Here is a 114802-nt window from a genome sequence, read left to right on the forward strand (position 1 = left end):
CTGCCTCTTCGCCGAGCACGGATACGCGGGGACCAGTGTCAATGACATAAGCACGCGGTCCGGACGAACCAGCGGCTCCGTCTACTTCCACTACAGCAGCAAGGAGGGCATCGCCCTCGCCGTCGTCCGAGACGGCTTCGCCACGTGGTCCGGCCTGGCCACGTGCTACGCCGACCGCACCGTGCCGCCGCTGGAGCGCCTCGTCGCGCTCAGTCACAAGATCGCCAGGGCGCTCGCCGAAGACTCCCTGACGCGCGCGGGCGCTCGTCTCTGGGCGGAGCGCGACGCCATCAACGTCAGTCTCCCCGACCCCTTCGTTCTCTGGACGGCGGCAGTGGCACGGCTGCTGGCTCAGGCGCGGAACCACGGGCATCTGGCCGCCCACGTCCGGCCTGCAGCCACCGCCCGGACTCTGGTCCGTGCGTTCTTCGGCTTCTGTACCCTCACCGAGGCACTCGACGGGCCCGAGGCCCTCAGCGGCCGTGTCTCCGACTGGTGGGAACTGACGCTCCCCGCACTCCTTTCGGGCCCGCGTTCGGTACCGGCGCCGGGGCGGCAGGCGGCGCCGGCGGAGAGCGTCACGGCGTGCGGCACCGGTGAAGCGGCCTCGCCGAGGCCCCAGAGCCCCGGCTCCGCGCTACTTGCTGCTGGCGACGCATAGCCGGGAGGGCAACCGGGCCGACCGGGCCGCCCGGACTGCTTACGTCATCACCAGCCGGACGGACCACTTCGTGAAGCCCGAGGTCAGAGGCCCAGGAGTCGTTCGGCGGTACCGTGGGCCATGCGGTGCTTGTCCTCGGCGCACATGTCTGCCTCGTCGAGGAAGGCTGCGACGCCCTCGTTCCCCACGAACGGATAGTCGACGGCGAGGACGATACGCTCGACGCCCAGCGTCTCCACGCAGAACCGGAGCTGTGCCTGGTTCCACATACCACTCGGCGTGATGTGGACATGGTGCTTGAAGTAGTCCGCGAACGGGCGGTCGAGTTTTGTGATCCCCTGAGGCAGCAACTCCTCGATCCTGTCGAGATAGAACGGGATCATCTCGCCCCAGTGACCGAGAATGACCTGGAGGTCCTGGTACTTGTCGAAGACACCGGAGAGCACCATGTGGATGAAGTGCTCTGCGGTCTCCACGTGCCACCCCCACGCCGCGGTCTGGAGTCGGCTGGTCACGAGCGACGGAAGGCCCTCGTAGCTGGCCTCGGTGACCGCGCGTGGCGGCATCGCGGGGTGCAGGTAGATGGGCACACCGAGGCGATTGGCCGTGCGTAGGACAGGGTCGAATCGCGGAGCGTCCAGGAACTCGTCCTCGGTGCGCCCGTTGATCAGCGTCCCGACGAAGCCCAGGTCGCTCACGCAACGTTCCAGTTCATTCGCGGCGGCCTCGGGGGCGGCAGTCGGCAGAGCGGCGAACGCGGCGAAGCGCCCGGGGAACGCGTTGACCGCTTGTGCGGCGGTGTCGTTCGCGGCGCGGACAAGTTCCGGCGCCACGTCGGCCGGGGCCTGCTGTGCCCACAGACAGGACAGGACCTGGGTGGTGATGCCATTCCGGTCCATGTCCGCGATCCGCTTCTCGCCGAGGTCCAGCAGCATGGACTCACTCTGCAGCGAGCCCGCGAACCCGGTCCCGGCTGCGTAGGCCGCAGCGAAGTTCGGGGCGAGTCGGTTGATGGTGGGGCTGCTCGCCGCTGTGAGCGCAGGGTCTATGAAGTGCTCTTCGAGTGTGATGATCCGCATGGCAACAACCTCGAATAGAGGACAATATTGTTTCTTAAGTTGAGAGTACCAGGGGAGCGCTCGACGTGACGCGAGCCCAGGTGAGCGGCTATAAAGGACACGATGAGCCGCCCCTCCGCCACCCGTTCGAAAGACCGCGCCACTGTTGCCGCGGAACGGCCCATGCGTCGGCGTGGCGCGGAACTGACCCGGGCGATCCATGAAGCGACACTGCGGGAACTTGCCGAGACGAGCTTCGAGGAACTCAGCTTCGAGTCGGTGGCGTCGGCCGCAGGCACTGGTAAGTCCGTGCTCTACCGACGCTGGAGCACCACCGCCGAACTCGTCCTGGCGGCGCTCAAGGATGATGAGGTGGGGCTGGCCAAGCCCGTGGTGCCAAACACCGGCACCCTGCGCGGAGATCTGATCGTGATGCTCTCCACCCTCGCCCAGGTTCTGGACGAGCCGCGCGGACGTGCCTTGTGGCCCCTGCTGGTCCAGCGCGCCCGCCACCCTGAACTCTTCCAGCAGATTATGGACCAGGTCAGCCACCCCCACCGGGCCGCCCTGTTCGAGTGCATCCGCGGGTTCGCCGACCAGGGTCAGGTCAGCCCGGCCAGGGCGACGGCACGCATCGCAGCCGTGGGCCCGCGCCTGATCATCGCCGAGTACCTCGAGACGGGGAGCGTGTCCCACGACGACGTAGTGTCCGTCGTGGACGAGGTTCTGCTGCCTCTGCTGTCGCCATGACAGGCTCGAGATCGAAAGCGCTACACCTGCGCCTGTTCGGCCCTCAACACCCCAGCCATAAAACGGATATGCGCTGATCACGGCCTTCGGCAACACCCTTGAGGTCGCCCTTCGGAACTCGCCGACCTGCCTGGCCGGCCGTCTTGGGGCGTCGCGGGTGGCCACCCGGACGGTGAGGGCGCGGTCAATGTCGTTGAGGCCGGTCGCCTTGGTGACCTCGTGCTCGTCGCGGCTGGTGTCACGGCGGACGATCTCGTGGGCGCCCTTGTCCAGGACGGCCACGGAGGCGAACCGGACGGGGGCGTCCTCGTCGGACTGGATGACTGAGCCTGTCGAACCGGGTTGGCGGCCGCACGGTTGTGCTTGAGTCCGTTGATCCCGCACGAAGGCCTGTGGTGAAAGCCCCGCCTTCCTCTCCGTCGAGCGGCGGGATCTTTGCATCAGGCGCCAGGCATACCGAGCAACCCGGTGGGACCTGTCAGATCGTGGTCGGCAGCGCCCTTTCCAGGAGGGTCTCCGCCGCTGTCCGCGCGTGCCGGCCGTAGTTCGACTCGCCCAGCACCATGGCGCGGCTGGCGGCGCCGTCCGCGAGGGTCACGAGTTGCTCGGCGAGGACGGCGGGCTCGCGGCAGCCCAGTTCCGCTACCAGGTCGGTCACCAGCCGCACCATCAGCAGTTTCTGTTCGCGGGCGTAGGAGTGGATCGCGTTCTGGGGGTCGGGGAACTCCGCGGCGGCGTCGATGAACGGGCATCCGCGCACGGGATCCGTGCCGGTCGGGGGCGGGTCGAACAGTGCGAGGATTCGCTCCTTGGCGGGGACGTCCTCGCGGGCCAGCACGCCCTCCAGGGTGCGTCCCGTCGAGGAGAGGTCCTTGAGGTGGGCGAGGACCAGCTCGTCTTTGGTCCTGAAGTGCGCATAGAGGGTGCGCTTGGACACCGGTGCCCGCTCCGCGATCTGCTCCATGCCGGTCGCGTTGATCCCCTGGGCCGCGAACAGTCCGGCCGCGGCGGCCAGGATGCGCTCCCGCCCTCCGCGCCCCGGCCGTCGAGACGCCGTCGTCATCGTGGTCATGACGTAAGTATACGTTCTCGTTTACTTCGGAGGGGGTGACTGGTTATAGTGCCACTTCAAGTAAACGATTCCGTTTACTTCGGCGGCCTGAGGAGAGTTCCATGAGCGGACCGGTCTTCACCCGGACACACACGAGCGAGGCGCCCACCGGCGGGACACAGCGGGGCGGGACACAGCAGGGCGGGACGCGAACGTTGGAGTACGCCGAGCAGCTGATCCGCGCGCGCCGCGCGACCCGCGCATTCCGTCCCGACCCGGTACCCGAGGACACTCTGCGCGAGGTCTTCTCCCTGGCCGGCACCGCGCCGTCCAATTCCAACGCGCAGCCCTGGCGGGTCGAGGTGGTCGGTGGCGCACGGCGAGACCGTCTGGCCGACGCGCTGCGAACGGCCCACGCCGAGCGGCGCGTCACTGCCGACTACCCGTACTCCGAGGACATGTACGCCCCCGTCCACCAGGAAAGGCGGGCCGCCTTCGGCGCCGGTCTGTACGGAGCGCTGGGTATCGGCCCCGACGACTACCCGGCTCGCGCGGCCTACGACGCGGAAAGTCTGGGCTTCTACGGAGCGCCTCATGCCGCGTTCCTGTTCGTCACCGGCGACGGCGGGCCGCGACTGGCCGCCGACGCCGGCGCTTACCTGCAGACGCTGCTGCTGGCCATGACCGGCTACGGTGTGGCCAGTTGCCCGCAGGGCCTGCTCAGCTTCTACGCCGACACCGTCCGCGATGAACTCGGAGTGGACGAGGGGAAGCTGCTCGTGGGTATCTCCTTCGGCTACGCCGACGGGAATGCGCCGGTGAACCAGGTCGCGACCGGCCGGGCGGCCCTGGAGGCAACCACCACATTCCACACGTAGAGTTGGTCCCGACGCGCACGCCCCGAGTCGTTCCCGCAGGTCGCGATCGGCCGTACCACGGTTGACGGGGCATTCTCTGCGGGAAGACTTCGAGACAGGTCCGGCCCCGACGGCCCGGCAGCCAAGAATTCCAACAGGTGCATCGGAATTCCTATGCCTCGGCGGGGGTCCCGTTGTCCCCTCCCGCCTGCACCAGGCCCGACTGGTACGCGATGACGACGAGCTGTGCCCGGTCGCGGGCGTTGAGTTTCGTCATCGCGCGGTGGATGTGCGTCCGTACCGTCAGCGGGCTGACCACCAGCAGCTCGGCGATCGCCGCGTTGGACTTGCCCTCGGCCGCCAGCGCCATCACCTCCCGTTCCCGTCCGGTGAGGTCGGCGAGCCGTTCCGGGGGCACCAGGTGGGTGCCGGGGGCCGGGGAGGTGAGGAAGCGGGTGATCAGGGTGCGGGTGGCGCCGGGGGAGAGTAGCGCCTCCCCGGAGGCCACCGTGCGGATGCCGGCCAGCAGCGCGTCCGCGGTGACGTCCTTGCCGAGGAAGCCGCTGGCTCCGGCCCGCAGCGCCTGGGCGACGTAGTCCTCGGTCTCGAAGGTGGTCAGGATCAGCACCCGGGTGGTCGCCAGCTCCGGATCGGCGCAGATCGCCGCGGTGCCGGACAGGCCGTCCGTCCCGGGCATGCGGATGTCCATGAGCACCACGTCCGGGTGGTGGGTACGGGCCACCTCCAGTGCCTCCGCCCCGTCGGACGCCTCCCCGACGACCGCCATGTCCGGGCAGGAGTCGATCAGGATGCGGAACGTGGCCCGCAGCAGGGCCTGGTCGTCTGCGAGCAGCACCTTCACGGTCATCGGGACTCTCCTTCGCCGGCGGCGGACGGCTGCAGCGGCAGCGCGGTGGTGACATCGAAGCCGCCCTCGGGGCGGGGGCCGGCACACAGGTCGCCGCCGATGGACTGGGCGCGCTCCCGCATGCCCCGCAGCCCGAAGCCGCCGGACGTCCCGTTGACGGCGGTGGCGGTGGCGGTGGCGGTGGCCGGGCCGTCATTGCTGACGGTGATGAGCAGTCGGGAGTCGGCGTAGGTGAAGCTGACGTGGGCGGCGCGTTCGGGGGCGTGCTTGGCGACGTTGGTGAGGGCTTCCTGCACGATCCGGTACGCGGTCAGGTCCACGCCCGGCGTCAGCGGGCGGCGCACGCCCTCCTGGTGGACGACGACTTCCAGGCCCGCCGAGCGGTAGGAGTCGATCAGCTCGGGCAGGCGGGCGAGCCCCGGCGCCGGTTCCAGGCCCTCGCCCTTGGGCCGGTCGTCCTGGCGCAGCAGGCCCAGGGTGGCCTTGAGCTCGCGTAGCGCCGAGGAGGTGGTGCCGGTGAGGTCGTCGAGGATCTTCCGGCTCTGCTCGGGGTTGCTGCGCGAGAGGTGGGCGGCGGTCCCGGCCTGGGCGTTGGCGAGGGCCAGGTGGTGGGCTACGACGTCGTGCAGCTCGCGGGCGATGCGCATGCGCTCCTCGGTGACCCGCAGCCGGGCCTCCTCCTCCCGGGTGCGTTCGGCGTGCTCGGCGCGGGACTTGACCGCTTCCAGATAGTCGCCGCGCAGCCGGGCCAGGCTGCCGCCGACGAGCGGCAGGGCCATCCAGAACACCGGGCCGATCACGGTCAGGACGGGGGAGAGGTCGCGCATGCCGTCGGAGAACAGGTTCACGGTCAGCAGGGCCACCGTGACGACGAGCGCGTACAGGCGGACGGTCCGGCGGTCGCACAGGACGGCCAGCCAGTACATCGCGGCGAGGAGCGGGGCCAGCAGCAGCGGGGTGAGCAGGTAGCCGCGCGCGATCGCGGCGATGGTGACCCCGGCGACCACGACCACGACCGTGCGGGTGTGGGTGCGGTACTTCAGCAGGACGAAGCAGGACAGGCCGAGCATGACCTCCAGCGACTTCCCCGTGTCCGGGCTGTTGAGGCCGGGGAGGCTGAGATGGGTGCCGAAGAAGGCGCAGCCGATGAGGGCCAGCACCATCATCACGTCCAGGAAGCGGGGGAAGCGCGGGAAGCGCGACGCGTACTGTTCCACGCGCTCGGTGTAGCGCTCCAGGCTGCTGTTCATGGTGGGCTCTCTCGGTGAGGGGCTGGCATCCATGGTGGACGATGCGAAGCCGCCCGGGTCGCTGGGGCGACCCCGGGCGGCTCCTGCGCACCCGGTCAGGTGCGGGCGAGGTCCTTTTCGGCCGGTTCCGCCTCGGGCTCGGTCGGGCGGGTCAGGGCCTCGCCCTCCACGTCGACCCGGGGCAGGATCCGGTCCAGCCACTTCGGCAGCCACCAGGCCCGCTCGCCGAGCAGGGCGAGGACGGCCGGGACGATCGCCATCCGGACCACGAAGGCGTCGAGCAGGACGGCCGAGGCGAGGCCGAAGCCGATCATCTTGATCATGGCGTCGCTGTCCCCGATGAACCCGGAGAACACCGCGATCATGATCAGCGCGGCGGCCACGACGACCCGGGCGCTGTGCTGGAACCCGGAGGTCACGGCCTGGGCGGGCCGCTCGCCGTGGACGTATGCCTCGCGCATCCGCGAGACCAGGAAGACCTCGTAGTCCATGGCGAGGCCGAAGACGATGCCGACCAGGAAGATCGGCATCAGGCTCATGATGGGGCCGGTGGTCTCCACACCCAGCAGGTCGGCGCCGTGGCCCTGCTGGAAGACCACGACCACCGCGCCGAGCGAGGCGAGCACCGAGAGCAGGAAGCCTGCGGCCGCCTTCAGCGGGACCAGGATCGAGCGGAAGACCACCAGCAGCAGGAGCACGGCGAGCCCGACCACCACGAGCAGGTACGGCACCAGCGCGGACTGCACCTTCTCGGAGACGTCGATATTCATCGCGGTAGTCCCGGTGACCTCGAAGGTCGCCCCGGCCTCGGACTCGATGCCGAGCCGGTCGCCGCGGATGGTGTTGACCAGGTCCTTGGTCTCCTGGGCGGTCGGCGCGGTGGTGGGGACGACGGAGAAGACGGCCGTGTCGCCGGATTCGTTGAACTGGGCCGGGGACACCGACACCACGCCCTCGGTGCCGCCGATCCGCTCGGAGACGGTCTCGGCCGCGGCCTTCGGGTCGTCGGCGGCCCTGGCGTCCACGACCACGGTCAACGGTCCGTTGAAGCCGGGCCCGAAGCCCTCGGCGAGCGCGTCGTAGGCCCGCCGCTGGGTGGTCTCCGTGGACTTGGCCTCGTCGCCGGGCATACCGAGCTGAAGGTCGGTCATCGGCAGCGCCAGGGCGCCGAGGCCCGCGACGGCCGCGAGCAGCACGGGCAGCGGGTGGCGCAGCACGAAGCTCGCCCAGCGGGTGCCGCCGTTGACCTTGCGCGCCTCGCGCGGCGTACCGCCCGCTCGGCGGGCCTTGCGGTCCTTGCGGGTCAGTATGGCGTTGGGCCAGAAGCCGAGGAGGGCCGGGACCAGGGTCAGCGCGATGAGGACGCCGACGACGACCGCGCCCGCCGCGCCCAGGCCCATCTCCGTCAGCATCGGGATGCCGACGACGGAGAGACCGGCGAGCGCGATGACGACGGTGAGCCCGGCGAAGACGACGGCGGAGCCCGCGGTGCCGGTGGCGAGGGCGACGGCCTCCTGGGCCGCCCGCCCCTTGGCGCGCTCCTCGCGGTAGCGGGAGACGATGAACAGGGCGTAGTCGATGCCGACGGCCAGGCCCAGCATGATCGCCACGGTGCTGGTGGTGTCGGCCAGGCCCAGCGGACCGGCCAGGGCCGTGATGGCGAACAGGCTGATGCCCACGCCGATGAGCGCGGTGAGCAGCGGGAGTCCGGCGGCGGCCAGTGAGCCGAAGGTGATCAGCAGGACGACGGCGGCGACGGAGATGCCGATCGCCTCGGCGGTGCCGCTGGGTCCGCCCATGTCCTCCATGGCGTCGCCGCCTGCCTCGACGGTGAGCCCGGAGTCACGGGCGTGCTCGAGCGACTCGTCCAGGTGGCTGCGGCTGGCGTCGGTGAGGCCGGCGGCGTCGACCTTGTAGGTCACGGTCGTGTACGCGGTGGAGCCGTCCTCGCTGACCGCGCCGGACTCGTACGGATCGACGGTGCTCGCGACCTGTGTGCCGTCCCCGAGTTCGGCTATCGCGGCCTCGACGGCCGCCTTGTTCTCGGTGGCGGTGACCTTCTCGCCGTTCGGCGAGACGAAGACGACGCGGGCGGTGGCGCCGTCGGCGGCGGCGCCGGGGAACCGCTGCTCCATCAGGTCGAAGGCTTCCTGCGACTCGATCCCCGGCATGGAGAAGGGTTCCTCCTCCGCCTCCGGCGCGGTCATGCCGGCCAGTCCTACGGCGGCCAGCACGGCGGCCCAGACAAGGGCAACGGTCCAGCGTCGCCTGAAGGCCAAGCGGCCCATTCGGTAGAGAAAAGCAGCCACGGTGAGGTCTCCGCATCCGGGTCTCGAAGGTGCCTCCAGACTCCTGAAGAGGGGGGTGTCCTGTCGTCGTCCCGCTGCCGACACTGCGCGATACTGAATCCGCAGTACTACGCCCTCCGCGGGTCCCACCCGGGGACGAGAGCGGGTCGGCCTCAGGTCGCGGGGCGGGCCCGCGGGTCGCCCCAGTTGGAGGAGCCCTCCAGCCGCTGATGCGCCGCGCCTCCCGCACAGCAGCCACCAGACAGACCAGTGGTCACGCCTGGCCCAGGTGTTGGGCATCGAGGGGGAGACCGCGATGCGCCCCACGGACTCCGCGCGAGCCCTGCTCCGGCCGCTGAACAGCACCTCCGATGAAATCGGCTCGACCACGACACACCAGGAGGGGAATCATGGGTGAGTGACATCGACCTCGGCGGCAGCGCTCGCCCTACAGGACCATGCCGCCCTCTGGAGCATGGGCGAGATTCCTGCGACCGATGTCGTCACCGGCGCCTGCAACGCGCTCATCGCCGGCCTCGACAGCCCCGCCCTGCGAATGCTGGCCGCGTGCACACGCACGGAGGCGTATTACGACGTCCCCGATCTCCTTCCCCCAGCACTTGACGAACTGGGCCTCACCTTCTACCCAGCGGGCAGCGTTGGCGGACAGGAAGCCGCCGCACGAGTACTTGCGGCCCGGATGCCGGCCGGCGAACTGACGCCGCGCGAGCTGGCATTGCGAATCCACCAGCGCTTCGGGCACGAACTGCCCCTGGCCGAAGGACTCGCCAACCTGGACGACGAGTACGAGATCCTCGAATACGGCGACAGGACACCGGCACAGGTCGACGCCGACGTTGTGGCCGAAGCCCTTCGGCTCACTCAGCATCCTCGTGTCACATGGGAACGACACTGTGCTCGGGCCTCTGGCCGCCCGCCGGGCGGGCGCGATCCCGCGTGGTGTACGCCACCTGGAGTCCATCGCGCCCGATGAGGCGCGCAACCTTCAGGCGACGCTGTGCGGCTACGACCGCCACGAAGCCGGACGGGCGCTGCTCGCCACCGTCGATCTCTACCGCCGGTGGTCCGATGCCGGTGGAGCGGTCGTTGAACGTCGCCACCACGCCGAGAAGCTCGCCATGCAGTACCTCCACGACGTCATCGATCAAGGCCGCTGACTCAAGCGGACCACTTCGCCAGCTCCGTCCACCGCCGGTCGGACGACTGTCACGGCGACAATGACCGACACCGCGCAGTGACAGTGACCGACACCGCGCACGGCGACACCGGACGGCTTCGGCCCGGGGCGAACCGACTCAAGCACCTTGCTCGTCCTCCTCATTGCCTCACTCGCAGCCAAGGGGACGTGCTCATGCAGGAATTCACCACGGAAGCCGATTACACCGACGTGTTCGGCACTGACGACGACTTCGAGGAGTCGCACTGCTTCACCTACGTGCAGACCGTCCCCCCGGAGGAACTCCTGGGGGAGCTGAAGGCTCTGCCGGTCACCGCCGGGACGGCGGTGACCGGGCTGAGCGCGCTGCGCGAGTGGACGATCGAGCTGTACCGCCTGAAGGACCACGTCTTCGAGGAGGTCCAGCCGGTGGGAGTCGTCCCGGTCGGTGACTGGACGCTCATGGTCGAGTACAACGGCTTCCTGGGCACCGAACCGGAGGTCATGCTTCCCGTGACAAGAGGGCGGACCGTGGTCTCCCACATGGCCAACGTCTCCCCCGTGGGGCCCTTCTGCTGGTACGCGGACGGGTCCGTACGAATGTCCTACGACGAGGACCCCTACTGCCGTGAAGGCAGCCACCCTGACGATCTGCTCGACATCATGCGCAAGGTGGGATTCGGGCCGATGGAAGACCCGGACGCGGACGAGGACGAGGTGAAGAGCCTCACCCCGGCCAAGTTCGCCCTGGCGCACCACGTCACCGGAGTCCGGCTGACCCGCCGGCTCCTGGAGACGGCGGAGTTCACCTGCGGGCTGGTGCCCAAAAGACCCGCCACCTCCTGGCTGCGGGCCTGAGGCCCAGGCAGAGCGGCGGCCCGTTCGGTCACGCGCACCCGCCACGGGCCGGCCGTGGAGCTCCGGCGATCGGGGCCCGTACGCGCGTGCCCGCGCGGCGCCCGGTCATGGGGCCAGTGCGGCCGCCCACCGCGTGAAGATCTCGGCGTACCGCGCCGGGTCGGACTGGTGCATCATGTGTGACGCGTCCGGCACCGACTCGTAGTCGACCTTCACCCCTGCCGATTCCATCAACCGCCGGGCCTGCGCGGCCTGTTCGTTCGAGAGCGCCCCGAGCAGGTTCCCGGTCTCCGGGTCGGTGCCGCGCGAGTGGTGCGTGAGGAGCACCGGCGTGTTGACCCGGCCCAGCATGCGCTCGTGCGGGCAGTTCAGCCCGACGGTCCCCTCGTAGAAGGCCCGGGCCCATTCCGGGTCGTACTCCTTCAGGTGCTGCGGGATCACGTCCGCCACGAAGGACCGCGCCATCGGCGACGCCGAGGCGCCGGCCGCGCGGCAGAACCCCTCCCAGTCACCCACGCTCCACTGGTCGCCGAGATACGTGCGGAACAGCTCGAACACCGGACCCGACCCTGCCGGACCGAGTGGCCGTGAGCGGGGACGAGTTCGGACGCGAAGAACGGCGGGTCCTCGCACAGGACGCCGCGGAGCTGACCTGGCATGGAGTACGCCGACAGCCACGCCGCGAGGACGCCGCCGGAGGAATTGCCCGCGACGACGACGGGCTGCTTCACCACCAGCGCGATGAACCGGACCAGATCGTTGCCGAAGTTGTCGAGGCTGTACCGCTTCGGGGTCCAACTGCTGCGCCCCTGGCCCCGCAGGTCGACGGCGTAGACGTGGAAGTGCTCCGCGAGGAGGCCCATCGCCGCCTCGTACGACCACCAGGATCCCGTCTGCTCGGGGATCAGCAGCACGGCGGGCCGGTCCGGGTCACCGGCCTCGGCGTAGTTCATGGTGATCTCACCGAGATCGACCTGCTGTTCGGGGTAGGCGTGCGGGACGTGGACGTCGCGCAGCGCGGGGGTGGTCACCATTGTGGTCTCCTCGGTCTGTGCTGCCCGTCGTTATGGGCGGACGGCGCTTCCCGCGGCCCGGCGCCGCTGATCAGAGCCGGCGCCCGCCCTCACCGGGTGGGCACGTCAGAGAGCTATTATTCGAACCGTGGCAGACGACACGCACCGACGATTCCGATGAGTGGAACACCGGTACAAGTCCCGCGCTCGGGCAGGCCGTTGCGCGGCGAGCCGGTCCTGGAGCGGGCCTTCCGGGTCCTGGGCGCCTTCACCGAGGCCGGTGAGGGCCTGGCGCTCCACACACTCGCGGCCCGGGCGGGCCTTCCGAAGAGCACCACGTCCCGGATCGCGGCCCAGCTGACGGACGTGGGAGCCCTCGAACGCCTCGACAACGGCGACTTCGTCGTCGGCCTGCAACTGCTCGAGATCGCCTCGCTGGCACCTCGCGGCCACGGACTGCGCGCCGCCGCGCTGCCGTTCATGCAGGACCTGCACCGGGTCACCGGCCAGCACATCCTCCTCGCCGTGCGGGACGGCGACGAGGCCGTTCTGGTCGAGCGGCTGTCCGCCCGGAACGCGGCGGCGGTCAAGTACCGGGTCGGCGGACGCCTCCCCCTCATCGGGACCGGCATCGGCATCGCCCTGCTGGCGCACGCCCCCGGGCGCATACGGAAGGAAGCGCTGGCCGGCGCGGACGACGCGGCCTGCGTCCGCCGGCTCCTGGCCACCGTACGCACGGACGGCGTCTGCTCCGTGACGGTGCCCAACCCACTGCGCTCCGGGCCCACCGCCATGTCGACCGTCGCCGCCCCGATCCTGAACCGCCGCGGCGACGCACTGGGCGCGTTGTCATTGGTCGCACCCGATGACGGCGGGCCCCGTACCGCGGCCGTGACGGCACTGCGCAGGGCGAGTCTGGCTATCTCCCGGGCCACGAAGACGTGAACCACGCCTGCGCCGGACAGCCGACCGGCGCCCGTCGGCGGGAACTCCCGCGGCCCGGTGCCTGCCACCGGGCAGGACGTCCACGGCACCACTGCCGTGGACGGCCGGAACGGCACACCGCTCTCCGTCCACGGCACCACTGCCGTAAACGGCCGGAACGGCACACCGCCCTCCGCCTGCTTCGGCCGTGCAGCCGCCGGCGCCTCAGGGCTCGACGAACTTGTCGGCCAGTCCCCGGTCCAGGTAGTCGTCCGGCAGATCCTGGATGACCAGCTCGGCTTCGGTGCGCCCGGTGTGCAGCCGCCAGTAGGCGTCGGCGATCGTCTGCGGCTGGGAGTCGTGGCCCCCTTGGCCGATGTAGGCGGCGATCGCCACGTGCGCGGCGTAGACGCCGGTACCGGAGAGCGCCGCGTGCAGGTTGAGGATCCAGTTGCGCATCCCGCCGGTGGCGATCTGGACGTTCGCCACGTGCGGGGCGATCACGGGCCCCGATCCCGCCCCGCTGCTGACCAGGATCGTCCCCGTGCCGCGCTCCAGCATGCCGGGCAGGACGTGCTGCACTGCCGCCACGCCCCCGAGCAGATAGAGGTCCAGCTGGGCCAGAACCGAGTCGACGGTGACCTTCGTGGCCTCGACCAGCGGTGCCCGGCGCAGGTCGGCCGGGGACGGCGCGGGCGAGTACTCGAGTATGTCGATCGGTCCCAGCCGCTCCTCGGCTGCGGTGAGCGCGGCGTGCAGAGCCGAGCGGTCGGTCACGTCGGCGGGGAACGCCTCGGCCCGCACACCCGTGTCGGACAACTCGTCGGCCACTGCCTGCAGCGTCGTGCGGCTGCGGGCGATCAGCGCCACGTCGACCCCTTCGGCGGCGAACCGCCGGCCGATCGCGCGCCCGAGTTGAGGGCCTGCGCCCACGATCGCGAGCGTGCTCATTTTCGCCACCTCGTTACCCTTGTATCGACATTCCGGACCGCGGATGTCGGATCTTCGATGTATGCCGGAACAAGGGTAGGAAGCGTGTGGTCCCGGCGCCTCGGACCGGTGCGTCAGCCCGAACGGGAGATTCGCGACAACGATGAGCGGCACTTTCTCGGCGGACGTGAGCGGCGCGAACGCCTTCAGCGTCTTCGCACACGAGTGGCGGAGCCGGATGGGCGAGACCTTCGCTCTGGCGCCCTTCCACCGGACGACCGTGTCCGGCTTCTCGGTGCGGTCCCGCGGGTTCCGGGTGCGGGACATGATGTTCAACCGCTTCGAGACCGCCGCCGCCCTGCGGACGGGGGGCCGACGGGTCGGGGCCGACGGTCACGTACGTCTGTGGATCGTCCACCGGGGGGCCTGGCGGTTCGGCGAACCGGGAGGAGCCGAGCACACGGCACCGGCCGGCCGCCTGCTGGTACAGACGGGAAGGCTGTCCCACTTCTCCGCGGCGCCACGCACCGTCGTGCAGGTACTCGTCCTGCCCGCCGCAGAGGTGCGGCCCGGGCGGGGCGGGCCGGCCTCCGGTCCGGCCGACACCGCCGAGGTGCGGCTGCTGACGGCGCACGCCGCCATGGTGGGCCGGATGCTGGACGGTCTCGGGCCGGCCGGGACCGACGCCGCCCGCAGCACCCTGGCCGAGTTGGCCCGGGCCGCCGCCGGGGGCGGCCTGGACGACGTGGAGCCCCTGTTGTCTCCGGCCCTGGCCCAAGCCGCGCGAGAACTGGCCGACCGCCGGCTCACCGACCCCGCCCTGTCCCCCTCGGCTCTCGCCCGGGAGCTGAACGTCTCCCCGCGCACCCTCCAACGGGCCTTCGCCAGGGAAGGCCGACCGCTGAGCACCTACATCCGGCGCCGCCGCCTCGAGGAGGCATGCCGCGCGCTCGTCGCACCGCACCGGCGCATGAGCGTCACGGAGATAGCCGCCCGCTGGCAGTTCGCCGACAGCGGCCACTTCGCGCGCGCCTTCCGCAAGTACTACGGCCGGACCCCGACCGACTACGCCGCGACCGCTGCTCGTGAAACGGATGCCACATAGCTGTGCGGGCCGGTGCCGCCACCCGCCCACGGCAGGGACGCCCCGGTCAGAGGGTGCCCTGTTGCCTGCCGCTGTGGATGTCCCGGCTTCGGTCCACCATGATCACGGCCTTGCCGGACGCAGCGGTGACTGGTGCTGTGCCCGGGTTGGTTCACCGGGTTGGCGGTACTGTCCGCGCATGCATCAGCTCCCTTGCACTTTGGAAGCCCTCGTTGTGCGCACCGACTTCTCGGCAGACGATGCTTGGGTCTCCGTTCGGACGGCGCTGTACTCGCCCAGCAGGGACGGCTTCTTGGCCAATGTGGCTCTCGTCGATGACCGGAGATACGAGGGCTTGGTGCCCGAGCAGGCCCTCGACCTCATCGTTGCGGAATACCGGCATCCCCTTCTTGTCCTTGCGGACTCTGTAGCTTTCGCCTCGGCTGAACTGCCGCTCCTCGTCGTGGACCTGCGGGGTGGGCGCGGGCGGTGTGTCCGCGTCGTGGCAGCCGAGCTGTGGAGTATCGAGAACAACCTCTCGGAGGCGAACATGGACTTTGAGGAGTTCGCCGGTGCCGTCGGCGACGAGGCGTTTTCCGAGGTTTCTGAGTCACCGGACGCCGGGCGGTGTTCAGGCTGCGGGTACGAGGCGGCGTCCGCTCGAGCGGACGCCCTTCTCGCTGCGGACGCGCGTTCTCTGCGTTGGGCGCGAGTACGTCGGGTGGCGGGCGCTGGAGTTGTGCGGGCGCAGATAGCGGTGCAGTGCCTGGGTTTGCGCGGGGGCATGGTGGGAGTCGGCCGGGGTGGCCTGTCGCAGCGGGCCACGCTCGGCACGGGCGTGCCTTCCCGGCCGACGGTGCAACGTCGGCCCAACTCGATGACCAGAAGTCGATCACTCGGGAAGGTACGCCCTTCGCGCGCCCGATCCGAGGCCGATCCACAGGTCATGAGCATTGCTCCCGCCAGATCCGCGACACGTCGACTGCGAGAGACCCCTCTCCGTCTCCAGCACAGCCCACTCCTCGTCCGACAGCAACAACTCGCCCTTCGGCCGCCCAGTACGTGCCACCAGGCAACCCTGAACATCTGAACACAATTCCTGACTAGGACGACTGGCGGGGCGGGTCGCTAGACCTGGCGACTCGAAACCCGCAGCCGGACCGGACGCATCGCCCAGTCCCGTGGTTTCACAAGCGTGGCTGTCCTGCACGTGACCGACGAAGTGAGGAGCGCCGTTGACCTGGCGCGATGGGACCTGTTCAGAGTCCTGACGCGGTCAGGAACGCTGAACTTCTCAGATGAAGAGGCAATAGGGTCCGATAAGCGTGTGCGGTGGCTGGTGCCCGGTCGGGAGACCCTTCTGCCCGGGGTCACGCTTCGTAGCGGGCAGCTAGGGTTCGTGCCGTCTCGGCCATGCGGCTGCGTAGTTCGGCCGGTGCCAGAACCTCGGCATCGGCGCCCAGCCGCAGGAAGTCCCGGTGGGCGTGGTCGATCGACTCAATGGGTACGCGGACCTCCGTCCATCCGTCGGCCGTGGGCGTCACCCCGAGGCGGCGGGCGCCCTCCGGGGTGAGCCGCACCAAGGCGTCCGCGGTGTGCAGCCGCGCTCGGAAGTCGGCCAGATAGACGTTCCAGTATCCGGCCAGGTCGAACCCGTCCGGGATGACGAACTCTTCTTCCAGCGACCGGATTCCGAGGATCTGGTCAACTCGGTAGGTGCGAATCCCCGACGGCCCACCGGCGACCAGGTACCAACGGCCGGCCTTGAGGACGAGCCCGTACGGCTCCACCCGCCGCTCGATCTCCTCCGGCGCCCGCCAGCGCCGGTACCGCAGTACCACCACCCGCCGCGCCCACACCGCGGCGGCGACCGCGGCCAGGTGAGGCACTTGGTCGACGTCGCCGTACCAGCCGGGGGCGTCGAGCAGGAACCGTTCCTGGATCCGCTCGGCGTGCTCGCGCAGCTCCGCCGGAAGGGCGGCTTGCAGCTTGAGCCGGGCGGTGGCGAGCGCCTCGCCGAGACCGAGTTCGGCGGCGACGCCGGGGAGTGCGACGAGGAACGCGGCCCGTGCCTCATCCATGGTCAGTCCGGTGAGCCGGGTCCGGTAGCCGTCGACCAGCCGGTAGCCGCCGGCGTGGCCGGCGGCGCCGTACAGGGGGACGCCGGCGGCACCGAGCGCCTCGACGTCCCGGTAGACCGTCCGAACGGAGACCTCCAGTTCGTCGGCCAGCTGCCGGGCCGTCATCCGGCCCCGGTTCTGGAGCAGCAGAAGCAGGGTGACCAGCCGGCTCGCACGCATGCCGCTCAGTATCCACTGACAGTGGATGTCAGCGGACCGGCCCTAACCTCCGCGCATGGACGACAACTGGACCGTGGACCTCACGCCCACCGTGAAGGCCACCACATGAGCATCGTCGAACTCCGGCAGTACACCCTGCATCCCGGAGCCAGGGAGACGCTGATCGAGCTGTTCGAGCGCGAGTTCGTGACCGGTCAGCAGGCGGTCGGTATCACCCTCGGCGGCCGGTTCCGCGATCTGGACGACCCGGACCGCTTCGTCTGGCTGCGCGCGTTCCCCGACATGGCGCATCGACGGCGCGCGCTGGAGGCGTTCTACACCGGCCCGATCTGGCGCGAGCACCGCGACACCGCGAACGCCACCATGATCGACAGCGACGACGTCCTGCTGCTGCGCGGCCCGGGCTTCACACCGGAGCCGGGGACGAGCGAGGTGCTCGCGACCGTCTGCCATCCCACCGACGCGGCCGACTTCGACGCGTACGCCGCCCGGCACCTGGGCCCGGAACACGCACTGCACCGCACCGAGCACGCCGAGAACGATTTTCCCCGCCTGCCCGTTCGCACCGGAGAGGATGTCCGGATCTGGTTCGGCCGGGCCGAACCGGCACCCTGGCCGACCCAGCGGCTGCGGCTGGAGCCCGTGAAGCCGCACTGATCGTTTCAGAATGCCGCCGTGCGGAGACGCTGCCGGCCCCATGGAACAATCCCTCCAGCCACGGGCTCAGGGGGATGACGCCGTATGGAACGCGTTGAGACTGCACGGGACCAGAGGCAGGCGACCGGTGACCTCACTGACCGGCGACGCGGGCCAGGGCCCAGTCGTTGTAGTCCTTCTCGGAGGTCTCGCGCCGCATCCGCGCGGAGGTCTCGACGTCTTCGCCGACCAGGTAACGAAGCTGCGTGCTGTCGTCGCCGGCCGCAGTGACGACGGTTTCGGCCACCGTCTGAGGGGTCGCGAGCCGGTAGGGCCACTCCTGCTCGAACGCGCCCATCACCTGCTGCACGAGCGTTTCGTAGCCGGCGGCGACGGGGACAGCCTGAGCGCTCTCGGCGGTGCGGGCCAGGAAGTTGGTTCCCCGCACCAGCCCGGGCTCGATCAGCTTGACCGAGACCCCGCGCGCAGCTGCCTCGTAGCGCAGGGATTCAGTGAAGCCTTCGACGGCGAACTTGGTGGCGCTGTACACCGACAGCAGCGGCTCGGGGACGATCGCGGCTCCGGAGCTGATCGTGATCAGGCACCCGCTGCCCTGGGCCGCGAGGATCGGCAGGGCGGCCTGCGTCACCTGCATCATCCCGAAGACGTTGGTCTCGAACAGCGCACGGACAGTCGCCATCGGGGTGGACTCGAAGACGGAGAACAGCCCGGCGCCGGCGTTGTTGACGACGCAGTCGAGCCGGCCGAAGCGGACCAGGGTGTCCCGGAGGGCGGCCTGGATCGAGTCCGGGTCGGTGATGTCCAGCGCGCAGGTCAGAAGGTGCTCGGTGTCCGGGCCGAGGTGGCCCTCCGGCGCCGGGCGGCGGGCCGTCGCGACGACATTCCACCCCCGGTCCAGGAAGAGCGCGGCCGTGGCCTTGCCGAGCCCCGACGAGCTGCCGGTGATCAGGACGGTTTTGCGGGTCTGTGTGCTCATGTATCGAGTCTCGACGCCATCGGCCCGGACTGTCTATTATTGAAGCTCTTCCATTAGTTAGCGAGAGTCCGAATGACCGATCCGCTGACCGACGTGATCGGTCTGCTGCACCCGCGCGTCGTCCTCTGGAAACAGATCGAGGGTTCTGGGCGGTGGGCTCTGCGGTTCGCAGCCAACCCCGACGTCAACTTCGGTGTGGTTACCGCCGGCCACTGCTGGCTGCAGTGCGAGGGAGCCCCGGTCCGGCTCGCGAAGGGAGACTTCCTGCTCCTGTCGGGCCCACCCGCCTTCACCTTCAGCAGTGACATCGGCGAGGACACCGGCGGGGACGTCGTCGACGGGGAACGGGCACTGGCCGGCACCCGGGACAACCACCTGAGACTGGGCAGCGAAGGAGGGACAGCAGTGCAGTTGCTCGCCGGGCACTTCGCGATCGAGCCGGAAAACGCCGATCTCCTGCTGGACCTGCTGCCGACCGTGGTCCACGTGCGGGCGGACACCGACGGCGCCGGGCGGATCGCGCGCCTGCTCGAGCTGATCGGCGACGAGGCCGGCGCGGACCGGCCCGGTGCTTCGCTGGTGCTGACCCGGCTCGTCGAGGTGATGCTGGTGGAGGCGCTACGCAGCGCTCCAGGAACGCTGGAGCAGCCTCCGGCCAGCCTTCTGGCCGGCTTGGGCGACCCCCCGGTGGCGGCTGCCCTGCACGCGATCCACGCGAACGCCGCCCGGCACTGGACGGTGGCGACCCTGGCGGCCGAGGCACGGGTCTCACGATCGGTCCTGGCCGAGCGGTTCGTCCGGCGCGTGGGCCTGACGCCGATCGAGTACCTGCTGTCCTGGCGGATGGCCATGGCCAAACGCGCTCTGCGACAGGGGGATCAGCCGATCGCCGAGATCGCCCGTGAGATCGGTTACGGCTCTGCCACTGCCTTCAGCACCGCGTTTTCCCGCGTTACCGGATCGGCTCCAGGCCGGTACGCCCGTCAGGACCGGTGAGCTGACAGACTGCTGACGGGCCGCCTCGGTACTCGAGCGGTGACTGAACGAGCGGACTCCCTGGCCCGACGCCGGCGCAACCCGGCAGTCTTCCTCAACCGCTCCGGCCGCCGGCTGAGCTGTCCAGGGCCTTCTGCGCGGTGTCGGCGTCGGCTGCGACCTTGTCCAGCAGCGCGATGCCGCCGGCGTTGTCGTGCACGGACGCGGCAGCTACGACTGCCGCGATCACCAGCCCCAACCCGTCAACGGCCAGGCCGCGCTTGCGGCCCGGTACTTTCTTGCCGCGTCACGCCCCGTCGACCCCGCGGGCACCCCGGCCGCCGCGTGCACGCTCCGGGTGTCGAGCACTACCAGGCTCGGGTCCGCCTTCCGCCGCGCCTTCTCCCGCACCCGCCAGCGCAGCAGGTCGTGCGGAAGCAGGTCCCACTGGGAGCCGGTGCGGCCCTGGTAGAGGAGCGCGTTGACGATCTCCCCGCATCTCGTACCGGCCCTGGTGGCCGCTGACAGAGGGGTGTGCGGCCATCCACGAGGCGATCACCGGCTCGACCGGCGCCCACCGTACGTCGGACAAGTCGGTCTTGTAGGGCTTGCGCTCGCTCACGGTCCTCAGCCCAGCACGCCCGAGCCCTCCGACCGGCAAGGATGCCGCAGTCCCACACGTTCAGGTGACGATAAATCGCCCGTCAACTCGCATACACCCCTCAGAGGAGACCGCGACCATCTACCTGGCCGGACCCCATATCGCCGGCATATTCCTCTGGTCCACATAGTGGCTCAGGCACGCTCAGTGGTGTCAGCTGACGTGGATCGGTACACCCATTGTCAGACGCCGCTGGCAGCATCACTGCTATGAACGCCATATTCACCACCCCGCCGCGACCGTTCGACATCACCACACTCTTCCCTCCACTGGTTGCACTGGCGCGGTCGGCCACCCGGTTGCACCCGAGGCCGGGGTCGCCCACGGCGCACGACAGCTCCGTCGGCGGGCCGCTCCTGTGGCCCGCCGACGAGCTGTGGCCGCGCTGCGACGAGCCGCACGACAGACACGCGTCGCAGACGGTCCACTCGCCGGACGATGTCAGGCTGATACGCCGCGATCTCGCCGCCGCGGAAGAGCGACTGCGGCTCGACCCCGAGGCGCCCGAGGTCACCCCCGAGGAACGGGAGAACTGGGAGCGGATCAAGGTGGGACGCCCGTGGTTCGACGGCCCGATCCCCCTGCTCCCCGTCGCTCAGCTCTACGCCCGTGACGTCCCCTTCCCGTGCCCGCCCGACGCGGACCTCCTCCAGGTCCTGTGGTGCCCCTTCGATCACGCCGAACGCGCCCACCCCACGACCGCACTCTTCTGGCGCTCCTCCGCCACCGTCACCGACGTCCTCGACGCACCGCCCGAGCCGCCGGTCATCCAGTCCCAGTGGTACCTCCCGGAGCCGTGCCTGTTCTCACCGGAGCAGGTCACCGACTACCCCAATCCCTCAGAGCTGCCCGAGGAGTTGCGCGCCCAGCTGGAAGACACGAGCCGATGGGCATCGGTCGACCCTGCGCTGTACAGCAATTACGCGTACGACCCGGGTGAGCTGTACTTGAACAACCTCTGCCACGCCCCCGGCTGGAAGACCGGCGGCTGGACCCGCTGGGACCCCAGCGACCCCGTCGACCGACCCTGCCCTGAGTGCGGCACGGACGAGGTGCCGCTTCTCACCATCGCTTCCTCGGAATGGGACGGCGGCAGCGGAACCTGGATCGCCGAGGAGGAGCCGACGAACCCCGCCTCGCCTTCCCTGGGAGCGCGGGACGGCAACGTCACATTGATCGACATCGTCGGCGGCCACAACCTTCAACTCCACGCCTGCCCGGCCGACCCGTCCCACCCCCATATCGAACTGATCCAGTGAGTCCTTGCGGAAGTCCTCCGCCGACGCGCACGCCACAAACGGCACCGCGAACGACTCTCCAGTCAGCAGGAACCTTGGCCAGCTATCAGATGATCCAAACGACGGGCCCAGGGCGGACGACCATCTACAGGTGCACGCCCTATCTTGCGGTCATCGATGCCGGCTTCACCCACCGCGGGGGAGGCGTGCGGTGCCTGCTGAAGAAGACCGGGCGCCTCCTCAGCCCGAGTCAGCGCATCGTCGTCATGCGCTACGCATCTCGGAACAGCGTCCCGACGGACCGGCGATGATCAAGGCCAGCACACTGACCGCCACGGCGGGGACGGCGCCACCGGTGCTCTCTTGCACTCGCAAGGAGCTGTTCGAGGCAGGTTGGCTGGAGGGACGGGAGGGTGAGAAGCGTCAAGCACTACCAGCTTGCCCCGGCCCCTTTCGAGGACCGGGGGCAGGCCGGACGTCACCTGCGAGCCGTCGGCGGCTGAAGAGCCGGTGCGGTGGGTGTGGGTGACCGGCCAGATCTCGAAGAGGGCCTGCTCGTGTGGCGGGATCGGGGGATCAAGGACATCGCGAAGGCGGGTGGCGTCTCGGCGCCCCGCCGTGGCGGCCGAGAAGACCGACGCCGTGCGCACCGCGTACCTGGAAAGCCGCTCCGGCGCCGCCGTACCCGGCGGCCACAGTGTCAGCCGCGGCGCCCCGGCACCACGGTCGCCGACCTCCTGCCCGACCACACCGCCACCGGGGAGGACACCCCGGTGCCAGAGCCGTCGGCGACACCAATCTCGACGACCGGCCCGACCCGTACGGGATCACTCGGAACGAGTCGACCTTCCAGCAGCGCGCCATCACCGACGCCGCGCACCAGGGCGCCCGCAACGACTCGCTGTGCGGCGCGAGATGCCGCGCCGGAGTCCTGACGGTGGTCGTCAGGGCACATCACCTTCGACCAGCGGTCTCAGCTGACGTTCGACCTCGGTCATGTCGGGAGCAGCCAGGTTCGTCGTAGCCATCGCAGGGTCGACCAACACACTGTCCGTGCAGTCACCCGTCCCCTCCTTGCCCTTCACATCGAACGACTTGACCAGCTCTCCCGTCGTTGCCTCGTAAACCCTGTACTCGTATTTCGCGGGCAAGGTCGTGAACTGGTACTTCTGGCCGGTCTCGGGGACTACGTAGGAGCAGGGTGTCCCGGACACGCCGGGCACCTCGTGCTCGTACTCGCAGACGACGAGTTGCACCGACCTGAACACGTACTGCCCGCCGTCCAGCGGAAACGTCCACTTCTTGGGCAGGGCTTGACGTGTACTGTCACCTCCCTGAGGGCCAGTGACGTGGACGTGATGCGGCCCTGGCCCACGGTATTCACTTCCCTCTTCACTCAACTGCGACGGCATGATCGGCGTGGTGTCAGCACTGCGGGACGGACAGAACTGATAACTCGGCTCCTTGCTGAAGATCACGTCAAAGTAGCTGAGTGCCCCGACCAGGGCCCCCGCGGCACCCAGGACAAGGCCGGCCGACAGAAGCGCCCACCTTCTGTGCCTCCTCCGGCTCAATCGGTCCTTCACTGGATCCGCTCCCCTCAACAGGTCCTCGCTCACCCATCATGACGGCCCCTCAAACAGTCGACCGCCGGCAGACCGACCGCAAGAGACCAGGCCCGTAAGATCCACGGCGAGCGAGACGGCACCCGGGCCCTCATTGAGGTTCTCCTCCTGGGCCGGAATCTGCCCACGAACATGTCGTCGCTGGCCTGGCCTCGGCCCTGCGGGCAGGCCACGAGGCTCCCGCCGCGAGCAAGAGGAAGTCCGGAATGTGCGAGCCCTTGCCTTCCGAGGAGGAAACCGCAGACGGAGCGGCTGGCACAGCACCTCGTCGAACCCGCCGACGAAGTCCGGCACCAGCAGCAGCCAGAGCTCGGCCAGGCTCGCGAACCCGTGCTGCCGACCGGGTCGTCACCAGGCACTCCAGCCCAGGCCGGTGACGCTGACCGGTCCGCCAGGCAAACCGCCGTACCGGCACCGATGCCATCGCCGGCCCCGCCGACAGGTCCTTCACCGGGATGATGACCTCGGACTTGCCGGTCTTCCACGTCACCCTCCACGTACGCGGCCATCCCGGCCCCGGATCCAGGCATTCGGTGGCCCGTTCGGGCGTGGCGAGAGCACACCGCAGAGCACGAAGCCGTCTGGCGCCTCGTTCAGGTGCTGGCCCGGCCGCTCAACTCCGAACGAGTGTCGTTTGTCCAGGAGTTCGGATGCCATCTGACGGCCTGCGTGCCTCTGAATGTCGGCGAGTTCTGAAGTCACTCGGGTGCCCGTGGCTGCTATTGCTGTTCCGTCCCGTCACGGCCCGAGATTCTCGGAAGCCACAGCCAGCCGCGGTACGGGTGGTCAGTCCGTTCGGACGAGGAAGCGCTGGTCGGCTGCTCCGGTACATGGTTCTTCGATCGCTTCGGCACCCTCGGCGGTGTCGTTGCCGAGGATGCCGATGCACCGGCTGCTGTGGGCCGGGCGAAGCCGGAAACCCCCGGCGCTGTCAGCGGCGGTGGGTTCCAAGCGGAACAGAGTGCCTTGCGTGCAGTCATCACGTGGTTCGAGCATGCCCTTGATCTGGTCGGCGCCCATGACCGTCAGGCATCCCTTTCCTATCTGGGGGTGGTGCCACTGGATGCGGTACAGGCCCTCGCCGACCGGTTCGAGGTAGGTACGTGGCACGGCGGCCTGGGCACAGGGGAGTTGGACGGCGACGGCACTGTTGTAGGTGCCATGGCGATCGCGTCCGTCGGTCAGACAGAGGTCGGGCGTGCGGGCGGGGCGGATGGTGACCCAGCCGTCGGCGGGAGTCCGGGAGGCGGTGGCCGCAGCAGCCGGTGGGCCTGCGCCCGGAGCTTCGGAGCTGTCGGGGAGTAACTCCCAGGCGGCGAGGGCGAGCAGCGGGACCATAAGCGCAGCCGCGAGCGCGACCGTGCGTCGCTTGGTCCGGCGGGGCTGCGGGCCCGTGGACTCCTCGTGTCGCAGCTGAGTCTCGGCCGTGGCGTCGACTTCGGGAACGGAGGTCGGCGCCGTGGCGGACACGGCAACGTCACCTGCGGCAATCCGCTCTCTGGCGTCCAGCCAGGCGCCGACCCGCTGCCCGTCCCCGCAGGCGCGGACGAACGCGGCCAGCAGATTGGGCAGCGGCAGGCTCGTCCGCCTCAGGACATCGGCCAGCGTGCTGCGCGCCAGCACGTCACCGTTTCGGGCTGCCTGCGCCTCCAGTTCGCGATATGTCAGCCCTGAACGCTCCTTGAGCTGCTGCATCGACTCGATGAACCCGGCAGCGTCTCGGGCTTCATACGGTGAAAGCTCCTCAAGGTTCCCCATGAAGGTCATCCTGCTGTGGCTTCGGCAGGAGGGGCAACGGCGGATTCTGCCATGCCTGGCTGTCCGGGGTGGGAACCGGACAAGACTCTGACCAGCCCGGACAGTCCGGGTCTGTCCGGGACAACCGGTGGCCGTTGCCCCGTTCCTCAGCGGTCAGCAGTCTCAGCGGTGCCCCGGCTGCTCAGTCGAGATCGTCCCGGCTGACGGCAGGTCGCCTCGGACAGCTCGCCTGCCCAGGCTTGCCACCCCTTGGAACGAAAGGTAAACAGATGCGCATTCGTCCTGCTCTCGCCGCCGCAGCCTTAACAGCAGCACTCGCTGTTGGCGTTGCCGGCGCACCCGCACAAGCGGCCGATGCCGACAAGGGCATCCGAACCACCTCCGTCCTGGCGCCCACAGGCGCCACCGCCTCCTGGCACACCCTCGATGAGTTCTTCTGGGGCTTGGAGTGCGAAGCCGCTAAGACCAGTCTTGAGATTCAAACAGGCTGGATTCTCCGTTGCACCGGCGGCAGCGCCGTGACCTACTACAAACTCCAGCGCTGGTACTAGAGCGGCAGAAGCTCCCGTGATCAGCACCCAGACCAACGCAGCGGCCCCGCCTCCGGCGGGGCCGCTGCCCCGTCCAGCCAAGATTTCCGTTGGCCTTTACATGCAACAGACACTCAGCTTGTTCTCTGTCTTCGGCGGTCTGCGGCTGGGTCGGGCGGGCCCATGAAGGCGTCGAGCTCCTCGACGATCTTGCGGAGCTCGCGGGCTCCGCGAAGCGACATTGCTCGGATCACGCCGTCAAGTAGGGCACGGCCTTCGAGAGGGTTGCCGCAGCAGTACCAGTGCACGTTGCCGAACTCGTCGTCGTGCCAGAGCTCGGGCTCGGAGCGGTGGACGTAATCCTTCCACAGGCGCAATGCAGCGCTGATGTCCCCCGGCTGGAGGTAGTTCCGCGTGCGTTCAAGGCGAACGATCTCGGACAGCGCTCGCGGGGAGAGGCGGTCGATGACCGGCCTTGAGCGTTGTGACTGGTGCCGGTCCGGGATGCTGGCCCGGATGTGTCCTGGCCGTCTATGCGGCATGGACCTTTCGGTTGGTCGTCATGCCGTACATGCTGCCACGGTCTCGAACGGGCTCGCTCACCTGTGGGTAGTCACCGGTCGTGGAGGGGCCTTCGTCTGATCATATGCTCCGACCAAGGAGTACACGTGACCACGACGAATGCCGCGAGGGTGAGTCTGCTGCATCACAATGTCCGGTGGGAAGCGTTCGCGGAAGCGTCACGCTTCCGGGGAGAGTTCTACGAGTGCCTGACCGCCCGGCGTGACGAAGTTTTCGAACTGACCGACGCGCTGCTGTGTGTCGGGGGAGGGCGGTGGTCTCGCCGGTCATCGAGGCCGGTCGCGGCGCCTTGCGGCCCTTGTGCGCCGCGTGGAGGGCGCACAGCCGTCACCAGCTTGCCGAAGCAGCGTGGGCTCAGCCCGGTGAACGGGGCTATCCAGGACGGCTCCGACGCCGTGATCACACCGGCCATCCGGAGATCATTTCAGTTGCCGGCACCCTTCCTCACGGTGATCCTGAGCTACGAACAACCAAGGGGGACAAGGTGGGACTGATGCTCTTCCCGGGCGACGACGACGTGGCGAGTCCGGACGTCTCCTGGTCGTACACCGGCTTCGGCACGTTCAGGAAGTGGTTGGCTCAGGCCGAGGGGTTCACCCTCTCCGAAATGAACGGGTTCGGCGGAGAGCGCCAGTGGCGCAGTGTCTCCACCACGCTGGCGCCACTGCTCAACCATCCAGACGACGACGGCCCCGACCTGACGCCGGCTCAATGCGCGACCATGCTGCCCCGGCTGGAAGCGAGTCTCGACCAGCGGCAGTCTGACGACAGCGACCCTGTCATGCGACGGCGCATCGAAGACGTCAGGCAGTTGATCACCGTCCTGCGGTTCTGCGTGGACAAGGACGTCGAGCTCATCTTCGGGTAGCCCCGGGAGCGCGGAGCACCCCGCCCCGCGGGGATGGGCCGTGGTTACGGGACAGTCTTTACTTGGAGGACAACCGACTGGCGTTTCTGGACGCGGCCCGCGCGGTCATGGGGTAGCACACCGCCACCTCGAAGATCGTTTATGGGACAGCCCTTAAAGAGCGTTTCATCCCTTTCGTACGTTTTCTCTCAATGTGAGACGCTATTGGGCCATGAGAGGGCCAGTGGCAAGATGTGCTGATGGGGATGATCGATAGCGACAGTGGAGCCGTCCAGTACGTACGGTTCCAAGCGCCTCACCGGAACAGCCGAGGCCACTTCACCGGTGTTTTCGGACTCGTCAACAATCTGGCGAGGGAGGGAAAGCTCTCGGACGAGCAGGAGAATTTCCGCCGCCGCAACAACAGTTGGTACGACGCCGCGTACACCGACCCCTCGACCGTTGACCCCCACGTCTACGACGATGAGATCAACCCTGGCGCGGCGGCATGGTTCAAGCCGTCAGCCACTCATCTCCTCGCTCGCGTCTCCGGTTATCTGGAGATCCTGTCCGCGCACGGCGTCGACTGCCGGGCTCTGTGTTCCGTAGACCCGGGGCGGGTCATCTACGAGGACGACGTACAGATCGTGGTCGTGCCACATGCACTGGACGCCACTGCCGCCCACGAGAGCACCAACACCCAGAAGTGACGCGCGCGCAGCCAGGTTGTGCGTCAGGTGTCGCGCCAGTTCGGGGTGGAATCGCGGGTGAGTCTGCGGCTTATGAGGTCGATCATGGCGATATGGATCATGGCTTCGGAGCGATGGGGGTGGGTTTCGTAGTCACGGGCAAGCCGGCGGTGGTGCATGAGCCAGCCGAAGGTCCGCTCCACCACCCACCGTCGGGGACCTTGAAGCCTTTGACGCCGGCCTCACGCTGGACGACTTCGACGTCGATGTCGAGGCGGGCGCCGTGCTCGATGGCTTTGGTGCGGTAGCCGGTGTCGGCCCATGCCTTGGTCACACGCGGGTGGGTGGCGGCGATGTGGGACATCAGATGCATGCCGCCGACGTTGTCGGAAACGCTTGCCGCGGTAACCCAGACGGCCAGGAGCAGGCCGATGGTGTCCACCCCGATATGGCGCTTGCGGCCTGCGATTTTCTTTCCAGCGTCGATGCCCTGGCCTGCCGTCGGCACATTGCTGGAGGTCTTCACACTCTGCGCGTCCAGCACGCAGGCAGTCGGCTCGCCGTCGCGGCCTTCGGCCTGGCGGACCAGGCGCCGCAGGAGACCGTTGAGCTGGTCGAAGACGCCTTCCTTCTGTCATGCGGCGAAGTAGCCGTAGACGGTTTCCCAGGGGGCGAAGTCGTGCGGCAGGTAGCGCCAGGGGATGCCGGTGCGGTCGACGTAGAGGATGGCGTTCATGATGCTGCGCAGGTCGTGCTCGGGCGGGCGGCCGATGTCCAGACCCTTGCCTCTCCGGTCGGCCCGCCAGGCGGAGAGTGTGGGGCAGATCAGTTCCCAGCGCGCATCGGACAGGTCGCTGGGATACGGGCGGTGTCGCGTCATGTTTCGGTTGTGCCGTCGAGCAGACCGTCTCCCCAGGGCGCAAACGAGGTCCACCGGGGGCGTGTTGGGATCAGACAGGAGCGGACGGAACGAAACGGGTTGCCGACTGTCGACACGAACCCCACGTCTCCCATCAGGCATGTCTGCCCCAAAGGTCCCATACCGGATCGGCTCGCGAAATGTCACTAATCAACCCTGTCGGGACAAAACGCTCTTTGAGAGGTAGTTCCTTATGGCGTGATCGCTCGCTGAACGGTGTCGGACGGACCTCTTTGAGCGCACGTACCCCGTTGCGGGCAGGTCCCCTGCTCGAAACAAGGGACAGACGCGTGGCCACGGCCCCATACGTGGCGAGCCGCGCGGCATACAGAGGGTCCGGATGGTGCATCGACGACTCCTCGGTGCCCAGACCAGGGCTTCGGCGACCTCGCGGAGCTGATCGAGCCTATCCGCCGGAGCTGTCGAGGGAAGTCTCGAGGCATGCCTCCCGCCTACGGCTCCAGCGAGCCGTGGTGGCCTCGGGGCTGCCGAGGGAGCAGACCGCCACGGCGGCGAGGCAGCTGACCGAGGCGGCGCCCCACAAGCCGATTCACGCACTTTGGTTGACACCTGACGTCGGCAGTCTTCAGCTCGCCCTCGTCGTCATCGAGTCCAGCCGCGTCTGGATGCGGCGTCACGTCCTACTCATCCAGGTCCCCTGCGCTGAGCTGGACGAAGAGACGTCGGTCGCCGTCGAGCTCCGCTGTCTCCGTACGAATGGAGGCAGCGGAGCCATCAGGCGTTCAGGGGCCGGTCGGTCAGGCCGACGCCAGTCCCGCGCTGTAGCTGGAGAACAGCAGGCGGTACTGCGTTCTGTCCAGGACGTTGGTGGCCGCCTCGATCCAGGAGCGTGCGTAGGCGGTCTTGAACCCGTTGCACCTGCCGGTCGCACGGAAGCAGACCTTCACGTCGGTCATGACGTTGGCCTTGATGTTGATGTCGGCGCAGTACGGACTCGTCGTGGCCCACCCGGTACGCGGCCACTTGTGCAGTTCGCCGTATTCGACCGTCTCGTAGCCGACCGAGTGGTCGTAGCAGGCCTGGGCTCGGGCCGGCGCGGCCGCGGCCGGAACCGTGGCCGCGGCCGTCACACCTCCGGCGGCCAGAGCAGCGGCCATCACAGAATGCATCACACGCGAACGCCGTTCCATTGTTTACCTTTCTCGTTGTCGGCCGGTGGCCGAACCCGGTGGGATGCGCTGCGGGTTCGGCACTGCAGAGATTGCCGGTCAGGTTGGGCGCGGGCCACAGCATCCGTTCGCTTGGGAGACCGTGGGACGTCCCACCCTTTGACCTTCTGGGATGCCCGGGGCGATGCGGCACGCAGGGGACGGCGGACTGCGTGTGCCCTGGCCGGAAGAGACCGATTCGGCGGGCCGGGCCGAACCGGCGAGTCGAGTGAGGTGTACCGATGGGGAACGACTGCCTAGCGGGGCAACGGACAACTGTGCTTGTGAGCAGGGGGGGGTCATGCTGCGTTGGAAGGCATTACCGGATTCGCTGGATCCACGAGTGCGGCAACTCGTCGTTCAATTGAGAAGGCTCAAGGACCGAAGTGGACTGAGCCTGGAGTCGCTGGAGACGAAGACCGGCATCAGCCGTTCGTCCTGGGACCGCTATCTCAATGGGAAAACCCTGCCGCCACGTCGCGCGGTGGAGGAATTTGCCCGGGCTTCCGGGGCAGACAGCGTCCGCCTGCTGGTCCTGCACGAGATTGCCGAGGACGCCCGGCAGCGTCCCAGCGCTCTGTCTGCGTCGGACTGCGTGACCGACCCGGGGGCCGACGTTCCGGGGGTGGAATCGCCACCGGTGAAGGACGCCCGGCCGCCGTTGGTGCGCAGAGGCGCAGCCCTCGCCGCCGCCGCGTTCACCGCGCTGGCCGGCATGGGCGCAGGGATAGTGATCTCCTCGGCATGGAACGATGACCGCTCCGCCAGTGACCAGGTCAAGGCCACGGTGGCGGCTGCGGGACCCAGCAGCAGTACGACCAGTGCTGCGGCCGGAAGGGAACGATACGTATTTCAGCCCGGCAAGACCTATCCCTGCGAGGTCCGCAGGAGCGAAACGACCGCAAAGGGACTGTACGCCGGTTACAGCGTGACGCGGAGTGCCGTCCTCGCGGGGCCCGGTTGGGACGTGGTGGAGGCCCAGTGCCTGCTGCGCCATCACCACATGGAACCCGGCGTTGTCGACGGAGTGTACGGACAGCAGACCATCGCGGCCGTGATGCGCCTGCAGGAGAAAGCCGGGCTGCCCGCGGACGGCGTCGTCGGACCGCACACCTGGCGGGTGCTGCGCGGATGACCGGCGGTGCACCGGAGTGCGCGGCGCTGGCCGAAGGGCTGCGTGCGGTCAGGGCGCGTACCGGGCTCAGCCTTGTGGCGCTGGCCGAGCGCACGGCGTACAGCAAGTCGTCCTGGGAGCGCTATCTCAACGGGAAGAAGCCGGTGCCCCGCCAGGCCGTCGAGGCGCTGTGCGCCACGGCCGGAGAACCTTCCGGGCGGCTCCTCGCCCTGTGGGAGCTGGCGGACGCCGAATGGAGCGGGCGCGCCCGCCTCTCCCGCCCTGCCCCACAGCGCCCCTCCGTCACCGTGCCGACGGACGCCGAGGAGGGGGCTGTCCCGCGACGGGCTCGGCGCGGGCGTTGGCCGGCCGTCGTCGCTGGCGCCGCGGCAGCCCTGGCCGCCGTGACGGCGTTGCTGGCCGTCACGGATTCCGACGCCGGAGAACCGACGGGCCTGACGGCGTCCCCCGCGCTCGACCCCCCACCCGCCTGCCACGGGACGACGTGCGACGGCATGGATCCCGGCCGGTCGTTCTGTGGGCTGCCCGGCCGGGCCGACGCACTGGGACCAGTGCACCGCACCCGTACCGGTACGGGAGTGGAAATCCGGTACAGCAGCGTGTGCGCCGCTGCCTGGGGCAGAATCTGGCATGCGAAGGTCGGCGACGCCCTTGAGCTGTCGGCCGTCGGCGTCCGGCCGCGCAGAGTCGTCATCGACAGCCCCGCGGACACCGGCGTCTACCGCTTCACCGCGATGATCGGCGCCCCGGACCGGGCCGGCCTGCGGCTGTGCTTCACCGCGGCCGGTGAGACCGATCCGGAGTGCTTCCATGCCTGACGGTCCGGCACACGACGAAGGACCACGCCGACTCGAAGTACCGCCCCGTACCGGCGTCACGCGCGCCCGCGGCGCCCGCCGAGTCCGCCCGCCTCCTCGAGCAGCACGACCTCGACCACACTTCCGGTCGGAGCTGTACGCATATCCGACCGCGCGGGGCGACGCGCTGCTCGAGTTGTGCGACGCGCTGCTGGGCACGGACGGTCCGGTGCGGACGCTGGTTGACCTCGCGCTCGGAACCCAAGAGTCGTCACAAGGAAGACCGGTCCCGCGACGGAGGAGACCCCCGCTTCTCACGCCCGTCGGGACCACCCACGGACCGCCCGACCGCGTCCTGACGCCTCGCCACTCCACACCGCAGTGCCGTCGGCCCGCACGTGCAGCGTCGGAGAGTGCTCGCGATACCCCCACTGTGCCGCGCCGTCCGGCACCACCCAGCCGCGGGCCTGGAAGGCCTGCATCGGCGTCAGCGAGACGGTGCACGCCTCCAGCGGACTCGTTCTGGTTTCCTTGGCGGGCAGGGTGACCCTGCCCGGCCTTCCCCGCGGGCCGGGGCAGGTCTGCTCCACCTCACTCTGGATGTAGGCGAGATTCACCTCCACCGTGACGGGCCTGCCCGAGGTGTTGGTGAGCTGCACCAGGAGGGATGCCGTCCCGTCCTCGGTGACCAGCGTGCACGGCGTCCACAGCACGGCGCCCGCGCTGCGCACCTTTCCGCACTGGTGGTTTCCCTTGACACCGCCGGACTCGTTCGAGCCCACGGGATCAGGGTTCGCCACCTCCGCCCCCTGCCCACTCGGTGCCGCCGGCCCGTCCAGGGACGTTCCGGCCGTGGACGACTCCGGCTTCCCGCTGCCCAGCCACCCGAACAGCGCGACAGCCACCGCCACCCCTACGGCTGCGCCTGCTCCCGCAGTCCGTGGAAGGGGCCGATTCGCGAAGTACGGACGCATTGTCGGAATGGGCATCCTGAAGGGTGCCTCCACCGCTGCCGGGACGGCGTTGTTCACCGCCGTGATCGTTTGGTGGCAGAGCCGATGACGATGTGCGACCAAGCAGGGAAGTGCCGGCCGTGCGGCGTGCGGCGACGGAGAGGGCCGGCTGCCAGTCGGCGGCCGGCCCCTTCTCGCCGAACGTGCTCATTGTGTCGTTGGGTTGCGGCACCATCGTGCACCATGGACGAATTCAGGGCTGCGTTGGCCGGAGCGGCGATCGGCGGGGGATTCACCTTTGCGAGAGCGCTTGCAAGCCCGTAGCGCCCGGGCACAAGCCGACCCCTCTCGCGCGGCAGCCAGGCATCAGGCGGACGTCGCTCACATGCAGTGGGTACGAAGCGGCAGAGGAGGAGCGGGCCGAGCTGGGGTGCGGCGTCGTCGGTCTCCACAGCCACCTGCCGCGATCGGGCAACCGGCCCTGAACCCGCTACTTACGGGTAGCCGCACCGGAGGCGCTGGGTAGTCAAGGCCAGACGGGCGCCTCAACCAGAGGTCGGCGAGCCTTGACGGCCTGCTGTGGTGGTCGCCGCTGTACGCGGTCTCGAGGCCAGAGCTGTGCGCAGCGCTGGGGTGAGGATGTGGCGGGTCTCGGACGGGGTGAGGGCGGCCGGCGTGGGGAGGGGGTTGAGGTAGCGGGTGTAGATGAGACCGCCGAGGATCGTCACCACGGCTGTGGCGCGGGCGGTCGCGTCCCGACCGCCCAGGAATTCAACAAGTCGGGCCAGCAGCTCGCGTTCCAGGTATTCGCGGATCACCTCGGCGGCCTCGTCGCCCTGGGCGGTGAGCTGGAGGAAGTCGGCGTCCTCCCACAGGCCCGTCACCGCGTCGATCAGGCGGTCGGGGAGGGTGGCCGGGTCGCCGCCGAGGACGTCGTCCACCACCAGCGCATTGGCGCACTGGAATTGCATCACGTCCGCGAAAAGGCCCTTCTTCGAGTCGAAGTGGTAGGCGATCAGCGCCGGGTCGACGCCGGCGGCCGCGGCCACCGCGCGCACCGTGGTGCGCCGGTATCCGCGCTCCAGGAACAGGGCACGGGCCGCCGAGACGATCGACTCGCGGATCGGCGGATTGCCGCGGGGGCGGCCTCGAGTGCGGGCGGGGGCAGGGGCGGCGTTATTCATCAGCGTTGAGCCTGCGTTTCGTGATCGGCACAGTCAAGGGCGTTCCGGAAACCACACGAAGGGATGCCCCGACACCATGCGTATCGCAGTCTTCGGCGCCAACGGACCAACCGGGCGCCACCTCACCGACCAGGCCCTCGCCGCCGGCCACGAGGTCGTCGCGGTGACGCGCCGCCCCGGCTCCCTCCCCTCCGAGCGGCCCGGCCTCGCCGTGGCCGTCGCCGATGCCACCGATCCGGCGGCCGTTGATGCCGCGATCGCCGGGACGGACGCCGTCCTGTCCGCGCTGGGCGCGCGCTTCAGCAAGGAGACCATCACCACGTACTCGGCGAGCGCCACGGCCATCACCGGGGCCATGACCCGCCACGGCATCGAGCGGCTCCTCACCATCAGCTCCAGCATCGCCGACCCGAACTGGCGCCCCGCCGGCGCGCACTTCTTCAACCACGTGCTCGACCCGCTGGTGAACCGACGCCTTGGCCGCACCCTCCACGAGGACATGCGCCGCATGGAGGCCGTGATCCGTCAGACGGACCTCGATTGGACCCTCGTCCGGCCCTCGGGCCTCTTCGAGCACCCCGTCGTCACGGACTACCACGCCGCCGAGACCAGCGCTGATGGCGTCTTCACCGCCCGGGCCGACCTCGCCGCGAGCATGCTGCGCGAGCTGGAGGAACGGCGGTACGTCCGTACGGCCATGGGCGTCATCACCACGGCTGTGAAGCCGAACATCGCCAAGCTGATCTGGCACGAGGGCGTGAAGAAGAAGTGAGCCGGGCGACCGCCGAACTCCCGGCAGCCACACGGGCATTCCTCACGAGCCCCCGCACAGCAGCCTTCACCACCCTCCGCCCCGACGGCACCCCGCACGTCACCCCGGTCCGCTTCTCCTTCGACGCGGACACCGGCCTGGTCCGGGTGACCACTCGGGCGGGAGCCCGCAAGGCCTGGAACGTGGTGGCAGGCGGATCGGCGGCCCGTGTCGCGCTCTGCCAGGCAGACGGCTTCCGCTGGGTCACCCTCGAAGGCCGGGCCGCCGTCACCGACGATCCCGCGCGCCTGGCCGAGGCGGTCCGCCGCTACACCAACCGCTACCGCGCGGCCCCGCCCGCCCCGCCGGACCTGGTCGTCATCGAGATCGCCGTCGACCGAGTCCTGAGCCTCAATCTCTGATGAATCCCCCGCACTGAAAGCGAAGTGACCCCGCGATGCCCACCCTCCCCGTCCTCGACTCCACCCTCCACTACCGCGAGACCGGCGATCCCGACGGGCTGCCGTTTGTCTTCCTCCACGGCAACCCCACCTCCTCCCACCTGTGGCGGAACGTTCTGCCGGTCGTGGCTGCTTCCGGCCGCCGCCTTCTGGCCCCCGACCTCATCGGCATGGGCGACTCGGGCAAGCCCGACATCGCCTACTCCTTCGACGACCACGCCCGCTACCTCGACGCCTGGTTCGACGCCCTGGGCCTTACCGAGGCCGTCCTCGTCGGCCACGACTGGGGTGGCGCGCTCGCCTTCGACAGAGCCGCCCGTTTCCCGGGCCGCGTCCGCGGTCTCGCCTTCACCGAGGCGATCGTCAAGCCGCTGGTCGGCGACGAGTTCCCAGCCGCAGGGCGGGAGTTGTTCACCCTCCTGCGCACCTCCGGAGTGGGCGAGGAGATGATCTTGGAGAAGTCGCTGTTCATCGAGGGACTCCCGGACACGCTCGCCACCCCGCTCGACCCTGCCGACCTGGAGGTCTACCGTCGCCCCTTCCCCACCCCGCGCAGCCGCCGCCCGGTGCTGGCGTGGACGCGCATGATGCCACTGGACGCCGAGCCCGCCGACGTAGTGGCCCGCGTCGAGCACTACGACGCCTGGCTGGCAGTCAGCCCCGAAGTCCCCAAGCTGCTCGCGGCGTTCGAGCCGGGTCCGGGTGCGATGACCGACGAAGGTGCCGTGGCCTGGTGCGAGGAGCACATCGCGGGCCTGGAAGTCACCCGTCACGGCCCGGCCGGCCACCACTCCCCGGAGGACCGCCCCGAGGAGCTGGCCGCGTCGATCAACGCCTGGGCCGACCGCCACGGGCTGGCACGTCAGTAGGTGTCCTCGACAACGGCTGTGCCGACCGCCCCCGGGGGGTCGGCTGAGCTGTCACCGACTGGTGTATGCGCCGTGATCGCCGTCACCATCGAACGCCACCGAGAACGGGAACCCTCGGATGTCGGCGCCCGGCCACCGCCCCTTTGACCCGTATCTCGGCGATACTCCTACTTGCCGATCCTCCTGCCGTACGCCGACTCCGGCCCGCTCACGCTGCGCTCCGGGGGTGAGGTGTGCGGTGACGCCGGTGCGTTCCTCCTGGAGGACATCAGCAGCGCGGCGGTGGCCACCGACAGCGCATCCTCGACACGTTCGCCGTCTGGACCGACGACCCCGGCCCCCTCCACCTCGCCACCCTCACCCCCAGCGAGATACCTTGAGCACCGTCCCGTACTTCCCCGACGCCCTCGACACCGCCCCCGGCCAGTGACCCGAAACCCCCTGCAAGGAGCGACCCGCCCTCTTCGTGGACAGCAGCCGCACCACCCCGTTGAAGGAGTAGACCGAGAAGGCCAGGGCGTACTGCGCACGCTGCCCGGTCCGGGAAGCGTGCGCGGATTACGTCATCGCCAACGATTTCCGGGACTGCATCTGGGGCGGCCTCACCGTCGACGAACGCGACCGGCTGGCCAGAGAGCAGACAGATTTGGCCTGATGCGACGGGCTACGCGCCACGTTCACGCCCGGCTGGTGAAGTGCCTCGGCCACGACCTCATCACCGTGTGGCCATGCAGAGCGGCCAGGATCGCTACAGCCGCGATACGGATGCCATTCCACGTGGCGCCAACAACGGTTCCTTGCGAGAGGCTTCGGCGCTAAGACCGTGTCCTACGTGGTGAGGCGGATGAGTCGTTTGTAGCAGCACAGGGCGGCGGCAAGGCCGAGAAAGGCCAGGTAGTTGCGGGGATCGCGTTCGTAGCGGGGGCTGAAGCGGCGGTAGCCGGACAGCCAGGACATCGTCCGTTCGATGACCCACCTGCGGCGCCGTAATCGCTCGCTGGACTCGATGCCTTTGCGGGCGATGCGGCACGCCGATGCGCTTCCCGCGGAGCCATCTGCGCAGGTCGGCCCGGTCGTAGGCTTTGTCGGCGTGCAGGCGCTGGGGTTTGAAGTAGCGGCCGCGGTGGGGGTCGTGTCTCGTTTGGTGACTCTCCACCATCGGCTTCAGCCCTTCGCTGTCGTGGGTGTTGCCGGCGGAGACGCCGACGAGGAGGGGCAGTCCGTTCGCGTCCGACAGGATGTGCATCTTGGAACCCGGCTTGCCCCGGTCCACGGGGCTCGGACCTGTGTGTTCGCCCCTTTTTTCGCCCTGACGTGGGCGGTGTCGAGGACGACGCGGGTGACGTCGATGAGGCCGACGTCGTCGAGCCGGTGCAGCATGGCCTCGTGCAGGCGGCCCCAGACACCGGCTCTCGACCAGATCAGGAACCGCCGGTGGGCGGTCGACTTCGATATCCCGAAGCAGGGTGGCAACGCCCGCCAGGCGCAGCCGGACACCAGGACGTAGATGATGGCGGCGAACAGCGTCTCATCATGGGTGTCTTGCGTTCCGCCGCCCTGCGGCCGCACCTTCGACGGTGGGATCAGCGGCTTCGCGATCTCCCACAACCCGTCCGGAACAATCCAACTCCACGTACCCCGCCCCATGCCGAACTCAACGACGCCTCACCACGTAGGACACGGTCTTCGGGAACAGCGGTACAGCGGTTATCGGTGAGATTCTTTGGTAGCTGTGCTGCGACCGGGAAAACCGCAGGTCATGTTGAGTGAACCCACCGGAACAGCGGCCGAAGCGGGGGCAGTGGACCGGGACGCGTACGTGATGTGCGTTCTGGAGCAGCTGCAGGCTCCCGGCGCGCGAAGGGGTCAAGGAGGAGGGTGGCAGGTGACGTGGCCACGTCGATAGGGTAACGGGATGGGACTCTTCAAGCGGAGCAAGGCGACGTCCGGCCTGCTGCTCGTGTCCGACAGGGGCATCCAGCAGGTAAAGACTGCGTCGTACGGGATGGATCTCGTGCAGGAGGTCGCTCGTCTTCTCGGTTCGGAGCACATCCGCTCCACCAAGCTCGGGGAAGAGCTCACCCTCTGGTACGCCGAGGACGGCCCGGGTCGGGCGCGCTCCGGCCAGCCCAACCCCGTGGCCAGCCGGCTCGCGGCAGATCACGGCGCGGAGCCCGTCACCGGCCCCGCCGTCATCACCGGTCCGCTGCTGTACGGCAGCCCGTACCCGCTGGGCGCCGAGGAGATCACGCAGGTCTCGGGGCGTCTGCACGGATAGCCGCGGCTCAGCTGGCCATGGCCGCCACGATGCGGGGTAGGAGTACGGCGTTGGCGCTGCCGAGGGACACCCTCACCGGCTGCTGCCTGCCCCGCTCATGGATCCACACCAGGCCGTCCGCGACCTCGACGTCTGTGAGCGAACCCCAATCGGCCTCCATGACCCCGCGCAGCGTGAGCCCGCCGCGGTGCACGCGCATCTCGCCGATGGTGAACGACCCGCCGCGCCGGATCAGGTCGAGACGCTCCGCGAGCAGCCGGGACTCGAGGACGCGCTGCGCGAACTCGACCAGGGCCAGCCACGCTTCAGGAGCCTCTGCTCTCTTACCGCTCTTGCTCCAGATCAGATTTCCCAGGCTCTTGGGTGAGTTCCCGTATCTGCCCACGCCGAACGTGTACGTATTGGTGTACGTGGAGGGGAACAGGAAGCCCAGGTGTTTGGTCCGGGAGACGGGATACCGGACCCACTCGATCTCGTCCCAGGCCAGCGAGTCCCGGCCGTACGTGATTCGGTGCTGGTCGGCGACCACGTGTGTCGTCCAGCCGACCAGACTGTCCACGAAGGGGCGTTCGGGGTCCTCCTGGCGCGGGGCCGCGGATCGCTCATGCGCCGTGCGCGGGGATGCCGTGCGCTGACTGTTCGCCTCGGCATAGGTTCGCAGCCACGCCGGCACCCCGGCCCGCGGGTAGGCGGCGAGGTCGTTGCGGTAGTGCGTGGGGGCGAGCAACTGGGCCTCGGGGAGCGGCTCGTCACCATAGTCGTACTGGGTGGAGACCTGGGCCCGGCCGCCGGGCCCTTTGGTGACGGCGACCATCAGACGCAGCCACGGTCCGGCCGGCATGGCAGCCGCGAGGTGACGCTGGCGGCGTACGAGGAGGGCTATCTGCTCTGGCACTCGTGCCTCCATGGGCCGTTCGTGCTGCCAGAAGCACAGATCGGCCGTCTCGGCAGAGACAGCGCAGGAGAATGCCGCCACCATGCGCTCCCACTGCTGTGGTCCGCACAGCGTCAGCTGGCGGGCGATCTCGTCGGTCAGCGCTGTCACGCGGGCCGCCGTCACGTCCTCAGAAGGGGTGCCGACCACGGTGAAGTCCGTGTTCGCGCCCGGCTGCCCGGACCGGGCATCGAGACGCTCGAACTCCGCCTTGAGGTCGTTCATGAACGCCTCCTCGGCGGGCGGACGTCGTACGAAGGCTTCCTCCGCGGTGAACAGGGCGTCGGCCTGTTCGGGCGGGATCGCGGAGGTGACCTCCTTGATGCGACCCGTGTCGCCGACCATGAACACTGAACGGCCAACGGGCATGTCGAGGAAGGCCATGGGGTCGCTGTCGTCGACGTCGACGGCTGCGTACACGGTCCAGCCCGCAGCGAACTGATCTGCCACCAGGCCCTGGGTCGGGTAGTCCAGGCCGCCGGCGGCGATGTGCTCCTGGACCAGGGCGATGGCGCGCCGTTCGTCGATACGTCCGATCGCACCCGGCTGCGGGGCCCTGCCCAGCGGATGGCTCGGGTCCACCCCGTCCGGGCCCGGATAGTGGTGAGTGAGCTCGAACCACAGGCGCATCTCGTCGGCGGTCACCACGTCGGTCCCGGGGCTCACAGCGTCCCACGTGCCTCCGGGATCGCGGGCGTAGAGCCCGACGGACTCCCCCTGGGAGACGGTCACGTAGTCGCAGGCATGGAGATCCCCGTACGCAGCGACCACGGCGAGCGATGGCGCGGTGGGGCGCCCCTCGCGCGCGATCTCCCTGCCGTCCACGCCCATCGCGGCCAGTACATGGCGGGACATCAGCACCACTCCCTCGCAGACACGGGGCACAACCGTAGCCCAAGGCGATCATCATGACTCGGCTTGGATATCCGCTTATCAGACTTTGGTCCCTCGCATCCGGCAGGAGTGGGCAGAGCGGTTCCGGTCCCTCGAATCAAGGGAGTTGAGCGAACCTTCCCGGGCCCGGCATGCTAGTGCCCTCTTCGAAGAAGGCTGTCCAGAGATGATCGAGGTCCTGGACCGGATTCGGGTTCCCCGCCCGCTGGTCGGGCGGCCCCGGACCAGACCCGATCATGTCAGCGGCGACAAGGCTTACAGTTCCCGCCGCAATCGCCGCTCCCTGCGAAGACGCCGCATCAAGCACACGATCCCCGAGCCGAAGGACCAGCGGGCCAACCGTCGGCGCAGAGGCAGCGTGGGCGGCAGACCTGTCGGCTTCGACCGCGAGCGCTACCGGCGGCGCAACGAGGTCGAGCGGACCATCAACCGACTCAAGAACTCCCGCGCGGTCGCCACCCGTTACGACAAGAGGGCCTACGTCTTCCACGGCACAGTCACGGTTGCAGCGATCCGACTCTGGCTTCGACCTTGAGCGGGCTCACTCTTTCTGGGTCGACGCCCGGGAAAACAGCAGCAGCGCGACAAACAAGACCACGGGATAGACACCCGCGCTCCACGGTTGCGGCACGATCTTCCCGGCCGCAACCGCCACGACTGCGAGCACAACCCAGCTCACCATCAGCCATGGACGCTTGACCAGCGTCCTACCCACGAACGCCCAACGGCTGCGGAAATTATCCCCCATTGATTCCATGGCCAGACGATAGCCCCCGCGGGGAGCAACCATCCAAGATCCGCCGGGCAGTGCCTAGCGCCACGGGCCAGGGGAGCGGGCCTGAGATGGCCTGAGGGTGTGTCAGTGCAGTGGTCTATGGCGTTGTACCTTCTGCGTGGCGTTGCGCTTTTGCCGGGCCGCTGGCGGGCCTGGCGAGAACGGACGTCCGAGCGGAGTCTGCGCGCGGCGCTGGATGTCCGGCTGGTCACCGTCGGCAGGAACTGACCTGCGAGGGTCGCCGTGCTCAGCAACCGGTGGGGCCCCATCGGCGTCTCCTTGACCGGTTCTCCTGGTTGCGGGACCGTCAGAGCGCGCGACTATGCGCAACTTTTTACGATGCCGGGCGAGTTGGGTCGCGTCCTCTCCGCGGGTGTCACTTGCCCGGGTCGGGCGTCCCCGTCATCAGGCGCGCGTGGCGCAGCAGTCGTTCCTCGATCTCCTCGGCCGTCGCCGCCCCGGAGAGGACGTCGATGCCGTATCCGTCCTCCAGGGCCACGAAGGAGCGGGCGAGGAAGTCGGCGGGGGCGGTGAGGCGGAAGTCGCCGGAGGCTGCGCCCTCCTCCAGGACCTGTCGGTACAGGCTGGTCTGCTGGGCGAGGAACGCGGTGTTGCGGGCGGCGGCGGCCTCCACCCGGAAGGCGACGGGCAGCAGCTCGTACAGCAGCCGGCTCGTCGTCTCGGCCTCACCGGGAAACGGGATCCCGGACGCGACGCATGCCGAGAGCCGCTCCCACGCGGTGCCGCACGCCTCCACGGCCTTGCGGCGCCGCAGCACGTAGGTGTCGGTGCCCTGTTCGAAGACGGCGACCAGCAGGTCGTTGATGTCCGGGTAGTAGTACAGCACCGAGGCCGGCGTCAGACCCGCTTGGGCCGCTATGTCGCGCAGTCGTGCGTTCGTCACTCCGCGTTCGATCACGGTCTGTGTCGCGGCCTGCACCAGTTGTGCGCGTCGGGCGGTCTGGTTGCGGGGGCGCGGCATGCGGTCATCCTCTCACGGTGCGGAGCGCGACCTCTTGACGACTCCATGTTCGTTAATCAAACTTCGTTTAACGAATCACGGAAGGCAGTTCCCCATGGCTTCACCCCTCCCTCTCGCGCTCGTCCAGGCGCCCGTGCCCCCGGCCGGGGCCCTCGACGTCTTCGCCTCCGGACTGGAGCGGCTGGCGCGGCAGCGGCAGGCAGTACGCCTGTACGTCTATCCCGAGCTCCACCTCGCCACCGCCGCCCCCGGCGAGGACGGCCCGGCCCCCGAGGAACTGGCCCGACCGCTCGACGGTCCCCTCGACCGGCGGCTCGGCGAGCTCGCCGGGGACCTGGGCGTCTGGCTGGCCCCGGGCAGCCTGTACGAATGGGGTGTGGACGGGAACGTCTACAACACCGCCCCGGTGTACTCGCCCGAGGGCCGCCGGGTCGCCGCGTACCGCAAGATCTGCCCGTGGCGCCCCTACGAGACGGTCACGCCCGGCACCGAGTTCGTGGTCTTCGAGATGGGGGAGTACGGCCGCGTCGGCCTGACCATCTGCTACGACGCCTGGTTCCCGGAGATCACCCGCAACCTCGCCCACCTGGGTGCCGAGCTGATCCTCAACGTCGTCCAGACGCCCACCAACGACCGGGAGCAGGAGACCGTCCTGGCCCGCGCCAACGCCCTCACCAACCAGGTGTTCGTCGCCAGCGTCAACGCTGCCGCCCCCACCGGGGTGGGCCGCAGCCTCCTGGTGGATCCCGAGGGCCGCGTCCGCGCCCACGCCCCCGGCGCCGACGGCTGCGTACTGACCGACGTCATCGACCTCGGCGAGACCGCCCGGGTCCGCCAGTACGGCACCGCCGGGCTCAACCGTCCCTGGCAGCAGTTCCGGCCCGGCGACGCCGCACTCGACCTGCCGCTCTACTCGGGCAGGATTGAACCCAGCACCTGGGGAGCCGGCCACGGCGGCTCACCCCTCACGGAACGGCACGAGGCCTCATGACCACCGCCCCCGAGACCGGGACGACGTCGGGTCACCTGGTGCCCAGGCTCGGCCTGCTGTCCCTCGTCGTCTTCGGCCTCGCGTACATGGCGCCGGCCATCGTGGTGTCGACGTTCGGCGTCATCGCGGGGACCTCCGGCGGCGTGGCGCCCACCGCGTACCTCGTCGCCACCGTGGCCATGACGCTCACGGCGCTCAGCTACGGCAAGCTGGCCCGCGACTTCCCCGCCTCCGGCTCGGTCTACACCTACGCGCGCAAGCTCCTCGGCTCCCGCATCGGCTTCCTCGCCGGCTGGGCCCTGCTGCTCGACTACCTCTTCCTGCCCATGGTCGCCTGGCTGATCCAGGCCCTGTACCTGAACGTGCAGTTCCCGGCGCTGCCGACCTGGGCCTGGCTGGTCGTCGTCATCGCCGTGACCACCGTGGTCAACGCGCTGGGCATCGTGCTGGCCGACCGCGTCAACAAAGTGCTGCTCGGACTGACCAGCCTCGGTCTGCTCGCCCTCGTCGTCGTCTGCGTCCACACCCTGGGCGGCTCCTCCGCCTCCGACGGGGCGCACGCGCTGTGGAACCCGGCGGCCTCCCTGGGCACCGTCACCGCCGCCGCCGCAATCGCCGCTTACTCCTTCCTCGGCTTCGACGCCCTCAGCACCCTCAGCGAGGAGGTGCACGACCCCAAGCGCAACGTCCCCCGCGGCATCCTGCTCACGGTGGTCGTCGGCGGCGGCATCTTCTTCGTCCTCTCGCTGCTGCTGCAGTGGGTGCACCCCGGCGCCGTCTTCAAGGACGAATCCACCGCGGGCTACGAGGTGGCGATCATGGCCGGCGGCAAGGGCTTCGCCAACGTCCTCAACGCCATCACCCTCATCGGCGGCATGGCCTCCTGCGTCGCCATCCAGGCCAGCACCAGCCGGCTGATGTACGTCATGGGGCGCGACGGCGTCCTGCCCCGCCGCACCTTCGGCACTTTGCACCCGCGGCTGCGCACCCCGCTGTTCAACCTGCTGCTCATCGCGGTGATCGGCCTCTTCGCCACCCAGCTCTCGCTGGAGACCGCCACCTCGTTCATCAACTTCGGCGCCTTCCTGGCCTTCACCCTGGTCAACGTCTGCGTCCTCACGGCCTGGACCCGGCACCGACGCTGCGGCAACCACCGGTCCGTGTTCTCCCACGCCGTGCTTCCGGTACTCGGCGCCGCGGCCGACATCTATCTGCTCACCAAGCTCAGCCACACCGCCGTCCTGCTCGGCCTGGCCTGGCTGGTCCTCGGCATCGTCTACCTGTGCGTCCTCACCCGCGGACTGCGCCAGGAGCCGCCGGAGCTCCACCTGGAGGAGACCGCGCACGAGGAGACCCCGGTGACCACACCGGAGTGACCCGACGGCGTACGACCGCACCCCCATGAGGTCCTGGAGCGACCCTCCGGGGCCTCGCCGTGGGCGAGCTGTTGGCTCACCCGCTCCAGTACGCCCGCCCCCGAGACCGGCACGACCGGTGCACGAGGGACACCCTCAACGCCCTCAAGGACGACGGGAAGGTCGGGTGGAGACGTGGCTGGAGTCGAACCACCAGCTGTGGGTGCTCACCGAGCGAGGACACAAGGAGTCGCTGGGGTACGGCTCTCGCTCAATTCCCGGATCGCAACATGGACATGCCGTCATCGCGGCCCGGGCAGCGGCCGGTCCCACGATCGAGCGATCACGAACCGAGGAAGATCCGACTCAACGCCCACTCGGTGGGTATTAAGGGATATTCAGAGGCATTTCATGCCATGCGCATGGGCAATCAAACCAGGCACGGTATGTTGAAACGGCCGGCTTGAATCAACATCAAATGCCCACTCAGGCGTTGAGGATCCAACGGCTCCACGAGCTGCACGAGTCGTTGCTGAGGCACGCCTTGACCCGCACCCGGCTGCCCACGCCGCCGTGGGCGTTCTTGCTGCTGTACTCGTACATCTCCTTGTTGCAGGACCCCTGGGTGCCGGAACCGCCCGACCACGTGCACTCTCCGTTGCGGTAGAGCCCCCAGTTCCCGTTACTGTCCTTGAGCTCGTTCTGCCACTTGGTGACGGCGGAGGAGCCGTCTTTAAATTCGTCGCCGGCGAAAAGGACATCGCCGTACGGCTTGAAGCAGGAACGGGCGGTGGTCCAGAGGTCGTCCTTGGCCACGCAGTAGTAGTCGTTGACCGACGTCGTGTCCTTCACCGCGGTGTCGTACTCCATCGTGGCGGCGGCTGCCGGGTTGCTCATCGCCAGAACGAGCATGCCTGTGGCGGCCATGCCCAATACGGTTCCTGTCGCGCCGCGCATGCGGACGCCTCCCGTCGGGTCGAAGCTGACTGAGCTCCCACCTTGGGGTGGGCGGCGTCTCGGTGGTACCTAGAACGTTTCAGGGTGCCTTGAGTGGCGGCTGTCGGATGCGGGTTCGGTGCTCTTTCATGGGTGGTCGGTTTTGGTGGGGCGGTGTCGGGTGGTGTCTGTGGGCGGTTCCTGGCGGGGTGTCGGTTGTGCGGCAGCGGCAGGGTGCCGACGTGGCGGGGCTGGGGGGTGTGGTGTGTGTGGTCAGGGGTGGTGGGGTGCGGGGTGGGGGTGGGTGGGGGTGTCTGGCGGTCGTGGGTGCGGGCGTGGGTGAGTTGTTTGCGGCCTTGGTCTGTCATGAGTTCGGGGTGCCAGGGTGTGGTGGCGTCGAGTTCGACGGTGATGTTGGTGATGCCGTGGATGGCTCTTACTTTGTGTTCGATTGATTGCATGATGGTGGGGACGGCCATGCAGAAGGGTGCTGTGAGGCTGATGCGGACCGTGGCGTGTCCGTCGGGTGTGAGGGATACCTGGCGGATGAGGCCGAGGTCGGGGAGGCTCATCGGGCGTTGCCAGGACTGGCTGCATGGGTCGTAGACGTTCTGGAGTGCGGTGTGGACCTGTTCGGCCGTGGCCGTGGTGGCTGTGGCGGTCGTCGTGGTGGCTGTGGTGGCCGTGGTGGCTGTGGCGGTCGTCGTGGTGGCTGTGGTGGCTGTGGTGGCTGTGGTGGGTGTGGTGGCTGTGGCTGTGGGTGTGGTGGGTGTGGGTGTGGTGGGTGTGGTCATGAGGTGGTTGTCCACTGTTCGGGGCGCATCTGGCGCCAGTTGTCCCACAGGGGGCGGTTTCCGCCGTGCTGGGTGCGGGCTTTTGCGAATTCGTCGTTCTTGATCTGTTCGGCGGCGTTCTGCAGGTCGATTCCTGCGATGCGTGCGTAGTTGCCGGCCAGGAATGCGGCCCGTTGTTCGGTGGTGATCTGTTCCAGGCCGTAGCGTTCCAGTGTGCGGTCGGGGAAGGTCAGGCGTGCCATTTTTTCCAGGACGGGCTGGGGGTGGAAGTGCAGTGCTCCGGAGGCGTAGATGATTTTTTCGGCGCCGCCGAGGGAGATCATCTGGGCCAGGGCTTCTTCCACGTATCCCATGCCGTGCGCGAGGATTGCGGAGGTGATTTCCAGGTTGGCGTAGACGTTGGGCAGCCGCATCAGTGCCATGGCGACTTCTTCGACGAACGGGGGGAGGCCGGCGTGGACGATCTCGAAGGAGAGGTCGATGTGGCGGATGGCGACTGTTTCGAGGTCGTCGATGCCGAAGGGGCCGAGTGGTACCAGGCCGTTGGGGACGATCTTGTGCAGTGCGATGATTTTGATGCCGAGTTCTTTGGCGAGTTCGAAGAGCGGTGTGAATTCGGGGTCGTCCAGGCGCCAGCTCAGGTCGGGGGAGCCGGCGTTGGGGTATATTTTGATGCCGATCGTGCCGGGTATCTGGGCCACTTGCTCGCGCAGGTCGCGCAGGCATTCCTGGATGCCGGCGGCGGGGTTGATCCCGGCGTACGGCACGATCCGCTGCGGCCATCTCTGGGCCAGTTCCCGGTTCTTCTCGCCGTTGCACAGGCCGTCCTCGAACACGGCGTCGATGCGCAGCCGGTGGTTGACCGCCATGTCGACGTCGGACTCGGTGAACAGGGTCCGTGCGAGCAGTTCGGGCGGCCAGTCGGTGCAGAAGGCCTGGCGGGGTATGGCGGAGCCCTTGGTGGCGAAGCGCTCGTGCATGCCCCAGAGCATTTCGCGCAGGGCGAAGGCGTGCAGGTTGGGGAATTCCCCGTCCTTGCGCAGGTTGTCGTCCGCCACGTTGTAGGGGTGCACGGTGGCGTCAATCACGAACATGTTGTCGATCAACTGGGTCTCCCGTAGGGGCGGTCGGCGGCCGGCTGCCGGTTCCGGCCGGCCGGGGGTGGGGGTGGGGGGAGTGTGCGGCGGCGGCCTTCAGCGGGACTAAAGCGTCCGCCGGGACACTTCGCTCACCGACGGAAGGTGACCTTCGATGTTTTCTGCCCTGGGCTCCGCACTGCACGCACGGCGGCGCGTCGGCCTGTTACTGGCCGGGCTCGCCGCGCTCCTGGCCGCTGTGTTCGGCGGCACGGTGGAGAGCAGACTGACCAACGGGCTGTCCGACTACGACGATCCCGGCGGCGCCAACGTGGAGGCGCGCCGTATCATCCAGCAGGCCACCGGTGTCGACGCCCAGCAGGGGTACGCCGTTTTGGTGCGCACCCGTGAGGCGATCGACCCCGAGGGTCCGCTGCCGGAGTCCGTGGGGGCCGCGGTCGAGCTGCTGGAGGGCCGGCCCGAGATCAGGAACGTGGTCGACTACGCGTCGGCCGCCAATCCGGACCTGATCTCCGACGACTCCCGCAGCACCGTTGTTCTCGGCACTGTCGGGCCCATGGCCGAGAAGGCCACGGTCGACGCCGAGAGGGAGCTGCAGGAGGCGATCGAGGACGATCCGGTCCTGCGCGGCAGCGCCTGGCTCGGCGGCGCGACCCCGGGCCACGTACAGGTCGACAGGGTCTCCACCGAGGACCTCACCAGGGCGGAGGGTCTTGCCCTGCCGTTCATCCTGGTTCTGCTGTTCCTGGTCTTCCGTGGTGTGGTCGCGGCGCTGGTGCCGCTGGCCGGCGCCGTGGTGACCCTGCTGATCACCTTCGCGGGGCTGCGCGTGGCCACCTCGTTCATGAGCGTGTCCTCGGGCTCGCTCAACCTCGCCTTCGCCCTCGGGCTGGGCCTCGCGGTCGACTTCGGGCTGCTGATGGTCTCCCGCTACCGTGAGGAACTGGCCGTCCACGGGCCCGGTGCCGAGGCCGTGCGCCGCACCATGGCGAGCGCGGGCCGTACCGTTTTCTTCAGCGCGCTGACCGTGGCTGCCGCGCTGGCCGCGATCACCGTGTTCCCGCACCCCTATCTGCGCTCGATGGGTCTGGCCGGTGTGATCACGGTGATCGCGGCAGCGCTCTTCGCGCTGCTCGGACTGCCGGCGCTGCTCGCCGTTCTCGGCGCGCGGGTCAACGCCCTGGCGCCGCGCCGCTGGCAGCGCGACGGTGCGGCCCGGGCGCAGGCGGGGCGGCGCTGGCACCGGATCGCCCACGGGGTGATGCGCCGGCCCGTGCTGGTCGCGGTCGCCGCTGCCGGCATCATGCTGCTGGTCGCCGCCCCGGTGACGGGCCTGAAGTTCACCGGCGCCGACCCGTCCGCGCTGCCCGCGTCCACCAGTGCCGGAAAGGTGTCGCGGGCGCTGGAGAGCGACTTCTCCAAGCCGCCCGCCGCGCCGCTGCAGATCGTGCTGGAGACCGCGTCGGCAGACGCCGGCGTCACGGCCTACGCCCGGCGGATCGCGGCAGTCGACGGTGTGGAATCGGTGGCCGCACCGGTCCGGCTGGACGCCCGGCACTACGAGATCGACGCCGTGCTCGGCGGGGCCCCGCTGGGCACCGGCGCCAAGGACGCCGCGCAGCGCGTCATGGACCTCGACGCTCCGGCCCACGCCCGCTACACCGGGACGACCGCCGACTTCCTCGCGCAGAAGGCCAGCATCGGCCGCCACGTACCGCTCGCCGCGGGGACCCTCGCGGTGATCACGCTGCTCCTGCTGTTCGCGTTCACCGGCTCCGTCCTGCTGCCGCTGAAGGCGCTGGTGATGAACACCCTGTCCACGGCGGCCGCGCTCGGCTTCCTGGTCTGGGTGTTCCAGCACGGCAACCTGGGCTTCGCCGCCCAGAACGGCATCGAGGCGACCAGCCCGGTGCTCGTCTTCGCGCTCGCCTTCGGCCTGTCCACCGACTACAACGTCTTCCTGCTCGGCCGCATCAAGGAGGGCAGGCAGGCCGGCCTCGACGATCGCGCCGCGGTGGCCGAGGGGCTGGCGCGCACCGGTCCCGTGGTCACCTCGGCGGCGGCCCTGTTCTGCCTGGCGCTGGGCGCGCTCGCGCTGTCCCGCCTGGTGTTCGTGCAGGAGCTGGGGCTCGGCACCGCGTTCGCCGTGCTGATCGACGCGACGCTGGTCCGGGCCCTGCTGGTGCCCTCCCTCATGGCGCTGCTCGGCGGCGCCAACTGGTGGGCCCCCGGCCCGCTGCGCCGCATGCACACGCGTCTCGGGCTCGACCGGCTGGAGACGGAACCCGCCGGCCCGGCGGCCCCCGCCCCGGCTCCCGGTGAGCGTCCGCAGAAGGAGGAGCCGCTCGACCGGCGGCCGGCCGTGCGGTCGACCTGACCGGTGCGTGCCGCCCGCCGGCCCGGGCCCCGCACACCCTGCGGGCCCGGGCCGGCGTGTGCCGGGGCGGGTGCGGGAGGCCGCACCCCGACACCCTGCGGGCGTGTGCCGGGGCGGGTGCGGGAGGCCGCACCCCGCACACCCTGCGGGCCCGGGCCGGCGTGTGCCGGGGCGGGTGCGGGAGGCCACCCCCCATTTACGCTACGCCGGTTGCGTAAATGGGGGGTTCCTGCCTACACTGGATTACGGAACAGCAGTATCGGAATGTGTGATGGGCAGCCCGTTCCCGGCCGTGAGGAGCATCCTGTGACCACCCCCGCACGCAGGGGCCGGCCCCGCAGTGAGGGCGCCGACGGGCGGATCCTGCGGGCCGCCCAGGAGCTGCTGACCGAGCGGGGATACGACGGGTTCGCCGTGGACGAGGTGGCCGCCCGTGCCGCTGTGGCGAAGACGACGCTCTACCGCCGGTGGCCCACCAAGGACCATCTGCTCGTCGCGCTCGTCGCGCGGATCCAGGACGAGGTGGAGGTCACCGACAGCGGCGACCTCCGGCGCGATCTGGCCGGCTACCTCGCAGCCGTCGCGGCCGGTCTCGAGCGGATGCGCCGTGTGGGCCGGGGCGCGGCGGGGGAGGGCGACCGGTCGGCCGGGGTCGTCGCCGAACTGGTGGCGGCCGCCGCCCGGCACCCGGACGTGGGTGACGCCGTACGCGCTCTGTTCGCCCGGCGCAACGCACTGCCGCTCGGTCTGCTCGACCGTGCCCGCGAACGCGGTGAGCTGCCCCCTTCCGCCTCGTCCGGGGTGCTCTTCGACCAGCTGGCCGGAGCGCTCTACTACCGGCTTTTGATCACCGGGGCGCCGATCGGCACCGACTATGTCGGGGAACTCGTCGACCAGGTGCTGAACGGGGCGGGTGCCGTCTTTCGACCAGAGAGGACCTGACCGTGTCCGTCACCTCTTCCGCCTCCGCCGGCCCGCCGGCCGCGTCCCCCGCGCCGGCGCCGTACGCCCCGTGGCGGGGCGTCCCGCGCCGGCGGCGCCGCAGCCGGATCCTGTCGGTGCTGGCCGGGTTCGTGGCCGTGCTGGGGGGATACGCGGTGTGGGCCCACACCCATCCGGTCCGGCTGACCGCGTCCGTCGAGATCGAGGCCACCCCCGGGCAGGTGTGGGCGGTGCTCACCGACTTCGGTGCCTACCCGCGGTGGAACCCCTTCGTGACCGAGGCCGCCGTCACCTCCGGCGGCGGCCTGCGGGCCGGCGCGACGATGCGCAACCGCCTGGAACAAAAGGGTGAGACCAGCACGTTCACGCCGACCGTGCTGGAGGCGAGCGCCGGCCGTGAACTGCGCTGGCTGGGCAGGGTCGGGCCGGGCTGGATCGCCGACGGCGAGCACCGCTTCGTCATCGAGCGCACCGCACGGGGCACGGTCCGCCTCACGCAGAGCGAGAAGCTCTCCGGCGTGGCGGTGCCCTTCGTCGCCGGCAGTCTCAGGACCGACACCCTGTCCCAGTTCCGGGCGATGAACGGTGCGCTGAAGGAGCGGGTCGAGCGGCTCGCCGCACGCTGATCCCGGCAGCCGGTCCACCTGCGGGAGGTGTCACCAGGCCACCGGCAGGGAGGCGATGCCGTGCACCAGCATGCCCTCGGGGCGGCGCAGTTCCTCCTCCGCGACGGCCAGGCGCAAGGTCGGGAAGCGCTTGATCAGCGAGCCGATGGCGATCTGCAGTTCGGCGCGGGCCAGGCCCGAGCCGATGCAGTAGTGGGTGCCGTGGCTGAAGGCGAAGTGCGGGTTGACCGGGCGGTCGAAGTCGATGGCGTCGGGGTTCTCGTACTGGCGCGCGTCCCGGTTGGCGGAACTGAGGCCCGGCAGGACGGCGCTGCCCCTGGGGATCGTCAGGCCGCCCAGCTCGACGTCCTCCAGGGTGATCCGCAGCAGCGCCTCGTTGCCCGGAGGGTGGAGCCGCAGCAGTTCCTCCACCGCGGAGTTGATCAGGTCCGGTTCCTTGCGCAGCCGTTCCAGCTGTTCGGGGTGGGTCAGCAGGGCGAGCATGCTGTTGGCGATCTGGTTGACCGTGGTCTCGTGGCCGGCCACCAGCAGGCTGATGCCGAGGAAGATCAGCTCCTCCTCCTGGAGCCGGTCGCCGTCCTCGTCGTGGATCGAGACCAGCGCGGACAGCAGGTCGTCACCGGGGTTCTCGCGCTTGGCCGCCACCAGCCGCGCCAGATACGTGCGCAGGGCGAGCTGCGAGGCGAGCATCTCCTGCCCGGACACGGAGGTGGTGGCCAGGAACACCCGGGACCAGGCGGCGAAGTCGTCGCGGTCCTCGAAGGGGACGCCGAGCAGTTCGCAGATGACGGTGACCGGAAGCCGGAAGGCCAGCGCGGGCACCAGGTCGACCGGCGGTTCCAGCCGGGCCATGGCGTCCAGCAGGGCGTCGGTGTGCTCCTGGATGCGGGGGCGCAGCGCGGCCACCCGCCGGGCGGTGAACTCGCGGGAGACCAGCTTGCGCACCCGGGTGTGCTCCGGGGGGTCCATGTTGAGCAGGCTCTTGAAGTTCTGCGGTGCCGCGGCGAGCCGGGGCGCGCCGGGCTCCAGCGTGGCCGCCCGGCTGAACCGGGGGTCCGACAGGGCGGTGCGCACGTCCTCGTAGCGGGTGAGCAGGAACGCCTGGTCGCCGCTGGGCATCCGGACCCGCGCGACCGGGTTCTCCTCGCGCAGGTGCGCGTACATCGGGCACTGGGCGAGCCCGGGCGGCTGCTCGAAGGGGTAGGCGACGGGGGCGGGGTTGTCCGCCTGCGCGGCGTCGGGCGCTTCGGGGCTGAGGGTCATCGGGGAGTCCTGTCCTTCGCGTTCGTCGAGGTCTGCAGGCGGGGCGCGCGGGGCGGACCGGCACCGGCCGGCGCCGTCGGCACCGGGGCGACGCCGAAGGGGCGGACCCGGTCCGCCTCCTGGAGCGGGTAGTAGATGCCGGAGAGGATCCGCCGCTTGACCGGGGCGCTGGCATTCACCAGGCGGTACGCGGCCCGGCGCAGCAGCACCGGCAGCGCTCCGGACAGGGCGAACGCCCGTTCCTGGCGCAGCTGCAGGGCCCTGGCCCGGGCCACCGGCGCCTCACGCTCCTCCTGGAAGCGGCGGGCCGCCCGGCCCAGCGCGGCCGTCGTGTCCTGCTCGCGCAGGGCCGGGGCCACCAGGCGGGCCAGCACCACCGCGTCCGTGATGGCGTGGTTGACGCCCTGGCCGAGCACTGGCGTCAGGGTGTGCGCGGCGTCGCCGATGAGCACCAGACCCGGCCGTGACCAGCGGGGGACCACCGTGGTGAAGATGTCCAGCATGGACGTGTCCGACCACTTGGTGACCGCCGTGCGCACCTGGTCGGAGATCTCCGGCGCCAGCTCGTCCATCCGCGCGTGCAGCGCGCCCACGCCCTGCGCGCGCAGCTCCTTCAGGCCGCCCTTGGGGATGTTGAAGCCGACCCGGACCAGGTCGGGGACCGTGGGGATGAACAGCCCGTGCCGGGCGCCGCGGATGCGCACACGGTAGGTGTGGCCGTCCCACACGTCGGGCCGGGGCACCTTGAACCAGACGAAGTCCCGCTCCAGGGGCTGCTTCTCGTAGCGCAGGCCCGACATTTCCCGGACCTTGCTGAACCGGCCGTCCGCCGCCACCGTCAGCGCCGCCGAGATCTCGAACCCGCCGTCGGGGCCCTTGCAGCGCACGCCGGTCACCGTCGGGCCGTCGCGCAGCAGCGCGCCGGCGGTGGTGCGGCGCAGCAGCCGGAAGCCGGGCAGCTGCTCGCCCTGGGCGGCCAGCGCCTCAAGGAGCGGCGGCTGCGGCAGCTCCACCGGGAACGGGCACGGCCGGTCGTAGTCGGCGAAGTCCGCGCGCAGCACGGTCCGCCCCTGGTCGGTGATCTCCATCCGGCGGGTCTGCAGCGTCTGCTCGCGCAGCCCCTGCAGGATCCCCATCCGTTCCAGGAGCCAGACGGAGTCGGGTGAGACGGACTCGCCGCGAAACGACCGGTCGAAGCGCGCGCTCTGCTCCACGACGACGACGGACACGGACCTCCTGGCCAGCTCCAGGGCGAGGGCGAGTCCCGCGGGCCCTCCTCCCACCACACAGACCTGTGCTCGTACCGCCCCTGCCATCGCTGCTGCCTCTCCACGGACGGATGTGATGGTCACCGGGAGACTGCGGGGCCCGGCTAAAGCGCCGCTTGCGGTCGGCGGGACGAGGACACCGCGACACGATTTACGAAACGCGCGTTGCGTAATCGCGGGGGACGCCCCTGTCGTGAATAACGCAACGCACGTAGCGAAAATGCGGGCGCAAGAACCGCTTTAGGCCGGCCGGACAGGATCCGGCGGCAACATAGCGACCACGAAGGCCAGGGTGAGAAGGATGGCGGCCAGCAGCGCATCGGGCGCGCCGGACACCGGGGAGATGGTGCTCGTGCACCGCCTGTTCCTCCAGGAGTACGCGGCCGCGGTGGCGGTGATCCGCGCCGTCGCCCCCGGCGACACGGCGCGTGCCGCCGTGGTCGCCGGCCACCTGGCGGCGCTCGGACAGATGCTGACGGAGCATCACCTCGCCGAGGACGAGCTGGTCTGGCCGCGGCTCGCGGCCGACCCGGCCGTCGAGGCGGGACTCGTGGCCCGGATGGAGGAACAGCACGAGCGGATCGCCGACGCCCTCGGCCGGCTCGAACGGGCCCTGCCCGCATGGAGTGCCGGCGCCGGGTTGGACCTCAGGGACGAGGTGGCGGACGCCTGCACCGACCTGCTGCCCGCCCTGCGGGAGCACCTCGGCGACGAGGAGCGGCACATCCTGCCGCTGGTGCCGGGCCGGTTCGCCGCGGCGCAGTGGGCCCGGCTGAGCGAACGCGGCCGGGCCGCCGTGCCCAGGACGCACCGCCTGTACATGCTCGCCGCGCTGGGCGAGGCAGCCGGGACCGACCTCAGGGACGAGTTCCTCGGGCGGCTGCCCGGGCCCGTCCGCCTGCTGTACCGGCTGGCCGGCCCCCGGCTGCGCCGCCGCACCTGGAACCGCCTCAGCGGCGGCCGCGCCGAGGACCGCGCGGCCACGGCCTGAACACCGCGCGGCCGCGGCCTGAACACCGCGGCGCCGGCCCACCGTCAGACAAGCGAGCAGCGAAGTGAGGAAGAGTTGGTGAGCGCACCCGTGACGACCAGACCCACCCCCACCGGCCGTGCCGCGGCGCTGGACCGCATCCGTACCCTGCACACCCAGGAGCGGCTCGCCCAGGAGTTCCCCGCGGTGGCCGCCCTGCTGGCCGAAGTCGCCCAGGGCCCCGCGGCCGCGGCCGACCTGGCCCGTGCCGGCCGGCTGCTCGCCCGGGTCGACCCCGCCCGCATCCACGCCGCGCACCCCGGCGCCCGGCCGCTGAACGTCACGGTGTCGGGACACGGCACACTGGACGCGCTCACCGGTCCGCTCACCGCCGAACTGGCCCGCCACGGCATCCCGCTGCGGGCCACCCACGGCGAGCACGACGGCTGGCGGCGCGACCTGCAGGACACCGCGGGACCGCTGTACGCCGACGACACCGACCTCTCACTCGTCGTGCTCGACGCCCAGCTCGTCTTCGACGAACTCCCGCAGCCCTGGCGGGTCTCCGACGTCGCCGACGCGGTCGCGGCCAAGACGGGCCTGCTGGAACGGCTCGCCGAAGGTTACGTCCGCGACGGCTCGGGAACCCTCGTGCTCAACACCCTGCCGCTGCTGCCCGGGCACCTGCGCCAGCTCGTCGACCACCGCTCACGCACCGAACTGTCACTGCTGTGGCGGGAGTTCAACACCGCACTGCTGCGCATCGCACTGACCCACCCCCGGGTGCACGTTATCGACCTCGAACCGCTGATCGCCGAGTCGGGCCCGGTCCGCGACAGCAGACTCGCCGTCTACACCAAGGAACACCTCGGCGGCGAACTGCTCGGCCGCTACGCCCGGGAGATCGCGCATCTGGCCCGGGCGCTGCGCGGCCGCACCAAGAAGGTCCTCGTCCTCGACCTCGACCACACCCTGTGGGACGGCATCCTCGGCGACGACGGCCCCGACGGCATCGCCGTCGCCGGGACCTACCGGGGCGAGGCCTTCGGCGCCTTCCAGAAGGTGGTGCGCCAGCTGGGCTCCCAGGGCGTCCTGCTCGGCGTGTGCAGCAAGAACGACCAGGAGCCCGTGGAGCAGGTGCTCGCCGGCCACCCCGACATGGTGCTGCGGCCCGACGACTTCGTGCGGATCACCGCCAACTGGCAGCCCAAGGACGGCAATCTGCGGGACATGGCCGCCCGGCTCAACCTCGGCACGGACAGTTTCGTGTTCGTCGACGACTCCCCCTTCGAGTGCGGCCTGGTCGCCGCCTCCGTGCCCGAGATCGCCGTGGTCCGCCTCGACGAGGAACCCGCCCTGCACATCGACCGGCTGCTCGCCGACGGCTGGTTCGACGTCCGCGAACTGACCGAGGCGGACCGCGGCCGGGCCGGCCAGTACCGCGCCGACGCCGGCCGCCTGGAACTCCTCGACAGCACCGCGTCGATGGAGGAGTACCTCCATGCCCTCGACGTCCGCGTCACCCTCGCGCCGGCCACCGGCCAGGACGTGCCCCGCATCTGCCAGCTCACCCTGCGCACCAACCAGTTCAACCTCACCACCCGCCGCCTTGGCACCGACGAGGTCCAAGCCCTGCTGGACTCACCGCACCATCTGGTCCTGGCCGTCCGGACCGCGGACCGCTTCGGCGACAACGGACTGGTCGGCGCGGTGTTCGCCGAACGTGGGCCAGACGCGCTGCGCATCGACAACGTCCTGCTCAGCTGCCGGGTCTTCGCCCGCGGCATCGAACAGGCCGCCCTGGCCGCGCTGCTGGCCCACGCCCGGGACACCGCGGCGCCGGCCGTCACCGCCTCGTACCGGCCCACCGCCAAGAACGGCAAGGTCCGCGATCTGTACCCCTCGCTCGGCTTCGAGACCGTACGCACCGGCGACGACGGCGCCCTCGACTTCCGCCACGACCTCACCCGGCTGCCGCAGCGGCCCGGCCACATCACGCTCGACGCGACGTTCACGCCACCCGCGACACCGGCCGCGTAGGACAGCGCACCCCGCAGACATCCCGGCTCCGGCCGCGGACCGGCACCGCCCCGGCGCGACACCATCCCCCGGCCGCGCCCGGGGCCCGGCCGGTCCGCCCGGAGCCGGGAGCCGTACGCCCCCGGCGTGCGGCGCGTGCCGACTGCCGCCCGCCAGCCCCCCTCTGGCGGGCGGCAGCCGCATGCCCGGGGGAAAAGGGGGGGCCGCCGGCCCGCCGGGCCGGACATGCACAAGCGGCGCCTTAGCGCCAAGGGCGAGGCTCGGACATATTCCAGACAGCCCTCGCCGGCACCACGCCTGCGGATCTCGGAGAGGTCAGGCAAAGACGTTGACAAGCTTCCGAACCTTCACGGAACTCGTTGTGGACCGTGCGGCCGAGCTCGGTGCCGAGGATGCCTTCATCTTTCTGCCGGACGATGCCAACGGCTCGGTCCCCGAGCACCTGTCGTACGCCGGACTCGACCAGGACGCCCGGCGGATCGCCTCCTGGCTGCAGGCACACGGCGCCGCCGGCCGGCAGGTGCTCCTGCTGTACCCCTCGGGCACCGACTTCATCAAGGCGTTCACCGGCTGCCTGTACGCCGGTTCCGTCGCCGTGCCCGCCCCGCTGCCCACCGAGCAGGGCCAGCACTTCACCCGGGTCTCCGGCATCCTGCGCGACGCCCAGGTCCGCGCGGTGCTGACCGACTCGGCGAGCGCGCCCGAGATATCCGCCTGGCTCGCCTCGGAGGGCTTCACCGACGTGCTGTGCCTGGCGACCGACACCGCGGACTACAGCGACGCGAGCGCCTACCGGGTGCCCGACCTCACCCCCGAGCACCTGGCGTTCCTGCAGTACACCTCCGGCTCGACCAGCGAGCCCAAGGGCGTCATGGTCTCGCACCGCAATCTGCTGGCCAACGAGGCCGCGATCCAGAACGCCGCCAAAACCGACGCGCACACCCGGTTCGGCGGATGGCTGCCCTTCTACCACGACATGGGCCTCATCGGGCACATCCTGCACCCGCTGTACATCGGCGCCTCCGCCGTACTGCTCTCCCCGACGTCGTTCCTGCGCCGCCCACACCGCTGGCTGAAGTCCATCGGCGACTACGGCGTCACCATCGGCGGCGGCCCCAACTTCGCGTTCGACCTGTGCGTGCGGCGGGTCACCGACGCCCAGCTCGCCGAACTCGACCTGTCCACCTGGGTGAGCGCCGCCAACGGTGCAGAACCGATTCGCCGCGAGACCATCGACGCGTTCACCGAGCGCTTCGCACCCGCCGGCTTCAAACCCGAGTCGTTCTTCCCCTGCTACGGCATGGCGGAGACCACCCTGCTCGTCTCCGGCACCCCCAGGGACCGCCGCCCCGCCGTGCGCACCGTCGACGTGGCCGCCCTCGAACAGGGCACGCTCAGCGACCCGGTGGCCGAAGCACCGCGCCGGGAACTGGTCAGCAGCGGTGTCATCCACGACTTCACGGTGAAGATCGTCGACCCCGGCACCCGCGGCGAACGCCCCGAGGGCTCGGTGGGCGAGATCTGGGTCAAGGGCGACAGCGTGGCCTGCGGCTACTGGAAGCGCCCGCTGACCAACATGGAGATCTTCGACGCGCACCTCACCGACGGCGACGGCGGCGAGGACGCGGGCGGCTGGCTGCGCACGGGCGACCTCGGCGCCCTGGACAACGGCGAGCTCTACGTCACCGGACGCCTCAAGGAGCTGATCATCTTCTCCGGGCGCAACCTCTACCCGCAGGACGTCGAGCGGACGGTGCAGGCCACCGACAAGGCCCTGGGCGCCGGCTCCGGCGCGGTGTTCACCGTCGAGACCGAGCGCGAGCACCTCGTCGTGGTGCAGGAGGTCCGGATCAGCGCCGTCGACGGCGACCTGCGCAGCCTGGCCACGACCGTCCAGAGCCGCATCGGGCAGCAGCTCAACGTCCCGGCGGGCAACGTGCTCCTGGTCCGGCCCGGCACCGTCCGCAAGACCACCAGCGGGAAGATCCAGCGCACCCTGATGCGCAAGCTGTTCCTGCAAGGCGCCCTCACCCCCCTGTACGAGGTGCTGGAGCCGGCCGTCCGCCAGATCGTCGCGGACGCCTCCGGTCCTGCCCTGGCCGCGACGGTCTGACATGGCCGAGCCCAGACAGACCGTCGCCGAGGAACTCGACGCGTTCCTCGGCGACCCGGACGACCCCGGCGGCTGGTTCTCCTACAAGCGGTGCGTGGAACTCGACGACAGGGAAGCGTTCCCGGCCGACATCTGCCGCCGCCTCGACGACTGGGGACTGCCCGGCCACTACGTACCGGCCGAACACGGCGGCAGGCTCACCGACTACGCCACACTGCTCCAGGTCATGCGCGCCGTCGCCCGCCGCGACCTCACCGTGGCGATCGGGCACGGCAAGACCTACCTGGGCGGCATCTGCGTCTGGGTGGCCGGCACCCGCGAGCAGGCCGCCGCGCTCGGCGCGGACATCCGCGCCGGGGTACCCGTCTCGCTCGGCCTGACCGAGCGCGCCCACGGCAGCGACCTGCTCGCCGGCGAGGTGCGCGGCACGCCCAGTGCGACGGGCTGGCTGGTCGACGGCGAGAAGTGGCTGATCAACAACGCGACCAGGGGCAGCCTGCTGTCCCTGCTCACCCGGACCGACCCGGCCGGGGGACCGAGAGGCTTCAGCGTCCTGCTCGTCGACAAGCGCGAGCTGGACCCGGCCATGTACCGCCATCTGCCCAAGGTGCGCACCCACGGCATCCGGGGCGCGGACATCTCCGGCGTCGCCTTCGAGGGCGCGGCCGTCGACCGGTCCGCGCTCGTCGGCGCCCAGGGCGCGGGCCTGGAGATCGTCCTCAAGGCACTGCAGCTCACCCGGACCATGTGCGCGGCCCTGTCCCTGGGCGCCGCAGACCACGCCCTGCGCATCGCCCTCGGCTTCGCCCTCGACCGCGAGCTGTACGGCCGGCGCCTCGTCGAACTGCCCCAGGCCCGCCGGGTGCTGGCCACCGCCGGGGCCGACGTGCTGCTGCACGAGGCGCTGGGCACGGCCGCCTCCCGCCTGGCGCACACCCAGACCGACGAGATGAGCGTGACCGCGGCCGTCACCAAGTACCTGCTGCCCAGCGGCACCGAGGACGTGCTCTCCCGGCTCACCCGGGTGCTCGGCGCCCGCGCCTTCCTCAAGGGCGTGCACGCCCACGGCACGTTCCAGAAGGTGGAGCGCGATCACCGCATTGTCGGCATGTTCGACGGCAACACGCTGGTCAACCTCAACTCCCTCATCAACCAGTTCCGTTCACTGGTACGCGGCCGCCGGCGCGGCACCGGCGACGCGGCCGGCGCCGCGGCCGCCTACGACCTGTCCACGCCGCTGCCCCCGCTCGACCCCGGGCGGCTGTCCCTGGTCGCGCGCCGCGGCAGCGGTGTCCTGGCCGGCCTCGAACCGGGCGTGGCCCGGCTCGAAGAGCTGGCCGGCGAACGGCCCGCGCTGGCACCGGCCGCCGCGGCCGCCCGCCGTGTCGCGGACGCCGCCGACCGGGTCCACCAGGAGATGGAGCAGTGGCAGGGACTCGTCGGTGACGTGCCTCCCGCCGCGTTCGAGGTGGCCCGCCGCTACGCCCTGTGCCACGCCGCGGCGGTCTGCCTCGGCCTGTGGACGCACAGCCAGGCGCAGTTCGCGGGCACCACCACCGAACCGCTGTGGCGGGACGGGCTGTGGCTGCGGGCGGCCCTCGACCGGATCCTGGACCGCCTCGGCGAAGGCGGCGGCGCACCCGACGAGGTGTACGACGCGCTCCTCGACCACATGATCACCGCCCGGAGTGCAGGCGAGCTCTTCTCGCTGTACCCCCACCGACTGCCGGGGACGCCGGCCGAGCCGGTGGCCGACGCGACCACCGCACGCAACTGAGAGGACGCCATGCTGATCGGTACCGCGGCAAACGGGCCGCACAAAGCGTCCGGCGCAGCCCGGCAAGCCCACCCGCCCGGCGGCCAGGAAGACCGGGCCGCCGCCCGCGTCGCCGAGCTGGAGCAGCGACTCGGTGACCCCACCGACGAGCGCGGCCAGATCTCGTACACGGCACTGCTCGCGGACGACGAGCGCGGCGAACTGTCCGAGCCGGGCGAGCGTGCCCTCGACGAGCTGAGGCTCAACGCCGAGTTCGTGCCGGTCCACCACGGCGGACGCCTGGAGCGGATCGACACCCTGGTCCGGGTCATGCGCCAGGTCTTCCGCCGCGACATCGCCCTCGGCCTCGGCTACGGCGTCACCTCGTTCATGGCCGCCGTCAACGTGTGGAGCTCCGGTACCGGACAGCAGCAACGACGCCTCGCCGAGCTGCTGCTCGACGGCAAGAAGGTGTCGGTGGCCTACCACGAACTGGCCCACGGCAACGACTTCGTCCGCAACGAGTTCCAGGCCCGCCCGGTGGACGGCGGCTACCTCCTCAACGGCGCCAAGCAGGTCATCAACAACGCCGACCGGGCCGCGGCCTGGGTACTGTTCAGCCGCACCAGCCCGGCCCCCGGCAGCCGCAGCCACTCCGTCGTCCTGGCCGAACGCGACACCCTGGACCAGGACCGCTTCCAGGTCCTGCCCCGCTACGACGCGGTCGGTGTGCGCGGCTGCCACCTGTCGGGCCTGGACTTCGCCGACTGCCCGGTGCCCGCCTCCGCGCTCGTCGGCGAGGAGGGCAAGGGCGTCGAACTGGCCCTGCGCGCCTTCCAGGTGACCCGCAGCGCGGTGCCCGGCATGGCACTCGGCGCCACCGACACCGCCCTGCGCACCGTCACCGGCTTCGCCCTGGGCCGGCAGCTGTACCGCAAGTCCGTGATGGACATCCCGCACGCCAAGGCCACCCTGTCGACGACCTTCCTCGACCTGCTGATCTGCGACAGCCTCTCCCTGGCCGCGACCCGCGCCGTCCACGTACTGCCCGAGGAGACCAGCGTCTACGCGGCCGTGGTCAAGTACCTGGTCCCCAAGATGCTCACCGACGCCATGTACGACCTCTCCATCGTGCTGGGCGCCCGGTTCTACACCCGCGAGGGCGAGTTCGGAATCTTCCAGAAGCACGTGCGCGATCTGCCGGTCCTCAGCCTCGGCCACGCCGGCTCCGCGGCCTGCCAGGCCACGATCATCCCGCAGCTGTCCCGGCTCGCCCGCCGCGCCTGGTTCAAGGACGACCCCGCGCCCGGGACCCTGTTCCGGCCCCGCGAGGACCTGCCCGGCATCCCCTTCGAACGGCTCACCCTCGCCAGCGGCCGGGACGGACTGAGCGCCTGCCTGGTCGCCGCCGTCGACCGGCTGCCCAGCTCCAGCCCCGAGGAACGGGCGGCCCACGGCGCCGCACTGCGCCTCATGGACGAACTGCGCCAGATCCAGGAGCACAGCCTCAACCTCGCCCCGCAGGACCGCACCGCCCTGGCCAGCCCGGCCACGTTCGCCCTCGCCGACCGGTACGCGGTCCTGCTCGCCGCCGCCTCGGTGATCGGCGTGTGGCAGCAGGCCCAGCACGGCCAGGACGGTTTTCTCGCCGATCCGGCCTGGCTCGCGGCGGCGCTGCACCGCCTCGGCCGGCGCCTCGGCCACCAGCTGCCCGACCTGCCCGCCACCTGTGAGACACGGCTGCACGACGAAGTGCTCCGCCGCTTCCACGACGCGCGCAGCTACGACCTCTACAACACCCCGCTGGCGGGCTGAGAAACCTTCCCAGCCAGCCAGCCAGCCAGCCAGCCAGCCAGCCCGGCCGACCGACCGACCGAGGAACTCTTCCGAGGAGCGCAGAATGTCCGTTCCCACCACCGGACGCACCACCCGGGAACTCACCACGTGGCTGTCCGACCGCATCGCCCTCTACCTCAAGCGCACGCCTCAGGAGATCGACCCGAGCGTTCCCCTGGCCGAGTACGGCCTCGACTCCGTCGCCGCCCTCAGCCTGTGCGGCGACATCGAGGAGGACTTCGACCTGGTCCTCGAACCGACGGTCGCCTGGGACTACCCGACGGTCCAGGCCCTCGCCACCCACCTGGCACAGAGCCTGGCCGAACCGGCGGCAAACTGATGGACCGGATCGCCATCGTCGGTCTCGACTGCAGGTTCCCGGGAGCGCCCGACGCCGGCGCCTACTGGAACCTCCTGATGCGCTCGGGGGACGGGATATCCCCGGTCCCCGAACAGCGGTGGGACGCCGCGGACTTCCACTCCCCGACCCCGGCGGAAGGCCGCGCCAACACCACCGAAGGCGGGTTCATCGACGACCCGGACGCCTTCGACAACGAGTTCTTCACCGTCTCCCCCCGGGAGGCGGCCGCCATGGACCCGCAGCAGCGGCTGCTGCTGCAGTGCGCCTGGCGTGCCGTCGAGGACGCGGGGATCGCCCCCATGCAGCTGGCCGGCACCTCCACCGGCGTCTACGTCGGCATCATGGGCAACGAGTGGGCCCAGCTGCACCTCACCGACTACGACCGGGTCAGCGCCCAGGTGGGCTCCGGCAACGGCTACTGCATGACGGCCAACCGGGTCTCCTACCACCTGGACCTCAAGGGCCCCAGCCTCGCCGTGGACACGGCCTGCTCCTCCTCGCTCGTCGCCGTGCACATGGCGGGCAACGCCCTGCTGTCCGGCGAGTGCGACTACGCCATCGCGGCGGGCGTCAACGTCGCCCTCACCCCAGCCCTGTCCATCTTCTACACCCAGGCCGGACTGTCCGCGCCCGACGGCCGCTGCAAGCCCTACAGCGGCCAGGCCGACGGCATCGGCCGCGGCGAGGGCGTCGGCGCCGTCGTCCTGCGCCGTCTGGAGGACGCGCTCGCCGACAAACAGCAGGTGTACGCCGTCATCCGCGGCACCGCCGTCAACCAGGACGGCCGCAGCAACGGCATCACCGCCCCCAACCGCTGGTCCCAGCAGGAGGTCATCGGTGCCGCCTACCGCAGGGCCGGGGTCGAACCGGCCCAGGTGGACTTCACCGAGGGGCACGGCACCGGCACCGTGCTCGGCGACATGATGGAGGTCTCGGCACTGGGCCACCACCACGCCGGGCGCGCCGGACGGCCCATGGCACTCGGCTCCGTCAAGGGCAACTTCGGGCACACCGAGGGCGCGGCCGGTATCGCCGGGCTCATCAAGGTGGCCCTGTCCCTGCACCACCGCACCGTGCCCGCCAGCCGGTTCGCGGCCAAGGAGAACGAGCGGCTCGACCTGCGCGGCAAGGGGCTGCGGCTGCTCAAGGCCCCGCTGCGGCTGCCCCGCGGCACCAGCGTGGCCGGGCTCAGCAGTTTCGGCATGGGCGGCACCAACGCCCACGCGGTCCTGGAGTCCGCCCCGCCGTCCGCCGCACGTCCCGCGGCCCAGGGCGACGAGCGGCCCCGGGGGATCGGCAGCGCACTGTTCACCCTGACCGCCCCCACTGCGCAGGCCCTGCGCCGCAACCTGCACGCGCAGGCCGACGCGCTCGGCGCCCGGCGCGCCCCCGTCGGACCCGTCGGCTGGACCTCCCACCGCGTCAAGTCCGGTCACCGGCACCGCTTCGCGGTCAGCGCCCCGGACACCGCGACGCTGGTGCAGCGGCTGCGCGCGGCGGCCGCCGACCCGGCCCTGTTCGACGCGCTCACCGGGGAGGCCGGCACCGCCCCGCACACCGCGTTCCTCTTCACCGGGCAGGGCTCCCAGTACCCGCGGATGACGGCGGGCCTCCACCAGGACTCGCCGCTGTACCGGCACTTCCTCGACGAGGCCGACGCCGCGCTCCTGCCGCACACCGGGCGCTCGGTGCGCGACCTCGTGCTGAGCGGGGACGAGTCGGTGCACCTCACCCGGTGGGCGCAGCCCGCCCTGTTCGCCGTCGGCTACGCCCTCGGCCGCACCCTCCAGGAACTGGGCGTGCAACCCTGCCTGCTGCTCGGCCACAGCGTCGGCGAGTACGCGGCCGCCTGCCTGGCCGGGGTGTTCCCGCTGGACGCCGCCGCCCGGCTGATCGCGGCCCGTGGCGCGCTGATGCAGCAACTGCCCGACGGCGGCGGCATGCTGGCGGTTCTGGCCGGGCGCGACGAGCTCGCCGAGCGCCTCGCGAACGAGCCGGAGGTCTCCGTCGCCGTCGTCAACGGGCCGCGCGCCACCGTGCTGTCCGGCGACGCGACCGCGCTCGGCCGCCTGGCCGAGGAGTTCGACCGCGACCGCGTCCCCACCCGGATGCTGCGCGTCTCGCACGCCTTCCACTCGCATCTGATGGACCCCATGCTGGACGACTTCGCCGAGGTCGCCCGCGAGGCCGGCGGGGGAGTGCCGCAACTGCCGCTGTACTCCACGCTGTACGGCAGGCTCCTGGACGGCGAGGCGATGGACGCCGACTACTGGGTGGCGCACATCCGCCGCCCGGTGCTCTTCGCCGACGCGTTCACCGCCCTGGGCGAGGCCGGGCCCAGCCACACCGTGGAGGTCGGCCCGTCGCCGGTGCTCTCCTCGCTGACCCGCAAACTGCCGCTCCCGTCCGCCGGGACCCGCCCGGCGGCCACCGCGCCGGTGCGGGGACCGGACTCCGGCGGCCAGGACCTGGCGGACACCGTCGCCGAGCTGTACCGGCACGGCCTGGATCCGCGGTGGGACACCCTCTACCCGGCCGGCGACCAGGTGCCGTACCGGCTCGGCCCGTACGCCTTCAACGACGAGCACCGGTACTGGACCGCGGGCCCGGCCCGCCGCCCCGGAGCGCCGCCGACCGCCGCCGTGGCCGAGGAGCCGGCCCGCGCGGCACACGGCGGCCCGGACGCCGAGGTGCTCGTTCTGGAGCGACCCGCGCCGGCGGACCCGGTGACCGAGACCGCCCTCACCGCCATCGGACAGGTCGGCGGCTACGAGGTCGGCGAACTCGGCCCGCTGCTGCGGCTCTACGAGGACCTGGGCTTCGACTCCGTGATGGTCATGGAGCTGAAGAAGCGCCTGGAGGAACGCCTGCCCGTCCTCGAGGCCCTGACGGTGCAGGACCTGCTGCCCCGTCTCGCGACGGTCGGTGACCTCGTGGAGTTCCTGCGGGAGTACTGCGCTCCCGCGTCCGACAGCACCCAGGAGAGGACAGCATGAGCGACCATCCCAGCGGCCGTCAGGTCCATCTCGCCTCCGTCGGCACGGCCCTGCCCGGCGACCCGGTCGACAACACCGAACTGGCCCGGGTCCTGGGCGCGAACGAGGAATGGATCGAGATGTTCATCGGCACCAGGACCCGGCACTTCGCCCGGGACCTGAAGACCGGTGCGGTGCGTTGGTCGCTGGCCGACCTGTGCGCCCAGGCGGGCGAGCGCGCCATCGCCGCCGCCGGGGTCGACCCGGGCGACATCGACTTCGTCGTCCTGGGCACCGCCACTCCGGACACGCTGATGCCGGCCACCGTCAACAACGTCGTCGACCTGCTCGGTCTCGACCAGGTGCCCACGTTCCAGCTGCAGTCCGGCTGCGCGGGCGCGGTACAGGCGCTGAGCCTGGGCCGCACCCTCATCGCGTCCGGCGAATACCGCACCGGCCTGGTCATCGGCGGCGACGTGTGCAGCAAGCACCTCGACGTCGACCGCGACCTCGCCAAGGCGGCCCCGAGCGACCTGGTCAACTTCGTACTGTTCGGCGACGGCGCGGGGGCCGCCGTCCTCACCGACGAGCCGCGCGGCGCCCGGGTCGTCCTGCGGCACGTCCTGAACCGCTTCACCGGCCTGGGCCGCAAGCCCGGACAGGTCATCGAGTGGTTCGGTCTCGCCGACCGCTACGACGACCGGCAGGCCCTCACCGAGGACTACAAGGCCATCGAGGAGCACGTCCCGGTGATGGCGGTCGAGATCCTCTGGGAGCTGCTCGACGAACTCGACTGGAGCCAGGACGAGGTGGACTACATCCTGCCGCCGCAGCTGTCCGGCCGGATGACCCGCAAGATCACCGAACAGCTCGACGTGCCCACGGCCACCGAGATCTCCTGCGTCGCCGACACCGGCAACAACGGCAACGCCCTGCCGTTCCTGCAGATCGAGCGGCTCCTGGAGAAAATGACGGACGGTCAGAAGGCACTCGCCGTCGCCATCGAGTCCAGCAAGTGGATCAAGGCCGGCTTCGCCCTGGAGAGGATATGACCACCACACGCCCCGCCTACAGCCTGGCCGACTTCGTCACGACCGTCCGCGACGAACTCGGCCTGCCCGTCACTGACGAGCAGGTCGCCGCCGACTTCGACGAACTCCCCGAGTGGGACTCGCTGCACCTGCTCAAGCTCGTCACCGCCGTGGAACTGGCCACCGGCCGCACCGTCCCGGTCGGCCGCGTCCTGGAGGCCCGCAGCCTGCGGCAGTTCTACGAACTGGCGGTCCCGGTATGACGAGCGCGCCGCGGCGGCACCTGGAAAGGCGCCGCCGCCACACCCTGTACTTCCTGGAGTGGGCGGCCGCACAGCGGCCCGTGCACCTGGACACCGACATCGACATGACCCGCGTCCAGGCGCACCGGGCCGCCGCCCGCGCCGCCGGGACCCGCTACTCGGTGGTCAGCTACCTGCTGCACGCCACCGGGCAGGTGATGGCCCGCCACCCCGAGGCCAACGCGGTCATGGCACCCGGCTGGCCGTCCGTCCTGCGCCGCCCCCGGACCGTACGGTTCGCCTCGGTGACCGCGAAGCTGGCCCTGGACCGTGCCGTGGACGGGGAGCGCACGGTGCTCTCCGCCCTGGTGCCCGCCCTGGAGCAGCTCTCGCTGGCCCAGGTGCAGGAACAGGTGGACCGCTACCGGGGCGAACACACCGCCGCCCTCCCGGAGTTCAAGGGCGTACGGATGCTCGGGCGGCTGCCCGTACCGCTCGGCAGGGCGGCCTTCGCGGCGGCCCTGCGCGACCCGAGCCGCCGCCCGGGGATCTTCGGCACCGTGTCCGTCAGCTCTCTCGGGCACGGCTCCGTCGACGGATTCCACTCCGCCGGCGGCACCGCCGTCACCCTGTGCGCGGGACGCGTCGTGGACCGGGCCGTCGTCCGGGACGGACAGGTCGTGGCGGCGCCCGTCATGCGGCTCGGGCTCACTTTCGACCACCGGGTGATCGACGGGGCGGTCGCCGCCGACCTGCTCGGCGATCTCCGCCAGACCATGGAGGACTTCGATGACGGCTCCAGGGAAACCCTCCCCGGGCCGGACGTTCGGCGAACCGATCGTGATCACCGGGCCGCGCGGGGACTGGAACGGAGTCCGACGTGACCTCGCCACGCACGCCACCGCGATTCTCTACGCACGTCTGGACGACTGGCGTCCCGAGCGGGCCGGCGGGCCGCGGCTGCGCGCGCTGCTCGGCCGGGACTGGGCCCGCTACCTGGACCTGACCCACCCGGAGGTGCGGACCCGGTTCGCCTCGTCGCGGGTGCTGCTGAAGTTCGCCGCGGGCGCCGCGCTGCACGTGCCGCCGCAGTCGGTGGAACTGGGCTACACGCCCTCGGGACGCCCGTATCTGCACGGCTACGACGGCGTGCAGATCAGCCTCAGCCACACCGAGGACCTGCTGCTCGTGGGACTCGCCACCGGCGCCGTCATCGGCGTGGACGCCGAACGCACCGACCGCAGCATGTACAAGGCGGGACTCGGCCGGCATCTGTGCACCCCGCACGAGGCCGAGCTGATCGAGGCCATGGCGGACCACGAGCGGGACCCGGCGATGGTGCGGCTGTGGACGCTCAAGGAGGCGTACAGCAAGGCCATCGGGCTCGGCATGCAGTTCCGGTTCACCGACTTCGGGTTCGGGACCGACGGCACACCGACCGAGGTACGGCGCCCGGACGGGACGCCGGGCACCGGCAGCGAATGGTCCTTCCGCACCTACGCGCTGCTCGACCGGTACACGGTCAGCGTGGCCGTGGGGGACTCCGGCTTCGGCGTCACCACGGACACGCAGGCGCACACCATGCTCGACGCGGGCATCGTCGACGCCCTGTCCGAGGCGCTCGGCGTCGAGGAGGACGACCGCCGCGGCGGCGACGACTGGTGGTGAGCCGCCCGCCCCGGCCCGCCCGCCCCGTGCCGCCCGCCCCGGCCCCGGCGGCACAACCGGTCCGCAAGCGGCGGCCCGGACACTGAACGCACACAGCGGGGAGCCCTCATGGACCAACAGCACCTGACGGAGCACCACCTCCCGGAGCTCAAGGAGTTCGCCCTCCTGCACGCCCGGGGGCAGGGCATGGCGCCGGGCACGGCCGCACGCATCCTGTCCCGGATCACCAACGACCGGCGCGGCGACCCCGAGTCGTGGGCCGTCACCTGGACCCGGGCCGGTCACGCCGCCGCACTGCGCGGACGCCACCTGGAGGCCTGCTCCCGCTTCGCGCTCGCCCGCTTCCCCTACCACGGGGACCCGGTGCGCGCCGCCGCCGGCCGACTCGGTGTGGAGGCCTTCGACAAGTGGCGGAGCGGCCGCGGCATCGAGCGCATCGAGATCCCGTTCCACGACGGCACGATGGCCTGCTGGACCACCGGGCTCCACCCGGCCGGGCGGCGCCCGCTGCTGGTCGTCATGGGCGGCATCGTCAGCGTCAAGGAACAGTGGGCGCCGCTGCTGCCCCTGCTGGGGCGGCTCGGATTCGCCGCCGTGGTCGCGGAGTTCCCCGGCGTCGGCGAGAACACCCTGACCTACCGGCCCGACTCCTGGGAACTGCTGCCGCATCTGCTCGACCGGCTGGCCGGCCGGGCGAACACCGCCGACACGTCCCTGCTCAACCTCAGCTTCAGCGGCCACCTCGCCTTGCGCGCCGCCGCCGAGGACCCGCGCATCCGGCGCGTGCTGACCGTGGGCGCCCCCGTCGGCGCGTTCTTCACCGACACCGGCTGGCGGCCCCGGATCCCGCGGATCACGCTCGACACGCTGTGCCGCCTCACCGGGGCCCCCGACCACGGAGCCCTGTGGTCCGCGCTGCCCCGGCACGCCCTCGGCGCCGACCGGTTGCGGCAGGTCCGCGTGCCGGTGCGGTACGTCGCCAGCAGCCGCGACGAGATCATCCCGGCCGCCGAGCGTGAACTGCTGGCCGCCCTGCCCGACCTGCGTGTGAAGACGTTCGACGACGTGCACGGCTCCCCCGGCCACCTCGCGGCGATGCGGCGCTGGATCTTCGCGCAGCTCCTGCTGTCCCGGCTCGCCGGCCGTCGCCACTGACCGAAGAGGCCCTCCGAATCCCAGATCCCCGCACACGAGCCAAGGAGACGCAGCCATGACCGATGAACCGACATCCAGGGTCACGACCGGGACGGTAGGTCCCTGGCAGTCGCTCGCCTCGCTCGGAGTGATCGAGAGCGATCTGACGACCGGGCACCACCGGCCCGCCCCGGTGCCCTACATCACCCGGGGCCGGACGGACAGCACCCGCCGCCACGGGCGGGGCAAGGGGGCGTGACGTCCGTGTCCCTGTCCGCCCAGTACGTGCCCCGGGGCCCCCGCGGCGCGGCCATCCGGCTTCGCCACCGCACGGTGCACGGCCACCGCCGGGCCTTCCGGATGGCCGGAAAGGGCGACGCCGTCCTGCTGATCCACGGCATCGGGGACTCGTCCGACACCTGGCGGGACGTCATGCCCGGGCTCGCCAGGAGCCACCGCGTCATCGCCCCCGACCTGCTCGGCCACGGGCACTCCGACAAGCCGCGGGCCGACTACTCGCTGGCCGCGTACGCCAACGGCATGCGGGACCTGCTGAGCGTGCTCGGCGTCGAGCGGGCCACCATCGTGGGGCACTCGCTCGGCGGCGCGGTCGCCATGCAGTTCGCCTACCAGTTCCCCGAGCGGTGCGAGCGCCTCGTCCTGGTCGGCACCGGCGGAATCAGCCGGCACGTCACCCCGCTGCTGCGCGCCGCCTCGCTGCCCGGCGCCGAGCTCGTCCTGCAGATGCTGCAACTGCCCACCATGCGCTGGCAGGTGGGCGCCGCCGTCAAGGTCCTGCAGTGGCTGGGCACCGATCTCGCCGTCGACGCGCCCGACCTGCTGCGGGTGGTGGACGCGCTGCCGGACGCCACCTCGCGCAACGCCTTCGTGCGCACCCTGCGGGCCGTCGTCGACTGGCGGGGGCAGGTCGGCACCATGCTCGACCGCTGCTATCTGGCGCAGGGCATGCCCACCATGCTGATCTGGGGCGGCCGCGACCGAGTCGTCCCGGCGCTGCACGCGGGCCTCGGGCACGTCTCCATGCCGAGCAGCCGCCTGGAGATCTTCGAGGGGGCGGGGCACTTCCCGTTCCGCAGCGACCCCGACCGCTTCCTGTCGGTCCTGCGCGACTTCATCACCACGACCGAACCGGCGAGCTTCAGCCCCGAGCAGTGGCGCCAGATGCTCCGCAACCGCCGCCCGGCGCCCCACCGCCCCGGCACGCCCGGCCTCGACCCGGCCACGCTGCGCCCGGCCTGACGCGGACACCCCGGCGGCACCGGGCCCCGCCACGTCCTCTCGGACGGGGCGGGGCCGCCGCATGGGCCCGGCTCACCCGACGGGCGCCTCGTTCATCAGCCACACCCCGGGGCGCACTTCCAGGTGCGGCCAGGCCACCGGGGCCGCACCGCCCCCGGCGCGGACGTGCTCGGCGCGGACGTGCTCGGCGAGGCGGCGGGCGTAGCCGTGCCAGCGGGCGTCACCCAGGGCGCCCGCCGCGCTCGCGCACGCGGCCAGCGAGGCCAGGCAGTCGGCGGGCCGGCCGGTCAGGAGCGCGGTGAGCGCCAGGCCGCGCTCGGCCTCCGCGCACCCCCGGGTGTCGCCCTCCGCCAGGGCCTGGTCGAGGGCGCGCCGGTACAGCGCGCCGGCCCGCCCGAACTCGCCCTGCCCGAGCAGGACGTCGGCCTCACCGGTGGCGCAGCGGGCCGCCCCGACACCGTCGTCGCCCAGGGCGAACAGCCGTGCCGCGTGCCGGTAGCCGTCCACCGCCCGGGCGGCGTCCTGGCGCTGCCAGGCCAGATCCCCCAGCGAACGCAGCAGCGTGGCCTCCGCGAGCGCGTTGCCCGAGCGGCGGGCCGCGTCGGTTGCCAGTTCATGGCTGGTCCGCCAGTCCTCCCACACCCCGCACGCCTCGTAGTAGCCGCTGGCCGCCGAGGCCAGTGCGCACGTCAGATCCCACAGCCCGGCCCTGTGCAGCCGTTGCACCATCTCCAGCAGGCCCGCCGACTCCGCCTGGAACCAGCGCAGGGGAGTGGCCACGGCCCGGTCGTCCGCCGGCAGCTCACCGCAGGCCGTCTCCAGGACGCCGGCCAGCCGGTCCCGCCCGGGAGTCAGGCGGGCGTCGGCCGCCCGGGCGCGCGGCAAAAACGCGCGGCCGAGCCTGCCGACCGTCTCGGTCACGGCGTCCTCGCCGTCGACCTCGGCCAGCATCTCCAGGGCCAGCGACCGCAGCAGCGTGTGATAGCTGTACCGGACCGCCCCGCCGGGGGCACCCGACTCCTGCCGTACGTCGAGGAGCTGGGCGCGCACGAGGCCGTACAGGAGCTCCTCCGTGGCCTCCGGCGACGTGCCGAGCAGCGACTGCGCGGTCCACACGGGGAAGTCGGGCAGGGGTGCGAGCCCCAGCCTGCGGAACGCGTGCCGGCCCGCCTCCGACACCTCGTGGTACGCCGTGAGCAGGCTGCTGCGGACGTCGAGGTCGCCGAGGGAGAGCGCGGCGAGCCGGGTGCGCTCGTCCGCCAGGCGGCGCGCGAGTCCGCCCGCGGTCCAGTGCGGCTGCACCGCCGTGCCGCCGGCCGCGATCCGCAGCGCCAGCGGCAGCCGCCCGCACAGCTGGGCGATGCGGGCCACGGCCGCCCGGTCCTGGGCCATCCGGGGACCGCAGGTGGCGAGCAGCAGCGACTCGGCCTCCTCCTGTCCGAGCACGTCCAGCACGAGGTGCCGCGCGTGTTCCAGGGCGGCCAGCGGACGGCGGCCGGTGATCACCACCGCCGCGTCCGGTACCGCGGCGAGCAGCGGCCGTATAAGGGCCTCCGACACCGCGTCGTCGAGGACGAGCAGCAACTCGCGCGAGCGCGTGGCCTGCTGGAGCAGCTCGGTCAGCTCACCGAGGTCGGAGGGCAGGACCGCGGGCCCCGTGGGCCCCGGTGGCAGCAGGCGGCGCAGCAGCGCCGCCATCGCGGCCTCGGCGGTCAGCGCGCGGCCCGCCGGGTCCCGCAGGTGCACCATGACCCGGCCCGCGGCGAACCCCTCGACCTGACGGGCCAGTTGGACCGCCAGAGCGGTCTTGCCGACACCGGGCCGCCCGGAGATGGCCATGACACGAGGGGCCGACGTCGCCGCCAGCAGCAGGGCGCCTTGGGCGAGCTCGTCGGCGCGGCCGGTGAAGTCGGCGAGCGGCGGCGGCAGCCACAGCGGCGGCCGGGGGCCGGCCGGCGGGGCGGGCGCGGCCGCACCGGCCGCCGGCGCGGGCGTCTTCGGCTCGCTCCCGCTCGGACGCCAGGCCAGCGCCGGATCGGAGGCGAGCAGCCGGGCCAGGATGCGCTTGAGGGAGGCGTCCGGCTCGACGCCGAGCTCGTCCACCAGAGTGCGCCGCACCCGGTGGTAGGCCTGTACGGCGTCCGACTGCCGCCCGGCCCGGTACAGGGCCACCATGAGCAGGGCGTGCAGGCTCTCCCGCATCGGGAACTCATGGGCCAGTGCCATCAGTTCACCGACCAGCTCGTGGTGCCGGCCCAGTTTCAGGTCGGTGCTGATCCGCTGCTCCAGCGTCTCGGAGCGCAGTTCGTCGAGGCGGATCGCCGTGGACTGCAGTGAGGGGCCGTGCGGGATGCCGGAGAGCGCGGGGCCCCGCCACAGTTTCAGGGACTCGCCCAGCAGACGCGAGGCGCGTGCGTAGTCCCGCTCGTCGAACGCGGCCCGTCCCCGTAAGCGCAGGGACTCGAAGACGGTGAGGTCGAGTTCGTCGGGCGCCACCCGCATCACATAGCCCGGCGGCTGCGTCACCAGCGCGCCGGCGCCGCCCGGCTCGTCGTCGGCGCCCGCGAGCGCCTTGCGCAGATGGGACACGTAGACCTGCAGCGTCGTGGAGGCGGTGCGCGGCGGCGTCGTCCCCCACAGTTCGTCGATCAGGCTGTGCGCGGAGACGACGCTGTTGTTCTTCACCAGCAGGGTCGCGAGGACCACGCGAGGCTTGGCCGCCGTCGGAGTGTGCGGGTGCATCTGCACCGGGCCAAGTACCCGAAAGCGCATCGTTGCTCCTTGGTGTGTGCCGCCCGGTGGGTGCGCGGCCGTCAGCAGATCTGCAGGACGGAAGTGGTCATCTCCGCCACGACCCGGATGCCCTGCGTGAAGATGAGCGAGAGCTCGGCGAAGGGGCGCCCCGCGGAGTCCCGCAGCACCTCTCCGGGCGCGCTGCGGCGGCGCGGCTGCACGGAGCACAGCAGCGGCAGTCCCGGCTCGGCGAACCCGCGGAAGGCGGCTTCCCACCGGGTGAGCACGGCGTGCCCCGGGGCCAGCCCGTACAGCTCGCCGACCCCGAACAGCGCGGCCTGCCGGGACACTTCGAAAAACAGCGCGGCCGGCACCTCGGGCCCCGAGTCGGGCAGCACCTCGCGCGCGGCGGGGATGTTCACCGGGAAGGTCAGCGACTCGCCGTCCTCCTCCAGCGGCAGCCCGATCAGTACGTTGCGGGCGCTGCACCGGCCGACGAGTTCGGCGCCGGGGATGCCGTGCCCCGGCGGAAGGCCGCTGTTCCTGCCCGCCGTGCGCTCGCTCTCGCGGCGGCTGTGCGCCCGGTGCATGCGGTGGACGCCCGGCATCAGGAACACCAGGCGCGCCCGCACCGTCCCGCACGGCTCGTCGTCGATGCTGACCGTCGCACCGCAGTCCATCGTCCGGGGCGCGCCCTTGACCACGTCGGCCGGCGTCAGGTCGAGGTCCAGCGAGAGCCTGGCGCCGGCGGGCGCGTCGCGCTGCCAGGCGGACAGGGCGGTGAGCGAGAACGCGCAGTCTGCCAGCAGGATCCGCCGGTTCTCGGGCACCCGGAAGTAGCGGCCCGCCGCGAAGACCGCCATCTGCCGCAGCGACTCCATCGGGTACAGCACGTCGTGGAAGGGGGCGGTGGAGTCGCCGAACAGCGGGTGGCCGGCGGGGAGCTGGGCGGAGAAGCCGAAACGGTGCCGGCCGGGCGGCGTGGCGGAGTGCAGAAAACCCTCCGGGGTGTCGGGCCGGTGGACCAGATGGTGCGGGCCCAGGAACGCCGCCGCGGGCGGGGGCACCTGCAGCGGGCCGGTGTCCGTGACCGCGCCGACTCGTCCGGTGGACAGCGAACCGGTGGAGGGTGGGGCGGGAAGCTTCATGGAGAGTCCTCTGTGACGGATTCCGGTGTGGGGCATGCGCGGTGACGTCGGCAATGGCTCACGGTGGTCGGCCGGGTTCGCATACCGGTCCCCGGCTCGGCCTGCCCCCCTGTGGGCCGAGGCTCCTCGGGTACACCTCAAGGCCTCGGAGCGAGTAAAAAACGGCGCGGCCGGTTTGTCAATACCAAACCGTGCATGCTGTTTAAGCTTGACCGAGCCCTGACCTCGCGTAACGCGCGAGGTGGTAAATGCCGCTGAAGTCACGACATATGAGAGTCAGTGAAGCTGCCATGGATGCGCGGAGCGCCCGTCACCTGCACTCATTGCAGACCGGCCGGTCTAGTTCGAGCGAGGCAGGACCGAGGTCCGCCGCGGGCTGCCGTGGCTGTTCGGGCCGCAGCTGATGGCGCCCTGTTCATGCTGCCGCACGATCCGGGGCACGAGCACCCCCCACAGGCGGGCGACCGCCTCGCGTGAGAGCCACTGCTCCTGCGTGCTGCCGAGCACCTCGAAGCCCACGGTCGCCGCCACGATGGCGGTCGCCGCATCCGTCACCGAGACGCCTTCGGCCAGTTGCCCGGCCTGCTCGGCCCGATCCAGGGCGTCCTCGACCCACCGCTCCCAGGCGCCCCGCAGCACGGCGTCGTTCGCCCGGGTCACGTCGCGGCACAGCGCGAAGCCGGCGCGCACGACGGCGTCCTCGGTGATGTGGCTCATCAGCACGTGCGTCACGTCCACCAGACCCTGCAGCGGGGTCCGGTCGCCGAGGGCCACCTCCTGGGTGATCCGTCCGAAGATGTCGGCCGCCTCGTCCTCGACGGCCTGCGCCAGCGCGTTCTTGCTCTCGAAGTGGAAGTGGAGGGCGCCGCTGCTGACTCCGGCCCGTCTGCTGATCGCCGCCAGCGAGGCGGAGGCGAAGCCGTCCCGCGTGAAAGCCTCTGCCGCCGCCTGGATCAGGGCGTGGCGGGTACGCGCCGCACGCTGCTGTTTAACCATCAGAGAGCCTCCCGGGCGAGGGCGTGGGCCGGCGTCATCGCCGGCTCTCCCTCGGTCGTCATTATAACAAACCGCGCGTGCGGTTTTTAGGGGAGGTGGCCTAAACGGAACGTCGCCGCGGTGGCCGTGGAATCGCGCCGGCGCAGAACAAAGGGCTCCGACGCGGGACTTCACAGCACCGTTCAGGCGCTGCGAAGCCCGGCATCGGAGCCCGCTCCCGTGGTCCGCCCAGCCTCTCCGGCGCCGGCCGCAGGGGCCGAGGAGGCGTCCTGCCGGCGCTAACCGAGCAGCACGGGAAGAGACTTGAAACCGTTCATCAGGAAGGTCGGCATCGGCTCGAGCTCGTCCGCACAGCAGGCCAGTCGTATGCCGGGGAAGCGCTCGAAGAGCTCGCTGAACGCCGACTGCGCCTCCACCCTGGCCAGCGGCGCCCCCAGGCACCGGTGCGCCCCGTGCCCGAACCCGAGGGTGTCCCGCCCGGTGCGCAGCAGGTCGAACTCGGCCGCGCTCTCGCCGTAGCGCACCGGATCGAGACCGCCGGCCGCGAAGGACACCAGGATGGGCTCGCCCTTCTTGATCAGTACGCCGTCCAGGTCGATGTCCTCCACCGCGAACCGCAGCGGCGAGTAGGCGCCGGGGGTGTGCATCCGCAGCGTCTCGTCGATCACGTCGTTCCAGTCCGCCCGCCCCGCACGTACGTGTTCCAGCTGGTCCGGGTGGGTGAGCAGAGCCGCCACGGCATTGGTCATGAGGGCCGTGGGGCTGTCCATACCCCCCGCGATCATCAGGTAGAGGGTGCCCAGCAGCTCTTCCTCCGACAGCCGGTCGCCGTCGTCACGGGCTGCGATCAGAGCCGAGGTCAGATCGTTGCCGGGCTCGATCCGCTTCTTCTCCACCAACGCGGCCAGCAGCCCGAACGACTCCAGGAGCGCGTGGTTCATCTCCTCGGCGGACACCGACGAGGTGAACACCGTGTGCAGAGCCGCGCACAGGGCGTCGGTCGACTCTCCCTGCTCGACGCCGAAGAGCTCGCAGATCACCCGCATGGGCAGCTGCGCGGTGAACTCGGCCCGCAGGTCGACCGGGGTCCCCGGCTCCCTCTCGGCCAGGCGGCCGAGCAGTTCCGCGGTGATGGCCTCGGCCTTGGGCCGCATCGCCTCGCTGCGCCGCGCCGTGAACGCTCCCGCCACCAGGCGCCGCAGGCGGGAGCGCTGCTCACCGTAGGAGTTGAACATGTTCTCGTTCGCGACCCAGGGATACAGCGGCCAGTCCGCCTGTACCTGCCCGTCGATGAAGTCCGGCCAGTGCAGCCTGGCCGACCGGGAGACCCGTTGGTCGGCCAGGACCCGCTCCACGTACCGCTGCTGGACCACCGCCCAGGCGGCCACCCCGCCGGGAAGCATGACCCGTACTGCCGGCCCCTGGGCACGCAGCATCGCGGCCTCGCGCGTCAGGTCCCGCCCCGTCGCGTCGAGCGCGTACGGGCATCTGGGCCGTTCCGTCCGAGCCTGTGCCATCGGTTTCCCCTCCCACTCGGTTGTCCACTTCCGTGGCATTTCCTACGTGCACAGAGGAACGGCCCGCCCCCGCAGAAGGCCCGTCACGAGCCACCGTTCCTCCCGGTGGCCGTTACGCGCTACGCGCTCGCCGACACCTCGGCGCCGGACCGCAGCTTCACCGCCTGCTCGTACACCAGCCGCCCGCGCTCCGGCGAGAAGTCGAGCCGGACCAGGACCGACGGCACGGCGATGGACGTGATCAGGTGCTTGGTCATGACCGAGGAGCGATCCAGCATGTCGTCGAATCCGGAGAGGAGTTTCGACATCAGCTGTGCGCCGGCGAACCCCGCGACGAACATCTGCGCGGCGGCCTCGATGTCGACGTCCGGCAGGATCTCACCCGCCTTCTCGGCGCGGACGAGCACTTCCCTGTTGTGATCCACCCAGTTGTGCATGGGCACCCGGCGGTCCAGGCCGTCCTGCGGTGTGCCCTCCTCCACCGTGAGCCGCACGCTGCCGCGCAGGATGCCGTCGCCGGAGCGGAGCATGTGCGCGAGTATCAAGGTCGCGTCCACCCCCTCCTGGAGAACCAGGTTCTGCGGCACGACGGGGGGCACCACCGACAGTTGTTCCGCCAGCACCTCCTGGGCGAGCTCCCGCTTGGAAGGGAAGTGGAAGTACAGCGCTCCCTTCGTCGTCCCCGACCGCTTGAGGATCTCCGAGATGGCCGCGGCTTCGTAGCCGACCTCGTGGAAGACCTCGGCGGCCGACCTCAAGATGGCCAGCCTCGTCCTGGTTGCTCGCTCCTGGCGTGCCACTGTTCCTACCTCCGTGCCTCGCAGCGTCCGGGCACATTCGAGCTCCGCGCGGGCCGGACGAGTAGTTCGCTCACGCCTTCACGGTCCCTGGCGCGGCTGCTGGGACTGTGACCTGGGTGGGGGCGCAAACATCGTCAGAATAAAACCATCCGCCCGGTTTCACAAGGGTGCAATCTGGGCGACGAGTTCCCGGCCAAGACGATGCCGATACGTCCGTGCGCCCTCGCCACGGCTCAAAGTCCGCGAAAAAGCTTGCCAGGCCCGCCATCAGCACAGCTGTGCCCGGATGCTCCCGTCAGCCCCTGCGGGCCCTTGCAAAAAACCGGTGGGTCCGTATTTTATGGCCCCTGAACTTCCTTCATCCAGCCTCAACGCTTCACGGAGTAGTCGATGACTCTTGTGAAAATCCAGATGAATGCAGGGAAGGTTCCCGGGGGACATACCACGTCGGCTCCGGCTGGTGAGCACGTCACACCAGCCGGACCGGGCCCGAACCCTGGGGATCCGACGGCCGAGCTCACCCATCTGCTGTTCGATCAGGACAGACGGGCGCGCATCCACTCCCGCTGGCGGAGCCTGGTCGGCCGTCCCGAGTTCCGTCCCGTGCCCGGCCTCACGCCGCGCGACCGGACGGCTCTCGCCTACGAAAGGCTGCGGCTGATCAACGACACGCTGCAGTCCCCGGAGCAGCTGGCGGACGATCCGCACCTGCTCACCAGCCTGCACGAGTGGACCGGGTTCGTGGACCCGACGCTCGCGACGCTCTCCGCGATCCACTACAACCTGTTCCTGGGCAGCCTCATCGACCACTTCCCCTCCGCGGCGCGCCCGCTCACCGACTTCACATCGCTGCGGCGGACAGGAACGTTTCTGTGCACGGAACTGGAACACGGCAGCGATGTCTCCGCCATGCAGACCCGGGCCGTGTGGGACCGGACGTCCGGGGGGTTCGTCCTGCACACGCCCACGACGGGCGCGCAGAAGTTCATGCCCACCACGAGCGCCGTGGGCGGCCCGAAGACCGCCGTGGTGGCGGCCCGGCTGATCGTCGAAGAGCGTGACGAGGGCGTCTTCCTCTTCCTGGTACCGCTGCGGGACGAGAACGGGCTGCGACCCGGCGTCCGCACCTGGATGCTGCCCGAGCGCATGGGCACCGCCGTGGACCACTGCCTCACCTCCTTCGACGGCTGCCGGCTGCCGCGCGAGGCGCTACTGGAATCCACACACGGCCTGCTGAGCACCGACGGATCGCTGACCAGCAGTCTCGGCAACCGGCACAAGCGCGTGATGCACTCCATCCAGCGAGTCAACTGCGGCAAGCTCTCGATGAGCGGCGCCGCCGTGGGCGCGGCCCGGGCCGCCCTCGCCATCGCCGTGCGCTACGCCCACGCCCGGCACATCAGCGGGTCCCGCCCCGGCGAAACCGTGCCGCTCACCGCCCACCACAGCCACATGAGCAGCCTGATGCAGCGCATCTCCACCGCGTACGCCATGACGTTCCTGCACCGCGACACGGTGACGCGCTGGGCCGACCGCACACCCGAGAGCACCGACGAGGCGGCCAGACTGGTCGCGATCGCCAAGAGCTGGATCACCTGGCAGACCCGCGACATCACCATCGAATGCCGTGAACGATGCGGCGCCCAGGGCCTGTTCACGGTCAATGGCTTCAGCGATCTGATCACGAGCACCGAGGGCACGATCACCGCCGAGGGAGACAACCTCGTCATCTCCCTCAAGGCCGGTGCGGAGATGCTGTTCGGTGAGCGTCTCGAAGTCCCGCACCCCCGGCCCGGGTGGGGCGAGGACGCGATGAAGGACCCGCGCTTCCTGCGGGATCTGCTGGCGCGGACCGTTTCCCTCTGGCAGCAACGGGCCCGTTCCGCACTGCGCAAGGGCCCGTCCGGCGCCCGTTCGCAGCGCTGGAACCAGGCATCGGGCGCCGCCCTGAAGATGGTCGACGCGGCGGCCCGGCTGCATGCCGCGGACGCGTTCCTGCGCGCCGCGGATCACGCCGTCGGCCCCGAAGTCCGCGCTCTGGTGGGCGAGCTGGCGCTCCTCTTCCTGCTCAAGGAGGTCAACGAGCACACCGGGGACCTGCTGGCCGAGGGACACCTCACGGCGGACGACGTGCGCGCACTCCCCGAGATCATCTACACGACGATCGCCGGCCTGACACCGGACGCCATGCTGCTCGTCGACGCCTTCGACATACCGGAGGAGGTCCTCTCCACGATCCCCATCGCCCACGAGGACTACACCCGGCGCCTCGCCGCCCTGGTGCAGGGACCCCGGCCGGCACGGACGACGGAAGTCTGAGGACAGGCCCTAGCCGGGGTTTAGCGTCGCGGCCGATCATCAGGGCTCCGCTCCGCGCCGAGGGGTGCGGCCTGCCGAGAGGAGCCCCGATGATCCGGCCCCTGGCGCTCGTCGCCCGGATCCTGGGTGAGGCGTACCGCTGCCTGGTCGCGTACGGGCAGATGTGGCTCTACGTGCCCGACGGACACCCGGGACCGGCCCTCTCGCACCCGCTGGAGCGACTGCGCCCCGACATCCCGCTGAGCCCGGCCGAACGGGCCCTAGACCGACAGCTGCGGGACCTGGACAGCCTCGGCTGAGGCGCCGCCGCGGCGCAGCGCGGCGAACTCCAGGACCTGGTCGGTGAGGATGTCCAGGCGGCGCCCGGTGCGCGGATCGGCGCAGGCGCCGGACGGCGCGAACTCCGCGTCGGCCGGCACCACCACGCCCATCGGGACGGCCCAGCCGCGCAGCGACTGCGCGCACGTGCGCAGCGCGGCCAGTGCGGACGCGCCGGCCACCTCGTTCCACGCCACGCTCAGACAGCCCACCGAACGCCCGTCCAGGTAGCCGGGAATGTCACCGGCCAGGCCCTCCGTGTGGTCGAGGGCGTTCTTCAGCAGCCCCGACATGCCGCCGTGATACGTCGGTGTGGCCAGCAGCACCCCGTCCGCGGCGCGCAGCGCGGCCAGCAGCCGCAGCTCGCCGGCGCAGCGGTTCGCGGTGTCCGGGTCGTACGGCGGAAGCACCAGCTCGGCGCCGCACACCAGGGTGACCTCGGCCCCCGCCCGGCGGGCCCGCGCCGCGCACGCCCGCAGCGCGGCCGCGGAGACCGAGCCCGAGCGCAACGAGCCCCCGACGGCGGCGATACGGATCGGACGCATGGCAACTCCGTTGGTGTCGAAAGGGGGAGGCTGACAGCGGGCGGGCACGGCCACCCTCACAGACGGGCGGCCGCTGCCTCGGCCGCCCGGGTTCCGCTGAGCACGCACGCGTCGGCCAGCAGACCGCGCGAGCCGACCCAGTCGCCCGCCACGAAGACCCCCTGATGGCCAGGGACCCGTACGCCGGGGCGGCCCGCCAGGCCCCCGGTGCGGGCCTCGGGCAGCGCCGTCATGGTGGTGATGCGCGGCAGGAAGCGTTCGTGCACCAGCGCGTCCTGCCAACCGGGCTGGCACTGGTCGAGCACCTCGTACAGCCGCTTGCGGACCTCCGTCGCACCGAGCTGCGAGCCGTCGTCGTAGCGCGCCAGATGGAGCACGGCGCCACCCTTCGGCGACAATCGGGCCGTCCGGGAGAACACCGACAGGTACAGCGGCTCGTCGACGCCGAAGACGAGGGTGCCGCGCGGGTTCGGCAGCCGGCTCAGCGCGACGTCCAGGCAGGCGGTGTGCAGGGGGCGGGCGACAGGAGAGCCGGCGGCGGGCCCGGCCACACCCAGCAGCTGTCCCGCCGCGCGCTGCGACAGGCCCGCGAGCACGACCGAGCAGGCCCGCACCGCCTGCCCGTCCGCCGTCACCACCCGCGGCCGCGCCCCGCCCTCCACGACGGCGCACCGGCACCCCGTGCGCAGCTCGACGCCCAGCTCCCGGGCGCGCGCCAGCAGCGCGTCGGTCACCGTGCGCCAGCCGCCGTCCACGTACTGCACACCGCGCCGTACCTCGGCGAAGTGCAGCGACAGCGCGTCCGCGCCGATCATGTCCGGGCGGCCCGTGTAACTGCTCATGCGCAGCACGGCGAAGGCGGCCTGCCGGGCCCGCTCGGTGGGCAGCCGGTCGCCCAGCCACTGCGCGGCGTCCGTGCCGGCCAGACCGGCGCGGCCGCGGGTCAGGCCCAACAGGCGGGCCACCGCGATCCGTTCCCGGGGCGCGAGCAGCCCGGTGCGCAGCAGCGGCCCGGCCGCCGCGTACCCCGGGTGCAGGGCTCCGTCCCGAAGGGCCTGGGCCCCGCCGAGGTCGGGCGAGCGGCCCGGGACGCGCACGCCCAGAGCCCGCAGCCCGTCCCGGGTCGTGCGGTACAGGGCGCGCGGGCCGAGGCCGAGGCGGAAGCCGTGGTGCTCGGTGGTGCGGGCCCGGCCGCCCGGCTCGCCGCCGCCTTCGAGCAGCAGCACCCGGCGCCCGCGGCCGACGGCGGACGCCAGCCGCACCGCCGCCACCAGGCCGGTCAGACCCGCCCCGACGACGACCGCGTCGGCCCGCTCGTCGGCCCCGGCGCTCATGCCTGCCCGGTCCCGGGCAGAATGAACGGGAAGCCGTGCCGGTCGAGTTCGCGCGCGGAGTCGGTGACCGCCGACACCAGGGCGTCCAGGTCCTCGGTGCTGTGCGCGCCGCCGGTGAACAGCATCGGCAGGCTGAGCGTGTAGAAGCCGCGCCGCCGCAGCATCAGCGTCAGCAGGAAGAACGCGACGGGGTTCACCGACCCGGCGAACGCCCGGTAGTCGTCGTAGGAGTCGTGCTCCAGGAAACCGAACGAGCCGATGAAGTCGCCGAACCCGACGAGCCGCAGCGGAATGCCGGTCTCGGTGCGGAACGCGGCGAGCCGCTCCTGCACCCGGGCGACCTTCGCACGGGTCTCGGGGTAGTACGTGTCCCGCTGCTCGTGCAGCAGCCGCAGACTCGCGTACGAGGCGCACAGCGCCAGGTGGTTGCCGGCGTGGGTGGTCTGCACACAGGTCTTGCGCCCGATGTCGGTCAGCGGCAGCCCGGAGGTCTGGGTGTGGTCCAGGAGCGCGGCCCGGCCGCCGACCGCGGACAGCGGGATGCCGAGGCCGCTGAGGACCTTGCCGTAGCAGTACAGGTCGGCCTCGATGCCGAAGTACGCGGCGGCGCCGCCGGGCCCGTAGCGGAAACCGGTGAGCACCTCGTCGAGGACGAACGGCACGCGCAGCGCCCGGCAGCGTTCGGAGACCGTCTTCAGGAGCGGCACCGTGTGCTCCACGAACGGGAACGACGAGGACGCCGCCTCGGTCAGCACACAGGCCAGCTCGTCCTTGTGCCGCTCGATCAACGCCACGGCCCGCACGGGGTCGTTGGGCAGCACCAGCAGATCGCGCGGATCGGCGACCGGTACTCCGGTGAGCGCGGACTGGCGCTCGATGCCGCCGTCCGGCGCGTTGCCGGGGAACGGCTGCGTCGGATGGCCGTGGTACCAGAAGGCCGTGTTGTGCATGCCGAGGTCGTGCACGCCGTGCAGCGAGCCCTCGAACTTGGCCACCATCCGGCGGCCGGTGTGCGCCCGCGCGAGCCGGATGGCGGCCGCGGTGGCGTCGGTGCCCGAGTTGAGGAACGCGAACTTCTCGCAGTGCGGCACGAACTCGCCCAGCAGATCGACGAGCTGCGACTCGACCGGGGTGCAGTAGCCGTTGCCCGTGGTGGTCGTCAGATGGTCGCGGACGAAGTCCACCACGGGCTGCGGGCTGTGCCCGTGCAGTGCCTGCGCGCCGAAGCCGAGGTGGCAGTCGGTGTAGGTGTTGCCGTCGGCGTCGAGGATGCGGCTGCCGTGCGCCTCGGTCACCACCAGCGGGAACTGCGGCGAGTGGAAGGGCCAGAAGACGTGGCTGGCGGCGTCCCGGGAGCGCAGCTGCTCGGTCGTCGCGGTCGACGCCTTCTGGCGTTCGGTGAGTTCACCGAACAGGTCGATCAGCCACGGCTGGGTCAGCAGATCGGCGACCAGCGACTCGACGGTCGTCGCGGCGGATGCGGTGGTCGTCATGGTCAGCTCCCGGCCGGCTTGGTCGCGCGCAGCACGCCGTAGTGCATGACCCCGCGCTCGTAGGCCTGCTTCATCAGGGGCACGGAGTTGAGGAACCGGAAGATGTCCATGCCCTTGGCGCGGACCAGCTTCCAGATGACCGAGGGGTCGCGGACCACCGGCTTGACGATGTCCGTGGACAGCTTCCAGGTGTCCCACACCTGCTCCGACCAGTCGGCCGTCCGGACGTCGGCCAGGCCGAGCTCGCCGGCGAGTTCCGCGTAGCGCTCCAGCGGGAGGACGTGGGAGACGACGAAGTCGCGGTAGATGCGGTGCAGCAGCCGCGTCTCGTCGGCGTCGAGGCTCTCGTCGCGGGCGCACCATGTGGCGATCAGCAGCGTGCCGCCCGGCTTGAGCACCCGGGTGCACTCGGCCAGGAACGCCTTCTTGTCCGGCATCAGCTCGCAGCTCTCCAGCGCCCACACGACGTCGAAGGTGTCGTCGGGGTAGTCGGTGTGCATCGCGTCGAGCAGCCGGAAGGCGGTCTGGTCGGTGACGCCGGCCGCACCGGCCTTCGCCTCGGCGCGGCCGATCTGCTCGGCACTGATGGTGATGCCGTCGACGGTGCAGCCCAGACGGTTGGCGAGATGCACCGCGGAGGCGCCGATGCCGCAGCCGGCGTCGAGGACCCTGGCCATCGGCGGCACCGGGCCGAAGGCGATGAGCTCCTCCACCAGGCGCACCTGGGCGGCGTGCCGCCCGGGGTCGGCCTCGCCGTCGGCCCAGTACCCGTGGTGGATGTGCTCCCCCCACAGGTTCTCGTACAGCTCGATGAGTCCGTCGTAGTGGTCCTTGATGGCGGCGTGCAGGTCGGTGGTGGTCCAGCGGGGTTCGAGCGCGCTCGTCGTCGTGATCGTCATGGCGGGATGTCCCTCGGTTCGCATACGTGGGTTCGGGGCGGGGTCAGAAACGGACGAGCGCCGATTCCATGGTCAGTCCGGGGCCGAAGGCCATGAGTACGCCGTACTCCCCGGGCGCGGGCCGCTCCTCACGCAGGATGCGGTCGAGGATCAGCAGGATCGTCGCGGACGAGCAGTTGCCGTTCTCGGCGAGGACGGCCCGGGACGGCCCCAGCTGACCGGCCGTCAGGCCCAGCTTCTCGCCGACGAAGTCGATGATCTTCGGGCCGCCGGGGTGGATGCCCCAGTGCCGTACGTCGCCGGCGTCCAGGCCGTGCGGGGCGATCAGCCGCTCGACGAACGGGCCGATGCTCTCGCCGATGTAGAACGGCACGTACGGGGAGAGCGTCATCCGGAACGCCTGGTCCTCGATGTGCCAGCTCATCGCGTGCGTGGTCTCGGGATGCGTCTCGGTGTGGGTGGCGAGGAACACCGGTCCCGGCGCCGGTCCGCCGTCGTCCGCCGCCAGCAGGGTCATCGCCCCCGCGTCGCCGAACAGCGCGTTCACGACGGCCTGTTCGGCGGTGAACTCCGGCCGGTGGTGCACCGAGCAGACCTCGGCGCTGCCGGCGAGCACCAGCTCGTCGGGGCGGGCGGCCAGCGCGTCGAATGCCGTCTTGAGGACGTTGAACGCCGCGTTGCAGCCCATGTGCCCGATGAAGGTGCGCCGCAGGTCGTTGCGGAGCCCGAACTCCTTGGCCAGCAGGATGTCGGGGGTGGGCCCCGCGTACCCGGTGCAACTGGCCATCACGAACGAGCCGATCCGGTCGGTGAGCCGGTCCGCCCCCGCGCCGCCCGCGGCGTCGAGGATGCCGCCGACCGTGCTGCGGCTCATCGCCAGGACGTTCTCCTCCCAGGCGGCCATCCGCGGCTTGATCGGCGGATAGCCGTCCGCGTAGGCGGTGCGCGGGTCCCAGGCCATGTGCCGGGTGACCACCCCCGAGCCGCGGAAGATCTCCTCGGCCTTCGCCACGTCCCGGTACCGCTCGCGGTAGTACGTCTCGAACGCGTCCTTCTGCGGGACGACCGTGTCGGGCGCCGCGGTGCGCAGCGACAGCAGCTTCGCCACCCCGCGGGTCCGCGCGCGGCCGGGCGCCGGGGCCTCGGACACCGTCGTCATGACGCAGCCCCGGCGCCCGACTCCACCCGCTCCTTGATGGCGGTGAGGAATCCGTCGGTGACCTGGTCGCTCTGCTGACGCGCGAACGGCTCGACCAGCGGCAGCACCACGGGCGCGATGTCGACGTCCGCCTCGGACCGGGTGTCGATCTCCAGGAAGGTGGTGCCGGGCTCGGTGCCGGGGGTGGTGCGGAACTCGCCCCAGGAACGGAAGTTGTGGCTGCCGACCGGCTCCCAGCGGATGCGGCCGGTGTCGGTGGCGTCGAAGCGGGTGCGGTGGTCGGGGGTGTGGCTGACGGCACCGTTGGAGATGGTGGCCAGCACGTAGTGGTAGACGTCGTCGCCCTCGGCCGTGAGGCTCTCCACACCCGGCATCAGCAGGCCGCAGCCCACGACGTCGAGCAGGAGCGCGCGTACGGCGTCCGGATCGGCCTTCACCTCGGTGCCGGCGACGCTGGCGGAGCGTATGGAGACCATGGTTGTCCTGTCCTTCACGAGGTGCTTCGTTTGACGGCGTGGCCGATGTAGCTGGCCGAGACATCGCCGGTGAGGGTGAAAGCGCCGAGACGGCGGTGGCGCAGCAGACCCGGCAGCAGCAGGGGCAGCGGCCGGGCCGGGCCGAGCCCGTGCGTGGCGGCGAGCCGCAGACCGACGGACGCGAGCCGCACCCGCAGCTCGGCGGGCCGGATGAACATCTTCCAGTTGTGCGTGCCGGGCTTGATGATGCCCAGGAGCTTCTCCGCGACCAGGATGAGCAGCAGATAGCTGCGCACCGTCCGGTTGACCGTGTCGAACAGCAGCACACCGCCGGGCACGAGCAGCCGCTCGATCTCGGCGAGCGCGGCCGGCAGGTCCTGGAAATGCTCCAGCACGTCGGAGGCGACGACCGCCTCGGCGCAACCGTCCGGAAGGCCGGTGCCGTACGCCGACCCGACCTGGTAGGTCACCTCGACACCGGAGGCCGCCGCGTGCCGGCGGGCGGCGGCGACGGTGCCGGGGGAGAGGTCGATGCCGGTGACGCGGTAGCCGCGGCCGGCGAGTTCCTCGGCGACGAGCCCGCCGCCGCAGCCCAGGTCGACGACGCGGATCGTGTCGGCGGCCCGGCCGGGGTGACGCTCCCGCAGGATCCGGTCGAAGTATCCGGTGCGCGCCGGGTTCATCTCGTGCAGGGCGCGCAGCGGGCCCTCGGTGTTCCACCAGTCGTCGCCGACCTCTTCGTAGTACTCGTTGTCGATCGTCAGCGCACTGGCCATCACACCCACCTCGGCGTCTCGACCGGGCTGATGCCCAGCGTCGCCTTGCCGATGAACTCGCGGGCCATGTCGTTGGTGAACGGCAGCAGCGGCCCCGCCTTGACGTCCCGCCAGATCTGCCCGATCCGGGAGCCGTCCCGGATACCGGAGCCGCCGATCACCTCGAAGGCGGTGGCGACGACGTGCTCGGCCTCATTGGTGATGTGGTACTTCGGGACGCAGGTGTCGGCCACGAACGCCGGCAGGTCCTCGCCCGGGTCCACGTGCCGGGTCGCGTACTCGGTGAGCAGGGCGTCCATCGTGGCGATCGACGACCGCATCCGGGCCACCGCGAACTGGATGCCCGGCAGCCGGGCCAGATCGGACACGGCCGTCGTCGCACGCCCCCGGGTCCGCTCGACGGCCAGCTCGTACGCCCGCTCGGCCAGCCCCAGGAACACGGCCGCGAAGCAGTAGTGCCCCCACTGCTGGCGGGCCATCACGAACAGCGGGGTGAGCCCGTCGGGGAAGACCGAGTCGTCGGCGTCGACCCGCAGACCGGCCAGCTTCAGCGAGTGCGAGCCCGTCATGGGCAGCGCGAAGCCGCTCCAGGGGGCGACCACCTCGATGCCTTCCTCGGGCTTCTCCACGAAGAACGCCGCCAGGTTGAACGGCGGCTCCAGATGCGCGTCGTCGAGACCGGCGGTGACCACCAGGTGCGTCGCCGCGTCATAGCCGGTGGCGAAGTGCTTGAGCCCGTCCAGGACGAAACCGTCGGGCACCCGGCGGGCCGTCGTGGAGGGCCGCACCCAGTTGCCGCCCGAGCCCTCGTCGGTGAACGGCCCCACCACGAACGCCCCGTCGCGCACCGCGCCGAACATCCGCTCACGCACGGCCACGCTCAGATCGCTGCGCATCGAACCGGTCAGCACGGCGTGGATGGCCAGCGTGAAGGCGGTCGACCCGCAGCCGCCCGCGATGATCCGCAGCAGCCGCGTGTTCTCCTCCAGCGTCGCCTCGAAGCCCCCCAGATCCGCGGGGACGTTGATCGCGGTGATTCCGGCGTCGATCAGCTCACGGATGTTCTCGCCGACGAACTCGCCGGACGCGTACGCCTTCTCGGAGCGCTCCTCGAAACGGCGCGCGAGGAGGCGGGCCCGGTCAAGCAACGCGGCCCAGCGCAGGGCCCGTTCGGTGCCCTCGACCGGTGTGACGGTGGTCATGGCGTTCAGCCCTCCCAGCGGGGTTCGGCGAAGACCGGCACTCCGAGCGCGTGCTTGCCCGCCCACTCGGCGGTCACATCGGAGTTCGGCGGGACGAGCAGCCCGGCCACCACGTCCCGGTAGGCGCGCTGCAGCGGGTGCGAGGACATCAGCGCGGAACCGCCCTGGACCTGCATGGCCAGCGAGACCACCTCATGAGCGAGGCGGCACACGCTGTTCTTCATCACGCTCATCTCGATGTAGTGGCCGAGCGGATCCTCGGCGATCGCGGTGTCGTGGTCGGCGCGCACCGCCTGGTACAGGTGCGCCTCCGCGGCCGCGAGCCGGGTGCGCATCTCGGCCACCCGGAACTGCACACCCGGCAGATGCGCCACGGTCCGGTCCAGCACGTGCAGGGTGCGGCCGCGCTGCTCACGGACCACCGTCTCCAGGGCGCCGCGGGCGATCCCCAGGAACACGGACGCGAAGCTGCACCACGCCCAGTGCACCCCCTGCATGAACATCAGCGGCAGCGCCCCCGGCCGCCCCACCATGTGCGCGTCCGCCACGAACAGGTCGTCCAGGAGCAGCGAGTGGCTGCCCGTGGCACGCATGCCCGCCGCGTCCCACTCGGCGGTGACGCTCACTCCGCGCTCCGCCTTGGGCACCAGGAAGCCGACCGGCTCCGGCAGCCCCCGGTCGTCGGTACGGGCCGCGGACAGGAACAGCAGATCGGCCGCAGGGAACCCGGTGAAGAAGCCCTTGCGCCCGTTCAGCAGATAACCGCCCTCCACGGGCTCGGCCTTGGTGGTGGGATGCCACCAGTTGCCGCCCACTCCGGGCTCACTGAACCCACCGGCGATCACCGCGCCGTCCTCGACGATGGCCCGGTACGCCCGCTCGGCCGCCGGACCTCCGATCCCCGCGATCATCGCGATGCCGTGGACGTGCATGTTCACCGCGAACGCGGTACTCGCACAGCCGGCCGCGAGGGTCTCCTGCGCCCGGCACAACTCCTCCAACTCCGCGCCGCCACCGCCGTGTTCGCGTGGCACCGTCATCGCGGTGTACCCGGAGGAGACCAGTTCGGCCACGTTCTCGTGCGGAAAACTGCCCGCCGCGTCGTGCTCCGCGGCCCGGCCGGCGAACCCCGCCGCCAGCTCCTCGGCCAGCGCGACGAAATCGGTCCGCACGGGCGCGTCCTGGGTGACGGTCATCGCACGCCCCCCACGACCAGCGGCCGCTCCTCGGGCACCGTCAGCGCCAGATAGCGCACCAGACTGCCGACGGTGTCGCCCTCCGCCCGGGTCGCCATCGCCAGCCAGTCCGAGATCTCCACTCCCGCGTACGTGTCCCGGATGCGCTCGAAGAGCTCAGCCAGCTCCACCGAGTCCAGACCGAGGTCCCCGGTGAGCCGGGACCGCTCGGTGATCTGCCGCCGCACCGTCTCGGGACGCACGGCGGCGAGGTGTTGCGTCAAGGTCGTCATGAAGGCTTGCGCCCGGTCGTCCTGCACATCCACTCCTGGATACCTGGGGAGAAAAATGGGTCGAAACCGCGGGAGAACCTGGTGGTGCGCCGGCTGTGGGGTGCCGTTCGGCCATGGTGGCGGCCCCGGCTGTAGCGGCGGTTGCGCGGCCGGACGGCCGCCGGACGGGTGGCGCGGACGCCGGTGAGCGCCCGGCCCCCGAGGGCCGGCGCGCACCGGCGGCCTCAGCCCTGGACCAGTTCCCCCGTCCGGTCCACCAGCCGCTCCGCCTCGGGCTCCACCACGGCGTGCACCGCGGCCGTCCGCCCCGTGAGGAACTGCCGGCGCATCAGCGTCCGCTGGATCTTTCCGCTGGTGGTCCTGCGCACCGTGCCGGGCGCCACGAGCAGCACGCTGCCCGCCGCGATCCCGAACTCCCCGGTGATCGCGGTCTGGACCCGGCCGACCAGCTCCCGGCCCGCCCCGTCGACGTCCGGCGCCCCCTCCAGACCCGCCGCCTCCAGGACGAGCACCAGCCGCTCCCGGCCCGCTGGCCCGGCCGGCACCGTGAACGCGGCGCACGTGCCCAGCGACCGGTCCACGGCCCGCGCCGCCGCCTCCACGTCGTGGGGGTAGATGTTGCGGCCGTTGACCAGCATCATCTCCTTCAGCCTGCCGGTGACGAACAACTGCCCGTCCACGACGGCACCGAGATCACCGGTGCGCAGCCAGCCCGCGCCCGCCGGCCCGCTCTCGCCGGCGAGCCGCGCCCCGAACGTCTCCGCCGTGGCCTCGGCCCGCGCCCAGTACCCGCCGGCCACGCTCTGCCCGCGCACCCAGAGCTCCCCGACCCGCCCCTGCGCCACGGCCCGTGACGTGGCCGGGTCGACGACCCGCACCTCGAAGTCCTCGGCGCGCACCGTGCCGCTGCTCACCAGGGTGCGGGCCGAAGTGTCGGCCCCGGCCGGGACGACCTCGCCGCGCTCCAGGGCGGCCGCATCGACGCGGCGGGTCACGGGCGCGGCCCCGCGGGGCGCACCCGCCACCAACAGCGTGGTCTCCGCCATGCCGTAGCACGGGAAGAACGCCTCGGGCCGGAAGCCCGCGGGCGCGAACCGGCGGGCGAACGCGGCCAGGGTGTCGGCGCGCACCGGCTCGGCACCGTTGCAGGCCGACTCCCAGCCGGACAGGTCCAGACGGGCGAGATCGTCGTCCTTGACCCGCCGTACACACATGTCGTACGCGAAGTTCGGGCCACCGCCGACGGTAACCCCGTGCTCCCCGATCATCTCCAGCCAGCCCACCGGCCGGCGCAGGAACGCGGCCGGTTCCATGAGCGCGGCCCGCGCCCCCAGCCACAGCGGCTGCAGCACATGCCCGATGAGCCCCATGTCGTGGTAGAGCGGCAGCCAGCTGCCGAACACGGAGTCGCCGGTGGCGCCCAGCGAGCGCTGCATCGCCGCCTCGTTGGCCATCAGGTTGCGGTGCGAGACCATGACGCCCTTGGGGGTACTGGTCGACCCCGACGTGTACTGAAGGAAGGCCAGGTCGTCCGGGCGCAGGCTGGGCGCGCGCCACTGCGAAGCGTCGCCCACCGGGCCGGCGTCCGTGGCCACGCAGGGCACGGACCGGATGCCGCTCAGCCCGGCCTCGATGTCCGGCGCGGCCGCCGCGGTGGTGAGCACCGCGCCGACCCGGGCGTCGCCGGCGATCCGGGCGAGGCGCTCGAAGTGGCGGGTGTGGTCCGTGGGCAGCGGCGCCGGGACCGCGACCGCGCCCGCGTAGAGACAGCCGACGAACGCCGTCACGAAGGACAGGTCCGACGGGTAGAGCAGCAGCACCTGCCGGCCGGACAGGCCGCGCTCCAGGAGCCAGGACGCGATGTCCCTGGCCCGCTCGTCCAGCTCGGCGTAGCCGAGCCGCTCGACCCCCGTGCCGCGGACGAACGCGAAGGCCTCGGCCCCGCCCCGCTCCTGCACCCGGGCCAGCACCCGTTCCGTGTACGTCTCCTGATGTGCCATCACAACCCCTTGGATCAGGCGGACAGGGCGCCGGCCAGCACCGGGGCCCGGTCGTAGCGGCGGACCACGGACGCGAGCTCGCGCAGGAACACGTCCTCGTGAGCGCGGATGAAGAAGTGCCCTCCCGGCACCACCCGCACCTCGTAGCCGCGTCCCGCCTGGCGCCGCCAGGCCACCACCTCGGGCACCGACACGAGCCGGTCCCTGGCCCCGACGAACAGGTGCAGCGGCACCCGCACGGCTTCGGTGTCCGGTGCGAAGGACGTCGTGCACAGCTGGAGGTCGTCGCGGGCCACGGGCAGCAGCGCCGCCAGGAAGTCGGGGTGATCCAGGATCACCCGGGGGATGCCGCCCAACGCGGCCAGCGAGGCCACGAGTTCCTCGTCGCTCGCTCCCGGGTCGGCGATCTTCGGCGCCGGAAGGTGCGGCGCCCGGTACGAACTCAGGGCCAGCGCCATGGGCAGCGGCGCGCCGCGGCGCTGGCGCCGGGCGGTCAGCGCGTAGGCCACGAGGGCCCCCATGCTGTGCCCGTAGAACACGTGCGGGTGCTCCAGCTCCGCGTCCAGCTGCTCGTCGAGATCGGCGACGAGCGCATGCAGGTCCGTGAAGCGCGGTTCGGTCATCCGGCCCTCGCGGCCGGGCAGCTGGACGGGCAGCACCCGGGCGCCTGCCCCGTGCGCGTCGAGGCCACGCTGCCAGCGCCGGTAGGCCGACGCCCCACCGCCCGCGTACGGGAAGCAGAACAGCCGCACCTCGGTCTCGGTGTCGTCCGTCGGGGAGGTGTGGGACAGGTAACGCGTCATTCCGTTCCGCCTCGGGCTCGTCCGGTTGTCTGGACGCCCGCCGGGACCGCGGCACCGTGGGCGGCGAGGAGGGCGGACCGGAGGGGCGGCGGACGTCCGGGTCCCGGTGTGCGGACGCGCACGGGGCACCTGCCCGACCGGCCGGACACCTCGACGCACGATGGAGCGGGTCCCGGCAGGCACGCCACGAGCATGCGGTTGACCGCTAAAAGACAGCCAAATCGGATGCGTGGTCGAGGCCGCGTGACGCGATGACGGCTGACGGGCGGCGCAGCCGGCCCGCCGGCGGCCATGACGAACTGCCGCGGGCAGCAGGGGCGATCGGGGGCAGGCGGCGGCAGGCAACCGCGCCCCCCGATACGCGCGGGCAGGAGGGCCGCACCGACGGCCCGCCGTCCCGCCCCCCGCCGGATGAAGGCGGGCGGGCGGAGGCGGCCGCGCCGCGAAGGCTGAGCCGGACGGCGAGCGCGCGATTGGCTCGCGCGCTCGCCGCCGGGAGCTCAGTGGCCGAGCAGCCAGCCGATGCGGTCGTAGGCGAGGACCTGGTAGAGGACCATGATCAGCAGCAGCCAGCGGGCGGCCCGGCGCAGACCCGCGAGATACAGGGCTGCCACCGCACCGAAGAACACGGCGAGTTCGAGCAGCAGCCGCAGCGGGCCAGGCGTGTGGACGTCGCTCTCGCCCGAGCGCGACGGGTCGTCCGGTACGGCGAAGGTGCCCCACATCCAGCCGACGGCCACCGGCACCACGACCACCGCGAGCCAGCGCCACGGCGAGGGAACGGTGCGCCAGGCCCAGATGCCGAAGCAGACCAGCGAGACCATTTCGAGCAGGAAGCGGATGCCGAGCATGACGTCGTTGTTGGCGAGCGCCAGAGTCGCGTGACTCACCGGGAAACCTCCGTATCAGCAGTATCAGCAGTCTCAGCCGTGGACTTGAGGGCTGCCAGCCAGTTCTGCAAAACCGTGCGCAGCTTGGCGCTGGGGAAGTAGAGGGCGATGAGCGGGCCGCCGATGGACTCCTCCGACAGCACTTCGGTGGCGCGTCCGCCGTCGAGGGACGTGAGCCGGAAGCGGTGCACCGCGCGGGTGCCGGCCAGCACGCCGGTCCAGCACAGCTCCTGCTGCGGTTCGACCACGGCCAGCGTCGACCTGATGGGCATCCCGCCCAGCTTCCAGCGGAACTGCTCGTCGGGCACGGTGCCGCCCGGCCCCTGGCGCACGGAGGCGACCTGCGGCACCCAGGAGGGCCAGCCCGGCAGGTCGTGCAGCAGCCGCCACACGGTGGCCGGGGGCGCCTCGATCCGCACCCGGCTGATGGCGGTCACGGGCGCCCAGTCGTCTATGCGGCCGCCCTTGGCGTAGTGCTGATGGAGCTCGTCCAGCGACGGGCCGCAGTAGAAGACGCGGCCGAGTAACGAACGTGGGGCGACAGGCATGGAGCCACCTTGTGGGGAGTGAAGGAACGGTGTACCGGTCATCATGATCCGGGGTCAGGTCGGCCGGACGGGCACATCCTTCCCCGCGTGCGGGATGCGGACGACCGACTCGCCCGCCTCTTTGTGCGCCGCGGGGCGATCCGGACCGGGCAGCAGCAGCGCGGCGACCACCGCGCCGGCCGCGACGACGACCGCCGCGCTGACGAAGCCCGTCGGCGCGGCGGCCTCGACGCGGACGCCGGGCGCCGCGGCGCCGGCCGCGCCATGGGCGAGTACGGTGCCGATGACGGCGACACCGACGGCGTTGCCGAGCTCCATCATGGTGTCGTTGAGTGCCGCCGCGTTGCCCGACCGTTCGGGTGCGACCAGGGACAGCTCGGTTTCCGTCGCGGGTCCGAGGGCCAGACCGACGCCCACGCCCAGCAGCACGAGCCCGGTCACCACGCCCGCGTAGCCGTCGGCCGCCGCGAGCGTCAGGATGCCGGCCGCGGCCGTCGCCAGACCGGTGCTGACGCTGCCGCGCGCGCCGGTGAGGCGGGCCAGCCACGGCGCGACGGCCGATCCCGCCCCCACCGCCACCGCGACCGGGGCGAGCGCGAGTCCTGCCGTCAACGGACTGTATCCCAGGACGAGTTGAAGGTACTGGGTGAGGACGAACAGGGTGCCGGCCAGACCGCAGAAGAGCAGCATGATGCCGGCGCTCGCGCCGAGGAAGACGGGATGGCGCAGCAGCGCGAAGTCGACCATCGGGCTGGGATGCCGCCGTTCCCACGCCACGAAGCCGGCGCCGCACACCAGCGCGCCGCCGAACGCGCCCAGGACGCTCGCCGACGTCCACCCCTCGCCCGAGGCGTGGATGGCGCCGAACACCAGGCCCACCATGACCGCGGAGCCGAGCACCGCGCCCACCGGGTCCAACGGCCGGGGCACGGACGCCGCCGACTCCGGCAGCAGCACGAGCCCCGCGATCAGGACGACGGCGACCGGCAGCAGGTTCACCAGGAACACCGACCCCCACCAGAAGTGGCCCGCGAGGGCGCCGCCGAGCACCGGTCCCACGGCCACCCCCAGCGCGGACGTGCTGCCCCAGACGGCGAGGGCGCGCGGCCGCTCGTGCTCGGGGAACACATCCACCAGGATCGACAGGGTCCCCGGCATCACCAGGGACGCGGCCAGCCCCATCGCCGCCCGTGCGGCGATGAGCTGGCCCGCTCCGTCAGCGGTGAGGGCGAGCAGCGAGCCGACGCCGAACAGCGCGACGCCGAGCAGAGTGGCCCGCTTGCGGCCGTACCGGTCGGACAGGGTGCCCGCGGTCAGCAGACAGGCCGCGAAGACCAGCGCGTAACCGTCGACGATCCACTGCGTCGTGCCGATACCGATGTCCAGATCCCGCATCAGGCTGGGCAGCGCGACGTTCAGCAGCCCGTTGTTGAGGATGATCACGAACAGGGCGAGGGAGAGGACCGCAAGGACCGCCCAGCGGCGCGGGTCCGGTGGGCCCGCGAGCCGGGACGCGCGCGCATCCTCGTCGTACGTCGACTGCATCGCCGGTCCTCTCCACGCGCTCGGGGCGGGGCCGGCGCCGGTGCGCGCCCCGCACGAGGGTGGACCCGCACGCTGAAGTTCCGCTTGTGCGGCGAGCGAGGGCGGAGACGATCACGGGGGCGGCCGTCGCCTTGAGCGCTTTGCCGGACTTTTAGCGCCGCGCCACACGATGGAGCCCCGCCATCGTTCTGACGTCGGCCGGCTCCCACCCGCCAGGCGGCGACACGAAAGGTAGTCATGATCAATCTCTTTCAGCCCCAGGTCGGAGCGGAGGAACTCGCTGCGGTCGCCGAGACCTTCGAGGACAAGTGGCTGGGACACGGTCCTCGGACCCGGGCCTTCGAGGCCGCGTTCGCGGAGCACATCGACGTGCCCGCCGAACACGTCGTCTTCCTCAACTCGGGTACCTCAGGGCTGTTCCTCGCCCTGGAGTCGCTGGACCTGGAGGAGGGAGACGAGGTGGTGCTGCCCTCCCTCAGCTTCGTCGCCGCCGCGAACGCCGTACTCAGCTGCGGTGCCCGGCCGGTCTTCTGCGACGTCGACCCCCGCACCCTCAACCCCACGGTCGAGGACATCGAGCAGGCGCTCACACCCCGCACCAAGGCGGTCATCGTCCTGCACTACGGGGGCTCACCCGGTGACATCGTCCGCATCGCGGACCGCTGCCGGGAGCGGGGCGTCACCCTCGTCGAGGACGCGGCCTGCTCGGTGGCCTCCCGGGTGGACGGCCGGGCGGCGGGGACCTTCGGAGACATCGCCATGTGGAGCTTCGACGCCATGAAGGTCCTGGTCACCGGAGACGGCGGAATGATCTACGTCAAGGACCGGGAACAAGCCGAACGGGCCAGGCGGCTCGCGTACCACGGGCTGGCCCAGTCCAGCGGTTTCGGCTACGCGAAAGTCTCGTCCCGCTGGTGGGAGCTGGACATCCCCGAGCCCGGCCGCCGTGTCATCGGCAACGACCTCACAGCCGCGATCGGCGCCGTACAGCTGCGCCGGCTACCCGAGTTCATACGCCGCCGCCAGGAGATCTGCGCGCTCTACGACCAGGAACTGGCCGGCGTGCCCGGGTTGCTGCTGCCCCCCGCCCTGCCGCACGGCCACGAGTCCACCCACTACTTCTACTGGGTGCAGACAGCCCCGGAGATCCGCGACGGCCTGGCCGGCGACCTCCTCAAGGACGGCATCTACACGACCTTCCGGTACGCACCGCTGCACAAGGTCCCCGCCTTCGGCTCCCAGAGCGCCCAGACCCTTCAACTGCCCCACTCGGACTGGGCCGCGGACCGCACCCTGTGCCTGCCCCTGCACCCCGCACTGAGCGACGGCGACGTGCGCACCGTCGCGGCGGCCGTGCACAAGGCCGTCGAGAACCGGCGCACGGTGGACGCCCCCTGAGCATCCTGATCACCGGCGGGCGGGGCTGACCGGCTCGCACCACTACGGTTCCACCCCCTTCGGGGCGTGGAACCGAACCAGCTGAGCTCCACCACAGCACACTGGCCCCACGGGAGGGCCCCGGCCAGTGTGCTGCGGTGGAGCTCAGCTGGTTTCCTTCACCGGCTCGGCCTGGATCACCGGGTGGTCCGCGGGCAGCTGCCCGGCCGCCGACGCGCCACCCGACACCTCGGCCGTCGCGAACACCTCCCGGTCGGCGGAGCCGTAACCCGCCCACTCCTCCGGCAGGGCGTCCTCGTAGAAGATGGCCTCGACAGGGCAGACCGGTTCGCAGGCGCCGCAGTCCACGCATTCATCGGGGTTGATGTACATCTTGCGGGGACCCTCGTAGATGCAGTCGACGGGGCATTCGTCGATGCAGGCCTTGTCCTTGAGGTCCACGCAGGGCTGGGTGATCACATACGTCATGAGGAAGCCTCCACGGTCCAGGTGTCGTTGCCCGTGAGGAGTGCGGTGAGGTCGCCCTTGCCGTTCTCCTCGACGGCGGTGTCGAGCTGGCCGGCCATGAGCGTGTCGTAGACGGGACGCTCGACGTCTCGGAAGACGCCGATGGGCGAGTGGTACAGCGTCTGCGGGTCGGCGAGGCGGGAGAGCGCGAAGGCCGTCGTCGGAGACGCGGAGTGGGTGTCGTGGACCACGATGCGCGACTCGTTCTCGGGCGTGACCTCGACGATCTCCAGGTCGCCGGTGACCGGGTCGCGGACGACGCCCTTGTGCCCGAGCCCGTCCGCCGAGGGGGCCCCGAAGCGGATCGGCCGCCCGTGTTCCAGGCGGATCACGGCCTCCTGGGCCTGCTGCTTGTTCTTGAGGACCTCGAAGGCGCCGTCGTTGAAGATGTTGCAGTTCTGGTAGATCTCCACCAGGGCGGTGCCGGGGTGGTCGGCGGCGGCGCGCAGCACGCCGGTGAGGTGCTTGCGGTCGGAGTCGACGGTGCGGGCGACGAAGCTCGCTTCGGCGCCCAGGGCCAGCGACACCGGGTTGAACGGGGCGTCCAGCGAACCCATCGGCGTGGACTTGGTGATCTTGCCGGTCTCGGAGGTGGGCGAGTACTGGCCCTTGGTCAGCCCGTAGATCCGGTTGTTGAAGAGGAGGATCTTCACGTTGACGTTGCGGCGCAGCGCGTGCATCAGATGATTCCCGCCGATGGACAGCGCGTCACCGTCACCGGTGACCACCCACACGCTCAGGTCGCGCCTGCTGGAAGCCAGGCCGGTGGCGATGGCGGGGGCACGGCCGTGGATGGAGTGCATCCCGTAGGTGTTCATGTAGTAGGGGAAGCGGGAGGAGCAGCCGATGCCGGAGATGAAGCAGATGTTCTCCCTGGCCAGGCCGAGTTCGGGCATGAAGCCCTGCACGGCGGCGAGGACGGCGTAGTCACCGCAGCCGGGGCACCAGCGGACCTCCTGGTCCGTCTTGAAGTCCTTCATCGATTGCGCGGCTTCGGCCTTGGGGACCAGCTGCAACAGGCTGCCCGTGCCCGCGGGCGTCGTGTCAGCCATCGATGGCCTCCTTGAGAGCCGTGGCGAGTTGCTCAGCCTTGAACGGCATTCCGTTGACCTGGTTGTACGAGCGGGCGTCGACCAGGTACTCGGCCCGGACGAGGGCGGCGAGCTGGCCGAGGTTCATCTCGGGGATCACCACACGTTCGTACCGCTCGAGCACGTCACCCAGATTCTTGGGGAACGGGTTGAGGTGGCGCAGATGGGCCTGCGCGATTCGCTGTCCGGCGCCCCGCAGCCGGCGCACGGCGGCGGTGATCGGCCCGTACGTGGAACCCCAGCCCAGGACCAGCAGCTGCGCGTCGCCGTCCGGATCGTCGACCTCAAGGTCGGGCACGGCGATACCGTCGATCTTGGCCTGGCGGGTGCGGACCATGAAGTCGTGGTTGGCCGGGTCGTAGGAGATGTTGCCCGTGCCGTCCTGCTTCTCGATGCCGCCGATCCGGTGCTCCAGCCCCGGGGTGCCGGGGACTGCCCACGGGCGGGCCAGGGTCTGCGGGTCGCGTTTGTAGGGCCTGAAGACACGGCGGCCGTCGGCCAGTTCGTGGTTGGGGCCGGCGGCGAACCGCACCCGCAGATCGGGGAGGCCGTCGGCCTCGGGGACGCGCCAGGGCTCGGAGCCGTTGGCGAGGTAGCCGTCACTCAGCAGGAACACCGGGGTGCGGTAGGTCAACGCGATACGGGCCGCTTCCATGGCCGCCTCGAAGCAGTCCGCCGGGGTGCACGGCGCGACGATCGGCACCGGTGCCTCGCCGTTGCGCCCGTACATCGCCTGCAGCAGGTCGGCCTGCTCCGTCTTGGTCGGCAGGCCGGTCGAGGGCCCGCCGCGCTGGATGTCGACGACCAGCAGCGGCAGTTCGAGGGAGACGGCAAGCCCGATCGTCTCGCTCTTGAGGGCCACGCCCGGTCCGGAGGTGGTCGTGACCGCGAGACTGCCGCCGAACGCGGCGCCCAGCGCCGCACCGATCCCGGCGATCTCGTCCTCCGCCTGGAAGGTCCGTACGCCGAAGTTCTTGTGCTTCGACAACTCGTGCAGGATGTCGGAGGCCGGAGTGATCGGGTACGAACCGAGGTAGAGCGGCAGGTCCGCCTGTCGGGACGCGGCGACCAGCCCGTAGGACAGGGCCAGGTTCCCGGAGATGTTGCGGTACGTGCCTGCGGGGAACGCGCCGGCCGCCGGCGCGACCTCGTAGGAGACCGCGAAGTCCTCGGTGGTCTCCCCGAAGTTCCAACCCGCGTGGAAGGCGGCCAGGTTGGCCTTCACGATCTCGGGCTTCTCGGCGAACTTCCGCCTGAGGAACCGCTCCGTGCCCTCGGTCGGCCGGTGGTACATCCACGACAGCAGGCCGAGCGCGAACATGTTCTTGGAGCGCTCGGCCTGCTTGCGGGAGAGGTCGAACTCCTTGAGCGCCTCGACCGTCAGTGTCGTCAGCGGCACCGGGTGCACGCGGTAGGCGTCCAGCGAGCCGTCCTCCAGAGGGGAGACCTCGTAGCCGACCTTGGCCATCGCCCGGCTGGTGAACTCGTCGGTATTGACGATGACTTCGGCGCCGCGCGGCACATCCGCGATGTTCGCCCTCAACGCGGCCGGATTCATCGCCACCAGCACATCCGGCGCATCACCGGGCGTGAGGATGTCGTGGTCGGCGAAGTGCAGCTGAAACGAGGACACACCCGGAAGCGTTCCTGCCGGCGCCCGGATCTCGGCGGGAAAGTTCGGCAGCGTGGACAGATCATTTCCGAACGATGCCGTCTCCGACGTGAAGCGATCCCCCGTGAGCTGCATACCGTCACCGGAGTCACCCGCGAAACGGATGATCACCCGGTCCAGGCGGCGCACCGTCTTCCTGGGTGTCTCTTCGCCTGTCCCTGTGCTTTCCAGTGCCAGAACGGCCACCGGCCGCCCCCTTTCCTAGACGTCGCGGACGCCGCACACGCGGCGAAGCCGACGGACACCGCACGTTAGGAGGGAGGACTTGTGACTGGCCAAAGCATCCGAGGACCACCCGGCCCGGAGACGCGCACGGGCACGGGCCGACGCCGGGACGCCGGGCGGCCGCACAGCGCAAGCGGACCTTTAGAACCGGCCCCCACGCTGCTGGCGAACGGCAGCCGCCAGCGTCGTACGGACGGACACCTCAAGGAAGGTCAGCGATGCGTATTCTCTTCAACGTCTTCCCGGCATCGTCACATGTATATCCAGTCGTCCCACTGGCATGGGCACTGCAGAGCGCCGGCCACGAAGTGGTGATGGCCACCTCTGAGGCCGGGCTCGACCCGAAGTTGTTTACGAACATCGCCTCGGCCGGACTTACCGCGGTGCCCCTGGGCGGCAAGGAGGAACTCGCCGACTCGCTGGCCCCCCTCCTCGCCGTGGCGAACCGCCCCGATCGACGTACCGCGACGATCGACCCGGATGACGAGGACACCTGGCGCACCTGCCGGGACATGCTGATCGACCTGCTCCACGCGCACTACCCGCCGGAGCAGGTGAGCGGCGGTCGCCGGCCGGTCCTGGACGCGCTGGTGGACTTCGCCCGGGACTGGCGCCCGGACCTGGTGCTGTGGGACCCGCTGGCTCCGACCGGGGCGGTGGCCGCGCGTGTCAGCGGCGCCGCCCACGCGCGCCTCCTGTTCGGCATGGACAACGTCGGTCTGGTCCGTGCCAAAACGCTGCAGGAGCTGGCCGATCCGTCCTCCGGCCTGACGGAGGACCCGTGGACGCCGTGGCTGAAGCCGGTGCTGGAGCGCTACGGTCTCGACTTCACCGAAGAGACGCTGCTCGGCCAGTGGACCATGGACCTGACCGCGGCGCGGATGCAGTACCCGCTGGATCTGAGGTACGTACCGGTCCGCTGGATCCCGTACAACGGCGGCAGCACCCTTCCCCAGTGGCTGCACAAGCGGCCCGAGCGGCCCCGGGTGGTCTTCACACTCGGCCAGACCCGCCGGCTCCTCGACGGTGCGCAAGGCGGCTTCCCGCTACGGGACTTCTTCGACTCCGTGTCCGACCTGGACCTGGAAATGGTCGCCACCCTGAACAGCGACCAACTGGCCACCGCAGGTGACCTCCCGGACAATGTCCGCGCCATCGGATACGTGCCGCTCAATCACCTGCTGCCCACCAGCTCGGCCATCATCCACCACGGCGGCGGAGGCACCTCCGGTGCCTGCGTGGCATTCCAGGTACCGCAGCTGATCGTGCCCATCCCGATGTGGGACGAGAAAGTCATAGCGCAGTACATCGGCGGCCGGGGCGCGGGACTGGTCATCGACCCCGCGAAGATCGACGTCGACACCATGCGGAAAGACCTCGTCAGGCTGATCACGGAACCCTCGTTCCGGAACGGGGCCCGTGACCTGTACGAGGACATGCTCGCCGCCCCCGCGCCCAAGGACGTGGTTCCGATACTGGAGAGACTGACCACGGAGCATCGCGGCTGAAAAGCCGGCACACACGAAGTGAGAGGACCACCATGAAAGCTCTGGTGCTGGCCGGCGGATCGGGCACCCGTCTACGGCCTTTCAGCTATTCGATGCCCAAGCAGCTCATCCCCATTGCGAACACGCCGGTCCTGGAATACGTCGTGCGGAACATCCTGGACCTGGGCGTGAAAGAGATCGGCATCATCATCAACGGCCGCGACAACGAGATCCAGCAGGCACTCGGGGACGGATCGCGGTTCGGAGCCCAGCTGACCTATATCCGTCAGGAGAATCCGCTCGGTCTCGCCCACACAGTCGCCATCGCCCAGGACTTCCTCGGCGACGACGACTTCGTGATGTACCTGGGCGACAACATGCTGCCCGACGGAATCTCGGACATCGCCGAGGAGTTCGCCGCCGGCCGCCCGGCAGCTCACATCGTGGTGTGCAAGGTCGAGGACCCGCGCGCCTTCGGCGTGGCCGAGCTGGGACCCGACGGCGAGGTACTGCGCCTGGTGGAGAAGCCACAGCGGCCACGCAGTGACCTGGCCCTGATCGGCGTGTACTTCTTCACCGCCGCCATCCACGAGGCGATCGCGGCCATCACGCCCAGCGCCCGCGGGGAACTGGAGATCACCGACGCGATCCAGTGGCTGGTGGCCGGCGGCGCGGACGTACGGGCGAGCGAGTACCAGGGCTACTGGAAGGACACCGGGAAGGTCGGGGACGTCCTGGCGTGCAACGCGCGCATCCTCGACGGCCTCCGCCCCTGCGTGCAGGGCGCGGTCGACGACACCAGTGTGCTCGTGGGGCCGGTCGTCGTGGAGAAGGGGGCACGCATCGTGCGCTCCCGCATCGAAGGGCCGGCGATCATCGGCGCGGGCACCGTGGTGGAGGACAGCCGGATCGGCCCGCACACGTCCGTGGGCCGCGACTGCGCGGTCATCAGCAGCCGGCTCGTGCACTCCATCGTCCTGGACGGGGCCTCGGTCACCGGCGTACAGGGCCTGCACAGCTCCCTGGTCGGCCGCTCCGCTTCGGTCGGTATCACCACGCAGAGCACGGACCGCTACCGCCTGGTCGTCGGAGACCACACCCAGGTGGAAGTCGCCGCATGAAGATCCTCATCACCGGTGGAGCCGGATTCATCGGCTCGAACTTCGTCCGTAACCTCCTCGCGAACAACTACGCGGGCTGGGAGAACGCCCAGGTCACCGTCCTGGACAAGCTGACCTACGCGGGCAACCGCAACAACCTGCCGGCCGCCCACCCGCGGCTGGAGTTCGTCCAGGGCGACATCTGCGACGCGGAGCTGCTGCACGAACTGCTGCCCGGACACGACGCCGTGGTGCACTTCGCCGCGGAATCCCACGTCGACCGCTCGCTGGCCGATGCCGGAGAGTTCTACCGCACCAACGTCCTGGGCACCCAGACACTGCTCCACGCCGTACTGGACAGCGGTGTCCAGCGCGTGGTGCACGTCTCCACCGACGAGGTGTACGGATCGGTGGACGAGGGCTCCTGGAACGAAGACTGCCCGCTGCTGCCCAACAGCCCCTACGCGGCCTCCAAAGCCTGCTCCGACCTGGTGGCCCGCACCTACTGGACCACACACCGGGTCAACCTCTCCATCACGCGCTGTTCCAACAACTACGGGCCGTACCAGCACCCCGAGAAGCTCATCCCGCTGTTCGTCACCAACCTTCTCGAGGGAAAGCAGGTGCCCCTGTACGGCGACGGACGCAACATCCGCGAATGGCTGCACGTGGACGACCACTGCCGCGGCATCCACCTCGTACTCGACAACGGCCGGCCCGGCGAGATCTACAACATCGGCGGCGGCGACGACCGCACCAACCGGGCCATCACCGAGCACCTGCTCGAACTGACCGGCCTGGGACCGGAGATGATCCGCCACGTCGCCGACCGCGAGGCACACGACCTGCGATACGCCATCGACGATTCCAAGATCCGTGAAGAACTCGGCTATGCGCCGCAGACCGGCTTCGACGAGGGTCTGGCCGCCACGGCGCAGTGGTACCGCGACAACCCGGACTGGTGGAAGTCCGCCAAGCACGGAACCGAAGGCACGGCCGGCTGAGAACCACGGAGCCGGTCCTGGGGCCACCCGCCATGCTGCCACGTCCGCCGCGGCATCACGGTGCCGGCCAACGGAGAGGAATGACGATGACCGACAACAAAGACACCGTGCTGGACGCAGTCCGCAGCTACCACCGGGCGACCGCATCACACGCAGAGTTCAAACCCGGAGTGACGGAGATCTGGCCCTCCGGCGCGGTCCTGGACGAAGAGGACCGAGTCGCCCTCGTCGAGGCCGCACTCACCCTGCGCATCGCCGCCGGACCCAGCTCCAAGAAGTTCGAGTCCAACTTCGCCAAGCTCCTCAAGCGGCGCAAGGCCCATCTGACGAACTCGGGTTCGTCGGCGAACCTCCTCGCCATCTCGGCACTGACCTCGGAAACACTCGGTGACAGTCGCCTGAAACCGGGGGACGAGGTGATCACCGTCGCGGCAGGATTTCCCACCACCGTGAACCCGATTCTGCAGAACGGGCTCATACCCGTCTTCGTGGACGTGGACCTGCCGACGTACAACACCACAGCCGACCGGGTGGCACAGGCCATCGGCCCCAAAACCCGGGCGATCATCATCGCCCACGCGCTCGGCAACCCCTTCGAAGTGGCCGAAGTGGCCCAGCTCGCCAAGGATCACGGCCTCTTCTTCGTCGAGGACAACTGCGACGCCGTCGGCACCCTCTACGACGGCCGGATCACCGGCACCTTCGGCGACCTGAGCACCGTCAGCTTCTACCCCGCGCACCACCTCGCCATGGGCGAAGGCGGCTGCGTCCTCACCGACAACCTCCGCCTGGCCCGCGTCGTGGAATCACTGCGCGACTGGGGACGGGACTGCTGGTGCGAACCGGGCAAGAGCAACACCTGCTTCAAACGGTTCGAATACCACATGGGCAACCTGCCCGCCGGGTACGACCACAAGTACATCTTCTCCCACGTCGGCTACAACCTGAAGGGAACCGACATCCAGGCCGCGCTGGGCCTCACCCAGCTCGCCAAACTCGACAGCTTCATCGAGGCGCGACGCCGCAACTGGCGCCGCCTGCGCGAAGGCCTGGACGGCCTGCCCGGCCTGCTGCTCCCCGAGCCGACCCCGCGATCCGAGCCGAGCTGGTTCGGCTTCGTCATCACCGTCGACCCCGAGGCCCGCTACACACGCGCCGAACTGGTCGCACACCTGGAAGAACGCAAGATCGGCACCCGGCGGCTGTTCTCCGGCAACCTCACCCGGCAGCCGGCCTACATCGGCCGCCCCCACCGCATCGTCGGCGACCTCACCAACAGCGACATCATCACCGAGCACACCTTCTGGATCGGCGTCTACCCAGGGCTCACGGACGAAATGCTGGATTACGTGGTCGCCACCATCAAGGAGTTCGTAGCCGAGCGCGGCTGAGAGCCCGCCGCACCCACACCACCAGAAGCCACGGGAGTTACGTCGATGCCGTCCCAAGTCCTCCAGAGGCGTGAGGTCCACAGCCCGCCGGCACGAATCGCCGCATCGGCCGCGACCACTGACGGAGTGCACCTGTCCACCGAGCACTTCGACAGCTGGCTGACCGAACGGCGCACAGCCAACACCTTCCGCGTGGACCGCATACCGTTCACGGAAATGGACGGCTGGTCGTTCCAGGAACACACCGGAAACCTGGTGCACCGAAGCGGCCGCTTCTTCACCGTCGAAGGGCTGCACTTCACGGAAGACGGCCAGCCCCACGGCGACGGCCCCCCCAGCGACTGGTACCAGCCCGTCATCCGGCAGTACGAGGTGGGTATCCTCGGCATCCTCGCCAAGGAGTTCGACGGGGTACTGCACTTCCTCATGCAGGCGAAGATGGAACCCGGCAACCCCAACCTGCTCCAACTCTCGCCCACCGTCCAGGCGACCCGCAGCAACTACACCAAGGCCCACAAGGGCGGCGACGTCAAGTACATCGAACACTTCATCGGGCCGGACCGCGGCCGGGTCGTCGTGGACGTACGACAGTCCGAGCACGGCTCATGGTTCTCCCAGAAGACCAACCGCAACATGGTGGTGGAGACGACGGACGAGGTACCGCTGCAGGACGACTTCTGCTGGCTGACCCTCGGCCAGATCAATGAGCTGCTGCACCGGGACAACGTGATCAACATGGACTCGCGCACCGTGCTGTCGTGCCTGCCCGCCGCAGACACCTCGGCCGGCGCCCTGCTCTCCGACACCGAACTGCTCTCATGGATCACCGGCGAACGCACCCGCCACTGCGTACGAACCGAACGAGCCCCGCTGGGCCACCTCCCCGGCTGGAAGCGCCACACCACCGCGATCGAACACGAAGCAGGCCGCTACTTCAACGTCGTGGCCGTCTCGGCCCAGGCAGAGAACCGCGAGGTCACCGGCTGGACCCAGCCCCTGTTCGAACCGGTCGGCCCAGGCATCCACGCCTTCCTGACCCGCGAGATCGAAGGCACCCCGCATGTACTGGTGCAGGCCAAGGTCGAACCCGGCCTCGTCGACACCATCGAGCTGGCACCGACCGTGCAGTACACCCCGCACAACTACGCCCACCTGCGGGACGAGGAACACCCCCGATTCGCGGACTCGGTCCGCCGCGCCACCGGCGACCGCATCCGCTACGACGCCGTACACGCCGAAGAAGGAGGCCGCTTCCTCAACGCCGAGAGCCGCTGCCTCATCATCGAAGCCGACGACACGGACGCCCCCCTGGACCCCCCACCCGGCTACGCCTGGGCCACCCCCGCACAGCTCACCTCCCTGGTCCGGCACAGCCACTACCTCAACGTCCAGGCCCGCACCATGCTGGCCTGCCTCAACGCGACGAAAACCCGAACCCGATGACCGCACCCCTGAGAGTGGGAGTCATCGGTTGCGCGGACATCGCGCTGCGCCGGATGCTCCCCGCCTTCGCCGCCACCCCTGGCATCGAGGTCGCGGCGGTGGCCAGCCGCGACCCGGACAAGGCACGGAAGGTCGCGGACCGCTTCGGCTGCCGAGCCATCCACGGGTACGAAGAGCTCCTGGAACAAGACGACATCCACGCCGTCTACGTGCCCCTGCCCGCGGCCCTGCGCCCCCGATGGGTCGAGGCAGCCCTGCGCACAGGCAGACACGTCCTCGCGGAGAAGCCCCTGTCCACCCGGCACGCCCGCACCAGCGAACTCCTCGAACTCGCCGCCTCTCGCGACCTGGTGCTCATGGAGAACGTCATGTTCGTCCATCACCGCCGGCACGAAGTCGTACGGCGGATGGTCGCGGACGGAGCACTGGGCGAACTGCGCTCGTTCCACGCGGCCTTCACCATCCCGCCGCTCGCGGACAGCGACATCCGCCACCAGCCGGAGCTCGGTGGCGGGGCCCTCATGGACGTCGGGATCTACCCCCTGCGGGCCGCACTGCACCTACTGGGCCCCGAACTCGACATCATCGGCGCCTGCCTCGCCCAGGGGGCGGGCCGGCAGGTCGACACCTCTGGCGCCGCGCTGCTGTGCACTCCCGACGGCGTCACGGCCCAGATCACCTTCGGCATGGAGCACGCCTACCGCTCGGCCTACGAACTGCGCGGCAGCAAGGGCAGCTTGACCATCGACCGAGCATTCACCCCACCCGCAGAGGACATCCCGGTAATCGCCCTCCACCGCGCCGCCGGGACCGAGGAAATCCGCCTGGCACCACACGACCAGGTGAAGGCCACCACAGAGGCCTTCACCACCGCGATCAGTACCCGAACCCCGCCGGACACCAGCGACACCCTGCGACAGTCAGAACTCCTCACCACAATAAGCAGAATCGCCTCGCGCCGCAGACGGGGCAGCCACGGACACAGCAGCCACAAGAGGCAAGGACGACAACCAATCTGACACATGACCGCCGACACGGGACGAAGCCCCGAACCAAGGACATCCCGCCCTGACCGACACCCCGCCTTCAAGCCGGACTCACGGGCGCCCGTCCGGAAGGCGTCGCGCTGGCCGGCGCCCATCTCGCATCGGCAGCACTGACGGGTGCCACATTCCGGGAGGGCGACCTGTCCGACGTGATCGCCCCGGACGCCAACTTCACCGCAGTGAACGTCGTGGGCACGACGTTCACGAACGCAGTCCTGACGAGAGCGGTCCTGGTGGGGGCGGACCCCACGCACGTCGACCTCAGCCATGCACCGTTGCCCCGTGCGCCTCTGACACGCGCACACCCGAGCAGGGCCGTCTTGAGCCACGCACGGCTCGAGCATGCCGACTTGAGCGAGGCGAACCTGGAGGGCGCCTACCTGACCCGCGCTGACCCGCGCTGACCTGAGTACGGCCCGAGGCCTGAGCGCCCGTCAGCTCATCAAGGCACACATCACCCACGGCACAACACTCCCCGAGGAGCTGGCCGATGACCCACAGGCCAAGGATCGGGTCGACGAGTGCGAAGCGGCCGAGGCGGAAACCGGCCCCGAGCAGGCCTCGCGGCCGACGGCACGGTGCAGCCCGAGCAGCACCCCACGCCAAGGTCACTGTCAGTGCCGGGAGGTGAGGTCCTCCACCCCCGGCACCGTGCCGGCAGGGGTTGACCACCGATATCCCACTCACTGAGTTGCAGGCACGCGTGCTGACCCGGGCAGCGCCCGGCTCTCGCCGACCGGCGGCGCCTCGGCAACCCCGACCGAGCCGCCGCGCACCGGGCCCGAGTGTCCACCCCCATCCCACGGCGCCGGCGGAGCGGACCCATTGTCAGTGGCGGCGGCCAGCCTCCACGCTCATGAGTCTTGTGCGTCGACCGGCCGGCGAACTTCCCGGGACCCAGCCCAGCTGCGGCTGGTCTACAGCCACGGGCACCCCGCCGTGCCCGACGAGGACGAGGACACCCTCGAACACTGGCGTGTCTCCATCCGCGCCCACCACGACGAGGAGGAGGAATGCCCCGGCGGCTGCACCGACGCGTGCCGGCAGCTCATCGACAACGGCAGCGAGGCAGGCTGGCTGCGTCTGTGGCGGCTGCGTGACTACACCGGCGCGGACCGCTGGATGGTCGCGGACGCCCAGTCGGGAGACCTGGAGAGCATCGCGGCCACCGTCCTCGACGACGGCGAGTATTCCGATGCCTTCCAGGAGACCATCGACTGCCCGGTGGGGGATCTGCTCATCCTGGACCGGGTGTTCCTGGCCCGTCCCTGGCGCGGCTTCGGCCTGGGCCCGGTGTTCGCCGCCGAGGCCGTCCGCCGCCTGTCCGGCGGCTGCTGCGCGGTCGCGGCTGAGCCCCGCATGGCCGAATGGCCCGACAACCGGGACGAGGTGAGTGACGCCGACCGCGCCACCGCCAAGGCCAAGATCGCCGCCCTGTGGGAGTCGATCGGCTTCCACGCCTTCCACGGCGGGGTGCAGCTGCTCGACACCAGCCTGCAGGAGCCCGTCGACCTGCACCGTGCGCGCCGCAAGGACCTGGAGGACCTCTCCGCCGCCTACCGGGCCCACCTCGAGAATCGGCCCGCTCTCCCTGAGCCGGCCCTGACCCCGGCCACCCCGCCGGCGACTCCCGTGCCGGCCGCTACCCGCCAGCCGCCAGCGCCCGCGCCCGCCCCGGCGGCAGAGCCGGAGCCCAGCGCCGGACTGGCGGCCGCCGCGAGCCTGCCCGACTTCCAGCGGGAGTGCAGGGCAGCTGCCCGACCTGATCCTCGAGATCGAGCACAGGCAGGGGACGGCCTGCACGTGCTCCTTGGGGCCGCCTCGCCGACCTGAGCAGCGGCACCCCCTGATCGGCCGACGCCGACCTTCTGACCGCTTGCTGTTCTCCACCTGCCCTGCGCTGCGGTTGGGTGCGCTCCGGATCAGAACGGAACGCTGCACCGCCTCCCGTCCGGCCAGCGAGCGACCATGCATGCCGAGCGAGCAACCCCCGGGGGGGCCTCTGGGCCAGGATCGGGCTTGTCTGCCCGGAGAGCCTGCGGACAAGGTAGAACGGTCTGGCCACGCTGCGCCGCGGCTAGACCTGCCCGACACCGTACGTTCGACAAGCGCTGCGTCTACCGGAGCCACGCTGCAGGGCTGTGTCCTGTGACACCGTCTCAGGCTCCGTGGCTTCGTCCATGTTCAGCGACAGGGTTTGTCGACGGGTTTGAACAGCGTTGAGTGATCAATGGGCTCGCGAATGTTCGGGAGAAATGACGTCGCCGGTGTGTCGTCATCCCTGTCATGATCGTTGTCATGAAGGTACTTGTGATCGGGGCGACAGGAACGATCGGCAGCGCTGTCGCCAGTGCGTTAGAGGCTTCTCATCAGGTGGTTAAGGGTTCCCGCAGAGGACCGACGAAGGTGGATCTTCAGGATCCGTCGTCTTTGGACGCACTCTTCGATGAGGTGCCGGATCTCGATGCCGTGGTGTGCTGTGCCGCCAGTGGCCCGCTGGTGGACTTGGAGTCAGCGGCGGATGACGAGATTATGGCCGGAATGCAGGGCAAGCTGCTGGGCCAGGTCGCGTTGGCCCAGCGAGCTGTGCGCCGTCTGCGCGACGGCGGCTCCATCACGCTGACCGGAGGAACCTTCGCCACTCCACTGGCCGGCGGCTCGGTGGGAGCCCTCGTCAACACTGGTCTGGAAGGCTTCGTCCGCAATGCGGCCAGCGAGCTGCCGCGAGGACTTCGCATCAATCTCATCAGCCCTGGCTGGATCAGGGAAACCCTGGAAAGCATGGGTGAAGAGGGGATCGACGGCACGCCTGTCTCCGAGGTGGCCCGGGCGTATGTGAAGGCGGTGGAAGGCACCGCGCAAGGCCAGACCATACGCGTGTAACCGGCAGACGGGACCGGCCCGCCGCCCTTGGAGGTGGCGGGCCGACGGTCTGGGCGAGAGCCAGCCGACCTCGGCTTCAACTCGTGCGTGGGTGCTGGCGAGGCGGTAGGAGTCGGTGCCGGTCTCGATGATGGTGCCGTTGAAGGCGAGGCGGTCGACGATGGCCGCGCAGAGGCGGGGGTCGGTGAAGGTCTTGGTCCAGCCCCCGAAGGACTCGTTGGAGGCGATGGCGACGCTGTTCTTCTCCTCGCGTTCCGTACGGACCTGAAAGAGAAGTTCGGCGCCGCGGCGGTCGAGTTCCATGTGGCCGAGCTCGTCGATGCGGAGGAGGTCGACGCGGCCGTAGCGGGCGATGGTCTTGGTCAGCTGCTTCTCGTTTCGTGGCGAGCGTGTAGCGGAGGCGGTAGCCCTTCATGGCGGCCTCGGTGCCCAGGGCGATGAGCATGGGGGACTTGCCGGTGCCGGAGTCGCCGATGAGGCAGAGGGCCCGGCTCTTCTTGATCCATTCGCAGCTGGCCAGCGTGTGGATCGTGGCGGCGTCGATGTTGGCGTCCGCGTCGGAGCCGAACGCCCTCAGCGACTTCTCCCGCGGGAAGCCGGCCGCCTTGACCCGCCGCTCCCAACGGCGACGGGACCGGTCGTCGCACTCGGTCATCAGTAGCTCAGCGAGGAAGCCCCGATAGGTCATCTGGTCCTTCATCGCCCGGTCGGCGATGTCGGAGAACTCGTTGCGGATCGACTGCAGCCGCAGCAGCCGGCAGGCGCTGTCGATGGCAGCGTCGGCGGCCTGCTCGGTCAATCCTCGCTGGCGGGGCAGGGCCACTGTGCTTCTCCCCGCCGAGACCGGCAGCTACATCAAGCACCACCTCGGACTCGCCGGCCGCAGCGACCAGCTCTTCACCGACGACGCCGCCACCCTCATCGACACCACATTCCGCGGCTTCCCCCCCGCGCGGTCAACAACCTCTGCCTGCAATCCCTCGTCGTCACCTTCGCCGCCGGCAAGTCCCTCGTCGACGAGAAAGCCGCCCAGTCCACCGTTACCGAAGTCCTCGACTGACATTCCACACCCTCGAAACTCGATGTCGGCGGCGCCGGATACCTTGCATCAGACGATGCACACCACTGGAGGGGACATGCCGTCTCAAGGAACAGTTCTCGCCGCACTCACGGTGGTAATGCCACCACATGACGGGGCCGATGAGCAGGTGGACTGGGATGCGACCCGGCGGGCTTGGGGAGTCGGCTTCCCCTCCGACTACATCGCCTTCATGAGCACATACGGAGCCGGCGGCATCGACGACGCGCTGAGCGTCGTGACCCCCGAAGCGAGCACGCAGCCGGCCGACAGCCCTTACCTCGGGGGCATGGCGGCCGAGACAGCCAACATGCGGCACATGTGGGAGTCCGAAGGAGGACCGGACGAGGTCGATGCCGGACCTGATTCTGTTGTCGCTTGGGGCGTCAGCTGCGGAGCCGACATCCTCGGCTGGCTCACCCTTGACCACGACCCCAACAAGTGGCCCGTTGTCGTCTGGGAACGGCACGGCTGGCCCCACCGGAAAATCTACGACTGCGGAATGGCGGAGTTCCTTCGGCGCCTGTTCACCAAGGGCTTCGAGGAGTGCCCACTCAGCTACGCCTCCCTCTGGGGAGAGCCCTCTCCACACTTCGTCCACTGGCGCGAGGAACGACGACGGTGGGAGTCCGGCGTCGACCCCTACACAGGCGAACCCGACCCGTACTTCGGCATGAAGTTCGACTGATTGCGCCACGGCACCTTGCCGACGGCCGCGACACCTCGCCGACAAACGCCCCGCTGGGACCACCCCAGTGGGGCGATCCTGTTCCCAGTGATCGGCACCTTCAATGCCGGACCCGTCGGCATTTTCAGCGTCGGCCAACAGTTCGCCAGCGGTCCTCCATCCTCCCGAGTGAGGGCCAGGCTTTGCAGCAGGGCAATGCCGAGCATGGTTGGTGAACTCCGTCGCCCTTGAGCTTGTTGTTTAACCCCCGAGCCCGGGATAGCTCGTCCGCGATTGGTCCGGCTGCTGTGCGCACGGGCTCGTCGGGGCGGAAGTGGACAACGGTGCCGGTCGTGCCGTCGTCGGCACACGTGAAGACCGGCTCTCCGGCCGGTGCACCGAAACCCTCCCGTCCCGGCCCCGGCAGGCCACCGGGCTCGAGAAATCGCCGCCCAGCCACCCGGCACGACGTGGGCAGAGTCCTCGCCACCGGCGAGGCGTTCAGCCGTCCCGCCCACCACAAAGTCGGCACGAAACCGCGCCGAACTGGTTAAAAGGCAAGCTCAGGGGGAGGTCCCCTCGGCGAAGACGGACAACGCGACCTGGTACGTCTCGAAGGCGCGGGCCGCTCCTGCGTAGACGGCGAGGTGGATGAAGAGGTCGACGATCTCGTCCTGAGTGACGCCGTTGTTGAGCGCGATGCGCAACTGCCCGCGCAGCGGTTCGAACGCGCCCAGCGTCGCGGCGATGGCGACGGAGACCAGGGACCGGTCGTGCGTCGACAGTGCGGTACGGGTCCATGAGTCCCCGAACGTGTGCACAGTCGCGACCTTGCGGAAGTCGGCTCCGGAGGCCGGTTCGCCGGGACTCATCGGGAGTTCCAGGCGCTGTCCCAGGAGTTCGCTCGCGGTGTCCAGCGCCTGCTCGTAGGCGTCGTCGGTACTCATCTCTGCTCCTTGTCGGTCGGTCGTGCGGGGTGGTGGGCCGGCGGTCCTGGCCGCCACGCGCCGTTCAGGGTTCGGCTGCGGGGGAGGGTGGGTTCCTCACTCGCTGGGGGTTGCTGCTCGCCGCGACGGCTGTTCGTCGCACGAGGCTGCTTTCCACGCTCGCACCGTGCGCAATTGGTCTGCTCGGTGGGTGAAGCGTCCGGGCTGCGGGGCGTGGATCGAATGTCCCGTCCGGACTGCGGGGGCGGGGCTCCCCATGGTCTTCGAGCGGGCCCCTGGGCCATGGGCGGATCGGGGAGCCGTGCGGGACGGGCCCTTCGTTCTCCGGCAGTCCGTCCCGCTGAGGGGGGGCTACCGGGAGCGGGTAATCGACGTGTGCTCGACGTAGCCGGTCGGACCGGCCGTACCGTACTCACGGCCCGAGGCCGCTGGCCTTGTAGCCGCCGAAGCTGATCGGCGATCCGTTCGGCGTGACGGTACCGGCGCGCAGCCGGCGCGGGCGGTGTCCGGGGCGCGGTCGGGATCAGAGGTCCAGGTACCGCCGGACAGGCCGTACTGGGAGTCGTTGGCGATTCGGCGCCTACGACGACGATGACGACGCCGTATGAGGAGCAGGGCCGACGGGGCGGTCGGCCGGCGCGGGCGGCCCGGAGATCCGGTGCTTCGACCGGCCCGCTGCCGCGCCCGCACAGTGCCGTCAGGTGGCGGGGTAGTCCGCGGAACGGCTGACCTCGGCCCACTTGCGGGCCTCGGCCAGACGGCCTTCCTCCGAGCTGATCGCGATCTCCAGGGCGTCGCTGCCGAGCAGCAGCCGGCGAGGGGGCTCCTCGGCGTCCACGGCGCCGATGATCGCGCGGGCCATGCGGTCCGGGTCACCGGGCTCCTTGCCGGCGTAGTCCGCGAACCGGGCCAGCCACAGGCCCACGGTCTCCTGGTAGTCGGGGGTCACGGGACCGGAAGGCTCCGCGGCACCCGCGGCCCAGCCGGTGCGGATGCCGCCCGGCTCGACGATGGTGACCTTGACACCGAACGGTGCCACCTCGTTCGCCAATGCCTCGGAGAACCCCTCGACGGCGAACTTCGCGGTCTGGTAGGCGCTCAGACCCGGCGTACCGCCCACACGTCCGCCGATTGAGGAGATCTGCACGATG

General features: G+C 70.5%; 99 protein-coding genes and 7 pseudogenes (2 of these 106 cut by a window edge). 52 read left to right on the forward strand and 54 right to left on the reverse strand.

Annotated features, from left to right (window positions below):
• Positions 1–661 carry the 3' portion of a ScbR family autoregulator-binding transcription factor gene (locus tag C4J65_RS35235; protein ID WP_115746112.1) on the forward strand. Its footprint begins 50 nt before the window's first position, so 661 of the gene's 711 nt are visible here — the last part of the coding sequence; its start codon lies beyond the left edge, outside the window; its stop codon occupies positions 659–661.
• Between the two features lie 83 nt (positions 662–744).
• Here C4J65_RS35235 and C4J65_RS35240 read toward each other — a convergent pair whose 3' ends face one another.
• A complete protein-coding gene (locus C4J65_RS35240; RefSeq protein WP_115746113.1) occupies positions 745–1740 on the reverse strand; it encodes an amidohydrolase family protein in 996 nt (331 codons plus the stop codon).
• 102 nt (positions 1741–1842) lie between these two features.
• Here C4J65_RS35240 and C4J65_RS35245 point away from each other — a divergent pair, with 102 nt between their 5' ends.
• Positions 1843–2469, forward strand: coding sequence for a TetR/AcrR family transcriptional regulator (locus C4J65_RS35245; protein WP_205351116.1), 627 nt, complete (start codon positions 1843–1845; stop codon positions 2467–2469).
• A gap of 478 nt (positions 2470–2947) precedes the next feature.
• Here the strand turns inward: C4J65_RS35245 and C4J65_RS35250 are convergent, their stop codons facing one another.
• Positions 2948–3541 carry a TetR family transcriptional regulator gene (locus tag C4J65_RS35250; RefSeq protein ID WP_115746115.1) on the reverse strand — a complete coding sequence of 198 codons (594 nt, stop codon included), beginning with the start codon at positions 3539–3541 and terminating at the stop codon, positions 2948–2950.
• Positions 3542–3642: 101 nt separating this feature from the next.
• Here C4J65_RS35250 and C4J65_RS35255 point away from each other — a divergent pair, with 101 nt between their 5' ends.
• Complete coding sequence (locus C4J65_RS35255) at positions 3643–4398, forward strand: nitroreductase (protein WP_115746116.1); 756 nt, start codon at positions 3643–3645, stop codon at positions 4396–4398.
• 151 nt (positions 4399–4549) lie between these two features.
• On the opposite strand, the gene C4J65_RS35260 is transcribed toward C4J65_RS35255, so the two are convergent.
• The 4 genes from C4J65_RS35260 to C4J65_RS36265 all read right to left on the reverse strand — a co-directional run bounded on the left by C4J65_RS35260 (position 4550) and on the right by C4J65_RS36265 (position 9672).
• Positions 4550–5245, reverse strand: coding sequence for a response regulator transcription factor (locus C4J65_RS35260; RefSeq protein ID WP_115746117.1), 696 nt, complete (start codon positions 5243–5245; stop codon positions 4550–4552).
• A complete protein-coding gene (locus C4J65_RS35265) occupies positions 5242–6495 on the reverse strand; it encodes a sensor histidine kinase (RefSeq protein ID WP_115746118.1) in 1254 nt (417 codons plus the stop codon). Before C4J65_RS35265 ends, C4J65_RS35260 begins: the two co-directional genes overlap by 4 nt.
• 95 nt (positions 6496–6590) lie before the next feature.
• Entirely contained in the window at positions 6591–8804 is a 2214-nt protein-coding gene (locus C4J65_RS35270) for an MMPL family transporter (RefSeq protein ID WP_162833503.1), read from the reverse strand.
• A 427-nt stretch (positions 8805–9231) separates the two neighbouring features.
• Positions 9232–9672, reverse strand: coding sequence for a hypothetical protein (locus C4J65_RS36265; protein ID WP_162833504.1), 441 nt, complete (start codon positions 9670–9672; stop codon positions 9232–9234).
• 25 nt (positions 9673–9697) lie between these two features.
• Here C4J65_RS36265 and C4J65_RS35280 point away from each other — a divergent pair, with 25 nt between their 5' ends.
• The gene (locus C4J65_RS35280; RefSeq protein WP_205351117.1) at positions 9698–9961 is read left to right on the forward strand and encodes a hypothetical protein; all 264 of its coding nucleotides are present in this window, start codon (positions 9698–9700) and stop codon (positions 9959–9961) included.
• A gap of 194 nt (positions 9962–10155) precedes the next feature.
• Positions 10156–10818 (forward strand): DUF6461 domain-containing protein, encoded by a 663-nt coding sequence (locus C4J65_RS36970; protein WP_240330595.1) that lies wholly within the window; start codon positions 10156–10158, stop codon positions 10816–10818.
• Positions 10819–10923: 105 nt separating this feature from the next.
• Here the strand turns inward: C4J65_RS36970 and C4J65_RS36975 are convergent, their stop codons facing one another.
• Positions 10924–11268, reverse strand: a complete 345-nt coding sequence (locus C4J65_RS36975; RefSeq protein WP_240330596.1) for a hypothetical protein — start codon at positions 11266–11268, stop codon at positions 10924–10926.
• The gene (locus C4J65_RS36980; protein WP_240330597.1) at positions 11256–11852 is read right to left on the reverse strand and encodes an alpha/beta hydrolase; all 597 of its coding nucleotides are present in this window, start codon (positions 11850–11852) and stop codon (positions 11256–11258) included. Before C4J65_RS36980 ends, C4J65_RS36975 begins: the two co-directional genes overlap by 13 nt.
• A 156-nt stretch (positions 11853–12008) precedes the next feature.
• On the opposite strand from C4J65_RS36980, the gene C4J65_RS35295 reads away from it, so the two are divergent.
• Positions 12009–12776 carry an IclR family transcriptional regulator gene (locus tag C4J65_RS35295; protein ID WP_115746120.1) on the forward strand — a complete coding sequence of 256 codons (768 nt, stop codon included), beginning with the start codon at positions 12009–12011 and terminating at the stop codon, positions 12774–12776.
• Between the two features lie 204 nt (positions 12777–12980).
• On the opposite strand, the gene C4J65_RS35300 is transcribed toward C4J65_RS35295, so the two are convergent.
• Positions 12981–13706, reverse strand: a complete 726-nt coding sequence (locus C4J65_RS35300; protein ID WP_162833505.1) for an SDR family NAD(P)-dependent oxidoreductase — start codon at positions 13704–13706, stop codon at positions 12981–12983.
• Positions 13707–13848: 142 nt separating this feature from the next.
• On the opposite strand from C4J65_RS35300, the gene C4J65_RS35305 reads away from it, so the two are divergent.
• Complete coding sequence (locus C4J65_RS35305) at positions 13849–14790, forward strand: helix-turn-helix domain-containing protein (RefSeq protein ID WP_115746122.1); 942 nt, start codon at positions 13849–13851, stop codon at positions 14788–14790.
• A gap of 1349 nt (positions 14791–16139) precedes the next feature.
• Here C4J65_RS35305 and C4J65_RS35315 read toward each other — a convergent pair.
• Positions 16140–17069, reverse strand: a complete 930-nt coding sequence (locus tag C4J65_RS35315; protein ID WP_115746124.1) for a WYL domain-containing protein — start codon at positions 17067–17069, stop codon at positions 16140–16142.
• 105 nt (positions 17070–17174) lie between these two features.
• Here C4J65_RS35315 and C4J65_RS35320 point away from each other — a divergent pair, with 105 nt between their 5' ends.
• Positions 17175–17726, forward strand: a complete 552-nt coding sequence (locus C4J65_RS35320) for an NIPSNAP family protein (RefSeq protein ID WP_115746125.1) — start codon at positions 17175–17177, stop codon at positions 17724–17726.
• 133 nt (positions 17727–17859) lie between these two features.
• Here the strand turns inward: C4J65_RS35320 and C4J65_RS35325 are convergent, their stop codons facing one another.
• Positions 17860–18702, reverse strand: coding sequence for an SDR family oxidoreductase (locus C4J65_RS35325; protein WP_115746126.1), 843 nt, complete (start codon positions 18700–18702; stop codon positions 17860–17862).
• Positions 18703–18774: 72 nt separating this feature from the next.
• Between C4J65_RS35325 and C4J65_RS35330 the strand changes: the two genes are divergently transcribed.
• A complete protein-coding gene (locus tag C4J65_RS35330; RefSeq protein WP_115746127.1) occupies positions 18775–19698 on the forward strand; it encodes an AraC family transcriptional regulator in 924 nt (307 codons plus the stop codon).
• A gap of 154 nt (positions 19699–19852) precedes the next feature.
• Here C4J65_RS35330 and C4J65_RS35335 read toward each other — a convergent pair.
• A pseudogene (locus C4J65_RS35335) lies at positions 19853–20299 on the reverse strand (transposase); the annotation flags it as partial.
• Between the two features lie 248 nt (positions 20300–20547).
• Between C4J65_RS35335 and C4J65_RS35340 the strand changes: the two are divergent.
• Positions 20548–21597 (forward strand): hypothetical protein, encoded by a 1050-nt coding sequence (locus C4J65_RS35340; protein ID WP_115746128.1) that lies wholly within the window; start codon positions 20548–20550, stop codon positions 21595–21597.
• A 923-nt stretch (positions 21598–22520) separates the two neighbouring features.
• Here C4J65_RS35340 and C4J65_RS35355 read toward each other — a convergent pair.
• On the reverse strand, positions 22521–23195 hold the full coding sequence (locus tag C4J65_RS35355) for a hypothetical protein (RefSeq protein ID WP_115746129.1): 675 nt from the start codon (positions 23193–23195) through the stop codon (positions 22521–22523).
• A gap of 792 nt (positions 23196–23987) precedes the next feature.
• Positions 23988–24959, reverse strand: a complete 972-nt coding sequence (locus C4J65_RS35370; protein WP_240330598.1) for an RICIN domain-containing protein — start codon at positions 24957–24959, stop codon at positions 23988–23990.
• Between the two features lie 269 nt (positions 24960–25228).
• On the opposite strand from C4J65_RS35370, the gene C4J65_RS36270 reads away from it, so the two are divergent.
• A complete protein-coding gene (locus C4J65_RS36270) occupies positions 25229–25510 on the forward strand; it encodes a hypothetical protein (RefSeq protein ID WP_162833506.1) in 282 nt (93 codons plus the stop codon).
• Between the two features lie 877 nt (positions 25511–26387).
• On the opposite strand, the pseudogene C4J65_RS35380 reads toward C4J65_RS36270, so the two are convergent.
• Positions 26388–26483 (reverse strand): annotated as a pseudogene (locus C4J65_RS35380) (IS5/IS1182 family transposase); the annotation flags it as partial.
• Between the two features lie 72 nt (positions 26484–26555).
• Here C4J65_RS35380 and C4J65_RS35385 point away from each other — a divergent pair.
• The gene (locus tag C4J65_RS35385) at positions 26556–26939 is read left to right on the forward strand and encodes a hypothetical protein (protein ID WP_115746131.1); all 384 of its coding nucleotides are present in this window, start codon (positions 26556–26558) and stop codon (positions 26937–26939) included.
• A 239-nt stretch (positions 26940–27178) separates the two neighbouring features.
• Entirely contained in the window at positions 27179–27628 is a 450-nt protein-coding gene (locus C4J65_RS35390) for a hypothetical protein (RefSeq protein ID WP_115746793.1), read from the forward strand.
• A 23-nt stretch (positions 27629–27651) separates the two neighbouring features.
• Here C4J65_RS35390 and C4J65_RS35395 read toward each other — a convergent pair.
• Both C4J65_RS35395 and C4J65_RS35400 read right to left on the reverse strand, forming a co-directional pair.
• A pseudogene (locus C4J65_RS35395) lies at positions 27652–28487 on the reverse strand (IS5 family transposase).
• Positions 28488–29284: 797 nt separating this feature from the next.
• On the reverse strand, positions 29285–29644 hold the full coding sequence (locus C4J65_RS35400; protein WP_115746132.1) for a hypothetical protein: 360 nt from the start codon (positions 29642–29644) through the stop codon (positions 29285–29287).
• Positions 29645–29996: 352 nt separating this feature from the next.
• Here C4J65_RS35400 and C4J65_RS35405 point away from each other — a divergent pair, with 352 nt between their 5' ends.
• A complete protein-coding gene (locus C4J65_RS35405) occupies positions 29997–30830 on the forward strand; it encodes a helix-turn-helix domain-containing protein (RefSeq protein ID WP_115746133.1) in 834 nt (277 codons plus the stop codon).
• On the forward strand, positions 30827–31648 hold the full coding sequence (locus C4J65_RS35410) for an XRE family transcriptional regulator (protein WP_115746134.1): 822 nt from the start codon (positions 30827–30829) through the stop codon (positions 31646–31648). Before C4J65_RS35405 ends, C4J65_RS35410 begins: the two co-directional genes overlap by 4 nt.
• 293 nt (positions 31649–31941) lie before the next feature.
• Here C4J65_RS35410 and C4J65_RS35420 read toward each other — a convergent pair whose 3' ends face one another.
• Both C4J65_RS35420 and C4J65_RS35425 read right to left on the reverse strand, forming a co-directional pair.
• A complete protein-coding gene (locus tag C4J65_RS35420) occupies positions 31942–32532 on the reverse strand; it encodes a hypothetical protein (RefSeq protein WP_162833507.1) in 591 nt (196 codons plus the stop codon).
• A gap of 593 nt (positions 32533–33125) precedes the next feature.
• Positions 33126–33764: a TetR/AcrR family transcriptional regulator gene (locus C4J65_RS35425; protein WP_115746137.1), complete on the reverse strand. Its 639-nt coding sequence runs from the start codon at positions 33762–33764 to the stop codon at positions 33126–33128.
• A gap of 76 nt (positions 33765–33840) precedes the next feature.
• Between C4J65_RS35425 and C4J65_RS35430 the strand changes: the two genes are divergently transcribed.
• From C4J65_RS35430 to C4J65_RS35440, 3 genes are read left to right on the forward strand one after another with little or no spacing between them, the layout of a single operon-like run.
• Complete coding sequence (locus tag C4J65_RS35430) at positions 33841–34536, forward strand: NAD(P)H-binding protein (protein WP_115746138.1); 696 nt, start codon at positions 33841–33843, stop codon at positions 34534–34536.
• A complete protein-coding gene (locus tag C4J65_RS35435; protein ID WP_115746139.1) occupies positions 34533–34937 on the forward strand; it encodes a TIGR03618 family F420-dependent PPOX class oxidoreductase in 405 nt (134 codons plus the stop codon). Before C4J65_RS35430 ends, C4J65_RS35435 begins: the two co-directional genes overlap by 4 nt.
• 35 nt (positions 34938–34972) lie before the next feature.
• The gene (locus C4J65_RS35440) at positions 34973–35845 is read left to right on the forward strand and encodes a haloalkane dehalogenase (protein ID WP_115746140.1); all 873 of its coding nucleotides are present in this window, start codon (positions 34973–34975) and stop codon (positions 35843–35845) included.
• A gap of 828 nt (positions 35846–36673) precedes the next feature.
• Here C4J65_RS35440 and C4J65_RS35455 read toward each other — a convergent pair.
• Positions 36674–37492 (reverse strand): annotated as a pseudogene (locus C4J65_RS35455) (IS5 family transposase).
• Between the two features lie 268 nt (positions 37493–37760).
• Between C4J65_RS35455 and C4J65_RS35460 the strand changes: the two are divergent.
• Positions 37761–38123 (forward strand): hypothetical protein, encoded by a 363-nt coding sequence (locus C4J65_RS35460; RefSeq protein ID WP_115746142.1) that lies wholly within the window; start codon positions 37761–37763, stop codon positions 38121–38123.
• A gap of 7 nt (positions 38124–38130) precedes the next feature.
• On the opposite strand, the gene C4J65_RS35465 is transcribed toward C4J65_RS35460, so the two are convergent.
• On the reverse strand, positions 38131–39912 hold the full coding sequence (locus C4J65_RS35465) for a hypothetical protein (RefSeq protein WP_115746794.1): 1782 nt from the start codon (positions 39910–39912) through the stop codon (positions 38131–38133).
• A gap of 214 nt (positions 39913–40126) precedes the next feature.
• Between C4J65_RS35465 and C4J65_RS35470 the strand changes: the two are divergent.
• Positions 40127–40486, forward strand: a pseudogene (locus tag C4J65_RS35470) (transposase); the annotation flags it as partial.
• A 6-nt stretch (positions 40487–40492) separates the two neighbouring features.
• Here C4J65_RS35470 and C4J65_RS35475 read toward each other — a convergent pair.
• Positions 40493–40708: a hypothetical protein gene (locus C4J65_RS35475; protein ID WP_162833508.1), complete on the reverse strand. Its 216-nt coding sequence runs from the start codon at positions 40706–40708 to the stop codon at positions 40493–40495.
• A gap of 394 nt (positions 40709–41102) precedes the next feature.
• The gene (locus C4J65_RS35480; RefSeq protein WP_115746144.1) at positions 41103–41708 is read right to left on the reverse strand and encodes a TetR/AcrR family transcriptional regulator; all 606 of its coding nucleotides are present in this window, start codon (positions 41706–41708) and stop codon (positions 41103–41105) included.
• A gap of 94 nt (positions 41709–41802) precedes the next feature.
• Between C4J65_RS35480 and C4J65_RS35485 the strand changes: the two genes are divergently transcribed.
• Complete coding sequence (locus C4J65_RS35485; RefSeq protein WP_115746145.1) at positions 41803–42699, forward strand: carbon-nitrogen hydrolase family protein; 897 nt, start codon at positions 41803–41805, stop codon at positions 42697–42699.
• On the forward strand, positions 42696–44075 hold the full coding sequence (locus C4J65_RS35490) for an APC family permease (protein ID WP_115746146.1): 1380 nt from the start codon (positions 42696–42698) through the stop codon (positions 44073–44075). Before C4J65_RS35485 ends, C4J65_RS35490 begins: the two co-directional genes overlap by 4 nt.
• Positions 44076–44540: 465 nt before the next feature.
• Here the strand turns inward: C4J65_RS35490 and C4J65_RS36450 are convergent, their stop codons facing one another.
• Together C4J65_RS36450 and C4J65_RS35505 are read right to left on the reverse strand one after the other, a co-directional pair.
• Positions 44541–44981, reverse strand: coding sequence for a hypothetical protein (locus C4J65_RS36450; protein ID WP_205351118.1), 441 nt, complete (start codon positions 44979–44981; stop codon positions 44541–44543).
• 799 nt (positions 44982–45780) lie between these two features.
• Entirely contained in the window at positions 45781–46890 is a 1110-nt protein-coding gene (locus tag C4J65_RS35505) for an amidohydrolase family protein (protein ID WP_115746148.1), read from the reverse strand.
• A 145-nt stretch (positions 46891–47035) separates the two neighbouring features.
• Between C4J65_RS35505 and C4J65_RS35510 the strand changes: the two genes are divergently transcribed.
• The 3 genes from C4J65_RS35510 (at position 47036) to C4J65_RS35520 (ending at position 50826) form a co-directional block, all read left to right on the forward strand.
• A complete protein-coding gene (locus tag C4J65_RS35510) occupies positions 47036–49258 on the forward strand; it encodes an MMPL family transporter (RefSeq protein WP_115746149.1) in 2223 nt (740 codons plus the stop codon).
• A gap of 306 nt (positions 49259–49564) precedes the next feature.
• Positions 49565–50200, forward strand: coding sequence for a TetR/AcrR family transcriptional regulator (locus C4J65_RS35515; protein ID WP_162833509.1), 636 nt, complete (start codon positions 49565–49567; stop codon positions 50198–50200).
• A 2-nt stretch (positions 50201–50202) separates the two neighbouring features.
• The gene (locus C4J65_RS35520) at positions 50203–50826 is read left to right on the forward strand and encodes an SRPBCC domain-containing protein (RefSeq protein ID WP_115746151.1); all 624 of its coding nucleotides are present in this window, start codon (positions 50203–50205) and stop codon (positions 50824–50826) included.
• Between the two features lie 30 nt (positions 50827–50856).
• On the opposite strand, the gene C4J65_RS35525 is transcribed toward C4J65_RS35520, so the two are convergent.
• Both C4J65_RS35525 and C4J65_RS35530 read right to left on the reverse strand, forming a co-directional pair.
• Positions 50857–52089, reverse strand: a complete 1233-nt coding sequence (locus tag C4J65_RS35525; RefSeq protein WP_115746152.1) for a cytochrome P450 — start codon at positions 52087–52089, stop codon at positions 50857–50859.
• Positions 52086–53405, reverse strand: coding sequence for an FAD-dependent oxidoreductase (locus C4J65_RS35530; protein WP_115746153.1), 1320 nt, complete (start codon positions 53403–53405; stop codon positions 52086–52088). The genes C4J65_RS35525 and C4J65_RS35530 overlap by 4 nt, the downstream gene beginning before the upstream one ends.
• A gap of 253 nt (positions 53406–53658) precedes the next feature.
• Here C4J65_RS35530 and C4J65_RS35535 point away from each other — a divergent pair, with 253 nt between their 5' ends.
• The 14 genes from C4J65_RS35535 to C4J65_RS35600 all read left to right on the forward strand — a co-directional run bounded on the left by C4J65_RS35535 (position 53659) and on the right by C4J65_RS35600 (position 70743).
• Positions 53659–54348: a hemerythrin domain-containing protein gene (locus tag C4J65_RS35535; RefSeq protein ID WP_115746154.1), complete on the forward strand. Its 690-nt coding sequence runs from the start codon at positions 53659–53661 to the stop codon at positions 54346–54348.
• Between the two features lie 90 nt (positions 54349–54438).
• Positions 54439–56367, forward strand: coding sequence for an HAD-IIIC family phosphatase (locus C4J65_RS35540; protein WP_115746155.1), 1929 nt, complete (start codon positions 54439–54441; stop codon positions 56365–56367).
• 361 nt (positions 56368–56728) lie between these two features.
• Positions 56729–58480 (forward strand): fatty acyl-AMP ligase, encoded by a 1752-nt coding sequence (locus tag C4J65_RS35545; protein WP_240330599.1) that lies wholly within the window; start codon positions 56729–56731, stop codon positions 58478–58480.
• A gap of 1 nt (position 58481) precedes the next feature.
• Complete coding sequence (locus tag C4J65_RS35550; RefSeq protein ID WP_115746157.1) at positions 58482–60257, forward strand: acyl-CoA dehydrogenase family protein; 1776 nt, start codon at positions 58482–58484, stop codon at positions 60255–60257.
• Positions 60258–60266: 9 nt separating this feature from the next.
• Complete coding sequence (locus C4J65_RS35555; RefSeq protein WP_115746158.1) at positions 60267–62051, forward strand: acyl-CoA dehydrogenase; 1785 nt, start codon at positions 60267–60269, stop codon at positions 62049–62051.
• 85 nt (positions 62052–62136) lie between these two features.
• Positions 62137–62412, forward strand: coding sequence for an acyl carrier protein (locus tag C4J65_RS35560; RefSeq protein ID WP_115746159.1), 276 nt, complete (start codon positions 62137–62139; stop codon positions 62410–62412).
• Positions 62412–65429, forward strand: a complete 3018-nt coding sequence (locus C4J65_RS35565) for a type I polyketide synthase (RefSeq protein ID WP_115746160.1) — start codon at positions 62412–62414, stop codon at positions 65427–65429. The genes C4J65_RS35560 and C4J65_RS35565 overlap by 1 nt, the downstream gene beginning before the upstream one ends.
• Complete coding sequence (locus tag C4J65_RS35570; RefSeq protein WP_115746161.1) at positions 65426–66460, forward strand: 3-oxoacyl-ACP synthase III family protein; 1035 nt, start codon at positions 65426–65428, stop codon at positions 66458–66460. The genes C4J65_RS35565 and C4J65_RS35570 overlap by 4 nt, the downstream gene beginning before the upstream one ends.
• On the forward strand, positions 66457–66702 hold the full coding sequence (locus tag C4J65_RS35575; RefSeq protein ID WP_115746162.1) for an acyl carrier protein: 246 nt from the start codon (positions 66457–66459) through the stop codon (positions 66700–66702). Before C4J65_RS35570 ends, C4J65_RS35575 begins: the two co-directional genes overlap by 4 nt.
• The gene (locus tag C4J65_RS35580) at positions 66699–67565 is read left to right on the forward strand and encodes a 2-oxo acid dehydrogenase subunit E2 (protein ID WP_115746163.1); all 867 of its coding nucleotides are present in this window, start codon (positions 66699–66701) and stop codon (positions 67563–67565) included. Before C4J65_RS35575 ends, C4J65_RS35580 begins: the two co-directional genes overlap by 4 nt.
• Entirely contained in the window at positions 67471–68349 is an 879-nt protein-coding gene (locus C4J65_RS35585; RefSeq protein ID WP_115746164.1) for a 4'-phosphopantetheinyl transferase superfamily protein, read from the forward strand. Before C4J65_RS35580 ends, C4J65_RS35585 begins: the two co-directional genes overlap by 95 nt.
• A gap of 108 nt (positions 68350–68457) precedes the next feature.
• Positions 68458–69504: an alpha/beta hydrolase gene (locus tag C4J65_RS35590; protein WP_115746165.1), complete on the forward strand. Its 1047-nt coding sequence runs from the start codon at positions 68458–68460 to the stop codon at positions 69502–69504.
• A 55-nt stretch (positions 69505–69559) separates the two neighbouring features.
• Positions 69560–69742 (forward strand): hypothetical protein, encoded by a 183-nt coding sequence (locus tag C4J65_RS35595; protein WP_115746166.1) that lies wholly within the window; start codon positions 69560–69562, stop codon positions 69740–69742.
• Entirely contained in the window at positions 69739–70743 is a 1005-nt protein-coding gene (locus C4J65_RS35600) for an alpha/beta hydrolase (protein ID WP_240330600.1), read from the forward strand. The genes C4J65_RS35595 and C4J65_RS35600 overlap by 4 nt, the downstream gene beginning before the upstream one ends.
• A gap of 72 nt (positions 70744–70815) precedes the next feature.
• Here C4J65_RS35600 and C4J65_RS35605 read toward each other — a convergent pair whose 3' ends face one another.
• The 5 genes from C4J65_RS35605 to C4J65_RS35625 all read right to left on the reverse strand — a co-directional run bounded on the left by C4J65_RS35605 (position 70816) and on the right by C4J65_RS35625 (position 77937).
• On the reverse strand, positions 70816–73515 hold the full coding sequence (locus C4J65_RS35605; RefSeq protein ID WP_115746167.1) for an AfsR/SARP family transcriptional regulator: 2700 nt from the start codon (positions 73513–73515) through the stop codon (positions 70816–70818).
• Between the two features lie 41 nt (positions 73516–73556).
• Positions 73557–74624, reverse strand: a complete 1068-nt coding sequence (locus C4J65_RS35610; protein ID WP_162833510.1) for an AfsA-related hotdog domain-containing protein — start codon at positions 74622–74624, stop codon at positions 73557–73559.
• A gap of 339 nt (positions 74625–74963) precedes the next feature.
• The gene (locus tag C4J65_RS35615) at positions 74964–75620 is read right to left on the reverse strand and encodes a ScbR family autoregulator-binding transcription factor (RefSeq protein ID WP_115746169.1); all 657 of its coding nucleotides are present in this window, start codon (positions 75618–75620) and stop codon (positions 74964–74966) included.
• Positions 75621–75898: 278 nt separating this feature from the next.
• A complete protein-coding gene (locus C4J65_RS35620; protein WP_115746170.1) occupies positions 75899–77137 on the reverse strand; it encodes a cytochrome P450 in 1239 nt (412 codons plus the stop codon).
• 119 nt (positions 77138–77256) lie between these two features.
• The gene (locus tag C4J65_RS35625) at positions 77257–77937 is read right to left on the reverse strand and encodes a ScbR family autoregulator-binding transcription factor (protein ID WP_115746171.1); all 681 of its coding nucleotides are present in this window, start codon (positions 77935–77937) and stop codon (positions 77257–77259) included.
• 603 nt (positions 77938–78540) lie between these two features.
• Between C4J65_RS35625 and C4J65_RS35630 the strand changes: the two genes are divergently transcribed.
• Both C4J65_RS35630 and C4J65_RS35635 read left to right on the forward strand, forming a co-directional pair.
• Positions 78541–80256 carry an acyl-CoA dehydrogenase gene (locus C4J65_RS35630; protein WP_240330601.1) on the forward strand — a complete coding sequence of 572 codons (1716 nt, stop codon included), beginning with the start codon at positions 78541–78543 and terminating at the stop codon, positions 80254–80256.
• An 89-nt stretch (positions 80257–80345) separates the two neighbouring features.
• Entirely contained in the window at positions 80346–80555 is a 210-nt protein-coding gene (locus C4J65_RS35635; protein ID WP_205351119.1) for a DUF6059 family protein, read from the forward strand.
• On the opposite strand, the gene C4J65_RS35640 is transcribed toward C4J65_RS35635, so the two are convergent.
• The 15 genes from C4J65_RS35640 to C4J65_RS35710 all read right to left on the reverse strand — a co-directional run bounded on the left by C4J65_RS35640 (position 80517) and on the right by C4J65_RS35710 (position 95712).
• Positions 80517–81119 carry an NAD(P)H-dependent oxidoreductase gene (locus C4J65_RS35640; RefSeq protein ID WP_205351120.1) on the reverse strand — a complete coding sequence of 201 codons (603 nt, stop codon included), beginning with the start codon at positions 81117–81119 and terminating at the stop codon, positions 80517–80519. The genes C4J65_RS35635 and C4J65_RS35640 overlap by 39 nt on opposite strands.
• Positions 81120–81175: 56 nt before the next feature.
• The gene (locus C4J65_RS35645; protein ID WP_115746173.1) at positions 81176–82453 is read right to left on the reverse strand and encodes an FAD-dependent oxidoreductase; all 1278 of its coding nucleotides are present in this window, start codon (positions 82451–82453) and stop codon (positions 81176–81178) included.
• Positions 82450–83946, reverse strand: a complete 1497-nt coding sequence (locus C4J65_RS35650; RefSeq protein WP_115746174.1) for an aminotransferase class III-fold pyridoxal phosphate-dependent enzyme — start codon at positions 83944–83946, stop codon at positions 82450–82452. Before C4J65_RS35650 ends, C4J65_RS35645 begins: the two co-directional genes overlap by 4 nt.
• A 2-nt stretch (positions 83947–83948) precedes the next feature.
• Positions 83949–84845, reverse strand: coding sequence for a methyltransferase domain-containing protein (locus C4J65_RS35655; protein WP_162833511.1), 897 nt, complete (start codon positions 84843–84845; stop codon positions 83949–83951).
• Positions 84846–84888: 43 nt separating this feature from the next.
• Positions 84889–86004: a type III polyketide synthase gene (locus tag C4J65_RS35660; RefSeq protein ID WP_115746176.1), complete on the reverse strand. Its 1116-nt coding sequence runs from the start codon at positions 86002–86004 to the stop codon at positions 84889–84891.
• A complete protein-coding gene (locus tag C4J65_RS35665) occupies positions 86001–86480 on the reverse strand; it encodes a hypothetical protein (RefSeq protein WP_115746177.1) in 480 nt (159 codons plus the stop codon). Before C4J65_RS35665 ends, C4J65_RS35660 begins: the two co-directional genes overlap by 4 nt.
• Positions 86481–86494: 14 nt before the next feature.
• On the reverse strand, positions 86495–87256 hold the full coding sequence (gene ubiG, locus C4J65_RS35670) for a bifunctional 2-polyprenyl-6-hydroxyphenol methylase/3-demethylubiquinol 3-O-methyltransferase UbiG (RefSeq protein ID WP_115746178.1): 762 nt from the start codon (positions 87254–87256) through the stop codon (positions 86495–86497).
• Positions 87256–88458, reverse strand: coding sequence for an acyl-CoA dehydrogenase family protein (locus C4J65_RS35675; RefSeq protein ID WP_115746179.1), 1203 nt, complete (start codon positions 88456–88458; stop codon positions 87256–87258). The genes ubiG and C4J65_RS35675 overlap by 1 nt, the downstream gene beginning before the upstream one ends.
• Before the next feature lie 5 nt (positions 88459–88463).
• Positions 88464–89654 (reverse strand): acyl-CoA dehydrogenase family protein, encoded by a 1191-nt coding sequence (locus C4J65_RS35680; RefSeq protein WP_115746180.1) that lies wholly within the window; start codon positions 89652–89654, stop codon positions 88464–88466.
• The gene (locus C4J65_RS35685; RefSeq protein ID WP_162833512.1) at positions 89651–89926 is read right to left on the reverse strand and encodes an acyl carrier protein; all 276 of its coding nucleotides are present in this window, start codon (positions 89924–89926) and stop codon (positions 89651–89653) included. The genes C4J65_RS35680 and C4J65_RS35685 overlap by 4 nt, the downstream gene beginning before the upstream one ends.
• Positions 89927–90150: 224 nt before the next feature.
• On the reverse strand, positions 90151–91926 hold the full coding sequence (locus C4J65_RS35690; protein WP_115746182.1) for a fatty acyl-AMP ligase: 1776 nt from the start codon (positions 91924–91926) through the stop codon (positions 90151–90153).
• Between the two features lie 14 nt (positions 91927–91940).
• Positions 91941–92729 carry an alpha/beta fold hydrolase gene (locus C4J65_RS35695; protein WP_240330602.1) on the reverse strand — a complete coding sequence of 263 codons (789 nt, stop codon included), beginning with the start codon at positions 92727–92729 and terminating at the stop codon, positions 91941–91943.
• A gap of 500 nt (positions 92730–93229) precedes the next feature.
• Entirely contained in the window at positions 93230–93619 is a 390-nt protein-coding gene (locus C4J65_RS35700) for a YrdB family protein (protein ID WP_240330603.1), read from the reverse strand.
• Positions 93616–94167 carry an SRPBCC family protein gene (locus C4J65_RS35705; RefSeq protein WP_115746183.1) on the reverse strand — a complete coding sequence of 184 codons (552 nt, stop codon included), beginning with the start codon at positions 94165–94167 and terminating at the stop codon, positions 93616–93618. The genes C4J65_RS35700 and C4J65_RS35705 overlap by 4 nt, the downstream gene beginning before the upstream one ends.
• A gap of 54 nt (positions 94168–94221) precedes the next feature.
• On the reverse strand, positions 94222–95712 hold the full coding sequence (locus C4J65_RS35710) for an MFS transporter (protein WP_115746184.1): 1491 nt from the start codon (positions 95710–95712) through the stop codon (positions 94222–94224).
• A gap of 237 nt (positions 95713–95949) precedes the next feature.
• On the opposite strand from C4J65_RS35710, the gene C4J65_RS35715 reads away from it, so the two are divergent.
• A complete protein-coding gene (locus C4J65_RS35715) occupies positions 95950–97110 on the forward strand; it encodes a DegT/DnrJ/EryC1/StrS family aminotransferase (RefSeq protein ID WP_115746185.1) in 1161 nt (386 codons plus the stop codon).
• A 144-nt stretch (positions 97111–97254) separates the two neighbouring features.
• Here the strand turns inward: C4J65_RS35715 and fdxA are convergent, their stop codons facing one another.
• From fdxA to C4J65_RS35730, 3 genes are read right to left on the reverse strand one after another with little or no spacing between them, the layout of a single operon-like run.
• On the reverse strand, positions 97255–97578 hold the full coding sequence (gene fdxA / locus C4J65_RS35720; protein WP_115746186.1) for a ferredoxin: 324 nt from the start codon (positions 97576–97578) through the stop codon (positions 97255–97257).
• The gene (locus tag C4J65_RS35725) at positions 97575–98669 is read right to left on the reverse strand and encodes a 2-oxoacid:ferredoxin oxidoreductase subunit beta (protein ID WP_115746187.1); all 1095 of its coding nucleotides are present in this window, start codon (positions 98667–98669) and stop codon (positions 97575–97577) included. Before C4J65_RS35725 ends, fdxA begins: the two co-directional genes overlap by 4 nt.
• Complete coding sequence (locus C4J65_RS35730) at positions 98662–100566, reverse strand: 2-oxoacid:acceptor oxidoreductase subunit alpha (RefSeq protein WP_162833513.1); 1905 nt, start codon at positions 100564–100566, stop codon at positions 98662–98664. The genes C4J65_RS35725 and C4J65_RS35730 overlap by 8 nt, the downstream gene beginning before the upstream one ends.
• A 257-nt stretch (positions 100567–100823) precedes the next feature.
• Here C4J65_RS35730 and C4J65_RS35735 point away from each other — a divergent pair, with 257 nt between their 5' ends.
• The 8 genes from C4J65_RS35735 to C4J65_RS35775 all read left to right on the forward strand — a co-directional run bounded on the left by C4J65_RS35735 (position 100824) and on the right by C4J65_RS35775 (position 110959).
• A complete protein-coding gene (locus C4J65_RS35735; RefSeq protein ID WP_115746188.1) occupies positions 100824–102113 on the forward strand; it encodes a nucleotide disphospho-sugar-binding domain-containing protein in 1290 nt (429 codons plus the stop codon).
• Positions 102114–102145: 32 nt separating this feature from the next.
• Positions 102146–103213 (forward strand): glucose-1-phosphate thymidylyltransferase, encoded by a 1068-nt coding sequence (locus C4J65_RS35740; RefSeq protein ID WP_115746189.1) that lies wholly within the window; start codon positions 102146–102148, stop codon positions 103211–103213.
• Entirely contained in the window at positions 103210–104196 is a 987-nt protein-coding gene (gene rfbB / locus C4J65_RS35745; protein WP_115746190.1) for a dTDP-glucose 4,6-dehydratase, read from the forward strand. The genes C4J65_RS35740 and rfbB overlap by 4 nt, the downstream gene beginning before the upstream one ends.
• Positions 104197–104282: 86 nt before the next feature.
• Positions 104283–105587 (forward strand): lipopolysaccharide biosynthesis protein RfbH, encoded by a 1305-nt coding sequence (rfbH, locus tag C4J65_RS35750; RefSeq protein WP_115746799.1) that lies wholly within the window; start codon positions 104283–104285, stop codon positions 105585–105587.
• Between the two features lie 45 nt (positions 105588–105632).
• A complete protein-coding gene (locus C4J65_RS35755) occupies positions 105633–107030 on the forward strand; it encodes an NDP-hexose 2,3-dehydratase family protein (protein ID WP_115746191.1) in 1398 nt (465 codons plus the stop codon).
• Positions 107027–108049: a Gfo/Idh/MocA family oxidoreductase gene (locus C4J65_RS35760; protein WP_115746192.1), complete on the forward strand. Its 1023-nt coding sequence runs from the start codon at positions 107027–107029 to the stop codon at positions 108047–108049. The genes C4J65_RS35755 and C4J65_RS35760 overlap by 4 nt, the downstream gene beginning before the upstream one ends.
• Before the next feature lie 966 nt (positions 108050–109015).
• Positions 109016–109909: a hypothetical protein gene (locus C4J65_RS35770; protein ID WP_115746194.1), complete on the forward strand. Its 894-nt coding sequence runs from the start codon at positions 109016–109018 to the stop codon at positions 109907–109909.
• Positions 109910–110374: 465 nt separating this feature from the next.
• Positions 110375–110959 (forward strand): short chain dehydrogenase, encoded by a 585-nt coding sequence (locus C4J65_RS35775; RefSeq protein ID WP_115746800.1) that lies wholly within the window; start codon positions 110375–110377, stop codon positions 110957–110959.
• 81 nt (positions 110960–111040) lie between these two features.
• Here C4J65_RS35775 and C4J65_RS35780 read toward each other — a convergent pair.
• Both C4J65_RS35780 and C4J65_RS35785 read right to left on the reverse strand, forming a co-directional pair.
• Positions 111041–111782 (reverse strand): annotated as a pseudogene (locus C4J65_RS35780) (ATP-binding protein); the annotation flags it as partial.
• A 27-nt stretch (positions 111783–111809) separates the two neighbouring features.
• The gene (locus C4J65_RS35785; RefSeq protein ID WP_115746195.1) at positions 111810–112022 is read right to left on the reverse strand and encodes a hypothetical protein; all 213 of its coding nucleotides are present in this window, start codon (positions 112020–112022) and stop codon (positions 111810–111812) included.
• Between the two features lie 52 nt (positions 112023–112074).
• Between C4J65_RS35785 and C4J65_RS35790 the strand changes: the two genes are divergently transcribed.
• Entirely contained in the window at positions 112075–112725 is a 651-nt protein-coding gene (locus C4J65_RS35790) for an SMI1/KNR4 family protein (protein ID WP_240330605.1), read from the forward strand.
• Positions 112726–113090: 365 nt separating this feature from the next.
• Positions 113091–113258: pseudogene (locus C4J65_RS37275) on the forward strand (transposase); the annotation flags it as partial.
• A 9-nt stretch (positions 113259–113267) separates the two neighbouring features.
• Here the strand turns inward: C4J65_RS37275 and C4J65_RS35800 are convergent.
• Together C4J65_RS35800 and C4J65_RS35810 are read right to left on the reverse strand one after the other, a co-directional pair.
• Complete coding sequence (locus tag C4J65_RS35800; protein WP_115746197.1) at positions 113268–113651, reverse strand: carboxymuconolactone decarboxylase family protein; 384 nt, start codon at positions 113649–113651, stop codon at positions 113268–113270.
• Between the two features lie 697 nt (positions 113652–114348).
• A protein-coding gene (locus C4J65_RS35810) for an oxidoreductase (protein WP_115746198.1) crosses the window boundary here: on the reverse strand, positions 114349–114802 show its 3' portion. Its footprint extends 386 nt past the window's final position; 454 of the gene's 840 nt are visible here — the last part of the coding sequence; its start codon lies off the right edge, out of view; it ends in the stop codon at positions 114349–114351.

The sequence above is a fragment of the Streptomyces sp. CB09001 genome (assembly GCF_003369795.1).
Classification (GTDB): domain Bacteria; phylum Actinomycetota; class Actinomycetes; order Streptomycetales; family Streptomycetaceae; genus Streptomyces.

Coding starts and splice junctions, on each gene's coding strand:
- C4J65_RS35240 (WP_115746113.1), bottom strand. CDS start 1,740: ATGCGGATCATCACACTCGAAGAGCACTTCATAGACCCTGCGCTCACA.
- C4J65_RS35245 (WP_205351116.1), top strand. CDS start 1,843: ATGAGCCGCCCCTCCGCCACCCGTTCGAAAGACCGCGCCACTGTTGCC.
- C4J65_RS35250 (WP_115746115.1), bottom strand. CDS start 3,541: ATGACCACGATGACGACGGCGTCTCGACGGCCGGGGCGCGGAGGGCGG.
- C4J65_RS35255 (WP_115746116.1), top strand. CDS start 3,643: ATGAGCGGACCGGTCTTCACCCGGACACACACGAGCGAGGCGCCCACC.
- C4J65_RS35260 (WP_115746117.1), bottom strand. CDS start 5,245: ATGACCGTGAAGGTGCTGCTCGCAGACGACCAGGCCCTGCTGCGGGCC.
- C4J65_RS35265 (WP_115746118.1), bottom strand. CDS start 6,495: ATGAACAGCAGCCTGGAGCGCTACACCGAGCGCGTGGAACAGTACGCG.
- C4J65_RS36265 (WP_162833504.1), bottom strand. CDS start 9,672: ATGCTGAGTGAGCCGAAGGGCTTCGGCCACAACGTCGGCGTCGACCTG.
- C4J65_RS36970 (WP_240330595.1), top strand. CDS start 10,156: ATGCAGGAATTCACCACGGAAGCCGATTACACCGACGTGTTCGGCACT.
- C4J65_RS36980 (WP_240330597.1), bottom strand. CDS start 11,852: ATGGTGACCACCCCCGCGCTGCGCGACGTCCACGTCCCGCACGCCTAC.
- C4J65_RS35295 (WP_115746120.1), top strand. CDS start 12,009: ATGAGTGGAACACCGGTACAAGTCCCGCGCTCGGGCAGGCCGTTGCGC.
- C4J65_RS35300 (WP_162833505.1), bottom strand. CDS start 13,706: ATGAGCACGCTCGCGATCGTGGGCGCAGGCCCTCAACTCGGGCGCGCG.
- C4J65_RS35305 (WP_115746122.1), top strand. CDS start 13,849: ATGAGCGGCACTTTCTCGGCGGACGTGAGCGGCGCGAACGCCTTCAGC.
- C4J65_RS35315 (WP_115746124.1), bottom strand. CDS start 17,069: ATGCGTGCGAGCCGGCTGGTCACCCTGCTTCTGCTGCTCCAGAACCGG.
- C4J65_RS35320 (WP_115746125.1), top strand. CDS start 17,175: ATGAGCATCGTCGAACTCCGGCAGTACACCCTGCATCCCGGAGCCAGG.
- C4J65_RS35325 (WP_115746126.1), bottom strand. CDS start 18,702: ATGAGCACACAGACCCGCAAAACCGTCCTGATCACCGGCAGCTCGTCG.
- C4J65_RS35330 (WP_115746127.1), top strand. CDS start 18,775: ATGACCGATCCGCTGACCGACGTGATCGGTCTGCTGCACCCGCGCGTC.
- C4J65_RS35340 (WP_115746128.1), top strand. CDS start 20,548: ATGAACGCCATATTCACCACCCCGCCGCGACCGTTCGACATCACCACA.
- C4J65_RS35370 (WP_240330598.1), bottom strand. CDS start 24,959: ATGGGGAACCTTGAGGAGCTTTCACCGTATGAAGCCCGAGACGCTGCC.
- C4J65_RS36270 (WP_162833506.1), top strand. CDS start 25,229: ATGCGCATTCGTCCTGCTCTCGCCGCCGCAGCCTTAACAGCAGCACTC.
- C4J65_RS35390 (WP_115746793.1), top strand. CDS start 27,179: ATGGGGATGATCGATAGCGACAGTGGAGCCGTCCAGTACGTACGGTTC.
- C4J65_RS35400 (WP_115746132.1), bottom strand. CDS start 29,644: ATGGCCGCTGCTCTGGCCGCCGGAGGTGTGACGGCCGCGGCCACGGTT.
- C4J65_RS35405 (WP_115746133.1), top strand. CDS start 29,997: ATGCTGCGTTGGAAGGCATTACCGGATTCGCTGGATCCACGAGTGCGG.
- C4J65_RS35410 (WP_115746134.1), top strand. CDS start 30,827: ATGACCGGCGGTGCACCGGAGTGCGCGGCGCTGGCCGAAGGGCTGCGT.
- C4J65_RS35425 (WP_115746137.1), bottom strand. CDS start 33,764: ATGAATAACGCCGCCCCTGCCCCCGCCCGCACTCGAGGCCGCCCCCGC.
- C4J65_RS35430 (WP_115746138.1), top strand. CDS start 33,841: ATGCGTATCGCAGTCTTCGGCGCCAACGGACCAACCGGGCGCCACCTC.
- C4J65_RS35440 (WP_115746140.1), top strand. CDS start 34,973: ATGCCCACCCTCCCCGTCCTCGACTCCACCCTCCACTACCGCGAGACC.
- C4J65_RS35460 (WP_115746142.1), top strand. CDS start 37,761: ATGGGACTCTTCAAGCGGAGCAAGGCGACGTCCGGCCTGCTGCTCGTG.
- C4J65_RS35465 (WP_115746794.1), bottom strand. CDS start 39,912: ATGTCCCGCCATGTACTGGCCGCGATGGGCGTGGACGGCAGGGAGATC.
- C4J65_RS35475 (WP_162833508.1), bottom strand. CDS start 40,708: ATGGAATCAATGGGGGATAATTTCCGCAGCCGTTGGGCGTTCGTGGGT.
- C4J65_RS35480 (WP_115746144.1), bottom strand. CDS start 41,708: ATGCCGCGCCCCCGCAACCAGACCGCCCGACGCGCACAACTGGTGCAG.
- C4J65_RS35485 (WP_115746145.1), top strand. CDS start 41,803: ATGGCTTCACCCCTCCCTCTCGCGCTCGTCCAGGCGCCCGTGCCCCCG.
- C4J65_RS35490 (WP_115746146.1), top strand. CDS start 42,696: ATGACCACCGCCCCCGAGACCGGGACGACGTCGGGTCACCTGGTGCCC.
- C4J65_RS36450 (WP_205351118.1), bottom strand. CDS start 44,981: ATGGCCGCCACAGGCATGCTCGTTCTGGCGATGAGCAACCCGGCAGCC.
- C4J65_RS35510 (WP_115746149.1), top strand. CDS start 47,036: ATGTTTTCTGCCCTGGGCTCCGCACTGCACGCACGGCGGCGCGTCGGC.
- C4J65_RS35525 (WP_115746152.1), bottom strand. CDS start 52,089: ATGACCCTCAGCCCCGAAGCGCCCGACGCCGCGCAGGCGGACAACCCC.
- C4J65_RS35530 (WP_115746153.1), bottom strand. CDS start 53,405: ATGGCAGGGGCGGTACGAGCACAGGTCTGTGTGGTGGGAGGAGGGCCC.
- C4J65_RS35535 (WP_115746154.1), top strand. CDS start 53,659: ATGGCGGCCAGCAGCGCATCGGGCGCGCCGGACACCGGGGAGATGGTG.
- C4J65_RS35550 (WP_115746157.1), top strand. CDS start 58,482: ATGGCCGAGCCCAGACAGACCGTCGCCGAGGAACTCGACGCGTTCCTC.
- C4J65_RS35555 (WP_115746158.1), top strand. CDS start 60,267: ATGCTGATCGGTACCGCGGCAAACGGGCCGCACAAAGCGTCCGGCGCA.
- C4J65_RS35560 (WP_115746159.1), top strand. CDS start 62,137: ATGTCCGTTCCCACCACCGGACGCACCACCCGGGAACTCACCACGTGG.
- C4J65_RS35565 (WP_115746160.1), top strand. CDS start 62,412: ATGGACCGGATCGCCATCGTCGGTCTCGACTGCAGGTTCCCGGGAGCG.
- C4J65_RS35570 (WP_115746161.1), top strand. CDS start 65,426: ATGAGCGACCATCCCAGCGGCCGTCAGGTCCATCTCGCCTCCGTCGGC.
- C4J65_RS35575 (WP_115746162.1), top strand. CDS start 66,457: ATGACCACCACACGCCCCGCCTACAGCCTGGCCGACTTCGTCACGACC.
- C4J65_RS35580 (WP_115746163.1), top strand. CDS start 66,699: ATGACGAGCGCGCCGCGGCGGCACCTGGAAAGGCGCCGCCGCCACACC.
- C4J65_RS35585 (WP_115746164.1), top strand. CDS start 67,471: ATGACGGCTCCAGGGAAACCCTCCCCGGGCCGGACGTTCGGCGAACCG.
- C4J65_RS35590 (WP_115746165.1), top strand. CDS start 68,458: ATGGACCAACAGCACCTGACGGAGCACCACCTCCCGGAGCTCAAGGAG.
- C4J65_RS35595 (WP_115746166.1), top strand. CDS start 69,560: ATGACCGATGAACCGACATCCAGGGTCACGACCGGGACGGTAGGTCCC.
- C4J65_RS35605 (WP_115746167.1), bottom strand. CDS start 73,515: ATGCGCTTTCGGGTACTTGGCCCGGTGCAGATGCACCCGCACACTCCG.
- C4J65_RS35610 (WP_162833510.1), bottom strand. CDS start 74,624: ATGAAGCTTCCCGCCCCACCCTCCACCGGTTCGCTGTCCACCGGACGA.
- C4J65_RS35615 (WP_115746169.1), bottom strand. CDS start 75,620: ATGGTTAAACAGCAGCGTGCGGCGCGTACCCGCCACGCCCTGATCCAG.
- C4J65_RS35620 (WP_115746170.1), bottom strand. CDS start 77,137: ATGGCACAGGCTCGGACGGAACGGCCCAGATGCCCGTACGCGCTCGAC.
- C4J65_RS35635 (WP_205351119.1), top strand. CDS start 80,346: ATGATCCGGCCCCTGGCGCTCGTCGCCCGGATCCTGGGTGAGGCGTAC.
- C4J65_RS35640 (WP_205351120.1), bottom strand. CDS start 81,119: ATGCGTCCGATCCGTATCGCCGCCGTCGGGGGCTCGTTGCGCTCGGGC.
- C4J65_RS35645 (WP_115746173.1), bottom strand. CDS start 82,453: ATGAGCGCCGGGGCCGACGAGCGGGCCGACGCGGTCGTCGTCGGGGCG.
- C4J65_RS35650 (WP_115746174.1), bottom strand. CDS start 83,946: ATGACGACCACCGCATCCGCCGCGACGACCGTCGAGTCGCTGGTCGCC.
- C4J65_RS35655 (WP_162833511.1), bottom strand. CDS start 84,845: ATGACGATCACGACGACGAGCGCGCTCGAACCCCGCTGGACCACCACC.
- C4J65_RS35660 (WP_115746176.1), bottom strand. CDS start 86,004: ATGACGACGGTGTCCGAGGCCCCGGCGCCCGGCCGCGCGCGGACCCGC.
- C4J65_RS35665 (WP_115746177.1), bottom strand. CDS start 86,480: ATGGTCTCCATACGCTCCGCCAGCGTCGCCGGCACCGAGGTGAAGGCC.
- ubiG (WP_115746178.1), bottom strand. CDS start 87,256: ATGGCCAGTGCGCTGACGATCGACAACGAGTACTACGAAGAGGTCGGC.
- C4J65_RS35675 (WP_115746179.1), bottom strand. CDS start 88,458: ATGACCACCGTCACACCGGTCGAGGGCACCGAACGGGCCCTGCGCTGG.
- C4J65_RS35680 (WP_115746180.1), bottom strand. CDS start 89,654: ATGACCGTCACCCAGGACGCGCCCGTGCGGACCGATTTCGTCGCGCTG.
- C4J65_RS35685 (WP_162833512.1), bottom strand. CDS start 89,926: ATGACGACCTTGACGCAACACCTCGCCGCCGTGCGTCCCGAGACGGTG.
- C4J65_RS35690 (WP_115746182.1), bottom strand. CDS start 91,926: ATGGCACATCAGGAGACGTACACGGAACGGGTGCTGGCCCGGGTGCAG.
- C4J65_RS35695 (WP_240330602.1), bottom strand. CDS start 92,729: ATGACGCGTTACCTGTCCCACACCTCCCCGACGGACGACACCGAGACC.
- C4J65_RS35705 (WP_115746183.1), bottom strand. CDS start 94,167: ATGCCTGTCGCCCCACGTTCGTTACTCGGCCGCGTCTTCTACTGCGGC.
- C4J65_RS35710 (WP_115746184.1), bottom strand. CDS start 95,712: ATGCAGTCGACGTACGACGAGGATGCGCGCGCGTCCCGGCTCGCGGGC.
- C4J65_RS35715 (WP_115746185.1), top strand. CDS start 95,950: ATGATCAATCTCTTTCAGCCCCAGGTCGGAGCGGAGGAACTCGCTGCG.
- fdxA (WP_115746186.1), bottom strand. CDS start 97,578: ATGACGTATGTGATCACCCAGCCCTGCGTGGACCTCAAGGACAAGGCC.
- C4J65_RS35725 (WP_115746187.1), bottom strand. CDS start 98,669: ATGGCTGACACGACGCCCGCGGGCACGGGCAGCCTGTTGCAGCTGGTC.
- C4J65_RS35735 (WP_115746188.1), top strand. CDS start 100,824: ATGCGTATTCTCTTCAACGTCTTCCCGGCATCGTCACATGTATATCCA.
- C4J65_RS35740 (WP_115746189.1), top strand. CDS start 102,146: ATGAAAGCTCTGGTGCTGGCCGGCGGATCGGGCACCCGTCTACGGCCT.
- rfbB (WP_115746190.1), top strand. CDS start 103,210: ATGAAGATCCTCATCACCGGTGGAGCCGGATTCATCGGCTCGAACTTC.
- rfbH (WP_115746799.1), top strand. CDS start 104,283: ATGACCGACAACAAAGACACCGTGCTGGACGCAGTCCGCAGCTACCAC.
- C4J65_RS35755 (WP_115746191.1), top strand. CDS start 105,633: ATGCCGTCCCAAGTCCTCCAGAGGCGTGAGGTCCACAGCCCGCCGGCA.
- C4J65_RS35760 (WP_115746192.1), top strand. CDS start 107,027: ATGACCGCACCCCTGAGAGTGGGAGTCATCGGTTGCGCGGACATCGCG.
- C4J65_RS35775 (WP_115746800.1), top strand. CDS start 110,375: ATGAAGGTACTTGTGATCGGGGCGACAGGAACGATCGGCAGCGCTGTC.
- C4J65_RS35785 (WP_115746195.1), bottom strand. CDS start 112,022: ATGTCAGTCGAGGACTTCGGTAACGGTGGACTGGGCGGCTTTCTCGTC.
- C4J65_RS35790 (WP_240330605.1), top strand. CDS start 112,075: ATGCACACCACTGGAGGGGACATGCCGTCTCAAGGAACAGTTCTCGCC.
- C4J65_RS35800 (WP_115746197.1), bottom strand. CDS start 113,651: ATGAGTACCGACGACGCCTACGAGCAGGCGCTGGACACCGCGAGCGAA.